At 66.1% G+C, this 115,343-nt stretch carries 96 protein-coding genes, 1 tRNA gene and 3 pseudogenes; 62 read left to right on the forward strand and 38 right to left on the reverse strand.

Translation table 11 applies throughout. The features are described 5' to 3' along the window. From LY40_RS17865 to LY40_RS17885, 5 genes are all read left to right on the forward strand, one after another. Nucleotides 1-493 (forward strand): methionine adenosyltransferase domain-containing protein (locus LY40_RS17865; RefSeq protein ID WP_258937498.1); only part of this gene is annotated, 493 nt, incomplete at its 5' end. 110 nt (nt 494-603) lie between these two features. Beyond that, nucleotides 604-1,581 (forward strand): carbohydrate kinase family protein, encoded by a 978-nt coding sequence (locus LY40_RS17870; protein WP_183784096.1) that lies wholly within the window; start codon nt 604-606, stop codon nt 1,579-1,581. A 2-nt stretch (nt 1,582-1,583) separates the two neighbouring features. Next, nucleotides 1,584-5,141, forward strand: a complete 3,558-nt coding sequence (metH, locus tag LY40_RS17875; RefSeq protein WP_258937836.1) for a methionine synthase — start codon at nt 1,584-1,586, stop codon at nt 5,139-5,141. 249 nt (nt 5,142-5,390) lie between these two features. Then, nucleotides 5,391-6,851, forward strand: a complete 1,461-nt coding sequence (gene ahcY, locus LY40_RS17880) for an adenosylhomocysteinase (protein ID WP_183784098.1) — start codon at nt 5,391-5,393, stop codon at nt 6,849-6,851. 148 nt (nt 6,852-6,999) lie between these two features. After that, nucleotides 7,000-7,884: a mycobacterial-type methylenetetrahydrofolate reductase gene (locus LY40_RS17885; protein ID WP_183784100.1), complete on the forward strand. Its 885-nt coding sequence runs from the start codon at nt 7,000-7,002 to the stop codon at nt 7,882-7,884. 187 nt (nt 7,885-8,071) lie between these two features. On the opposite strand, the gene LY40_RS17890 is transcribed toward LY40_RS17885, so the two are convergent. After that, the gene (locus LY40_RS17890) at nt 8,072-8,596 is read right to left on the reverse strand and encodes a hypothetical protein (protein WP_183784102.1); all 525 of its coding nucleotides are present in this window, start codon (nt 8,594-8,596) and stop codon (nt 8,072-8,074) included. Nucleotides 8,597-8,937: 341 nt separating this feature from the next. Between LY40_RS17890 and LY40_RS17895 the strand changes: the two genes are divergently transcribed. Both LY40_RS17895 and LY40_RS17900 read left to right on the forward strand, forming a co-directional pair. Beyond that, the gene (locus LY40_RS17895; protein WP_258937499.1) at nt 8,938-10,143 is read left to right on the forward strand and encodes a hypothetical protein; all 1,206 of its coding nucleotides are present in this window, start codon (nt 8,938-8,940) and stop codon (nt 10,141-10,143) included. Between the two features lie 175 nt (nt 10,144-10,318). Next, nucleotides 10,319-10,711: an SCO5389 family protein gene (locus LY40_RS17900; RefSeq protein WP_183784106.1), complete on the forward strand. Its 393-nt coding sequence runs from the start codon at nt 10,319-10,321 to the stop codon at nt 10,709-10,711. Between the two features lie 6 nt (nt 10,712-10,717). Here the strand turns inward: LY40_RS17900 and LY40_RS17905 are convergent, their stop codons facing one another. After that, complete coding sequence (locus LY40_RS17905) at nt 10,718-11,746, reverse strand: LLM class flavin-dependent oxidoreductase (protein WP_183784108.1); 1,029 nt, start codon at nt 11,744-11,746, stop codon at nt 10,718-10,720. A gap of 127 nt (nt 11,747-11,873) precedes the next feature. On the opposite strand from LY40_RS17905, the gene LY40_RS17910 reads away from it, so the two are divergent. Beyond that, the gene (locus LY40_RS17910; RefSeq protein ID WP_183784110.1) at nt 11,874-13,154 is read left to right on the forward strand and encodes a cytochrome P450; all 1,281 of its coding nucleotides are present in this window, start codon (nt 11,874-11,876) and stop codon (nt 13,152-13,154) included. Between the two features lie 168 nt (nt 13,155-13,322). Here LY40_RS17910 and LY40_RS17915 read toward each other — a convergent pair whose 3' ends face one another. The 3 genes from LY40_RS17915 to LY40_RS17925 form a co-directional block, all read right to left on the reverse strand. After that, the gene (locus LY40_RS17915; protein ID WP_183784112.1) at nt 13,323-13,646 is read right to left on the reverse strand and encodes a MoaD/ThiS family protein; all 324 of its coding nucleotides are present in this window, start codon (nt 13,644-13,646) and stop codon (nt 13,323-13,325) included. Then, nucleotides 13,643-14,758, reverse strand: coding sequence for a WD40/YVTN/BNR-like repeat-containing protein (locus LY40_RS17920; RefSeq protein ID WP_183784114.1), 1,116 nt, complete (start codon nt 14,756-14,758; stop codon nt 13,643-13,645). Before LY40_RS17920 ends, LY40_RS17915 begins: the two co-directional genes overlap by 4 nt. Nucleotides 14,759-14,931: 173 nt before the next feature. Further along, on the reverse strand, nt 14,932-15,252 hold the full coding sequence (locus tag LY40_RS17925; protein WP_258937500.1) for an Rdx family protein: 321 nt from the start codon (nt 15,250-15,252) through the stop codon (nt 14,932-14,934). Between the two features lie 73 nt (nt 15,253-15,325). Between LY40_RS17925 and LY40_RS17930 the strand changes: the two genes are divergently transcribed. The 3 genes from LY40_RS17930 (at nt 15,326) to LY40_RS17940 (ending at nt 17,831) form a co-directional block, all read left to right on the forward strand. Continuing rightward, nucleotides 15,326-15,399, forward strand: a tRNA-Ile gene (locus LY40_RS17930). A gap of 83 nt (nt 15,400-15,482) precedes the next feature. Beyond that, a complete protein-coding gene (locus LY40_RS17935; protein WP_258937501.1) occupies nt 15,483-16,772 on the forward strand; it encodes a tyrosine-type recombinase/integrase in 1,290 nt (429 codons plus the stop codon). A 753-nt stretch (nt 16,773-17,525) separates the two neighbouring features. Next, a complete protein-coding gene (locus LY40_RS17940) occupies nt 17,526-17,831 on the forward strand; it encodes a hypothetical protein (protein ID WP_258937502.1) in 306 nt (101 codons plus the stop codon). An 84-nt stretch (nt 17,832-17,915) separates the two neighbouring features. Here the strand turns inward: LY40_RS17940 and LY40_RS17945 are convergent, their stop codons facing one another. The 5 genes from LY40_RS17945 to LY40_RS17965 all read right to left on the reverse strand — a co-directional run bounded on the left by LY40_RS17945 (nt 17,916) and on the right by LY40_RS17965 (nt 22,660). Further along, a complete protein-coding gene (locus LY40_RS17945) occupies nt 17,916-19,112 on the reverse strand; it encodes an MFS transporter (protein WP_258937503.1) in 1,197 nt (398 codons plus the stop codon). Beyond that, nucleotides 19,105-20,007 carry a dihydrodipicolinate synthase family protein gene (locus LY40_RS17950; RefSeq protein WP_258937504.1) on the reverse strand — a complete coding sequence of 301 codons (903 nt, stop codon included), beginning with the start codon at nt 20,005-20,007 and terminating at the stop codon, nt 19,105-19,107. Before LY40_RS17950 ends, LY40_RS17945 begins: the two co-directional genes overlap by 8 nt. A 52-nt stretch (nt 20,008-20,059) precedes the next feature. Then, nucleotides 20,060-21,235, reverse strand: coding sequence for a trans-sulfuration enzyme family protein (locus LY40_RS17955; RefSeq protein WP_258937505.1), 1,176 nt, complete (start codon nt 21,233-21,235; stop codon nt 20,060-20,062). Nucleotides 21,236-21,342: 107 nt separating this feature from the next. Then, a complete protein-coding gene (locus LY40_RS17960) occupies nt 21,343-22,062 on the reverse strand; it encodes a B3/B4 domain-containing protein (protein WP_258937506.1) in 720 nt (239 codons plus the stop codon). Continuing rightward, complete coding sequence (locus tag LY40_RS17965) at nt 22,055-22,660, reverse strand: helix-turn-helix domain-containing protein (protein WP_258937507.1); 606 nt, start codon at nt 22,658-22,660, stop codon at nt 22,055-22,057. The genes LY40_RS17960 and LY40_RS17965 overlap by 8 nt, the downstream gene beginning before the upstream one ends. Nucleotides 22,661-23,134: 474 nt before the next feature. Here LY40_RS17965 and LY40_RS17970 point away from each other — a divergent pair, with 474 nt between their 5' ends. Continuing rightward, nucleotides 23,135-24,325 carry a competence protein CoiA gene (locus LY40_RS17970; RefSeq protein WP_258937508.1) on the forward strand — a complete coding sequence of 397 codons (1,191 nt, stop codon included), beginning with the start codon at nt 23,135-23,137 and terminating at the stop codon, nt 24,323-24,325. A 40-nt stretch (nt 24,326-24,365) separates the two neighbouring features. Here the strand turns inward: LY40_RS17970 and LY40_RS17975 are convergent, their stop codons facing one another. Further along, entirely contained in the window at nt 24,366-25,496 is a 1,131-nt protein-coding gene (locus tag LY40_RS17975; protein ID WP_258937509.1) for a hypothetical protein, read from the reverse strand. 345 nt (nt 25,497-25,841) lie between these two features. Between LY40_RS17975 and LY40_RS17980 the strand changes: the two genes are divergently transcribed. From LY40_RS17980 to LY40_RS26555, 3 genes are all read left to right on the forward strand, one after another. Then, the gene (locus LY40_RS17980; RefSeq protein WP_258937510.1) at nt 25,842-26,261 is read left to right on the forward strand and encodes a hypothetical protein; all 420 of its coding nucleotides are present in this window, start codon (nt 25,842-25,844) and stop codon (nt 26,259-26,261) included. 72 nt (nt 26,262-26,333) lie between these two features. Further along, entirely contained in the window at nt 26,334-26,816 is a 483-nt protein-coding gene (locus tag LY40_RS17985; RefSeq protein WP_258937511.1) for a hypothetical protein, read from the forward strand. A 312-nt stretch (nt 26,817-27,128) separates the two neighbouring features. Beyond that, nucleotides 27,129-27,611, forward strand: coding sequence for a tyrosine-type recombinase/integrase (locus LY40_RS26555; protein ID WP_372497757.1), 483 nt, complete (start codon nt 27,129-27,131; stop codon nt 27,609-27,611). Here LY40_RS26555 and LY40_RS17990 read toward each other — a convergent pair. Next, nucleotides 27,500-28,654 carry a hypothetical protein gene (locus LY40_RS17990; protein WP_258937512.1) on the reverse strand — a complete coding sequence of 385 codons (1,155 nt, stop codon included), beginning with the start codon at nt 28,652-28,654 and terminating at the stop codon, nt 27,500-27,502. The two genes, LY40_RS26555 and LY40_RS17990, sit on opposite strands and share 112 nt — an antisense overlap. A gap of 285 nt (nt 28,655-28,939) precedes the next feature. Between LY40_RS17990 and LY40_RS17995 the strand changes: the two genes are divergently transcribed. Continuing rightward, nucleotides 28,940-29,488: an NUDIX hydrolase gene (locus LY40_RS17995; protein ID WP_258937513.1), complete on the forward strand. Its 549-nt coding sequence runs from the start codon at nt 28,940-28,942 to the stop codon at nt 29,486-29,488. On the opposite strand, the gene LY40_RS18000 is transcribed toward LY40_RS17995, so the two are convergent. Continuing rightward, a complete protein-coding gene (locus LY40_RS18000) occupies nt 29,474-30,613 on the reverse strand; it encodes an NsdA family TPR-like regulatory protein (RefSeq protein ID WP_258937514.1) in 1,140 nt (379 codons plus the stop codon). The two genes, LY40_RS17995 and LY40_RS18000, sit on opposite strands and share 15 nt — an antisense overlap. Nucleotides 30,614-30,760: 147 nt before the next feature. After that, on the reverse strand, nt 30,761-31,147 hold the full coding sequence (locus LY40_RS18005; RefSeq protein WP_183658578.1) for an XRE family transcriptional regulator: 387 nt from the start codon (nt 31,145-31,147) through the stop codon (nt 30,761-30,763). A 146-nt stretch (nt 31,148-31,293) separates the two neighbouring features. Here LY40_RS18005 and LY40_RS18010 point away from each other — a divergent pair, with 146 nt between their 5' ends. The 5 genes from LY40_RS18010 to LY40_RS18030 are packed head-to-tail and all read left to right on the forward strand — an operon-like array spanning nt 31,294 to nt 35,165. Further along, a complete protein-coding gene (locus tag LY40_RS18010) occupies nt 31,294-31,575 on the forward strand; it encodes a helix-turn-helix domain-containing protein (protein ID WP_258937515.1) in 282 nt (93 codons plus the stop codon). Continuing rightward, the gene (locus LY40_RS18015) at nt 31,572-31,922 is read left to right on the forward strand and encodes a WhiB family transcriptional regulator (protein ID WP_183658583.1); all 351 of its coding nucleotides are present in this window, start codon (nt 31,572-31,574) and stop codon (nt 31,920-31,922) included. Before LY40_RS18010 ends, LY40_RS18015 begins: the two co-directional genes overlap by 4 nt. Next, nucleotides 31,919-32,248 (forward strand): hypothetical protein, encoded by a 330-nt coding sequence (locus LY40_RS18020; protein WP_258937516.1) that lies wholly within the window; start codon nt 31,919-31,921, stop codon nt 32,246-32,248. The genes LY40_RS18015 and LY40_RS18020 overlap by 4 nt, the downstream gene beginning before the upstream one ends. Beyond that, nucleotides 32,245-33,036: a hypothetical protein gene (locus LY40_RS18025; RefSeq protein ID WP_258937517.1), complete on the forward strand. Its 792-nt coding sequence runs from the start codon at nt 32,245-32,247 to the stop codon at nt 33,034-33,036. Before LY40_RS18020 ends, LY40_RS18025 begins: the two co-directional genes overlap by 4 nt. Further along, the gene (locus tag LY40_RS18030; RefSeq protein WP_258937518.1) at nt 33,033-35,165 is read left to right on the forward strand and encodes an FtsK/SpoIIIE domain-containing protein; all 2,133 of its coding nucleotides are present in this window, start codon (nt 33,033-33,035) and stop codon (nt 35,163-35,165) included. Before LY40_RS18025 ends, LY40_RS18030 begins: the two co-directional genes overlap by 4 nt. 267 nt (nt 35,166-35,432) lie before the next feature. Here the strand turns inward: LY40_RS18030 and LY40_RS18035 are convergent, their stop codons facing one another. After that, nucleotides 35,433-35,663, reverse strand: coding sequence for a hypothetical protein (locus LY40_RS18035; RefSeq protein ID WP_258937519.1), 231 nt, complete (start codon nt 35,661-35,663; stop codon nt 35,433-35,435). Nucleotides 35,664-36,132: 469 nt separating this feature from the next. Between LY40_RS18035 and LY40_RS18040 the strand changes: the two genes are divergently transcribed. From LY40_RS18040 to LY40_RS18065, 6 genes are all read left to right on the forward strand, one after another. Then, on the forward strand, nt 36,133-37,248 hold the full coding sequence (locus LY40_RS18040) for an NsdA family TPR-like regulatory protein (protein WP_258937520.1): 1,116 nt from the start codon (nt 36,133-36,135) through the stop codon (nt 37,246-37,248). A 534-nt stretch (nt 37,249-37,782) separates the two neighbouring features. Then, nucleotides 37,783-38,427: an IclR family transcriptional regulator gene (locus LY40_RS18045; RefSeq protein ID WP_258937521.1), complete on the forward strand. Its 645-nt coding sequence runs from the start codon at nt 37,783-37,785 to the stop codon at nt 38,425-38,427. Nucleotides 38,428-38,524: 97 nt separating this feature from the next. Then, nucleotides 38,525-39,736, forward strand: a complete 1,212-nt coding sequence (locus LY40_RS18050) for a CaiB/BaiF CoA transferase family protein (RefSeq protein ID WP_258937522.1) — start codon at nt 38,525-38,527, stop codon at nt 39,734-39,736. Nucleotides 39,737-39,739: 3 nt separating this feature from the next. Beyond that, nucleotides 39,740-40,606 carry a hydroxymethylglutaryl-CoA lyase gene (locus LY40_RS18055; protein WP_258937523.1) on the forward strand — a complete coding sequence of 289 codons (867 nt, stop codon included), beginning with the start codon at nt 39,740-39,742 and terminating at the stop codon, nt 40,604-40,606. Between the two features lie 64 nt (nt 40,607-40,670). Next, on the forward strand, nt 40,671-42,032 hold the full coding sequence (locus LY40_RS18060; RefSeq protein ID WP_258937524.1) for a 2-hydroxycarboxylate transporter family protein: 1,362 nt from the start codon (nt 40,671-40,673) through the stop codon (nt 42,030-42,032). A gap of 29 nt (nt 42,033-42,061) precedes the next feature. Next, complete coding sequence (locus LY40_RS18065) at nt 42,062-42,577, forward strand: gamma carbonic anhydrase family protein (protein ID WP_258937525.1); 516 nt, start codon at nt 42,062-42,064, stop codon at nt 42,575-42,577. Nucleotides 42,578-42,579: 2 nt separating this feature from the next. Here the strand turns inward: LY40_RS18065 and LY40_RS18070 are convergent. Continuing rightward, nucleotides 42,580-42,922, reverse strand: a pseudogene (locus LY40_RS18070) (transposase); the annotation flags it as partial. Between LY40_RS18070 and LY40_RS18075 the strand changes: the two are divergent. Continuing rightward, nucleotides 42,915-43,212 (forward strand): annotated as a pseudogene (locus LY40_RS18075) (transposase); the annotation flags it as partial. The pseudogenes LY40_RS18070 and LY40_RS18075 sit on opposite strands and share 8 nt — an antisense overlap. Nucleotides 43,213-43,292: 80 nt before the next feature. Here LY40_RS18075 and LY40_RS18080 read toward each other — a convergent pair. Next, nucleotides 43,293-43,967, reverse strand: a complete 675-nt coding sequence (locus tag LY40_RS18080) for a GntR family transcriptional regulator (RefSeq protein WP_258937837.1) — start codon at nt 43,965-43,967, stop codon at nt 43,293-43,295. Between the two features lie 162 nt (nt 43,968-44,129). Between LY40_RS18080 and leuC the strand changes: the two genes are divergently transcribed. The 5 genes from leuC (at nt 44,130) to LY40_RS18105 (ending at nt 51,864) form a co-directional block, all read left to right on the forward strand. Further along, on the forward strand, nt 44,130-45,533 hold the full coding sequence (gene leuC / locus LY40_RS18085) for a 3-isopropylmalate dehydratase large subunit (protein WP_258937526.1): 1,404 nt from the start codon (nt 44,130-44,132) through the stop codon (nt 45,531-45,533). A gap of 3 nt (nt 45,534-45,536) precedes the next feature. After that, entirely contained in the window at nt 45,537-46,145 is a 609-nt protein-coding gene (gene leuD / locus LY40_RS18090) for a 3-isopropylmalate dehydratase small subunit (RefSeq protein WP_258937527.1), read from the forward strand. Between the two features lie 80 nt (nt 46,146-46,225). Continuing rightward, complete coding sequence (locus LY40_RS18095; RefSeq protein ID WP_258937528.1) at nt 46,226-46,921, forward strand: RraA family protein; 696 nt, start codon at nt 46,226-46,228, stop codon at nt 46,919-46,921. 13 nt (nt 46,922-46,934) lie between these two features. Continuing rightward, nucleotides 46,935-50,420: an indolepyruvate ferredoxin oxidoreductase family protein gene (locus LY40_RS18100; RefSeq protein ID WP_258937529.1), complete on the forward strand. Its 3,486-nt coding sequence runs from the start codon at nt 46,935-46,937 to the stop codon at nt 50,418-50,420. Between the two features lie 40 nt (nt 50,421-50,460). Continuing rightward, complete coding sequence (locus tag LY40_RS18105; protein ID WP_258937530.1) at nt 50,461-51,864, forward strand: 2-hydroxycarboxylate transporter family protein; 1,404 nt, start codon at nt 50,461-50,463, stop codon at nt 51,862-51,864. Nucleotides 51,865-52,382: 518 nt separating this feature from the next. Here the strand turns inward: LY40_RS18105 and LY40_RS26560 are convergent. Then, on the reverse strand, nt 52,383-53,153 hold the full coding sequence (locus tag LY40_RS26560) for a GntR family transcriptional regulator (RefSeq protein WP_372497758.1): 771 nt from the start codon (nt 53,151-53,153) through the stop codon (nt 52,383-52,385). A 277-nt stretch (nt 53,154-53,430) separates the two neighbouring features. On the opposite strand from LY40_RS26560, the gene LY40_RS18110 reads away from it, so the two are divergent. From LY40_RS18110 to LY40_RS18150, 9 genes are all read left to right on the forward strand, one after another. After that, complete coding sequence (locus LY40_RS18110) at nt 53,431-54,420, forward strand: AraC family transcriptional regulator (protein WP_258937531.1); 990 nt, start codon at nt 53,431-53,433, stop codon at nt 54,418-54,420. 191 nt (nt 54,421-54,611) lie between these two features. Beyond that, nucleotides 54,612-55,427: an IclR family transcriptional regulator gene (locus tag LY40_RS18115; RefSeq protein WP_307876959.1), complete on the forward strand. Its 816-nt coding sequence runs from the start codon at nt 54,612-54,614 to the stop codon at nt 55,425-55,427. A 116-nt stretch (nt 55,428-55,543) separates the two neighbouring features. Then, nucleotides 55,544-56,347, forward strand: a complete 804-nt coding sequence (locus LY40_RS18120; RefSeq protein WP_258937533.1) for a 2-keto-4-pentenoate hydratase — start codon at nt 55,544-55,546, stop codon at nt 56,345-56,347. Continuing rightward, nucleotides 56,344-57,138 (forward strand): 2-keto-4-pentenoate hydratase, encoded by a 795-nt coding sequence (locus LY40_RS18125; protein ID WP_258937534.1) that lies wholly within the window; start codon nt 56,344-56,346, stop codon nt 57,136-57,138. The genes LY40_RS18120 and LY40_RS18125 overlap by 4 nt, the downstream gene beginning before the upstream one ends. A gap of 17 nt (nt 57,139-57,155) precedes the next feature. Then, a complete protein-coding gene (locus tag LY40_RS18130) occupies nt 57,156-57,347 on the forward strand; it encodes a tautomerase family protein (protein WP_258937838.1) in 192 nt (63 codons plus the stop codon). 88 nt (nt 57,348-57,435) lie between these two features. Next, nucleotides 57,436-58,791, forward strand: coding sequence for an acyl-CoA dehydrogenase family protein (locus LY40_RS18135; protein WP_258937535.1), 1,356 nt, complete (start codon nt 57,436-57,438; stop codon nt 58,789-58,791). A gap of 180 nt (nt 58,792-58,971) precedes the next feature. After that, complete coding sequence (locus tag LY40_RS26410; protein WP_258937536.1) at nt 58,972-60,255, forward strand: cytochrome P450; 1,284 nt, start codon at nt 58,972-58,974, stop codon at nt 60,253-60,255. A gap of 110 nt (nt 60,256-60,365) precedes the next feature. Continuing rightward, on the forward strand, nt 60,366-60,560 hold the full coding sequence (locus tag LY40_RS18145) for a ferredoxin (protein WP_258937537.1): 195 nt from the start codon (nt 60,366-60,368) through the stop codon (nt 60,558-60,560). Between the two features lie 6 nt (nt 60,561-60,566). Then, nucleotides 60,567-61,739, forward strand: coding sequence for an NAD(P)/FAD-dependent oxidoreductase (locus LY40_RS18150; RefSeq protein WP_258937538.1), 1,173 nt, complete (start codon nt 60,567-60,569; stop codon nt 61,737-61,739). A gap of 1,089 nt (nt 61,740-62,828) precedes the next feature. Here the strand turns inward: LY40_RS18150 and LY40_RS18155 are convergent. Genes LY40_RS18155 through LY40_RS18165 form a run of 3 tightly spaced genes read right to left on the reverse strand, consistent with a single transcriptional unit; the run spans nt 62,829 to nt 66,237 of the window. Beyond that, a complete protein-coding gene (locus tag LY40_RS18155) occupies nt 62,829-64,301 on the reverse strand; it encodes an aldehyde dehydrogenase (protein ID WP_258937539.1) in 1,473 nt (490 codons plus the stop codon). Beyond that, nucleotides 64,301-65,359, reverse strand: coding sequence for a 4-hydroxy-2-oxovalerate aldolase (dmpG, locus tag LY40_RS18160; RefSeq protein ID WP_258937540.1), 1,059 nt, complete (start codon nt 65,357-65,359; stop codon nt 64,301-64,303). The genes LY40_RS18155 and dmpG overlap by 1 nt, the downstream gene beginning before the upstream one ends. After that, the gene (locus LY40_RS18165) at nt 65,356-66,237 is read right to left on the reverse strand and encodes an acetaldehyde dehydrogenase (acetylating) (RefSeq protein WP_258937541.1); all 882 of its coding nucleotides are present in this window, start codon (nt 66,235-66,237) and stop codon (nt 65,356-65,358) included. The genes dmpG and LY40_RS18165 overlap by 4 nt, the downstream gene beginning before the upstream one ends. A gap of 368 nt (nt 66,238-66,605) precedes the next feature. On the opposite strand from LY40_RS18165, the gene LY40_RS18170 reads away from it, so the two are divergent. Further along, the gene (locus tag LY40_RS18170) at nt 66,606-67,676 is read left to right on the forward strand and encodes a VOC family protein (protein WP_258937542.1); all 1,071 of its coding nucleotides are present in this window, start codon (nt 66,606-66,608) and stop codon (nt 67,674-67,676) included. Between the two features lie 188 nt (nt 67,677-67,864). Here LY40_RS18170 and LY40_RS18175 read toward each other — a convergent pair whose 3' ends face one another. Then, a complete protein-coding gene (locus tag LY40_RS18175) occupies nt 67,865-69,433 on the reverse strand; it encodes a PucR family transcriptional regulator (protein ID WP_258937543.1) in 1,569 nt (522 codons plus the stop codon). Between the two features lie 96 nt (nt 69,434-69,529). Here LY40_RS18175 and LY40_RS18180 point away from each other — a divergent pair, with 96 nt between their 5' ends. Continuing rightward, nucleotides 69,530-71,575, forward strand: coding sequence for a hydantoinase/oxoprolinase family protein (locus LY40_RS18180; RefSeq protein WP_258937544.1), 2,046 nt, complete (start codon nt 69,530-69,532; stop codon nt 71,573-71,575). Continuing rightward, nucleotides 71,572-73,557, forward strand: a complete 1,986-nt coding sequence (locus LY40_RS18185) for a hydantoinase B/oxoprolinase family protein (protein ID WP_258937545.1) — start codon at nt 71,572-71,574, stop codon at nt 73,555-73,557. The genes LY40_RS18180 and LY40_RS18185 overlap by 4 nt, the downstream gene beginning before the upstream one ends. A gap of 236 nt (nt 73,558-73,793) precedes the next feature. Here LY40_RS18185 and LY40_RS18190 read toward each other — a convergent pair whose 3' ends face one another. The 11 genes from LY40_RS18190 to LY40_RS18240 all read right to left on the reverse strand — a co-directional run bounded on the left by LY40_RS18190 (nt 73,794) and on the right by LY40_RS18240 (nt 85,961). Next, a complete protein-coding gene (locus LY40_RS18190) occupies nt 73,794-74,414 on the reverse strand; it encodes a TetR/AcrR family transcriptional regulator (RefSeq protein WP_258937546.1) in 621 nt (206 codons plus the stop codon). A 121-nt stretch (nt 74,415-74,535) separates the two neighbouring features. Then, nucleotides 74,536-75,681: a YkvI family membrane protein gene (locus LY40_RS18195; RefSeq protein ID WP_258937547.1), complete on the reverse strand. Its 1,146-nt coding sequence runs from the start codon at nt 75,679-75,681 to the stop codon at nt 74,536-74,538. A 137-nt stretch (nt 75,682-75,818) separates the two neighbouring features. Beyond that, nucleotides 75,819-77,552 carry a crotonase/enoyl-CoA hydratase family protein gene (locus LY40_RS26190; protein ID WP_372497759.1) on the reverse strand — a complete coding sequence of 578 codons (1,734 nt, stop codon included), beginning with the start codon at nt 77,550-77,552 and terminating at the stop codon, nt 75,819-75,821. After that, nucleotides 77,549-78,967 carry an acetyl-CoA carboxylase biotin carboxylase subunit gene (locus LY40_RS18205; RefSeq protein WP_258937548.1) on the reverse strand — a complete coding sequence of 473 codons (1,419 nt, stop codon included), beginning with the start codon at nt 78,965-78,967 and terminating at the stop codon, nt 77,549-77,551. Before LY40_RS18205 ends, LY40_RS26190 begins: the two co-directional genes overlap by 4 nt. Before the next feature lie 56 nt (nt 78,968-79,023). Beyond that, nucleotides 79,024-79,341, reverse strand: coding sequence for a biotin/lipoyl-binding carrier protein (locus tag LY40_RS18210; RefSeq protein ID WP_258937549.1), 318 nt, complete (start codon nt 79,339-79,341; stop codon nt 79,024-79,026). Then, entirely contained in the window at nt 79,274-80,860 is a 1,587-nt protein-coding gene (locus tag LY40_RS18215; RefSeq protein WP_258937550.1) for an acyl-CoA carboxylase subunit beta, read from the reverse strand. Before LY40_RS18215 ends, LY40_RS18210 begins: the two co-directional genes overlap by 68 nt. A gap of 35 nt (nt 80,861-80,895) precedes the next feature. Continuing rightward, complete coding sequence (locus LY40_RS18220) at nt 80,896-82,698, reverse strand: AMP-binding protein (RefSeq protein WP_258937551.1); 1,803 nt, start codon at nt 82,696-82,698, stop codon at nt 80,896-80,898. After that, a complete protein-coding gene (locus LY40_RS18225) occupies nt 82,695-83,534 on the reverse strand; it encodes an SDR family oxidoreductase (RefSeq protein ID WP_258937552.1) in 840 nt (279 codons plus the stop codon). Before LY40_RS18225 ends, LY40_RS18220 begins: the two co-directional genes overlap by 4 nt. Nucleotides 83,535-83,636: 102 nt before the next feature. Then, a complete protein-coding gene (locus LY40_RS18230) occupies nt 83,637-84,104 on the reverse strand; it encodes a MaoC family dehydratase (protein WP_258937553.1) in 468 nt (155 codons plus the stop codon). Further along, nucleotides 84,101-85,372, reverse strand: a complete 1,272-nt coding sequence (locus LY40_RS18235; RefSeq protein ID WP_258937554.1) for an acetyl-CoA C-acetyltransferase — start codon at nt 85,370-85,372, stop codon at nt 84,101-84,103. Before LY40_RS18235 ends, LY40_RS18230 begins: the two co-directional genes overlap by 4 nt. Before the next feature lie 67 nt (nt 85,373-85,439). Then, nucleotides 85,440-85,961 carry an acyl-CoA thioesterase gene (locus LY40_RS18240; RefSeq protein WP_258937555.1) on the reverse strand — a complete coding sequence of 174 codons (522 nt, stop codon included), beginning with the start codon at nt 85,959-85,961 and terminating at the stop codon, nt 85,440-85,442. Between the two features lie 261 nt (nt 85,962-86,222). Between LY40_RS18240 and LY40_RS18245 the strand changes: the two genes are divergently transcribed. The 5 genes from LY40_RS18245 to LY40_RS18265 all read left to right on the forward strand — a co-directional run bounded on the left by LY40_RS18245 (nt 86,223) and on the right by LY40_RS18265 (nt 93,081). Continuing rightward, nucleotides 86,223-87,602 (forward strand): PucR family transcriptional regulator, encoded by a 1,380-nt coding sequence (locus LY40_RS18245; protein WP_258937556.1) that lies wholly within the window; start codon nt 86,223-86,225, stop codon nt 87,600-87,602. 121 nt (nt 87,603-87,723) lie between these two features. Then, a complete protein-coding gene (gene gabT / locus LY40_RS18250; protein WP_258937557.1) occupies nt 87,724-89,058 on the forward strand; it encodes a 4-aminobutyrate--2-oxoglutarate transaminase in 1,335 nt (444 codons plus the stop codon). Continuing rightward, nucleotides 89,055-90,563, forward strand: a complete 1,509-nt coding sequence (locus LY40_RS18255; protein WP_258937558.1) for an aldehyde dehydrogenase family protein — start codon at nt 89,055-89,057, stop codon at nt 90,561-90,563. The genes gabT and LY40_RS18255 overlap by 4 nt, the downstream gene beginning before the upstream one ends. Then, nucleotides 90,560-91,684 carry a CaiB/BaiF CoA transferase family protein gene (locus LY40_RS18260; RefSeq protein WP_258937559.1) on the forward strand — a complete coding sequence of 375 codons (1,125 nt, stop codon included), beginning with the start codon at nt 90,560-90,562 and terminating at the stop codon, nt 91,682-91,684. Before LY40_RS18255 ends, LY40_RS18260 begins: the two co-directional genes overlap by 4 nt. A 272-nt stretch (nt 91,685-91,956) precedes the next feature. Further along, nucleotides 91,957-93,081: an acyl-CoA dehydrogenase family protein gene (locus tag LY40_RS18265; RefSeq protein WP_258937840.1), complete on the forward strand. Its 1,125-nt coding sequence runs from the start codon at nt 91,957-91,959 to the stop codon at nt 93,079-93,081. Nucleotides 93,082-93,577: 496 nt separating this feature from the next. Here LY40_RS18265 and LY40_RS18270 read toward each other — a convergent pair whose 3' ends face one another. Continuing rightward, a complete protein-coding gene (locus LY40_RS18270) occupies nt 93,578-94,714 on the reverse strand; it encodes a helix-turn-helix domain-containing protein (RefSeq protein WP_258937560.1) in 1,137 nt (378 codons plus the stop codon). A 218-nt stretch (nt 94,715-94,932) separates the two neighbouring features. On the opposite strand from LY40_RS18270, the gene LY40_RS18275 reads away from it, so the two are divergent. Genes LY40_RS18275 through LY40_RS18300 form a run of 6 tightly spaced genes read left to right on the forward strand, consistent with a single transcriptional unit; the run spans nt 94,933 to nt 103,543 of the window. Continuing rightward, the gene (locus LY40_RS18275; RefSeq protein WP_258937561.1) at nt 94,933-96,855 is read left to right on the forward strand and encodes a hydantoinase/oxoprolinase family protein; all 1,923 of its coding nucleotides are present in this window, start codon (nt 94,933-94,935) and stop codon (nt 96,853-96,855) included. Beyond that, nucleotides 96,852-97,184, forward strand: coding sequence for an acetone carboxylase subunit gamma (locus LY40_RS18280; protein ID WP_258937562.1), 333 nt, complete (start codon nt 96,852-96,854; stop codon nt 97,182-97,184). The genes LY40_RS18275 and LY40_RS18280 overlap by 4 nt, the downstream gene beginning before the upstream one ends. Continuing rightward, nucleotides 97,184-99,328 carry a hydantoinase/oxoprolinase family protein gene (locus LY40_RS18285; RefSeq protein ID WP_258937563.1) on the forward strand — a complete coding sequence of 715 codons (2,145 nt, stop codon included), beginning with the start codon at nt 97,184-97,186 and terminating at the stop codon, nt 99,326-99,328. The genes LY40_RS18280 and LY40_RS18285 overlap by 1 nt, the downstream gene beginning before the upstream one ends. Then, nucleotides 99,325-101,430, forward strand: coding sequence for a hydantoinase B/oxoprolinase family protein (locus LY40_RS18290; protein ID WP_258937564.1), 2,106 nt, complete (start codon nt 99,325-99,327; stop codon nt 101,428-101,430). Before LY40_RS18285 ends, LY40_RS18290 begins: the two co-directional genes overlap by 4 nt. Further along, nucleotides 101,430-102,191 (forward strand): hypothetical protein, encoded by a 762-nt coding sequence (locus LY40_RS18295; protein WP_258937565.1) that lies wholly within the window; start codon nt 101,430-101,432, stop codon nt 102,189-102,191. The genes LY40_RS18290 and LY40_RS18295 overlap by 1 nt, the downstream gene beginning before the upstream one ends. Beyond that, complete coding sequence (locus tag LY40_RS18300; RefSeq protein ID WP_258937566.1) at nt 102,188-103,543, forward strand: phenylacetate--CoA ligase family protein; 1,356 nt, start codon at nt 102,188-102,190, stop codon at nt 103,541-103,543. Before LY40_RS18295 ends, LY40_RS18300 begins: the two co-directional genes overlap by 4 nt. Nucleotides 103,544-103,877: 334 nt before the next feature. On the opposite strand, the gene LY40_RS18305 is transcribed toward LY40_RS18300, so the two are convergent. The 3 genes and pseudogenes from LY40_RS18305 to LY40_RS18315 form a co-directional block, all read right to left on the reverse strand. Further along, on the reverse strand, nt 103,878-104,591 hold the full coding sequence (locus tag LY40_RS18305) for an IS110 family transposase (protein WP_258937567.1): 714 nt from the start codon (nt 104,589-104,591) through the stop codon (nt 103,878-103,880). 196 nt (nt 104,592-104,787) lie between these two features. After that, nucleotides 104,788-105,921, reverse strand: a pseudogene (locus LY40_RS18310) (IS3 family transposase). Between the two features lie 941 nt (nt 105,922-106,862). After that, nucleotides 106,863-107,738, reverse strand: coding sequence for an amidohydrolase family protein (locus LY40_RS18315; RefSeq protein WP_258937841.1), 876 nt, complete (start codon nt 107,736-107,738; stop codon nt 106,863-106,865). A gap of 236 nt (nt 107,739-107,974) precedes the next feature. Between LY40_RS18315 and LY40_RS18320 the strand changes: the two genes are divergently transcribed. Then, nucleotides 107,975-109,555, forward strand: coding sequence for a sensor histidine kinase (locus tag LY40_RS18320; RefSeq protein ID WP_258937568.1), 1,581 nt, complete (start codon nt 107,975-107,977; stop codon nt 109,553-109,555). Next, nucleotides 109,552-110,253, forward strand: coding sequence for a response regulator (locus tag LY40_RS18325; RefSeq protein ID WP_258937569.1), 702 nt, complete (start codon nt 109,552-109,554; stop codon nt 110,251-110,253). Before LY40_RS18320 ends, LY40_RS18325 begins: the two co-directional genes overlap by 4 nt. A gap of 748 nt (nt 110,254-111,001) precedes the next feature. Here the strand turns inward: LY40_RS18325 and ligM are convergent. After that, nucleotides 111,002-112,402, reverse strand: coding sequence for a vanillate/3-O-methylgallate O-demethylase (gene ligM / locus LY40_RS18335; RefSeq protein ID WP_307876995.1), 1,401 nt, complete (start codon nt 112,400-112,402; stop codon nt 111,002-111,004). A gap of 304 nt (nt 112,403-112,706) precedes the next feature. Here ligM and LY40_RS18340 point away from each other — a divergent pair, with 304 nt between their 5' ends. Genes LY40_RS18340 through LY40_RS26200 form a run of 4 tightly spaced genes read left to right on the forward strand, consistent with a single transcriptional unit; the run spans nt 112,707 to nt 114,630 of the window. Further along, nucleotides 112,707-113,066, forward strand: coding sequence for a protocatechuate 3,4-dioxygenase (locus LY40_RS18340; protein ID WP_258937571.1), 360 nt, complete (start codon nt 112,707-112,709; stop codon nt 113,064-113,066). Beyond that, complete coding sequence (locus tag LY40_RS18345; RefSeq protein WP_258937572.1) at nt 113,059-113,916, forward strand: class III extradiol dioxygenase subunit beta; 858 nt, start codon at nt 113,059-113,061, stop codon at nt 113,914-113,916. Before LY40_RS18340 ends, LY40_RS18345 begins: the two co-directional genes overlap by 8 nt. A gap of 11 nt (nt 113,917-113,927) precedes the next feature. Beyond that, nucleotides 113,928-114,305: a dihydropteroate synthase gene (locus tag LY40_RS26195; RefSeq protein ID WP_307876996.1), complete on the forward strand. Its 378-nt coding sequence runs from the start codon at nt 113,928-113,930 to the stop codon at nt 114,303-114,305. A gap of 1 nt (nt 114,306) precedes the next feature. Then, nucleotides 114,307-114,630 carry a dihydropteroate synthase gene (locus LY40_RS26200; RefSeq protein ID WP_307876964.1) on the forward strand — a complete coding sequence of 108 codons (324 nt, stop codon included), beginning with the start codon at nt 114,307-114,309 and terminating at the stop codon, nt 114,628-114,630. Nucleotides 114,631-115,343: the final 713 nt, after the last annotated feature.

Consider the following 115,343-nt stretch of genomic DNA (forward strand, 5'->3'; position numbering starts at 1 on the left):
TATTCTGATCAATCCGACGGGCCGGTTCGTGGTTGGTGGTCCGATGGGTGATGCGGGTCTGACGGGTCGGAAGATCATTGTTGACACCTATGGCGGGATGGCCCGTCATGGTGGTGGCGCGTTCTCGGGTAAGGACCCGTCGAAGGTGGACCGGTCGGCGGCGTATGCGACGCGGTGGGTGGCCAAGAACGTGGTGGCTGCTGGTTTGGCGGATCGGGCTGAGGTGCAGGTCGCGTATGCGATCGGTAAGGCGGCTCCGGTGGGGCTGTTCGTGGAGACGTTCGGTACGGAGAAGGTGGCGCCGGAGAAGATCCAGGCGGCGATCAACGAGGTGTTCGACCTGCGTCCGGCGGCGATCATCCGTGATCTGGATCTGCTGCGGCCGATCTACGCGCAGACGGCGGCCTATGGTCACTTCGGCCGTCCGGATGCGAACCTGCCGTGGGAGAACACCAACCGCGCGGCGGCGTTGAAGGACGCAGCCAAGGCCTGACGGTGAATCCGGCGCCGGAGGAGGCCGGTAGCAGCCAGTAGCCTCCTCCGGCGCCGTTTCCACGCGCGTCACACAAGCTTTCATACACCCAAAAGGGAGTGGACCCCGTTATGCGCATCGCCGTCATCGGCTCGATCGCAACCGACCATCTGATGTCGTTCTCCGGCAAGATCAAGGACCAGCTGGTCGCCGACTCGCTCGAGAACGTCTCGCTTTCGTTCCTGGTCGAACACCTCGACGTCCGTCGTGGCGGAGTCGCCGGGAACATCTCGCTCGGACTGGGCCGCCTGGGCCTGAACCCGGTCCTGGTCGGGGCCGTCGGGCAGGACTTCGGCGAGTACCGGTCCTTCCTGGAGAAGCAGGGCGTCGACACCAAGTCCGTCCACGTCTCCGAGACCCAGCACACCTCGCGGTTCCTGTGCACCACCGACGAGGAAGAGAACCAGATCGCCTCGTTCTACGCAGGCGCGATGAGCGAGATGCGGGACGTCGACCTGACGTCGGTCACCGATCGCGTCGGCGAGCTGGACATGGCCCTCATCGGCGCCAACGACCCCGAGGCGATGCTGCGTCACACCGAGCAGTGCCGCCAGCAGGGCATCCCGTTCGCCGCCGACATCTCGCAGCAGCTGGCCATCATGTCGGGCGACGACGTGCGCAAACTCGTCGACGGTGCGACCTACCTGTTCACCAACGAGTACGAGGCCACGCTGCTGCTGAAGAACACGGGCTGGAGCGAGGCCGAGGTGCTCGACCGCGTCGGCAGCTGGGTCACCACGCTCGGCGGTGACGGCGTGCGCATCTCGGGTAAGAGCCACGAGACGATCGAGATCCCGTCCGTCCCCGACGTCAAGGTCGCCGAGCCGACGGGCGTCGGCGACGCGTTCCGCGCCGGCTTCCTGTGGGCCCTGAGCGTCAACATGACAATGGAGCGCGCTGCCCAGGTGGGCTGCGTGTTCGCGAGCATCGTGCTCGAGGCCGTGGGCCCGCAGGAGTACACGCTGGACCGGTCCGAGTTCTCGAACCGTGTCGCCAAGGCCTATGGCAACGACGCCGCCGCCGAGATTGAATCCAAGCTGCGAGTGTGACGATGGGTAGCGCTTTTCTGTCGGCTCTTGAGAAGCGCGTGCTGGTCGCCGACGGTGGTATGGGTACTGCACTGCAGGCCTATGACCTCACGCTCGACGACTTCAACCACCTCGAGGGCTGCAACGAGATCCTGAACGAAACACGTCCGGATGTCGTCAGCGCGATCTACCGTGGCTACCTGGAAGCCGGTTCGGACGCGATCGAAACGAACACGTTCGGTACCAACCTCGCAAACCTGGGCGAGTACGACATCGTCGACCGGATCCGCGACCTCGCGGAGAAGGGTGCCCGGCTCGCCCGGGAGGCAGCCGACGAGTACTCGACCCCGGACAAGCCGCGCTTCGTGCTCGGCTCGATGGGGCCCGGCACGAAGCTGCCGACGCTGGGCCACGCGCCGTACGCCGACCTGCGGGACGCGTATGTCGACAACGTCCTCGGCCTGCTGGACGGCGGCATCGACGTGGTGCTCGTCGAGACGTCGCAGGACCTGCTGCAGACGAAGGCTGCCATCGTCGCCGCCAAGCGGGCGATGAAGCAGGCGGGGCGGCAGGTGCCGATCATCGCCCAGGTCACCGTCGAGACGACCGGCACGATGCTGGTCGGCTCGGAGATCGGCGCGGCGCTGACGGCGCTCGAGCCGCTGGGCATCGACATGATCGGCATGAACTGCGCGACCGGTCCTGCGGAGATGGGCGAGCACCTCCGGGTGCTGGCCGAGCACTCGACGGTGCCGATCTCGGTGATGCCGAACGCCGGCCTGCCCGAGTTGGGCCCGAACGGTGCGGTGTACCCGCTGCAGCCTGCCGAACTGGCCGAGTCGCTGGCCGACTTCGCCGGGCGCTACGGCGCTCGGCTGGTCGGCGGCTGCTGCGGCACCACCACCGAACACGTCGCGGCGATCGCCGAGGCCGTGAAGGACCTGGAGCCGGTGCAGCGCACGCCCGAGGTCGTCCCGTCGATCTCCTCGGTGTACCAGGCGGTGCCGTTCCAGCAGGACGCCTCGATCCTCAACGTCGGTGAGCGCACCAACGCCAACGGGTCGAAGGCGTTCCGCGAGGCCATGCTCGAGCAGCGCTACGAGGACTGCGTCGAGATCGCCAAGGCGCAGACCCGCGAGGGCGCGCACGTGCTGGACCTGTGTGTCGACTACGTCGGCCGCGACGGGACCGTGGACATGGGCGAGCTCGCCTCGCGCCTGGCCACGGCCTCCACGCTGCCGATCATGGTCGACTCGACGGAACCGGACGTCATCGAGGTGGCACTGAACCACCTCGGTGGCCGGTGCCTGATCAACTCGGTGAACTACGAGGACGGCACCGAGCCGGGCGGCCGTTACGACCGCATGCTGACGATGGCACGCGAGCACGGTGCGACCGTCGTCGTGACCTGTATCGACGAGGACGGCCAGGCGCGGACGGCCGACTGGAAGGTGCGGGTCGCCGAGCGGGCCATCGCGGACCTGACCGGGAACTGGGGCTTCGACGAGTCGGCGATCATCATCGACGCCCTGGTGTTCCCGATCACCACCGGTCAGGAGGAGGTCCGCAAGGACGGCATCGAGACGATCAACGCGATCAAGCGGCTCAAGGAGAAGCACCCGCGCGTGCAGACCACGCTGGGTCTGTCGAACGTCTCGTTCGGCCTCAATCCGGCGGCGCGGCAGGTGCTGAACTCGGTGTTCCTCAACGAGTGCCGTGAGGCCGGGCTCGACTCGGCGATCGTGAACTCGTCGAAGATCCTGCCGATGAACAAGATCGACGAACAGGCGCGCAGCGTCGCGCTGGACCTCGTCTACGACCGGCGCGACGGCGAGTACGACCCGCTGCAGAAGCTCATGGAGCTGTTCGAGGGCCAGACGGCCAAGTCGGGCAGTGCCTCGCGGGCCGAGGAGCTGGCCAAGCTGCCGCTGTTCGAGCGGCTCGAGAAGCGCATCGTCGACGGCGAGCGCACCGGTCTCGAGGACGACCTCGAAGCGGCACGCCTGGAGAAGGAACCGCTCGAGATCATCAACCAGAACCTGCTCGCGGGCATGAAGGTCGTCGGCGACCTGTTCGGTTCCGGCCAGATGCAGCTGCCGTTCGTGCTGCAGTCCGCGGAGGTCATGAAGGCCGCCGTGGCGCACCTCGAGCAGTACATGGAGAAGGACGACTCGGGCGGCAAGGGCAAGCTGTTGCTGGCCACGGTCAAGGGCGACGTCCACGACATCGGCAAGAACCTGGTCGACATCATCGTCTCCAACAACGGCTACGACGTGGTCAACATCGGCATCAAGCAGCCGGTGAACGCCATCCTCGACGCCGCGGAGGAGCACGAGGTCGACGTCGTCGGGATGTCGGGTCTGCTGGTCAAGTCGACGGTCATCATGAAGGAGAACCTTCAGGAGATGAACGACCGCGGTATCGCCGAGAAGTACCCGGTTATGCTCGGTGGTGCGGCGCTGACCAGGACCTTCGTCGAGAACGATCTGGACGAGATGTTCGCAGGCGACGTCCGCTACGCCAAGGACGCCTTCGAGGGCCTGCACCTGATGGACCGGCTGATGGCCATCAAGCGCGGTGAGACGCCCGAGGAGGACGCGGCCGAGCAGGCGAAGAAGGCCGAGCGCAAGGAGCGTCGCGAACGCTCGCTGCGGATCGCCGAGAAACGCAAGGCCGAGCAGCGCGGTGACGGTCCCGAACCGTCGCACGACGACACGACGCGCTCCGACGTCGCCGACGACGTGGCCGTGCCGACCCCGCCGTTCTGGGGCTCGAAGATCGTCCGCGGGTTGCCCGTGAACGACTACCTGCAGCTGCTCGACGAACGTGCGACGTTCTTCGGCCAGTGGGGTCTGCGGGGTGCAAAGAAGGGCGAGGGCCCCTCGTACGAGGAGCTCGTCGAGACCGAGGGCCGGCCGCGGCTGCGCGCCTGGATCGACGACCTCGCGACCAAGGGCATCCTGCAGCACGCGGCGTTGGTCTACGGCTACTTCCCGTGCTACTCCGAGGGCAACTCCCTGGTTGTGCTCGACAAGGACGAGCCGGACGCGCCGGAGCGGGCCCGGTTCACGTTCCCGCGCCAGCTGCGGGACCGCAGGCTGTGCCTGGCCGACTTCTACCGCACCAAGGAGCAGGCCGAGGCCACCGGACAGGTCGACGTGTTGCCGCTTCAGCTGGTCACGATGGGCCAGCCGATCGCGGACTTCGCGAACGAGCTGTTCGGGAAGAACTCCTACCGTGACTACCTCGAGGTCCACGGCCTCGGCGTGCAGCTCACGGAGGCCATGGCCGAGTACTGGCACCGCCGGATCCGGCAGGAGCTGAAGTTCGCTTCCGGAGCGGCGATGTCGGACGAGGACCCTGCCGACGTCCAGGAGTTCTTCAAGCTCGGCTACCGCGGTGCGCGGTTCTCACTCGGGTACGGCGCGTGCCCGAACCTCGAGGACCGGTCACAGATCGTGGACCTGTTGGAGGCGGAGCGGATCGGCGTCGAGTTGTCGGAGGAGTACCAGTTGCACCCTGAGCAGTCGACCGACGCCATCGTCGCTCACCACCCGGAGGCGAAGTACTTCAACACCTGAACAGGTGTGACGGTGCTTCGACATGTTTGACCGCGCAACAATGAGCCTGGGAAACTCGATACGAGTGGGCCGAGAGGCGCTGCAGCGGAGGATTCTCCGCCACGCTCGGCCACTTTCCCTGGCAACGAAAGGGCGCCTCTGTCACAGGAGGCCCATCGCAATTGCCGGAATCCCAGCTCACGAGCGCGTCGTCGGCGCGCGTCGTCGTGTAGGTGCCGGTAGGCGAGGGTCAGGATCAGAAAGGAAGTCATGAGTAACAAGTTGCAGCAGGTGAACGGTCTCGAGTTCGCCGTAGCCGACCTGAAGTTGGCGGAGGCCGGCCGGCACCAGATCCGGCTCGCCGAGCACGAGATGCCGGGTCTGATGGCGACGCGCCGCGAGTTCGCCGCGTCGAAGCCGCTGAAGGGCGCGCGTATCGCGGGCTCGCTGCACATGACCGTGCAGACGGCTGTGCTGATCGAAACCCTGGTGGAACTCGGTGCCGAGGTGCGCTGGGTGTCCTGCAACATCTTCTCGACGCAGGACGAGGCCGCCGCGGCGGTCGTCGTGGGGCCGAACGGCACGCCGGAGAAGCCGCAGGGCGTGTCCGTCTTCGCGTGGAAGGGCGAGACGCTCGAGGACTACTGGTGGTGCACCGACCAGCTCTGGGACTTCGGTGACGGCAAGGTCGCCAACATGATCCTGGACGACGGCGGCGACGCCACGATGCTCGTGCAGAAGGGTGTCGAGTTCGAGGCCGCCGGCGTCGTGCCGCAGCCGACCGACGAGGACCCGGCCGAGTTCAAGGTCGTCCTCGAGACGCTGCGCAAGTCGCTCGCCAGCGACAAGGGCCGCTTCACCAAGCTGGCCAAGGAGATCAAGGGCGTCACCGAGGAGACGACGACCGGTGTTCACAAGCTCTACGAGCTCGTGAAGACGGGCGACCTGCTCTTCCCGGCGATCAACGTCAACGACTCGGTCACCAAGTCGAAGTTCGACAACAAGTACGGCTGCCGCCACTCGCTGCCGGACGGCATCATGCGTGCCACCGACGTGCTCATCGGCGGCAAGGTCGCCGTGGTCTGCGGCTACGGTGACGTCGGCAAGGGCTCGGCCGAGTCGCTGCGCGGCCAGGGCGCCCGGGTCATCATCACCGAGATCGACCCGATCTGTGCGCTGCAGGCCGCGATGGACGGCTACCAGGTCACGACGCTGGACGAGGTCGTCGAGACGGCCGACATCTTCATCACCACGACCGGCAACTTCGACATCATCACGTCGGAGCACATGGCGAAGATGAAGCACCAGGCCATCGTCGGCAACATCGGTCACTTCGACAACGAGATCGACATGGCCGGCCTCGAGGCCACCCCGGGCATCAAGAAGGTCGAGATCAAGCCGCAGGTGCACGAGTTCACCTTCGCCGACGGCCACTCGATCATCGTGCTGTCCGAGGGTCGCCTGCTGAACCTGGGCAACGCGACGGGCCACCCGAGCTTCGTGATGTCCAACAGCTTCACCAACCAGACGCTGGCGCAGATCGAGCTGTGGACGAAGCCGGGCGAGTACGGCAAGGACGTCTACCTGCTGCCGAAGCACCTGGACGAGAAGGTGGCGCGACTGCACCTCGACGCGCTGGGCGTGAAGCTGACCAAGATGACCAAGGAGCAGGCCGAGTACATCGGCGTTGACGTCGAGGGTCCGTACAAGCCGGAGCACTACCGGTACTGATCACTTCGCGGTGAGGTCGTGTCCGGCGGCCCCGTCATCCGGGGCCGCCGGTGCGTACCGCGCGGGTCCGCCCGATGCGCATCGGGCGGACCCGCAGCCCGAAGCAGTCACCGTTCGTGTACCGGAGGACCCGAGAAGGCGGTTCGACATGAAAACCATTGCCCTTGAGCTGGTCCCGCCCGAGCTGGACGGCGGCTCGCAGGCCGCTGTCGAGGAAGGTCAGAAGGTCGCGCGCGTCGCCAAGGAAACCGGCCTGGACGGCGCCATCAAGCACCTGATGATCCCGGGCATGATCGAGGAGGAGTCCGACCGTCCCGTGGAGCTGAAGCCACGGATGGACGTGCTGGACTTCTGGAACTCGGTCAGTGGCGAGCTGGACGACGTGCGGGGTCTGTGCACCCAGGTCACGGCGTTCCACGACAAGCCCCAGCTCACCGAGCGGCTGCACTCCCTGCGTGACGCGGGGATGGACGGCATCGTGTTCGTGGGCGTGCCGCGCACCATGGCCGACGGCGAGGGTTCCGGCATGGCGCCGACCGACGCGCTGGCCGAGTTCACCGACGTCGTGCCCAACCGCGGTGCGATCCTGATCCCGACGCGGGAAGGGGAGCAGGGCCGGTTCGGCTTCAAGTGCGACCGCGGCGCCACCTACGGGATGACGCAGCTGTTGTACTCCGACGCCATCGTCGGCTTCCTGCGCGACTTCGCGAAGCAGTCCGACCACCGTCCGGACATCCTGCTGTCGTTCGGTTTCGTGCCCAAGATCGAGACCAAGATCGGCCTGATCGACTGGCTGATCCAGGACCCGGGCAACGAGGTCGTCAAGAAGGAGCAGGAGTACGTCGCGCGGCTCGCGGAGATGCCGTTCGAGCAGAAGAAGCGCGAGCTCGTGGACCTGTACAAGCGCGTCATCGACGGCGTGGGCGACCTCGGTTTCGAGCTCAGCGTCCACCTGGAGGTGCCGCTCGGCGTGTCCAAGCCGGCGTTCGAGGTGTTCGCCGAGATGCTTGACTACTACTCGCCGCTGCGCTGATCACTGTTCGCCGCTGGGTTGCGGCGCGCCGTGAGACGGCGGCGTCGACGAGCGCCGGCCCGTTCACGGCAGTTACCGGTCCCCGAAGATCCCGGGGACTCGCCTGCGGAGACATCCGCCTGCGAGTCCTCGGGATTTTTGCTGTTCCGCTCCGCCGCGGTCGTCGGTTACCCGCCTCGGCGTTAGCTCAACCGTCGGTGTCGGCAGCCGCTGCCCGGTGAAGGCGATGCCTGCCTGCGGACTGTCGTCGCTGGGTCTGCGCGGGCGTGCCGAGACGGTGCGAGTGCGGACGGTGCCGCGGGGTGTCCGCGGTCCGCTGCTGCGGGAGCGTCGTGGTGTCGGCTGGGACCGCCGAGAGGCGGGCCATGAGCACCCGGATGCCGTTGTCGAAGGCATAGAGCATGGCCTGCGGATGGTCGTCGTGCGGGCGGTCGTGGTGCGACAGCGGCTGGGCGAGGCCCGTTCCGCTGATCGTCCAGTTCTCGTCGCCCTCGACCGGTCCGGTGAATTCGACGGTGACGGGTTTGCTGACGGCCGAGCGGGGCAAGGACGGATCGGTGCCGGTCGGTACGAGCAGATCGCCGCCGGGACAGGCGTACGCCGCGAGGGGGACGGGGTCACCGCCGTCGACGGAGACCGTGGCGGTAACGCGGCGGGCCCGATCGCCGATCAAAGCTACACAGTCGTGGTGGGTCAGTCCGGTCTGCTCCATGCTCGCTCCCTTCCGTGCCTCTGAGTGCGCCCCGTGCGCGCTCGGAGGCGAGTTCGTCGCCGTCGGCATCGCCTCCGGCGCCGGTGCGGTCGTCATCGCTTTCGGATGTCGTGGCACCGCAAGGTTTTCGGCGGTGGGCGGGCGGAGAGTTCGGGTAGTGTCGATGGGGGTCGTGATCGCCGGTTCGTGTGAGCCGGCGATCAGCCGTGGACGGTCACTTTTCCCTTGGCACGCCGGACGAACCGATCCGTCCACACGGTGCCTCCCCGTGGGTGAGGAACCGTGTGGCACGTGGTGGATTCGGCTCCGGCGAACGTCGTCGGCGCGCAGTGGAGGTTGGCATGGGTGTTTCGCAGAACCGGTTCCGGATGACGTTCGCGGGCTACGACCGCGAGGCGGTCGATCGTCACCTGACCGCATTCGAGGAGCAAAACCGCGCCATGGCAACGGATCGGGCGTTCCAGCAGCGGCGCGCCGAGGCGCTGGCCGCGGAGCTGGCCGAGCTGCGGGAAGCGCACACCGCGCTGCGCCACAAGTTCGACCGGGTGTGCCGCAGCCCGATCGAGAACGACGGCCTGTCGGAGCGGATGCTGCGGATGGTGGAACTGGCGCACGTCGAAGCCGCCGAGATTGTGCAGGACGCACGCAGTCGGGCCGAACGCACGCGCACGGCTGCGGACGAGGAAGCACGCCGACTCCGTCGGCGGTACGAGCGCGCGCTCGCCGAACTGGACGATCGCCGCACGCAGTTGGAGGCGGAGTTCGCCGAGCGGACCCGACGCATCGAGGCTGAGGCCGAGGAGCGGGAGCTCGCGGCCGAGGAACGGCGACGCAGGCTCGGCGAGGAATCCGCCCGTCGGCGACAGCGGGCGGAGCAGGAGGTCGGCAAGGCACTCGCGGCGCGGCGGGCCGAATCGGAACGTCAGGTGCGGCGCCGTGAGGAGGAGGCCGCCGACCGTGCGGTCACGACCCTGGCGCAGGCGCGTGAGCACGCCGCCGAGGTGGTGGCTCGGGCGAACGCGCGTGTCGCCGAACTGGAGGGCACGGCGCACACGCTCACCGCACGGCTGCGGGAGACCCGGGCGATCCTGAGTGCGGTCGGTGAGCTCATCGACCCGGCCGAGGCGGAACCGGCACCCACAGCGGAATCAGGGACCGTGGCGGAGCCGGGGACCGTGGCGGAGCCGGGGGTCGTGCAGGAGTCGGAGCCTGTGGCCGGGGACCCCGGTTCGGTGGCGAAGGCGGTGCCTGCGCCGCGTGACGGCGGCGACGCCGGGCCGGCAGTCGGGCCCTCGATCGGCGAGGTCTCGAGTCTCGGGGCCGCGAGCACGGGGGCCACAGTCAGCGCAGGTGCCACAGGGAGCGCGGGTGCCACGGCCGGCGCGGGTGCCACGGCCGGCGCGGGTGCCAGGGCCGGCGCGGGTGCTGCGGCCGGCACGGGGGCTGCGGTGAGCCCCGGACGCTCGGAGTCGCCCGCCGAGGAAGGGTCGGAGACGCCGCCCGCCCGGGATGCGGCCGACGTGACCGAGACCGCCGGGGCGCGGTAGCTGCGCGTGGCGGCCCAGGCGCCCGGCCGTGTGGTGGCGATCGTCCGTCCCGGTGGCGCCGAGACCGTTCTATTGCACATGAACATCGGTTTCAGTAGCACTGGACGGGGTCGTCGTCGCCGGATGGCGGCGGCGGGTCCGAATCCCGAGTGCAAGGAAGGCTGGAGGCCGATCCATGTCGCTGAATGTGCCCACCGAGCTGCTGGACCGTGCGGAGAGTGGCGGCGTCGACGACGCCGAGTTCGTCGCGTGTGTGCGCGAGTCGCTGCCGTACGCGTGGGAGATCATCACCGGTGTCGTCGCCGACCTGGAGACCGAGGGTGGGCAGTTTGCGGATCACGCGACGCCGCCACCGAGTGAGGCCGAGCGCGGGCAGCTGCTGCGGGCGCTCGCGTCGGACTCGATCCGCGGTGGGTTGGAGCGGCACTTCGGCGTGAAGCTGGCGTTCCAGAACTGTCACCGCGTGGCGGCGTTCCGTCCGGGCGCCATCGACGGTGCCGAGTACCGCGAGTTCGTGTCGGCCCGTGGTCAGTTGTTGAATCAGAGTCCGGAGCTGCGCGACTGCTGACGTCGTTCACAACGGATCAGGGCGGCGGCTCCCGCGGAGCACGGGCAGCACCTCGGCGCCGAGGCGTTCGATGGTGGCCAGCGTGCGTGCGCGGGAGCCGCCGCCTTCGACCAGCATGAGAACCCGGTCGACGCCGGTTGCCGCGATCCCGGTGCGGAGGCGGTCGATGCAGTAGGCGGGATCGCCGACCGGATGTAGGTCGGCGAGCAGTTCGGCGTAGGCCACGGGGTCGCGTGGCTGACGTGGCCGGTCGTCGACCGGAATGTAGCCCGCGAGGCCTGGCGTGAGCCAGCGGGGCAGTGAGTGGCGGAGTTCGTCGACCGCCGAGGTGCGGTCGGCTGCGACGTGGGCGACGACGGTGGAGGTGTGCCGGGCCTGTGGGGTGCCTCCTGCCTGGCCGGCCGCCCGATCGTAGGCGGCGACGGTGCGAGCCTTCTCGTCGTCGCCGGCATGCATGCCGAGCAGGATCGGCAGGCCACGTGCCGCGGCGAGTGCTGCGGTCTCCTCGGAGGTGCAGGCGACCGTGACCGGCGGGTGCGGCCGGGTCAGGACGGGCGGAGTGAGTGGCACCTCGCGGAAGCGCAGGCTCGGCCCGTCACCGCGGACGCTGTCGCCGGTGAGGCTTGCGAGCAGCAGGTCGAGGCGTTCGGCGAAGTCGTGTTCATAGGCTTCGACGCCGGTGCCGAAGACTTCCAGGTCTACCCATGGGCCGCCACGGCCGACGCCGAGTGCGAAGCGGCCGCCGGAGAGTCGGTCGAGCATGCGGGTCTGTTCGGCCAGGGCGACGGGGTGAGTGGTGGACAGCACGCTCACGGCGGTGCCGACGGTGATGCTGCTGGTCGCTCCGAGGGCGTGGCCTGCGAACGTGATGGCGGACGGGCAGGTGCCGTAGGACATGAAATGGTGTTCGGCGATCCACGCCTCGTCGAAGCCCGCGTGTTCGGCGCAGCGGACGGCGTCGGCGGCGGTTTGCAGTGCCGCGCCGGGGTCGTCGTCCCCGAACACGGCGCCGAGGAGAAATATCCCGAATTCCACGGGGTGTAACCCTACGTGAGTTGCATCGTCCGATGTGGACCGGCGGGTGGCGCGTGCGCAGGTCGGTGGGCGTGTACGGGACCTACCGGCGGGTCACTGAGGCGGGTGAGTTGGTACCGTCGCGTACGTGGGGAAACTTCGATCGCGTATCACCTCGTGGGCCACGCGACTGTACCTGGCCCGAGCGCAGCGCAAGGGCGGCCTCGACCTGCAGAAGGTGTTGCCTGAAGCGGCCCTGATGCCGTTGCGGCGGAACGGTCTCGATCCGGTGGGGGAGCTCGCCGAGGCGCGGGCGACGGAGCCGGTGCGGAAACTGCCGGTGCCGTTCGGCTTGAACGTATGGCTGGTCAGCGGGTACGACGAAGCGAAGGCCGTATTGGGCAACGGCAAGGCGTTCAGTAACGATTTCGGCACTCTGATGGCCGAGATCGGCATGGATCCGGATGACAATCCGGGGGGTCTGGGGTTCGTCGATCCGCCGGTGCACACCCGCCTGCGCAAGCTGTTGACGCCGGAGTTCACGATGCGCCGGTTGTCGCGGCTGCAGCCGGGCATCGAGCGGATCGTCGGCGATCGGCTCGATGCCATGGAAAAGAAGGCGGCGGCGGGCGAGCCGGTGGATCTGGTCGAGGAGTTCGCGCTGCCGATCCCGTCTTTGGTGATCTGCGAGCTGCTCGGGGTGCCGTACGAGGACCGGGACGAGTTCCAGCACTTGGCGGTGGCGCGGTTCGACCTGTTCGCGGGTGCCGGTGCCGCGGTGGGGGCGATCTCGGAGTCGCTGGAGTATCTGCTGAAGGTCGTGCGCAAGGAGCGTGAGGACCCGGGTGACGGGCTCATCGGCATGATCATCCGCGAGCACGGCGACGACATCGATGATCGGGAGCTCGCCGGGTTGGCCGACGGCGTGTTGACGGGCGGGTTCGAGACGACCGCCAGCATGTTGTCGTTGGGTGCGCTCGTGATGCTGCGCGATCCGGAGACGTTCCGCCGGGTGCGTGAGGACGACGAGGCGGTGCGCCTCTTCGTGGAGGAGGCGTTGCGGTACCTGTCGGTGGTGCAGGTGGCATTCCCGCGGTTCGCGCGCGAAGACATCGAGGTCGGTGGGGTGACGATCGGCAAGGGCGACATGGTGGCCGTGTCGTTGTCGGGTGCCGACCGGGACGATGTGCTGGGTGCCGACCTGGAGACGTTCGATGCCGAGCGGTCGCCGACGCAGCATGTGGCGTTCGGCTACGGCGCGCACCGGTGCGTGGGCGCAGAGCTGGCGCGGTTGGAGTTGCGCGCGGCGTATTCGGCGTTGGTGCGCCGGTTCCCGAACATGACGCTGGCGGCGGACCCCGCCGATTTGGAGTTCCGGCAGACGTCGATCGTGTACGGCGTAGAGAAGCTGCCGGTGCACGTCGACTGACGGGCCGGTCGGCCGGTGGCCTGCGTTGGGTGCGGTTCGGCGAGCCTGGCCGGTCGACTGGCCAGGCCGGCCTGTTCGGTGAGACCGGCGACCCGTTCCGGCGGGGTGGCTCGGTGGGCCGCCCCGCCGGCCATGTCGGCTATGGCGTGTCGGCGAGCTGCTGCCGGGTCAGCCGCCTGCCATCGCGCCGATGATCAACAGTGGTTCGGTGCCGCGGACGACCGGGTCGGGTAGTGGGGCGTCGTGTGGTTCGTGGGACAGGTCTTCTTCGCAGGCGAAGAACCGGACGAAGGCCCGGCGCCGCTGTGTGTCGTGGTGCCGGATCGTGCCTTTGAGTACCGGGTAGTGGGTTTCGAGGACGTCGAGCACGGCGCCGAGTGTCACGGTGCCCGGCACGTCGAGCGTCAGTTCGCCGTCGTCGATGTGGGCGAGTTTGCGCAGGTGTGTGGGCAGGTGCACGCGGATCGCGGTGCTGGTGGCGGAGTCGCTCATGGCAGTGTCTGCACTTCCACGGACAGGACTGACGGCAGGTCGCGCACGATGGGCGCCCAGGTGTCGCCGGCGTCGGGGGAGGCGTACACCTGGCCGCCGGTGGTGCCGAAGTAGATGCCGCAGTCGTCGAGGCGGTCGACGGCCATGGCGTCACGTAGGACGTTGACGTAGCAGTGCTGCTGGGGGAGACCGTCGGTGAGCGGTTCCCAGTCGCCGCCGCCGGTGCGGCTGCGGTACACGCGCAGTTTGCCGTCGACGGGGAAGTGCTGTTCGTCGCTGGTGATGGGCACGACGTAGACGGTGTCGGGGTCGTGGGCGTGGACGTCGATGGGGAAGCCGAAGTCGGTGGGCAGGCCGTCGCCGATGTCGTACCAGCTGGCGCCGTCGTCGTCGCTGCGCATGACGTCCCAGTGCTTCTGCATGTAGAGAGTGTCGGGCCGCCCGTGGTGGCGGGCGAGGTTGTGGACGCAGTGGCCGACCTCCGCCTCGGGTTGCGGGATCTGACCGGACTGCAGCCCGCGGTTCGCGGGTTGCCAGGTCTTGCCGCCGTCGGTGGTGCGGAACACGCCGGCGGCCGAGATCGCGACGTGGAGACGGTCGGCGTCGCGCGGGTCCTGGATGATCGTGTGGAGGCACATGCCGCCTGCGCCGGGTTGCCAGTCGGGGCCGGATTCGTGGCAGCGCAGGCCGCGCAGTTCGTGCCAGGTCTGCCCGCCGTCGACCGAACGGAAGAGAGCCGCGTCCTCGACGCCGGCGTACACGGTGTCCGGATCGGACAGTGACGGTTCGAGGTGCCAGGCGCGCGTGAACTCCCAGGGGCGTTGCGAGCCGTCGTACCACTGGTGGGTGCCGACGTCGCCGTCGTAGGTGAACTCGTTGCCCACCGGCGTCCATGTCGAGCCGCCGTCGTCACTGCGTTGGATCTGCTGGCCGAACCAGCCGAGCGAGGCCGACGCGTAGATGCGGTCGGTGTTCTGCGGCGAGCCTGCCAGGTGGTACATCTCCCAGCCCGCGAAGTGCGGGCCTTCGACGTGCCAGTCACGGCGCGTGCCGTCGGCGGTGAGGATGAAGGCGCCCTTACGGGTGCCTACGAGTACGCGTACGCCGGCCATGTTGAGTCCCCTTCTCAAGTCGTGGTGTGGGAACTGTAACCGGCGTCACTTGTCAAAAACAAGCGTGCATCTGTGAAGCAAGATCATCGTCCGATGTCGGACGAGTGTCGTCGTGGACGAGCACGGTGTGAGTTAGCCCGGTGTGAACTGGTCCGGTGTCGGACGCGCAGCTGTCAGTTCCCTCGCCGGCCGTCACCTGCGGAGCGGTCGGAATGCCCCAGGTCGCGGGTGGGGTCGACGATGTCGCGGACCATACGCTTGAGGACCGACAATTCCGGGAAACCGCCGTCGACCCGGCGGGACCACAGCGTCCGGCCGTCCAGGCGGACGTCGAACACGCCTCCGGTTCCCGGAACGAGCGCGACCTCGGCAAGCGATGTTCCGAAGGTGGCCAGGAGTTCTTGGGCGGTCCATCCGGCGCGCATCACCCAGCGGCACCGGGTGCAGTATTCGATCTCGAGGCGCGGCGAACGCGCGTTGGCGGAGTTGGTCACGCAGATCAGTATCTCCGCTGCATCGCGGTCGGAACGGGTGGATATAGTGCAGCCTGCGCCGGTATCGGCGCAGGGGCCGGTAGCTCAGTTGGTTAGAGCAGAGGACTCATAATCCTTTGGCCGTCGGTTCAAGTCCGACCCGGCCCACCCTTCTGACCTGCATGTTCAATCGTTCGCCCATCCGGGTTTCGACCCTTGGGTGCGGGTTTGGGTGCGAGTAGTCTCCGGGCATGGCTCGCACCCGTTCCGGAGGTCGCCAGCGCGGTCGCATTGAGCAGCGCGGCGACAGTCTTCGCGTTGTCGTGTTCGCCGGGACCGATCCGGTGACGGGTCGTCGGACGTATCTGCGCGAGAAGATCAACGGCACGGACGATGCGGCGTGGCGGAAGGCCGAGAACATGCTGACGCAGTTGCGGGCCAAGGTGCTCAAGCAGCGATCGACGGCGTCGACGGTGACGTTCGGCTATGCGGTGGATGAGTGGCTGCGTACCGCCGACATCGAACAGAGCACCCGGGACAGCTATGTCGGATACATCGACCGCGTGATCAAGCCCGTGCTCGGCGACATCGCGGTGAGCAAGCTTGGTGCGCGCCAGCTGGAGAATCTCTACGCCGATCTGCGCCGCTGCCGGATGCGCTGCGATGGGAAGCCGTTCGTCGAGAAGCACAAGGCGAAGGACGAGCACGACTGTGCAGTGGCGGAGTGCGTCGTGCACCGGTGCAAGCCGATGGCGGCCTCGACCGTGCGGCAGATCCACTCGATCGTCAGCAGTGCGCTGAATGCGGCGGTGCGGTGGGAGTGGATCGAGAGCAATCCGGCCAAGAATGCCCAGCGGCCGAAACTGCGCCCGCCGGATCCCCAGCCTCCGACGCCGGCTGACGCGGCTCGATTGGTGGAGGCCGCGTTCGAGCTGGGCGATGATTGGGGGACGCTCGTGTGGCTGGTGATGACCACGGGCATGCGTCGGGCGGAGGTTGCCGGGTTGCGCTGGTCGCGAGTCGACCTGGATGCCGAGATCATCGAGATCCGGCACACCTATGTGCAGAGCAAGGGCCGGGGGCTGGAGAAGGACACGAAGACGCACCAGATGCGCCGCGTCGCTCTCGACTCCGAGACGGTCACGCTGTTGCGCGCGCACAAGGAGAACTGCCGCGCGGAGCTCGCCGAGCTTGGTGTGGAACTCGATGAGGACATGTTCGTGTTCATGGGGGCGCGTAGTGCCGATGCGACCACGCCGTATCCACCGGATGCGATCTCCCGTCGGTACAAGCGCATGGCGGCACGCCTGAAGCCGCCGGTCAATACCCACATCCACGCGCTGCGGCACTTCTCCGCGACCGAACTGTTGTCGGCGGGCGTCGATCTCCGCACGGTCGCCGGCCGCCTGGGTCACGGCGGGGGAGGAGCGACCACGCTCCGGGTTTACGCGGCGTGGGTGGCGGCGAGTGACCGGAAAGCAGCCGAGATCCTGGGTTCTCGACTGCCGAAACGGCCGCCGAAGGGCAGTGCCGAGGAGTGACCGGATCCGTCGGCGGCCGTGGAGTGTATTCCTACCCCGAAGGTGAGGTCGCGCTTGAGTCAGGTGGGGAAGGATTCAGCGGAAGTGCGGACTCTGGCCGCACGCCGCCGGCTGCCGACCGGGCTCTCGGCGTCATGGCGCCGCGACGGCGCCGCGGTCGGGTGCGGCGGGCGTGCTGGGGACTGCTCGTGGTGGGTGGCGCCTTCGCCGAGCGTGGCGACGACGGTCACCGGAGATTGCTGACCCGGTTCGCCACCTGGCACGTCTCACGTCGCCTACGTGAGAACCAGCCGGTGACCTCCTACCGGAAGAACAACGCGCGCACCATGTTGCGCGACGCCGAGCGGTTCCTGGCCTACCTCGCCGACCGAGGCCGCCGGATCGACGAGTGCACCCAAAACGACCTCGACACATGGACCGCCAGCGCAGAGAACCGACAGGTCGACAGCCTGCGCCCCTTCTTGAAAATGGTGCCGACGGCAACGCGAGCTTCCACCCCTGCAGCTGCCGCGATCAGTACCGACTCGAGCCGCGCCGCTGGGACAGCACGAGCGCGTCGCGTACGTCCGTCGCATCTTCACCGACGACACCATTCCGGTCGCAGATCAGGTACTCGCACTGCTGATCCTGCTCTATGCCCAGCCGCTCATTCGCATTGCCGGACTCACCATCGACGACGTGATCCGGGACGAAAACCAGGTACTCCGGCGCCGGGGAGGCCCGCCGACGCCAGTGCCTGAACCGTTCGCTGGGATGCTGACCAACTACCTCGACAACCGGCTGAATCTCAACAGCGCCGCGAACGCACGCAACCGCAGTCTGTTCCCCGGACGCCGTGCAGGACAGCACCTGACCACCACCTCGCTCCGGCTCCGGCTTCGTAACCTCGGACTGTCCAATCTCGACGGACGCGCTGCTGCGATCCGGCATCTTCTGCAGCAAGCTCCGGCACCCGTCGTCGCTGACATGCTCGGCTACAGCACGACCACCGCCACTCGGATTGCGTTCGAAACAGGCACCACCTGGCAGCGCTACGCGGCCGACAAGAACGGTCGCTGAGGTGGTCGTCCTTACTCGTCACCCAGCGGATGTTGTCTATGCGAAGGTCGGCTTGGGACCACGTCGACCCCGGCGCCAGGTGAGTCAGGTTCGACCTTTGCTCCGCTGAATCAGACAGACCGTCGCAGCGGCAGCCGAGAGGGCCGCGACGATCGCGACCGGCAGCCAGGAGGCTCCGCTGATGAGCGTCCCGGCGACGGCGGTGCCGGCCGAGCCGGCGGCGATCTTCAGCGCGCCGACCCAGATAAAGACCTGTCCTCGCGTCTCGAGCGGGGCGTACTCGCTGCGGGCGGCGAGTGTCGCAGCGAAGAACAGGGAGTTCGCGATCCCGGCCGCGCCGAACGCAAGGAGGGCCGTGGTGAAGTTCGGCGTCGCGATCACGAGCAGCAGTGCTGCAGCGACGACGGCTGCGAGGACACTGGTGAGCTTGTCGGAATCCCCGCGCAGCGGCCATGCCATGAGGACTGCCGATCCCGTCAGGCTCCCGACTCCGTAGCCGGCGACGAGCGTTCCGGCCAAGGCTGCATCGCCCAAGGACGGGGCCACTGCCACGGCGTAGATGGGCAACACCGCGACGGAGAAGGCGACGATGACGGTCAGGCCCAGGGTGCGCCGAAGCGGACCGAAACGCCAGATGCTGCCCAGCGTGTGGGCCGGGGACGGGACCGTGCCGGGGTCGTGGAGTGGTGACTGCCGCGGGAGGGCGAGGACGGCCCCGGCCCCGGCGATCGCTGCCGTCGCGAGGGCCAGGGTCGCGACGAGTGGGCTGGAGGTTGCAGCGATCCAGGCGACCGCAGCCGGCCCCAGGGTCCCGCTGATGCCGTAGCTTGCGACGTCCCAGCTCTGCGCGCGCCGTTGGCTCTTTTGGGAGCGTCCGACGATGGATGGCAGGCGGCTGCTGACTCCGCCGGTGAGCATCGGGCCGAACATGCCGGAGAGGATCAGCAGCAGCGCGGGGACCACGGCCCAGGTGACCGGCAGCATGAGGCCGGCGACGCCGAGGAACGTCCCGTGGATGAGAGCGGAGGCGGCGATGATCTTCCGTCCGTCGCGGGCGGTGTCGAGGCGACGAGCGATGAACGGGCCGAGGAGGTGTGGGGCGGTGATTGACGCTCCGAGCAGGCCAGAGGCCCAGTCGGGCTGGCCGGAAGCGTGGGCGAGCAGGACGATCGCAACGACCGCGCCGCCGTCGGCGGAGCGCACGAGGGTCGCCGCGACGACGTACCGTGCCAGGCGGCCGGAAGCTCCGGAGGCTGCCGCCCCGGACTCGTGCTCATCCAAGGCCGAGCAGATTGACCACGGCAGCGACCTGTTCGCGCTGCTGGTGGGAGAGTCCCTGGATGGGCAGGGGGAGGCTCGGTCGTCTTGCCAGACCGAGCTGCTCGGCGATCGCTGCGACGACGCGCAGACTGCCGCCGAACTGCGCGAACAGATCCCACAGTGGCGCGAGTCGCTGGGACTCCGCGACGGCGTCGGCCGCCCGGCCCGCTTGTGCGGCGCGGGTGATCGCCATCGCCGGTGCTGGCAGAGTCCCTCCGATGACCGAGTACCAGGCCTCGCAGCCAGCGTTGAGCCCGGTCGCGGCGGAGGCGTCGCCGGAGACGCCGATGGTGACGTGCTCCGGGATGACGGCTCGGATTGCCGCGACGTGCTGCCGAGCGGCCTCGGGATCATTGGGGACGCCGGGGATCTTGATTGAGGCGATGCCGGGAAGCTCAGCGATGCGGCCGTAGAGCTCGTTGCTGAACTCGAAGTGCGTGGTGCCAGGATTGTCGTAGACGATGACCGGCAGGTCGGTCGCGGCGGTGACGGCGCGGAAGAGTTCGAAGACGTCGTCGTGGGTCAGGGGCTGGTAGGTCATCGGGGCCAGTAGCAGCCCGGCAGCGCCTGCCGCCTGGGCGGCCTCGGCGTTGGTGAGGACATGTGATGTGCGCAGTGCACCCACTCCGACGTGCACCGGGGTGTCGTCGGCGTGCTCGACCGCGAGTCGGGCGACGCGAGCGCGCTCCTTGGTCGTGAGATAGGCGTACGAGCCGGTCGAGCCGAGTGCGGTGATCGAGTCCACTCCGGTAGCAGCCAGGCGCTCGATGAGGCGGGCGAAGGCGCGGGCGTCGACCGTGTCGTCGTGTAGCGGGGTCAGGGGGAAGGCGGAGAGTCCGGTGAAGATGCTGGTCATGGATGCTCCTTCGTGCGGACGGCCGACGGTTACTTGATACCGCGTGGTCCGGTCATGTGCGGGGGCCGTAAACGGTGGTGAGGGCGGCGTCGAGGTCGGCGATGAGGTCCTTGGCGGATTCCAGGCCGACGGCGAGACGGATCAGTCCATGGTCGCCGAACGGCTCTCGGAAGCCGGCGGCGCGCTCTGGGGGGTAATGCTCGTATGCGATGAGGGTCTCGTCGTGGCCGAGTGAGACCGCCGAGGTGATCAAGCGCAGGTCGTCGATGAACTGGACCCTGTCCTGGTGGCTTCCGGCGATGGCGAAGGACACGATTCCGCCGTAGCCGCCGGTCAGCTGCACCGATGCCGACGCATGATGGGGATCGCCTGCGAGCCCCGGGTAGGCGACGAGATCGATGCGGGGGTCGGAGGCGAGGAACTCAGCGATGGCCTGCGCGTTCTCGCAGTGTCGCTGCAGGCGCAGAGGCAGCGTCAGTGATCCCCGCATGATCAGCCAGGCGTTGAACGGCGCGATCGCCCCGCCGACGTGGTGGAGTGCGCCGAATTTGATCTGGTCGACGAGATCACGGTCGCCGATGGCCACTCCGCCCATCGCGTCACCGTGTCCGTTGATGTATTTGGTGAGCGAGTGCATGACCAGGTCGGCCCCGTGATCGAGGGGGCGCATCAGCGGAGGCGGGGTGAAGGTCGAGTCCACGGTGAGCAGAGCTCCGGCGCCGTGCGCGATTCGGGCCAGGGCTGCGACGTCGGCGACCTTGGGATCAGGGTTACAGATGACCTCGGTGTGGATCAGTTTCGTGCTCGGCCGGATCACTGCTCGGACGGCGTCGAGGTCGGTGATGTCGACGAGGTCGACCTGGACGCCCATCTTCTTCGGCAACAGGGAGGTGAGCAGGTCAAAGGTTCCCATGTAGACGATGTCGGAGACGATGACGTGGTCTCCGGGGGCCAGGATTGTGAAGAACGCGCCGTGCAGCGCTGCCATCCCCGTCGTGAACACTGCGGCGGCCTCGCCGCGCTCGGCATGAGCGAGCTTGTCCTGCAGACCGAGCTGATTCACCCCCGACTCCCGGGTGTAGACCAGAAGATCGGGATCGTCCTCGGCCAGAGCAGTCGGATCCGCGGGAAGGCGATAGGAGTTCGCCATCGCGATCGGGGTGCGAATCGCGCCGGTCGTCTCATCGGGCCGGTTGCCGCCGTGGACGGCCCATGTGTCCCCAGTCAACGTCGCATGGTCATGTCTGTCAGGGCGAGGGACGTCCACAAAAGACTCTTCGGTACTCATGAAAGGTGTGTTCCCGGCGTTCGTTCGGACGTTGTCATGTCGGCTGCTCATGGAGCTTGGATCAGTCGTCGCGAATCGCGCACGTCGGGGCCGAGCTGAGTGAGGGCCTCGACCAGACTGTTCCCGGCCGCGGCCAACTCTTCGGTCGTAGCCGGGGCGAGGGCGTCGAGGATGAAAAACGCCGTCCGGGTGCCGTCGGTGAGTCCGGTGCGTCGGCCCTGACGCCAGTTCCAGCGTCGGCAGGTCACCCCGGCGTCGTCGCACCATACGACTTCGCCCGTGTCCGGATACTCGCGCACCATTTCTCCGTTCGCAGTCGTGTCGAAAGGTTCGTCGCCGTTGGCTCGGATCAGCCGGGCTGGCCCTTCGTACTCGTGGAAGTCCTCGCCGCCGAGTGGGATCTGGTGCAAGACGGAGATCGCGTTGTAGATGTCGGTGAGCGCGTTGATCCGTGGCAGGCCCTTCTCCGCACGCCGAGTGAGGGCCTCGAGGCTGTTGCGGGTGCGCTGCGGCTTCGCGCCGAACGCCCGGTACGCCTCCCGCCACGCGGCAATGTGGTCCAGCTCGTCCACCGGCGAGGCAGCGAGTAGCGCTCGCGCATGCGCCTCGGCCCGGTCGATCAGCTCGTCGACCGCCGAGGAGGACACTCGAGGATTGATCCCGCTCACCAGGACGAGAAGCGCGCGGTAGTCCGGGCGCAGCTCGAGCACGGCAGGGTCGACCTCGCACTCGGCGAGGAACGCGTCGAGTGCTTGGGTCTCAGTCATCGGTGGTCTCCGTTAGGTGGGCGTGTCCCACACCGGGCTCGTGGACGCAGAGCGTGAACCGGGCCGGGTCGTCGTTCGGGTTGGAATAGGAGTGCTCGGCATCGCCGTGAAACACCAGCGCGTCACCATCCGCGAGCACATGAGACCGCCCGTGGACCTCGACCGTGAGCGTGCCTTCCAAGACCTGGAGGAGCTCGCGGGTGCCGGCGGCATGGGCCTCGCTCTCATGGCGGTCACCGGGCGCGAGCGTCCAGTTCCACAGCTCGATAACCTCCGGCGGCTCCGTACTGGACACGAGCACGCCGCGCCCACCCTGCTCGCCGGTCCACAGCGCTGCACCCTGACCGGCGCGAGTCACCTTCGCTGCCTTCGGTGCCGGAGGCTCGACGAGGGCGGGCAGCGCCACCCCGAGAGCGTCGGAGAGCCGCAGCAGCGTGCCCACGCTCGGGTTAACAGCCCCCTGCTCGACACTGACGACCATGCGCCGGCTCACCCCCGCACTCTGGGCGAGCTGGTCAAGCGTCCAGCCGTGGGCAGCGCGTTCCTGCTTCAGTCTCGTGCCGATGGCGCGTGCCAGGCTCTCTGCTTTCACGTCCATAAGTGCATCATAGTGCACAACGAGGGCATCATCTGTGCCAGTCGGCGATGCTCACGTATCTACGTGGCGGAATCGTCCAGCTCGTTCGGGCCGGGTCGCCACCCGCACGCGGTGCCCGCTCAACCTGCGTGCCTCTCCGAGCTCCCTTTCGCTGGAACCTGGCTCTCAACGCCCGAATCGCACGCGCGAATACCCCGCACGACCAGCAAACCCGCTGATATCGCAACTGATGCGAACTCGCGCTGCTTGTTGTGAGCGGCGGTAATGATGCTCGGCCAGGCGGGTGAGACTGCGACTGGGCGGGCCGGTCTTGTCGGTCGTGGGTGCCACCATGCGACTGGACCACCGAGCGTGGATGTGGGGCCGCGGGGGAGCGATGGCATGCCGTTGACGACATACCTGACTGATCGGGATCTCGTACTCGATGCCACTCGAGACGAGAGCGACGTGGGCGGAGGCATGTCCTGGCAACAGGTGCGTGACGACGACACCTTGCCGATGAAATGCCGCGAGTGCGGTCGCGACATGCACCCTCGCGGCGGTGCGAACCGGGGCAAACGGCCCCACTTCGCGCATAACAAGGACTCGAGTCGGCCCACGTGCCCGGCCGAGAGCGAAACGCGCGAGCATCGGGAGCTGAAACGACGCTGCGCCGAGTGGGCTCGACGACCGGGGTGGCACGCCGCCCTGGAAGTCACCAGCCCCACCAAGGACTGGCGTGCCGACGTTCTGGCCACCGATCCGCAATCGCAGCGTCGTGTCGCGTTCGAGATCCAGCTCAGCCCCCAGACCGAGGAGGGTGCCCGACACCGCAGCAGGCGCTACCGGGAGGCGGGGATCGAGTGCGTGTGGATCGTCAAAGGACATCAACGCCCGTGGTTCCGAACCCATGGCGCGCTCGTTGTCACCGGGCCCACAGCCTCGGCGGGCTCGCAGGAGCGTGACTGGACGGTGGTCGACGGGTGCCAGCGCTACATCGGGACCGAGGAGGGCGGAATCTGGTGCCCGGTTACGTCCGTGCCGTTGTCTCAGGTGGTGTACTCCATCGCGCGCGGGCAGGTAGTGCCCTCCCGCAGAGACCCGTATCTCGACAGCGGCGAGTGGTGGTGGATCCGAGCCGATCGCCGGCAGCACTGGACAGATCCCGTCGCACAACCAAGCAAACCCCCACGCCGCCAGCCGAAGCGGAAGCCGACCTCGCGAGACACCCGGCCACGCACCCAGACCGCCCGCTCAACTGGAGCACTCCACGCTCGTTCCTCGTCCCCGCGGACGCCCGCCACGCCGTCACCGACTACCGCCGCGTCGGTCAAGACGGATCCGCCACCGGCGCCGTCACCACCCGAGCCGCCGACGACCCCCACCCCGGAGCCTCCGGCCGTAGAACACACGAAACCGCAGGCCAACCCACACAAGCGTGTGCCCACCCCGCCCCGCGATCTGACACTTCGTGAAAGCCTCGCCGACGCGCTGGGCGGTCCCTGGCCAGCCCGCCGGTACGGCAGCGCCGCTATCTGTGCCCTCTTCCTCGGCCTGATCGCCGCCGCAGTCAGCGCTGGTGTCACCAACGCCGCCCTGACCGAGTTTGCCCTCTGGGTGGCCGGCACCTGGGGTGCCGTGATCCTGCTGGGCGTTCTGATCTCGGGTGTACGTCGGTATCGCTAGCGTCGATGTTCAGGAAGGGCGCTCACCGCTGACCTGCGGGTTACCCCTCCGGCAGGACAAAGTCCGGCGATGACGCCACTCGGGTGGCTCTCAAGACCTGGGCGAGCGTCGAGAGCGCTTCGAAGACGCCGAGGGTTTCGCTGAGGAACTCCAGGTAAGTCATCCCTGTGGGGTCTTCATCGCTGACAACCCGGCCCGTCTGAAGATCGTGGTGCGCCGTGGCGTGCCCGATCGTGTTGCGTCGACGGTTGTCGAGCAGAACCGCGAACGACTCCCAGCCGGGCACCTGCTCCACGTAAGCGATCTTGTACGCGCTGGGCAGCTTGTCGAATTTCTCGAGGCTCTTGGGGCGCTTTTTCACGGGCACGCTCTCGGGGTGGACGTCCCCGAAGTCATCGGGACCGCCACGCTTCACAGTGTTCTGAGCTGCCACCAACGGCCACAGGCACTTGCAAGCGAGCTCGAATCCTTGCTGGTAAAGGTCCCTCACCGTCGAGAACTCGTCCCGGAACAGCACCAGCTCCTCGAAGGCCCTCTTCTCTTTTGCACCGATGAACCGGCCGAGCAGACCCATCTCCCACGACTCGTGCCGCTCTACAAAGCGGTTGAGCTCGGTGAACAGATCTCGTTCCAGCACGGCAGACGTCTCCCCCTTACGTCGGAAGGCCCTGAGGTGGTCCGCGTGCCGGTCCATCGCTGCGGTGTGCTTCCGCGCGAAGCGGTCGAGCACTTTCGCGTTGGAGTTGCCCGTGTTTCCCGTGATCATCGTCGTGGCCATCGCCAGCGCCTGGTACGCGACGCTGGTCCGTTCGTGGCTCGTGTGCGGCTCCCACTCAAGCCCGAGCTGCTTCTGCGCGATGCGAGTGAACATCTCGGCATTGCCCTGGAGGTAGTACTGAAACAGCATCCGGATCCGGGGCCACAGGTCCCGGCAGGCGTCGAGAGCCTGGTGGCGCTCCGACCTGAACTCGCGAAAGACGTCGTCGCCGAGGATCTGCAGGAGTGTGAACGTGGGGAATGCCCCGGTGGGATCGAACGAGTCCGCCCCGTAGAACGACGGCACGAACGGATTGACGGTTATGACCGGCACGTCGTCCGGTTCGGGCTCGTGGCTGTTCAGTACCTCGCAGTCGATATCGAGTCGGTGGGTCGAGAGCTCGGTGCCTGACATCGAGCCTTGAATCGGCAGGTGGCACAGGGGGGCACGGTAGGTAGAAGCGAGTCCCGCCGGTCGGCTCCACCCCGAGCCGAGCGACAAACATCTCCTCACAACCGGGACATCTGAGGTGATATCGGGAGATCATGGATCCAGATTATCGACGGTCCGTGTGCCTACCACTCGAAGCCGCCGACTATCCAATGAAGCTGCGGGCCCGAGGCGTCGAGACACACTTGATCTGTCGGCACGGGTAATCCAGTGGTCATCGCAGGGCGTCCTGACACGGGTCGGCGGCCGGGTGATAATCCGCTGTATCACCCGGCGACCCTGTCGGGGCTCGCCGCTACGGTTCCGCCCATGACCGAGCCTGACGAACGCCCCGAACCGGACCCGCTGGCGCCGTACCCCACCCTCGCTGAGCGGGACGCCGGCACACCACCCGAACCCGAGCTCTACGAAGGCGTCCCACCCCACATGCAGAAGCACCTCTCCGACTGGGTTGGGCGATTCCTACAGGATATCGAGGGGCTGGCCGAGAGGGTCACTGCACGAATGAGGATGCACTGGACGGCGAGAGTCACGCCGCTTTCTGGCGGTGCCCGTTTGCTGACCAGTCGAGAAGCGATCATGCGCGTTGTCAACGGTCGTACCGACGGCATCGACTCGCACCGTCCGCTCGAGCCGCTGACTGCCGTCGATGCGGCGATCAAGTTGCATCCCTACTGGGATACGGACGACGAGTACGACCTGGTCGAGTGGGAGGGCGAGCTCGAGTAGTTACAGAATCTCCTCCAGGACTGCGGTTCGGCTTGGTATCTCGATGGTGAGCTACGGGGGCTGTATCGGCGGGTGGATCCCACGGTCACCGAGGCCTGGCGTCGTACACGCGAGTTGGCCGAGAAGGCGGGGCGGGTCAAAGCGTCGGAGAACTTGGCAGAGGCGTGGCGCGAGCTCTACGGCCAGCATCCGGACCCGAGCGCCAGCTACTCGGCGGCGGTGAAAGCGGTCGAGAACGCCGCGCTCGACGTGGTGTTCCCGAACCGCCAGCCAGGCCAGTTGAAGACCATCCACGCGGCGAGCCGGGAACTGCGCAAGCATCCGGGTCGCTGGCGGTTTGTCCTGCGGGAAGCCGAGACGGTGCCGGTGGGGCAGGGGTCGACCGAGGTCGTGACCACGATGCTGGACCGGTTTCTGCGCGGCGAGACCGATCGGCACGCGGACGACGAGAACCGGGCGAGCGAGCCAGCCGAGGCAGCCGCGGCGCTGCACCTGGCGGTTGTGTTGGTGCAGTGGTTCGTCACCGGTGCCGTTCAACCGAAGGACTCGGCGTGAGCGCCGAGTTGATCCGTCCTGAGGCGTCGTCGCGAGGGCGAGCACTGACCTCGGCACGGTCTCGGTGGCCGGCGAGTTGGTCGAACGGGCCCATGCCGAGCGCGCCGAGCTGGCCGGGTTGCCGCAGCGGGAACAGGTGCTGCTGGCGGCGTGGCTGGCCTCGTTGCGGTCGCGGCGTATGCGCCGGGCCTACAGCGGGGACCTGCTGTCCTGGCTGGCGTGGCTGGGCGAGCGCGAGGTGGACGTGCTCTCGGCGGGGCGTGTGCACGTGGACTTGTGTGTGCGAACAGGAAGTCACGGGCGGCGTCGACGATGTGCCGGCGACTGTCGGCGCTGTCGTCGTTCTACCGGTACGCGGCCGCGGCCGGCCTTGAGGGATGGCGCCGGTTGTCCGGGCCGCTCGTGGCCACTGCCAGCGGCGACCGGCTGCGGCAGAACCACCTGTGGGAACTGGTGCGCCGGCTGGCCCGCACCGCTGGGATCGACGTGTGGGACCAGCTCTCGGCCCACAGCCTGCGCCACACCGCCATCACCCTGGCCCTGGATGGCGCGGCGAACATCCGGGACGTGCAGGACTGGGCCGGCCACCGACCACGCCCGCGGCAGCCTCGACCGCAGCCCGGTCCACACCCTGGCCAGCTACCTCGGCTGACTGTTGACCTCCAAGCCGATCTGGGAAGCCATCACGACCCGGGTTCGGACGGGGAGGCTGCGTTCCGTGCAGTGATGCGGTCGGTGAGTTCGATTGTGGCGAGGTACCACCAGAACAACCAGTCGAGGAAGGCCTCGTCATAGCTACTTTGCTGGTTGGCATTCTGGTGGCGCAGGTTGAAGTTGTTGGCGATCTGGAACAAGGCCTGCTCGTCCTTGGCGATCAACTGCTGCTTGATAAACTGCCGGCGTTCTTCCAGGATCTGGCAGAGAACCACCACGGCCGAGCGTTTCGTGTGTCTGTCGGCGTCGCGGGCACGGAAGGTCGAGATGGCGTGGCGAAGCTGGTCACCTACTTCGCTCTCACTGGAGCTCATGGCCTGGAGGAGTTCACTACGCTCGTCGCCGGGTGCGGTGACCATGCGGCCGATGTCGTCTCCATCTTCTGCGAGGCGTAGACCGATGTCGCTACGGTCCAGTAGCTGATTCACGCGCCAGCGGTAGACGGCGCGACCGGACTCGATGGAGAAGTGGCTGTGGTGCCACCCGCAGCCGGCGTAGTTGTGGAGATGACGTCTACTGGGGCGGGCGACCAAGTCGTGCAACACCTCGACGACGTCGCAGAACAAGTCGAGGTCGGTCGCCAGGTTCTCAGATTGTAGCGGCCACACTCCGGGGGCACCGATCTCATGCTCGATGACCGCAGACGGGTCGGTTGTGGCGGGAGCGTCGACGCAGTCTTTTTCGAAGCTCTTCTCGAAGTAACCACGGTCGTCGAGCTCCTGAATCAGCGCAACGAACTGTCGGATCGTTGCGGATTGGCGTGCCAACCGTGCCGGTGTGCCATGTTGTCGTTGTGACCAGTAGGCCCTGCGATGTTGAGGACCTTCGTGGAGATGCTCCGCGTTCTGCAGGAGGTCGCGAAGGAACCGGTGCTTGTTGTTGAGCTTGTTGCTGTCTCTGTACGAGGGCGACCATGTATCGGCGGTGGGCTCGTCGGCGAGATCGCGGAACTCGCTACGGGGGCCGCTGCTCGCGTCACCAACGAAGGCGTCTTCCAGTAGTAGCTCGCAGCGGTCGTCCCAGTCGTGTAGCTGTCGCCTGTTGAGCAGGCTGGATGCTTCCTGCACGAACAGCCATCGTGGCCAGCGCAGCTGATAGTCGGTATCGGTGAAATGGGAACGCACAGCAGCATCATCTCTCGGTTCGCTGCGACGATGGCGGCGAGGTTGGCGGCGGTGTGGCCGGCCACATGCGCCGTGCACGTCCGCGCACCCGCGCCTGCAGCCTCGCCCTTTGGCGACGTCCTGATGTTCGGTCTGGATCCGGTAGGCGCCAGCGTGGTGTGCGGCGTGACGTACCGCGGCGAGCACGGCGAAGCGGACGACAGCATGCTCATGCTCGAGTCCTTCCTGAGACCACGGTCGTCGGCTACCACCGCGACCGTCGCCCCGGACCCGTAGCCTGTGGTCGTGGCTGAGGAACGTGGCGCATGGCAGACCTTCGGTGAGCGGCTGGTCTACGACAACCGGTGGGTGCGACTGGGCTTGACCGACGTGCAGGCTCCGAACGGGGAGCGCTGGGAGTATCACGTCGTCCACCTGGCGCGGATCGCGATCGCGCTCGTGATCAACGACCGCGACGAGGCGCTGATGCTCTGGCGGTATCGGTTCGCGACCCGGCAATGGGGGTACGAGCTGCTCGGCGGGCTCGTCGACGACGGCGAGGACTCAGCTGGGACCGCGGCTCGGGAGGCCGCGGAGGAGAGCGGCTGGAAGCCGACCGGCGAGGGCGAACACCTCGTGAGCTTCGAACCGCTGCCCGGCCAGGTCACCGCTCCGGTCGACGTCCATGTCTGGCACGGGGCCGAGCACATCGGCGACCCGACGGACACCGAGGAGGTCGGCACCGTCGAGTGGGTGCCGCTGTCGCGCGTCAACGAGCTCGCGCGGCGGCAGGAGCTGCTGGGATCCGGCACGTTGGTGGCGCTGCTGTACTACCTGAACTCACGACGCGCGTGACCGGCTCGTCGGCAGGACCAGGCCGCTGAGCCTGCGCAGGTGGCGATCCGAGCGGATCTGCTTGCCGAGGGTGCGCGCCTGCCTGGCATAGGTTTGGGCCTCGTCACGGTTGCCTGCCGCAGCGTGCGCGTAGGCGAGGTCGACCATCATGCCCACGCGGGCACGCACGAACGCCTTGGGCAGGCGCGGCAGGGCGGCGGCGAGCTGGTCCACCGCTCCGAGGTCGCCCACCTTGGCGAGCGCGTTCCCGCGCCAACGATCGAGGTGCGAGTCACCGAGGAACAGGAACGGCAGCGCCGGGTCCTGCGGGTCGTTGGGCAACAGGCGGGTCGCATCGTCGAAGGCCGTCAGTGCCGCGTCCGACTGGCCGAACGCGGCGAATCCCTCGCCCGCTGCCGCCGACAGCCATGCCTGCAACAACGGTGATACGTGATCGGCGCCGAGTGCTCGGGCATGTTCCAACTGCTCGACCGCGTGGCGGGTCTCGTCGATGTCGATGAGGACGAACGCTTGCTCGGCAAACGCATGCGCGAGCATGGCGGTCGAGCCTGCCTCGCGTGCGGCATCCTTCGCACGTTCGTAGTGGTCCCATGCCTGGCTCACGGCGTTGCGGTCGAGCGAGACCCAGCCGGCCAACGTCGATGCCTCGGTGAGGACGCCCGCGAGCGCCTTACGTTGGCCACGGGCGGTGCTGTGCCGGAGCAGTCCAGTTATCTGGTCGATGAGGTGCTGCAACTGCTCCAGCAGGAGGACACCGCCGAATTGCCTGTCGGCACGGCGTGCGTTGTCGACCTGCTGACGGAAGGCCTCGACCGCGCCCTCGTCGACGGTGCGCGCCAGCGCGAGTCGAGAACGTAGCTCGCCGACTTCGTTGTCATCCTCGTCGTCCGGGAAGCCGAGATCGCTGTTCCTGCGGCCGTAGATCTCGCGGAACAGACGCCGGTACGGCTCACTGACCGTGGCGTGACCGTTCTCCCACAGGGACAGCCGCGTCTTGAGGCTGCTTGCTTCCATGATGGGAATGCCGCGCTTGTCGGCGCAACGGATCAACAGGTCGATGACCTCGGCTGCTTTCAGTCCGAGTTCGGCCTTCCGAACCCGCTGCAATTTCGTCGCATAACTCATCGCCGATAACCCCTCTGACCAGGGAATTTATCGCGGGTTAATGGCTCGGAAGTTAACCAGCGCCACCTGCGCAGAGGGCTTTTCCTGGCGTTTTCTTGGGTCATGAACAACGCAGACCTCAACCGGCGCAGGGCAGCCATCGCGGACCTACCGGGGACGTCGACTCGGCGGCGGGACGTCGCGGGTACCGGCCTTGGTGAGTTCGTCCAGGCGCGCGGTGATCTCGTCGAGCCGGCCCTCGATCGCACCCAGGCGGGACAGGATCTTGTCGGTGGCGTCATCACCGGTTTCGCCCGGTGCCAACGGTTTTCGGCCGGCGAGGACGGCCGCGAGATGACCGGGGTGCCACTCCAGCGCCAGCGACAGTGCCTCCAGGGTGCGGGCGCTACGGCGGCGTTCGACGGTGCGGTGCTGGATCTCCCGCACGATCGCCTGAGACACGTGGGAGCGATCGGCGAGATCGCGTTGGCGCAACCCGAGCTCGTTCATGCGCTCGTTGATCGCCCGCGCGACAGCCGTCCAGTCCTCGGTCACCAATTCCTCCGTGGTCCGCCTCGGCGCCGAGATTAGCGCTTCATTGCGGTTTCGTGCCCCTGGCTCGCGCGAACTGGCCCATTCTGTCGTCATTTAAGCTGAAATCAGCTCAAATTCACGCTGAAATCCTTCTAAGGAATTCGTTCATGGATACCCCCATGCCGAATGCCGGTGCGCCGGTGTTCTACACAGTCCGAGAGGCGGCGCTGATCGTGCGCGTCGACCCGTCCACCCTCTACCGGGCCATCCGCGAGGACGCCTTCCCCGCGGTCCGTGTCCGCTACCGCTACGTCATCCCGGCGGCGGCGCTCGAACAGCTCGTCACCGCCGCCGCTGAGTCCGGGCAGTGCGTCGATCCGGCGCGCATGATCGCCGAACGTCGGACCGCTCGGGAGATCGCCCGCCTCAACGGGGGTGACGCCCGATGAACCAGGACGACTACGACAAGCTGGCCGCGGACCTCGACTACCTGGCCGACGTACCTGACGAGGTCCTCCGCAGCATCGTCAGGTGGGACGGCCTGTGCTTCTGGGCCTTCGACCGTGAGCTCCTTCCGGATCTCACCGGTGCGGCCGACCCCGACCGGGCGCTCGCCTCGTGGGCGTGCGCGGGGTGCCCCGTCATTCAGGAATGCCTCGAACTCGAGCTGCGCGAGGCCGGTGAGGACACGCTCGGGATCTGGGGCGCCCTCTCCGATACCGATCGCCGTCGTGTGCACCGCGTCTGGAAGTGGCGGCACGTCAACCGGGGCGTCTGGGGAGGTGACGACGAATGACGATCGACCTCACTCCCGAGCAGGTTCTCGCAGGTGCGGGTGTACTGCTGGCACTGGCGCTCGTGTGGCGGGCCGGTAGGGCCCGCGCGCGGAAGGCGGCCGAGAAGGCACGTGCGGGAGCCCGGGTGGTGTCGCTGGTCGGACGTGTCGGCCTCATGGCGGCCGCGTTCGTCGGCGTGCAGTGGCTCGTCATCACCAACCCCGGCAACACGACGCTGCTGATCGTGGTGCTCGCGCTGCCGGACCTGCTGGCGGCATACGTGCTCACCCGCACGCTGACGGTCACGTCGCTGGACACGACCACCAGGCGGAGTGATCGGCGATGAGTGGGGACGGATCGAACCGGGTGGCCGCCGACGGGCGGCCACCCGGCCCTGCCCGGAAGGCCGACGTGCTCGTCCGTGACGCGGCGGACGCTGCCGAGCTGCGTGCCCACCAGACCGATCCGGATGTCGTCGCACTCCGGGTCGAGCGGGTGCGTACGCAGGTGGATCGGTTGTGCTGGGCCGGTATCGTGCTGGGGCTGGCGTTCACGATGACGAATGTCCAGTCGTTCGCAGCCGGCGACGCACCCGCGTGGTCGCTGCCGTGGCTTGCGGCGTGGTTGCTCGATCCGACGGTGTCCCTCGTGCTCCTCGCGATCCTGCGCGCCGAACAGGTGACCGCTCGATACCAGATCGCCACCGGGCCGTGGGTGCGCCGGGCGAAGTGGTTCACGCTGTCGGCAACCTATGTCATGAACACCTGGGAGGCGTACGCGAACGGTTCTCCGGCGGGCATCGTCCTGCACTCGGTGCCGCCGCTGCTGGTGTTCGTGGCCGCCGAAGCCGTAACAGACCTGCGCGACAAGCTGACCGACGCCGTGAACGCGGCGGTATGCGAGGCCAGACGGGAAGGCGATCGGCCCCCGCGTCCTGTCGCCACGGAGGCCCGCAAACCGGCGCGTCGCAAGCTGTTCAACGACTACCTCGACGAGGCACGGCAGGCATGGACGCCGGAGGTCGTCATCACTCCGGCGTGGATCCGTGAGGCGACCGGATGTTCGCGCGGATTGTCGTCGCGTCTCGCCGAAGCCCTCGCCGCGGAGATCGTGTCGGGAGGTGACCGGCCATGAACGACGACGCGGATTCCGTGAACGTCGGCTCAGAGGTGGCACCGGACCGTTCACGGGATGTCGACAGAGCGATCCTCGACGGCGAACTCGTGGAGGATCAGCCTTTCCCGTCCGTCCGGCTGCCGTGGTGGTTGCGGTTGAAGCGGTGGTGGCAGGCATCCCCGCGGGTACCGGTGAGCCTGAAGACGCGCGAGCAGGCGAAACAGCTCGTGAAGGACTGGATCACCGTGGTGCTGCGCTCGCCGTGGCGGCTGCTGCGGGCGGTGGGCCGCGGTGTGGTGACCGGCTTTCGCCTGTGGCGGAGGTGGGTCACCGTGCGGGACTACCGCGAGGCGGCCGAGGAATCCCGGAAGCTCGCCGACAAGTTCACGGAGATCCGTGAACTGACGTTGTTCCGGTGGAAGGTGACCGGTGCGGTATCCGTTGCGGCGGGTGTCCTCATCGCCGTGGCCGCATACGTGTGGGGTGAGGTTCCACTGTGGACCATCGGCGGTGTCGCATGTGTGGCATTGGCGGTACTCGGCCGACGTAAGGACGGCCAGCCGGGACGTAAACCGTCGTTGTCCGGTTCGCGTGCGCTGACGTGGACGATGGATCCGCAGATCCTCGTCGACGCGTTCCGCGATGCCAAGCTGCTCGGCAAGGACGAGTCCCTACGTCTGGTGCAGCGGGCCTCTCGGGTGGGCGATGGCTGGTCTGTGACGGTCGACCTGCCGGCCACCCGCAAGGCGGCGGACGTGGTGAAGCACCGGGAGGCGTTGGCCTCGGCGCTGGCAGTGGACGAGATCCAGCTGATGGTTGAACGCGTGCGCGGCAACGGTGGACACGCTGGTCGGGTGGCGATGTGGGTCGCCGATGAGGACCCGTATGCCAAGCCGCCGTTGCGCACGCCGCTGGTGAACCTGCAGCACTGGGATGCCTGGAAGCCGGTGCCGTTCGGGCGGGATGCACGGGATCGCAAGATCGACCTGCCGCTGGTGTGGACGTCGTTGCTGGTCGGTGCCATCCCGAGGCAGGGAAAGACGTTCGCCACGCGGTTGGCAGCGGCCGGGCTGATCCTCGACCCGCACACGCGGCTGTACGTGGCGGATTTCAAGGCCGGCAAGGACTGGATGGCGGCTGAACAGGTGGCTCACCGCTTCCTGTCCGGCGACGATGCCGAGCACATCGTAGCGCTGAAGGACTGGCTGGTGGAGCTGGTGGCCGAGGTGCAGGACCGGTATCGGCGGATGCGTGACCTCGACGACGAGGTCTGTCCGGAGTCGAAGGTGACACCGGCGATGTCGCGGGACACGGCGTTGAACATGCCGATCACGGCGCTCTTCATCGACGAGGTGCAGGTGCCGCTCGAGGACCGGACACCCATCGAGGTGCAGGGCAAGAACGTGCCGGCAGGGGAGTACATCGGCGAGCTGCTGACTTGGTTGGCGAAGAAGGCTCCGGCCGCGGGCATCGTTCTGGTTCTCGCCACACAGCGGCCGGATTCGAAGACGATCCCGTCGGGACTGCGGGCCGTGCTCGGGTCACGCTTCGCGTTGCGTGTCATGGATTGGAGGGACAGCAACATCGTGCTGGGCGAGCAGATGAACACGCGCGGCCACGACAGCAGCCGGCTGCTTCCCTCGCACAAGGGCGTGGGCATCCTGCGTCCCGACGGCGAGACCGAGGCGGGGGCGGACGTGCTCGCGATGACGGTGCGGACGTACTACATGCCGGGGGAAGACTGGCAGGAGATCTGCCGTCGCGGGCGTACGCTGCGGCAGGCTGCGGGGACGCTGACGGGACATGCGACAGGGGAGGGCACGGCGGTCCGGGTGGACCCTGCGGCCGAGGCGAAGGCCATCGGTTCCGGGGCCAGGGTTGCGGCGGAGCTGCCGGAGCCGCTCTCGGAGGTGTTGGAGTACGTCGACGAGCACGCAGGGGAGCGGGAGTTCATCCCCACGGCGGAGCTCGTGGACGCACTCGACGTCGACCCGAACGCCTTCGGCCGGCAGATGACGGAGTTGGGCTGCTCGTCGGAGCGACGACGAGTCCCGGCGGAGGACGGCGAGGTGCGGCAGGTTCGTGGATACGTGGTCGCCGATTTGAGGCGAGTGGCAGAGCTGCAGCGTGACGGCGGTGATCTGTGATGCCGTCACAGGCGTCCTGGGCGTCACGGCTCGTGTAACGCCCAGGACGTGCATTCTACCTGCGGAAACAGCGTCGGTGACGGCTGTGACGCCACCATCCGGAGGCGTCACGACCGCGCCTGCGAGGTCCTGGAGTCGGGTTCTCAAGAGGCGATGGCTGATCGCCGTCACACCGTGGCCAGGGGTTGTTCATCAGGATGCCGAGGAGTCGGGTGACCTCGTCGAGCTGTCGTTCGATGGCGGCCAGGCGGCGCGTGACCTCGTCGTTCAAGTCTGCTGCACCTCGAGCTGTGGGCGCGGAACGGACCGGAGACACGGTTCGCAGGGCATGCCGCGCGGCCCTTCGAGTAGTTCGAGCTGCTCGCGGTTGAACGACACCCCACACAGGGCAACGAGTCGCGTGGGAATGCCGGTCTGCGCCGGAAACACGTGACACATCCGCCGCGTCTCGCCGACGACACCCGGCAACGGGCGTCCGAGGTAGTACGCGCTATTCATGACGTGCACCCCGCTCGTCGCGACCTGCGCATGAGACGGCTGATCATCAACCGTCGCCGTCGGCCGCGTCGCGGCTCGGGTCGAACGGGAGTCGCATGGGCGGTCCAGAGCTGTTCGCAGGCCGGGCACCGGGGCGCGGGTGGTAGGAGCATCGACCCCGGGTGCACCGCTCGTCCGCACAGCGCGTCGTAGACACCGGTCCGCTGTCGGACTCCGTCGGCGAACGCCTCGTCGGTGACCGCGTGCTGCTGCCGGTCGATCTCGCACCGGTGCCAGACGACGTACAGCCGGGACCGGTCCTGTGTGGCTGATTCTTTCAAGCCGCTCACCTTCATGGCTGGGAGCAACGGGATGTGTAAGACTGAAATCAGCCTGATGTCAGCTCGACCGACATTGCTACGACAGGAACCCGACACGAGGCCGACATATGGAGACCAGTAGCTCCGGCGAAGCACGGAAGCCGAGGACCGTGCTCGAACAGCAGATCCGTGACGTGCGGAAGATGACGTTGCAGGAGTTCGCCGACTATGCGGACGGCTTCGCGCGGCAGCATGACGAGCCGGGCACGCTGAGTCTCCGTCATCTGGAGCGCCTGGTGTCGGGCCGCGGCCCGGGTGGACAGCCGCTGGGCAAGGTGCGTCCGGCGACGCGCCGGCTGCTGGAACGCATCTTCGAGCTGCCGATCGCGGAGCTTCTCAGCCCTCCGGGTATTGATCGCCAGGAAGTTGCGTCGGCGGACGAACTCCGGGACCGCCTGGGCAGTGCTGCACGTGTGGACGACGAGGTGGTTGGTCTGTTGCACGAGCAACTGTGGACGATTCGGCGCCTCGATCGCCAGCTCGGTGTGGTCGTGGCGCACCAGGAGACTGTGGTGAAGGCAGAGCAGGTCGCGAGCCTGCTACGGCACAGCCTGATGCCGAGCCGTCGAGAGGCGTTGGCGAAGCTGCTGTCGGAGGTATGCACGCTTGCGGGCTGGCAGTCCTTGGACGCCGGCCGGGTGTCGGAGGCGTGGCACTACTACGACCAGGCGATCAGCGCCGCCCGTGAATCAGGCGACCCGGGATACGAGGCACATGCCAGGGCTGAGCAGGCGACGGTACTGGTGGATGTTGGCCGTACGCGGGATGCTGTGGAGCTCCTTGGCGACCTGCGGACTCACGCGTTGCCGGCGAGCTTGCGTGCGTGGCTGGCAGCGACACGAGGAGAAGTTCTCGCGGCAGCGCAGGAGGGGACTGAGTGTCGCCGCACATTCGACGAGGCCGAGGCCGCGTTGCGTGCGTTCGAGGTGAACGAGGGTCCGTATGTGGCACTCGACGAGGTCCACTTGGCCCGCTGGCGCGGCCATGCCATGGCGCGCCTCGGCGACTCCGATGCCAGCGACGTCCTCGTTTCGGCGTTAGGACGTTTGGACCCGAGCTTTATACGTGCCGAGACATCCTTGCGTGTAGACCTTGCGCTCGCACTTCTTCGGCAGAAAGAGACGCGCAACGCGGCGGAGCATGCGCGCCGAGCTCGGGTACTGGCGAGGGAGATCGGTTCCATCCGCCAGCAAAGGCGGCTGGCTACTCGTACGCCGCCCGTCTGAGCATGATCGCCAGAAGCGCGAAGGTTGGCGTTCAGAGGCGCCTACCTGTCGTCTGCTCGTCCTGGGGGTCGCAACTGCGACCTAGCGATTAAAAGGCTGACGCATTGAGTCTTCGGGCGTTCTGAACAGCGATTTCAGTGCCGCTGCTGTCGCGCCACAGCTCGCCGGAGCCGCGGTTGTCACCCGTTCGCACCACGACTCGCACCACGCTGGTATCGCCACTTGATAGGTCCAGGGGTGTGTTCTCGGGTCTCGGATTAGCGCATCGGTTCGACGGCGGCAGCTGCTGCGTCTCGCCATATCGAACAGGACGAGCTCTGTACTACGAAGCTGGCGCTTAGCGGCTTCGATGCTCACCTCCGAGCACATCAGCGTCGACGGTGGATGCATGTCCGGTTGCCGGGGGCGCCGGCGCGCGGTGCTCAGCGCTCCTGATCGAGGAACGGGGCGACCGCGGATCGCACCACCCGCCGATCCGCGGCTGGCCAGTGTGGCAGTGCGCAGCCCGCGCTCACGGACGGATACCGTGGTGCCGTGGCGGAACCAACCGGAGTGGGCGTTCTCGATCGCGTGGTCGCGATTCTCGACACCGTCGAGACGGGGCCGGTCAGTGCGAGCGACCTGGCGCGTGCACTCGGGCTGTCGGTGCCGACCGCGCACCGCATCGTCACGGCCATGGTCAAGCACGGGCTGCTGCAGCGTGATGCGGACGGGCGCCACCACATCGGCCCCCGGTTCGCCTCCTCGGCCCTGACCACCACGGCCATGCCGCTGCTGGAAGAGATCCGGGACCGCACTGGTGAGACGGCCCAGCTGTGGGTGCGACGCGGCGACGACCGGCTGTGTACGGCGAGCGCCGATTCCCGCGAGGAGCTCCGTGCAACCGTCCCGGTCGGGACGCTGCTGCCGATCAGCGCCGCCGGGTCCGCGGCGCGCGTGCTGACGGCGGATCCCCCGGATCCCGATCACCCAGGGCGGCGCTGGTTCGAGAGCGTCTCCGAACGCACTCCCGGGCTGTGCTCGGTGAGCGTCGGCGTGCGCTATCGCGGGGGCATTATCGCCGCAGTGTGCCTGTCGGCACCGGTCTTCCGCGTCGGGGAGGACGGTCCAGGCGCCGAGTACGGCTCGCTCGTCGAAACCGCCGCCGACCAGTTCGAAGCGGCGTTGCGTTACCGCTGACCGCGGTCCACCCCTTGTCCTCCAGGGCGCTCCGGCTTATCGTGTTTATTGTTAATTGAGATTATTTCTCATTATTCGATAAACGAGGAGCTGCACTGTGACGGACGCTCCATTGACCGGGATCCGGGTCCTCGAGCTGGGCAACTTCATCGCCGCCCCGTTCGCCACCCGTCTCTTCGCCGACTTCGGCGCCGAAGTGATCAAGATCGAGCGGCCTGGCACCGGCGACGAGCTGCGAGGATGGCGACGCGCCCGTGGTGACACGTCGATGATGTTCCACACCATCGCGCGCAACAAGAAGTCCGCCACCGTCGATCTGCGCAGCGACGAGGGCCGCGAGCTCGTCCTCGACCTGGTTCGTCACTGCGACGTTGTCGTCGAGAACTTCCGCCCCGGAACCCTCGAACGCTGGGGAATCGGACCCGAGGAACTCACCAAGGTCAACCCGGCCGTGGTTCTCGTGCGCATATCCGGCTACGGGCAGACCGGGCCGTACCGCGACCGCGCGGGATTTGGCGGAGTCGCCGAGGCGTTCGGCGGCCTACGGCACGTCACCGGGCATCCCGACCGGCCACCGGTCCGCCCGGCCGCACCCATCGCGGACAGCGCCGCCGGTCTCTACGGAGCCGTCGGGGCGCTGATGCTCCTGCTGGCCCGGGCCCGCGGGCGGCCACACGAGGGGCCTCAGGTCGTCGATGTCGCGCTCTACGAATCGGTGTTCATGATGATGGAGTCGCTGATCCCCGACCTCGACGCCTACGGCACAGTGCGCGAGCGCACCGCGGGCAACCTCCCCGGCGTCGTCCCCAGCGGCGTCTACCCGTGCGCCGACGACGGATCGGTGATGATCGCCGGCAACTCCCACGGAGCCTTCACCCGGCTGATGAGCGCCATCGGCCGCGAGGACCTCGCCGGCGACCCCGGCCTCGCCGACGGCGACTCCCGCTACGCCAGGGAGACCGAACTCGACGGCGCCATCACCGCGTGGACCTCACGCCACACCGCAACGGAGGCCGTGCGCATCCTCGGTGAGGCCGGGGTGCCGTGCGGGCCCGTCCACGACGCCCGGGCCATCGCCGCCGACGAGCAGTACCGCGCTCGCGACATGCTCCGGCCGATCAAGGTCTCCATCGAGGGCGAGGCCGAGGAGATCCGCTTCCCCGGTGTCGTACCCCGCATCCCCGGAGCACCCGGTGATGTCCGGTCCGCAGGGCCCGCGATCGGCGAGCACACCGACCAGGTGCTCGGCGAGCTGCTCGGCCTTTCTGCCACACAACTCGCCGAGTACCACGCCAGGAAGGTGGTGTGAGAAGTGAACAATCCGAACGTCGTCCTCACCGACGTCGTCCTGCGCGACGGGTTGCAGGACGAGCCCGTGGTCGTACCCGTCGCCGACCGCGCGGCCATCGCCGAAGCCCTCGTCGCCGCGGGCCTGCGCAACCTCGAAGCCGCCTCGTTCGTCAACCCCGACCGTGTCCCGCAGATGGCCGGTGCCGAGGATCTCCTCTCCCGGTTGCCCGATCGCGACACGGTCCGGTACAGCGTGCTGGCCCTCAACGCCCGTGGTGTCGCGCGGGCGGCGGCGGCAGGCGCCGACGAGATCACCGTCGTCGCCTCGGCCAGCCCCGGACACAGCCGTGCGAACGCGGGCCGCGACGTCGACGCGGCACTCGACGATCTCGCCGCGACGATCGCCGCCAACCCGCACGCACGCTTCACCGCGGGTATCTCGACCGCGTTCGTCTGTCCCTTCGACGGTGACGTTCCACCGTCGACACTGGTCGCCGTCGCCGAGCGCTTCGCGCGCATGGGCATCCGCCGGATCGGCCTCGCCGACACGCTCGGCACCGCCGAGCCTGACCAGGTCCTGCGCTCGCTGGCTGCCGTCCGTGAGGCGCTGCCCGATGTCGATCTCGGCCTGCATCTGCACAACGCCCGGGGTCAGGCGTTGTCCACCGTGGACGCGGCGGTGTCGGCCGGGATCGCCCGGTTCGACAGCGCCACCGGCGGATACGGTGGCTGTCCCTTCGCCCCTGGCGCGCACGGCAACATCGCCACCGAAGAACTCGTGGCCCATCTGCACGCTCGCGGGATCCCCACCGGGATCGACGAGCATGCCCTGGCCGAGGCCGCCACCCTGATCAAGGACACGCTGGCGCGCGCCACCGTGCTGACCTGACCGGCCAGCTCGCCGTACCGCTCCCCCGGCGTACAGCCGGTCCAACCATGCTCAAGGACGCGCTATGGTTACCCAGAATTCCCGTTCCACCCACGCCAGTCCCGCAACCGAGCCGGACACATCCACCGACAAGCCCGACAAACCCGATCATTCGACGATCGCAGGCCTGCCGGTCGCCGTCTTCGCCGCCGGGTTCGTGCTCGTCGTCGTCGCCGCACTCACCGACACACTGCCACCCCCGATGGTCACCGGCTTCGCGGTGGCGATGACGTTGGGCGGGCTGTTGATGTGGCTCGGCAACCTTGTTCCGGTGCTCCGCGACTTCGGCCTGTCGGTCATGTTGTGCATTCTCGTGCCCGCCGCGCTCGCCCACGGGGGCCTCGTGCCGACATCCGTCGTCGACACGATCGCGACGTTCACCGGCGATTTCGGCTTCATCGACTTCTTCGTGATCGCCATCGTCGCAGGCAGCATCCTCGGCATGCCGCGCAAGCTCCTGCTCCAGGCCGGTCCGCGCCTGGTGGTGCCGCTGCTGGGCTGCATCACGCTGACGTTGTTCATCGTCGGCGGCCTCGGTGCCATCACCGGGTTCGGCTTCCGGGAAGGGTTGTTCTACGTCGCTGCACCCACGATGGCGGGCGGGCTCGGCATCGGTGCCGTCCCCATGTCCGACCTGTACGCGGGCGAGTTCGGTGGCGACCCGTCCGGCTACATGGGGATGCTGATGTCGGCGGTCGTGCTCGCCAACACCGTCTGCATCCTCATCGCCGGCATCTTTAACGGCGTCGGCAAGCGCAAGCGGCTCTTCGTCGGGTTCAACGGTAACGGGCAACTGCTGCGGGTGCGCGGCAATGCCTCCGAGCTCGCGCTGCCGAAGTCGCCCGCCCGCGCCGATTTCACCGCCATCGGGCAGGGCGTTCTCATCGCCTGCCTGCTGCTCGTCGCCGGCGTGCTGCTGAACGGGCTCGTTCCCGATGTGGACGAACTCGCCTGGTCGATCCTGCTGGCCGCAGTGGTGAAGATCTTCGGGTTGCTGCCGAAACGGATCGAGGATGCCGCGGCGTCCTGGAACGGGCTCGCGACGTCGATCTGGCTGCCCATGCTTCTCGTGTGCGTGAGCCTGAGCTACATCAGCATCGACGACGTCCTCGCCGCGTTGGCCGACCCGCTGTTCCTGGCGCTGACGGTCGGGTCGGTGGTCTGCTCGGCACTGCTCGCGGGTCTGCTCGGCTGGCTTGCGAAGCTCAACTTCGTCGAAGCCTCCATCACCCCGGGACTGGCCATGGCCGACAGTGGAGGAAGCGGTGACGTGGCGATGCTCAGCGCCGCCGAGCGGATTCACCTCATGCCGTTTGCGCAGTTCGCCACCCGCATCGGCGGAATGGTGACCCTGCTGCTCGTCACGCTCCTCGTGCCCGTGTTCTGACCGGTCACGAACCAGAAAGGAAACCCGATATGGAGATCAATGGCACCCGGCCCACCATCGATCCCTCGGCGTGGGTGGCACCGGACGCTGTGGTCGTCGGTGCGGTCACGATGCGTGCCGAGAGCAGTGCCTGGTACACCGCCGTGCTCCGTGCCGATTTCGACGCGATCGCTGTCGGCGAGGGCAGTAACGTCCAGGACGGCACCATCGTCCATGCCGACCCCGGTTACCCGGTCACGATCGGGAACGGGGTCAGCGTGGGCCACCGCGCCGTGCTGCACGGCTGCACCGTCGAGGACGACTGCCTGATCGGCATGGGTGCCGTGGTCCTCAACGGCGCGGTCATCGGTCGCGGCTCCCTCATTGCGGCCGGTGCCGTCGTCCCTCACGGCACGGAGATCCCGTCCCGCTCGCTCGTCGCGGGGGTTCCCGCTAAGGTCCGGCGGGAACTCACCGACGACGAACGCGCGGCCAACCTGCGCAACGCGTCGGACTACCGGGCACTGCAGCAGCAACACGCACAAGCCTGCACCTCCGCCGGCTGAACGAGGTGGTGCTCGATCTCCCGCACCGTCATTCCGCCTGCGTAGAGGTTGATGATCATGTCATCAAGCCCGTCCAACCGGCGTTGACCTTTCCGGATAAGACGCGGGGTAATGGTCCCGGCCCGGTCTCCGGGCACGTCGACGGTGAACGAGCCGACCTCCGACTCGATCGTCTTCGATGTTGTGCCATTGCGAGAGTTCGGGCGCTTCACCGCGGCCGGCTCGCCCTTCTCGTGACCCAGATGGCCGGTCAGCTCGGTCCCGAGACCACGCTCCAGCGTGGTCTCGGGACCGAGCCGGCAACAGCCCACCAGAGCCGGTGATCGCGACGTCGCCGGAGCTCATCAGCCTGGCCGATGGTTACCGCGTATCGACCGAATCGTGGGCCGACGTGCTGCGGGACTGCAAACGCTGCGGCATTCGCGCCCTTGTGCTCGCCGTCGGGGATGGCGGCCTCGGGTTCTGGGGCGCGCTGCGGGAGGTTTCCCGAGACCCGCGAGCAAGGCTGCTAGTTCCACAAGATCGCCAACGTGCTGGCCGCGCTGCCGAAGTCCGCCCACCCGGCGGCGAAGAAGGTGCTGGCCGAGATCTGGAACGCCGAGGACAAACGCCACGCCCGCGATGCCGTGAAGGCTTCGACGTCGCCAGACCTGGAACAGCGTCCTCCTGATGCGGGTACCGCCGCGCAACGCGATGGCACTCGGGTACCGCCGGTTCAGAAGTCGGCCAGCCCTTCGAGTTTTTGGCGCAACGATTCCTGGGAGTGGCGCTCCATGACGGCGTGCGCTTGGGCGATGTCCTGACGCCGCATTGCGTTCACGAGCTCACGGTGGTCGGTGAATTCCGCCTGCTCGTGCAGTCGACTGTCCAGTTTGGGCGCCAGGTAGTACATCCGCCGCGCCTCGTCAATGAGACCCGTGAGTATCCGGGAAGCTCGTTGATTGGCGGCGAGTTCTGCAATGCCGAGGTGGAAAGCCGCGGCAGCTTCCATTGCGGTCTCGTGGTCGGTGGCTCGCTCCTGGGCGTCTACGAAACTCTCCAGATGGTCGAGCCCTTCCGGGCTCGCCCGTTTCGCAGCCTCCACTACCAAGTAGGGCTCGATGAGTTGACGCAGTGCGAAGATCTCCCGGACGTCGTCGAAGCGCAGAGGCTGAACCATGTAGCCCTTGCGGGGCAGGACTAGCACCCAGCCCTCGTGCACCAGGTGGCGTAACGCCTCGCGTACGGGGGTCTTGGAGACGCCGTACTCCGTGGCCAGTTCGTGTTCGAGTAGTGGGCTTTCGGGGCGACGGCGCACCGTCAGAATCTCGCGCTTGATGGCCTCGTAGACGCGTTCGGTCATCGATTGGCGTGCGCGACCGGCATGCGACGGGAGGCTGGGGTCCGTCATGGCCACGTGCCTGCCTTTCGTTCGCGGTCAGGTCAAAAACAGGGTACCGCTCCCTTGACATGTGATGCGGATCGGTCCATATGATGAGGACATCATCGGAATACTGGTGATATATCTCGGCGTGATGGTGCTCCGAGGAACCTCGTCGACAAGGAAGCCGACATGGCGAAGACCGCGGCCGACAAGATCTGGGACGCGCACGTCGTCAGGACTGACGACGCCGGCCGAGACCTGCTTTACATCGACATGCATTTGCTTCACGAGGCGAACACTCCGGTCGCGTTTGACAGTCTTCGGGCCAAGCAGCGCGCCGTGCGTCGTCCCGAGCTCACGTTGGGCACGGAGGATCACGTCACCCCGACCATCGACACCGGGTCGGATCTGCGGGGCACTGTGGCCGAGAACTTCGTCAACAGTATGCGTCGCAACTGCGACGAGTTCGGCATCGAGCTGTTCGAGTTGGGCCACGAGTCCAGAGGAATTGTGCACGTCATCGGCCCCGAGATGGGGCTTTCTCAGCCGGGTACGACGATCGTGTGCTGCGACTCCCACACGACGACCCACGGTGCGATGGGGGCGCTCGCGTTCGGTATCGGTACCAGCCAGGTCGAGCACGTATTGGCGACCCAGACGCTGCCGATGACCCGGATGAAGAACATGCGAATCACGATCGAGGGTGTGCTCCCCGCCGACGTCTCGGCGAAGGACGTTGCCCTGGCGGTGATCGCGAAGATCGGCACCGCGGGGGGACAGGGACATGTGATCGAGTACCAAGGGTCGACAGTCCGTGCCATGTCGATGGAAGCGCGGATGACGCTGTGCAACATGAGTATCGAAGCGGGGGCCCGTGCCGGTCTCGTCGCGCCGGACGAGGTCACGTTCGCCTATCTCGCCGGACGGGAGTACGTCCCAGCAGGCGAGGCTTTCGAGGCCGAACGGGAGTACTGGGAGCAGTTCGTCTCGGACGAGGACGTGGTCTTCGACCGCGAGGTCTACCTCGACGCAAAAGAGGTGAGCCCACGGGTCAGCTGGGGAACCAACCCCGGACAGACCGTCACCCTGGGAGATACCGTCCCGGCTCCGGATTCCTTTCAGGACCCGGTAGAGCGATCGGCGGCCGAGCGGGCGCTGACCTACATGGATCTCAAGCCGGGAACGCCGATGCGGTCGATTCCGATCGATGCGGTGTTCATCGGGTCCTGCACCAATGGGCGGATCGAGGACCTCCGACAGGTCGCGGAAATTTGGCGGGGCCGTCAGGTGGCACCCACTCTCAGGGTTCATCTGTCGCCGGGCTCAGAGGCGGTACGTCGTCAGGCGGTCGCGGAGGGCCTCGCGGAGATCTTTTCCGCAGCCGGGGTCCCGTTGCGTAGCTCGGGGTGCTCGATGTGTGTGGCGATCAACGGTGAGGTGCTCGCTCCGGGGGTGCGCACAGCCTCGACCAACAATCGCAACTTCGAGGGTCGGCAGGGCCCGGGAGTGCGTACCCATGTCGTCTCACCGGCAGTCGCGGCCGCCACCGCAGTTGCGGGGCACCTCGCCGCTCCGAGCGATCTCCAAGGATGAAGATTGACACCTCTGATAACACACACAGGTATCGCCGTCCCGCTCCGACGGGATAATGTGGACACCGATCAGCTTTATCCTGCACAGCGTATCCTTAACGCTCCGCAGAGTCGGATGGGGCATCAGGATGCGTTGATGGCCGACTGGCGTGAGGATCCGGAGTTCGTGCTCAATCTTCCGATTTACAAGGGCGCCTCGGTGCTCGTCGCCGGCAGGGACTTCGGCACAGGGTCATCTCGCGAGTGGGCGGTATGGGCACTCGTCAACTACGGCTTCCGGGTCGTGCTGGCGCCCCGTTTCGGGGACATCTTCCGCGGCAACGCGGCCGAGAACGGCCTTGTCGCCGGTGAGATGGCGGAAGTCGAGGTCGAAGAACTGTGGGACAGTCTGGAGCATGATCCCGGGAAGCGACTCGAGATCGATGTGGAGCGTCTTCAAGTTCGGTGCGGCGAGTCCAGTTACAACTTTGCGTACCCCGAACACTTCCGCCAGCGAGTGATGCGCGGGTTGGACGAAATCGACCTCACCCTCGAGTACGCGGCCGAGATTGCCGCGTTCGAGACACGCCGTCGAGCCACGAAGCCGCGTGAAACCAGCGGGGGTGACAGTTGATCACCACACCGTCCGAATCGGATCGTATCCAGCGTAGGCTCTTCGGTCAGGTCGAGACTGAACGGATACGAACCACAGAGGTGCCGCGGCACGATCCGTCCATACTGGAGACGTGGGCCGATCTGCCGGGCCTGACGGCGCTCGTGGCCGATGCTCTGGACGAACTCGGCGCCGGCGCCGTGCTCGGTACCAGAGCTGTCGCTCCGCTGGCACCCAACATGCGGGTGTGCGGACCGGCCGTCACGCTGCGCTATGTCGGGGTGCAGGGCGAGCCCGGTATCCACCGGGCCGCGGGCGCGAGCGTCCTCGCTGGAGATCGAGACTTGTACGCTGTCGCGAGCCCCGGTGACGTCGCCGTGGTGGACTGCGGGGGAGTGACCTCCGCCGTCATGGGTGGCCTGTCCGCTCAATGGGCGTTGACCGCGGGAGTTGCCGGCTGTGTGGTGGACGGCGCGGTCAGGGATGCCACCGCGATCGTCGACTCCGGACTGCCCGTCTGGAGCCGGCACCGAACCCCGCTGGCAGCGCGTCACCGCGTGGAGGCGATCGCGCTCAACGACGTCGTCAACATCGGTGGGCGACCGGTCAGGCCGGGTGATCACATCGTGGGCGACCTCGATGGGATCTGCATCATCCCCCACCAGCTCGTGCCGACCGTGGCCGAGCGGTGTCTGACGGCGCACGACCGCGAGGAACGCCTCATGGCGACCATCGCCGACGCGACCGACCTCGACGAGCTCGTGCGGGCCACGCGCTCGACTCGAGTTGCGGACTGATCCGGGAGGACTCATGAGCTTCTCGCTCGACGATCGATACACGCTCCGAGAGGGCACGGCCTATCTCACCGGAATCCAAGCGCTGGTCCGGCTCGTGCGTGACAACGCGCTGGCCGACCGGCGGCGCGGAATGCGGACCGGCTCGCTTGTGTCCGGCTACGAGGGATCTCCGCTGGCAGGGTATGACATGGAGCTGTCCCGGAGAGCCGATCTTTTCGCCGATCTCGATCACGTCCATCTCCCTGGCGTGAACGAGGAGTTGGCGGCCACCTCTGTGATGGGCTCGCAGCTGGCGGACCAGGCCGGCGATCTGCAGGTGGACGGCGTGACCGGGTACTGGTACGGCAAGACACCCGGCCTCGACCGGGCCTCCGACGCGTTGCGCCATGCGAACCTCATCGGCACCCATCCCCGGGGCGGTGCCGTGGCGCTGGTCGGTGACGATCCGGCCGGCAAGTCCTCGTCGTTGCCGGGCAGTTCCGAACTCGCGCTGGCCGACCTGCAGATGCCGACTCTCTATCCGGCCGACGCAGAGGACGTGCTCGGCCTGGGCAGACACGCCGTCGAAATGTCGCGCCACACCGGACTGTGGTCGGCGATGAAGATCACCACCGCAGTGGCTGACGGCGCGTGCACAGCCAGTCTGCCGGGGGAAGGCACATCGACGAGACCCACCGTGCTGTCGGCCGGTGACCGACACCGGCCCGACGCGATGCTAGGCGGCTCCAACCTGGTCACCCTCGAGCGGAGTCAAGTCTCGCAACGACTGCCGCGGGCGCTCGAGTACGCCTCGGCCCATAACCTCAACCGGATGCTGGCACACACCTCCGATGACCGCGTCGGTCTGGTCTGCGCCGGCAAGACCTACCTGGACGTTCGCGACGCTCTGGATCGCCTCGGGCTCAGTCAGGAAGAGTTGGAAAAGCGAGGCATCCGGCTGCTGCACCTCGCCATGATCTGGCCGTTGGACCACGCCGAGATCCGGGAGTTCGCGCGGGGACTCCAGGAGATCGTCGTGGTCGAAGAGAAGCGACCCTTCCTGGAGGACGCCATTCGCAACGTGCTCTACGGCGTCCCGGATGCTCCGCGGGTGCTCGGCAAGGTTGACGATCGCGGCCGCGAGTTGGTGAGCCCGGTGGGCGAGCTGGATGCCGATCAGGTCGCGACGGCACTCGCACGCCGGCTCGGGGACGTTCACGGCATCGAGTCCGCGTTGGAGTGGAGAGAGAAACGACCGCGGACCCGTACCGCCTTGCCGTTGCTCGCCCGCACGCCGTACTTCTGCTCAGGGTGCCCGCACAACAGCTCCACCAAGGTCCCCGAGGACACGATCGTCGGCGGCGGCATCGGGTGCCATGCCATGGTGCTGTTCACCGACGACAAGCAAACGGGACAAGTTCTCGGGCTGACCCAGATGGGCGGTGAGGGGAGCCAATGGCTGGGGATCGCTCCGTTCGTCGCCCACAACCACTTCGTCCAAAACATCGGCGACGGGACATTCACCCACTCCGGCAGCCTCGCCCTGCGCGCGGCGGTCGCTTCGGGCGCCAACATCACGTACAAGCTTTTGTACAACGCGACGGTTGCGATGACCGGTGGTCAAGATCCGGTCGGTGAACTGTCGTTGTCGCGCTTGACGCGGCTTTTGCTGGCCGAGGGAGTGAGCAAGGTCGTCGTGACCTCCGAGGATCCGCGACGTGCTCGGCGACAAGGTTTGCCGTCGGCCGTGGAAGTCCGTGATCGCGACGACGTAGTCCACATCCAGCAGGAGCTGTCGGCGGTGCCTGGTGTGACCGTGCTCATCCACGATCAAGAGTGCGCGGCGGAGACGCGGCGTAAGCGCAAGCGCGGTCTCGCCGAGACGCCACGGACGCGAGTCATGATCAACGAACGGATCTGTGAGGGCTGTGGCGACTGCGGTGAGAAGTCGAACTGCATGTCGGTACGCCCAGTGGAGACCGAATTTGGCCGCAAGACGCGTATCCATCAATCGTCGTGCAACCTCGACTATTCGTGCATGAAGGGAGACTGCCCCTCCTTCGTGACCATCACCGTGGGCAAGGAGAAGCCGAAGCGGACCCGGGCGGCCGACATTACCGCGGAGATCCTGACCGAGCCCGAAGAACCGGCACAGGTCGACACCACCGACTACAACCTGCGGATCACCGGAATCGGTGGGACCGGAGTGGTAACCATCGCGCAGATCATCGCCACAGCGGCCGTGATCGATGGACGGGACGTCCGCTGCCTGGACCAAACCGGGCTGGCGCAGAAGGGCGGCGCCGTCGTATCCGACATCCGCATCACCCACCGCGAGGTCGCCTCGAAGATCCCGGAGTCGGAATGCGATCTCTATCTGGTCTGCGACAGTCTGGTCGGCACCGACCCCACGAATCTTAAAGGCGCCGACCCCGGGCGTACCACCGTGGTGGCTTCAACCGCGGAAGTGCCCACCGGACAGATGGTGGTCGACACCGGGATCCGTTTCCCGAGCGCCGGTCTGGTTAGCGACTCCTTGGAGTCGGTCGCACGACGGAAACTGGAGGTGGATGCCGCGAAACTCGCCGAGTCGCTGTTCGGCCACGAGCAGTACGCCAATATGTTGCTCGTCGGCGTCGCGTGGCAACTCGGCCGACTCCCCGTCAGCGCGAAGGCGATGGAACACGCCATCTCACTCAACGGTGCGGCGGCCGAGACCAATATCCAGGCGTTCCGGCGGGGGCGCCAGTTGGTCTGCGATCCCGCGTCGGTCGAGAGTTCGATACGGCCACAGCGTGTGTCGCAGCCCCTTGAACTCCCGGACGTGAGCGACGTCGTCGCACTGGCCGGAGCAGCTCCCGGGACGGAACTGGCTCGGCTGCTCAATGTACGGGTGCCTGACCTCGCCGACTACGCAGATACTGGTTACGCCCGCGTCTACGCGAACTTCGTCGCGCGGGTCCGAGAGCGCGAAAATGCCGCCGTCCCGGGATCGACTGCGGTTGCCGAGGCCGTGGCACGGAATCTCTACAAACTGATGGCCTACAAGGACGAATACGAGATCGCCCGCCTCGTCCTCCGATCCCACCTCGACGAGACGGTAGCCCAGGAGTTCGGCGCGGATGCCCGCTATCAGGTGCAGCTGCATCCGCCGATGCTGCGCGCGATGGGCATGAGCAGGAAGATCGGCTTCGGTGCCAGGTCGCGATCGATCTTCACGCTGTTGCGGAATGCGCGTCGCCTGCGCGGCACGGGGTTCGACATCTTCGGACGGCATCCGGTGCGACGTATGGAGCGTGAGCTCATCACCGAGTACCGCGCGGCGATCGACGACGCCCTTCAGTACCTGACCCCGGACAGCCTGACCACGGTCGTCGAACTGGCCGAGCTTCCCGATCAAATCCGTGGTTATGAGCAGATAAAGATCGACAACGTCGCCGCCTACCGCAGCGCGCTCGCACAGGCTCAGGCCGACCTCGAGAGTATCTCTAAGCCCAGCTCTGCCTCCAACGCTCGTTGATCCAGGCGGCAGGGAACCCTTCGTCCCTACGGAGACCATCATGTCCAGAAAACAGACTGGTCGCGGCGACGAGCTATCGGACACGCCCGGCCGCAACGGCGGTCACGGGGACGCGGAGTCTTCGCTCGAGCCGACGGAGCCGAAGCACGGCATGACGATCGCGGGCCTTCCCGTCGTGCATTTCGCAATGGCCTTGAGCGTCGTCCTGCTTGCGGCCATCACCGACACCCTTCCCAACACCCTGGTAAGCGGTTTCGCCGCGTCCATGGTCGTGTCTGGATTGTTGATGTGGCTGGGGCAGCGTGTTCCTGTCTTGCGGGACTTCGGTCTGCCGATCATCCTGTGTCTGTTCGTACCGGCGACCTTGGTCTATTTCGATGTCATGCCCGCCAGCGTCACGGCGCTGTTCGACTCCTTCGTCGAGGAGCAGGGCGCGATGGACTTCATCCTCGTCGCGATCATCGTGGGCGCGATCTTGGGTATGCCTCGGCGTCTGATCCTGAAGGCCGGCATTCGCTTCGTGGTTCCGGTCATCGGCACTATCGCCGGTGTGTTCACCGTGATCGGCATGGTCGGCGCTGTGATTGGCTACGGGTTCGGCAAAGCGGTGCTTCTTGTCGCGGCTCCCGTGATGGCCGGCGGGCTCCCGATCGGGGCTATCCCGATGAGCGAAATGTATGCCGACAGCACGGGCGGCGATGCGGACGCGTTCTTCCCGGGGCTGGTATCGGCACTGTTGGTCGCCAACGTCGTGTGCATCATCGCCGCTTCCGTGCTGAACGGCCTGGGCAAAGGCAGGCGTCGCACCTTTGTCGGGTTCAGCGGGAATGGCAAACTGCTTCGCGTCACGGGGACGCGCGAGGATCTCGAGCAACCGGACGTGGCTACCAGTGCGAAGTTTCCCGCTTTGTGCCAGGGCTTACTGCTTTCCGGAGTCGTGTTCGTGGTGGCGACCATGCTCTCTTCCATGGTCCCGGCCGTTCACACCTATGCCTGGATGGTCTTCGTGGCCGTGGCAATCAAGCTTCTCGGACTGCTCCCTGCCAACCTGGAACAGGCCAGTACCCAATGGGGTGACTGGGTGTGCGGAGGTCTCATTCCTGCCTTCCTGGTGGCCATGTCCGTAAGCAAGATCGACATCGCGCAGGTCATCGATTCTTTCGACGATCCTCGATTCATCGCGCTCATCCTGGCGTCTGTGCTGGTTTCCGGGCTGGTCGCCGGGGCGTTGGGGTGGCTGCTGAAACTCTACTTCGTCGAATCGGCTATCGTGCCGGGGCTCGTGATGGCGGACACCGGCGGATCCGGCGACGTGGCCGTACTTTCAGCCGGAGAACGGATGAATCTGCTTCCCTTTGCGACGATCGCTACCAGGTTCGGCGGAGCACTCACGCTCGTGCTCACCTCGTCGTTGGTGCCAGTACTCGGCGGAGCCCTGGCGTAACGAGTCATGTCTTCGGTCCTAGCTTGAGTTCTAACCTGTTCGGCGTGGTCGGGGTGATCTCGACTTGGCTTTGGGGTGTCGTTGAGGTTGTGACGCGCACGTCATGACGGGTGGCTGGCCCATCATTGCGACGGTCGGTTGGCCGTGCCGTCCCGGTCCGGGCCGTGTTGATTTCGGTGCGCTGCGGGACAGGCGGCCTTTGCGCGGAGGTGCCGAAACTCCGTGACGAACCCGAGCAGGGGCGAGGCGATCTGGTTGCGCAGGTTTCCAGGGGCGCCGTAGATCGGCGGCCAGTCGGTGGGCGAGGCGGAGTTGGGTGTAGGCGGCCAGGATCAGCCAACCCCACCGGTCGGCCTGTTCGGGTGTGCGTAGCTTCGGGCAGGTCCACCCGAAGTAAGAACTGACGTGTAGCGGAGGCTAGCTCTAACCCAACTTCGGGGAGTGCCAAAAGCGCCATGTACTTATGCGAAGTAACGGACGCAACACCGGAACCCCACGCGGTCTCGCCAGCTGACGCGTCAGCGACCCGTTGAAACACGCCTCGACCGGCGACGACGTGTCGGTGTCCTACACAGCTGCGAAAGTGAATAACGGCTCGTCGTTGCCTGGTAGGCGAACTTGGAGTTCGTACTCGGCGAGGTCGGTGTGTCGGTCAAGACGGCGCGCCGCGTTACGGAGAAGACGATGTAGTTGGCCTGGATCGTCGGTGTCTGCCTCTGCCATGAACGACCGGACTTTGCCTGCCGAGATGGATCAGCCGCAGCGCGAACAGCGGTTCCCAGGCCATGCGCGTTCCTCCGAGTCGGGGGCCTCGTCGACAGGCTGAGACTTCTGCGGAGAGAGGAGGACCGCGCGGCGCCCGCGGCTGGCTTCGACGAGGTGCCACTGTCGCAGGATCGGTTCGCCGTACCTGCGGAAACGTGGTGCTCACGTTGGATCTGCTTCTGTGTGGGGGCGGGATCACCCGGCCGGAGGCGACCGTCGAGGACCGAGCGCCGGATCTTGGCCGCGATCTGCTCGTAAGGTGCTTCGGGGTAGTCCTTGGCCCGCTCGACTCGATCGAGTGAAGGCATGGACGGGCATGCGGGTGGCGAGCGAGGTCGCCGCGCGTTGGTCGGATTCGGAGACCCACGCAGAGTAGACGCGCGTCGAGGGCGAGCTGGGACGCCATGCGGTCGGCGATGGAAACCCACGATGCGGTTCGACCACGCGTCCTTGACCCGCGTACAGGTAGACCGTGCCATCGCCTGCGTGGTGCTCACGGGGATACGGCTTGGGCACAGCAACATCCTTCCCTGCCTGCCCACCAGCAAGCGATCTCAAATGTCACACATCCCTTCATCAGCCCCCGGCCTCGTACGCCGCGACGGACAGGCCGAGGGCCTCACGCGGGTTCGTGCTGGCTGAACGGGCCGGGGGGCTTACCGATCGAAGGGGTCGCTGAATTGATGTGGCCTGCGAGAACGGACACATATGTCAGCGTTGACATGCGGGTGGTGACGGGGGTCACGGTGGGCTCGTATTGTTGATAACCTGAGTCATTCCGCCCGTTAGCGGAGGTTGTCGATGGAGCAGTCGAGGCTGGAGCCGGTCGCGGTCAGGTGCACCGCGACCGACGACGCCCAGCGTCTTGGCGCGTCCGTTTACTTCCCTCACCGCCTGGAGGTGCTGGGAGATTCGCGGCCGTTCGACATGCGGTTGAAGGCCGTGTCGTACGGGCCGGTGACTGTGGGCATGCTCAGCTACAGCGATCCCGTTCACATCGAGACCGACGACATGGAGACCGCGTACGAGGTCAACATACCGTTGGCGGGCTCGGTGGAGTGCTGGTCAGGTTCCGACCAGGTCGTGGCGTCGCCACAGCGGGCGGTGCTGTTCCGCCCGTACGGCGTGACATCGATGCGGGGGTTCGGGCAGGAGAAACCCCTGCTCGGTGTGAAAGTGGATCGCTCGGCGCTCGAGGCGCAGTTGAGTGACCTCGTCGGGTCGAAGGTGAGTGGCCCGATCAGTTTGTCCTCGGCGCTGGACCTCACGGCGGGGCGCGGTCGCGAGTGGTGGGCGGTTGCACGGTCGGTGACGGACCTGTTCTCCGCCGTCGACGACGGCGCTGCGCTACTCAACAACGCCCTGGTCATGCGGCCGCTGATGCAGAGCCTGCTCACCGGTCTCCTGTTCGCCGCCGAGCATCCCCACCTCGCGCACGTCCTCGAGCCACCGTCGGCAGCGGTGCCCGCCGTGGTTCGGTGCGCCCAGGATTTCATCGAGGACCACGCTGACGAGGCTCTGACCGTGTCCGACATCGCCTCGCAGGTGGGGATGAGCATCCGGGGATTGCAGGTCAGCTTCCAACGGCACCTGCAGACGACACCGATGGAGTACCTGCGCGATGTCCGACTGCGGCACGCGCACGCTGAACTGATCACCGCCGATCCGGACCGCACGACCATCGCCGAGATCGCGTACCGCTGGGGCTTCGGGCACCTCGGGCGGTTCGCCGCGCATCATCGCGCCACCTACGGAACCACTCCATCCGAGGCACTCGGCTCAGCCCTCTGACCTGCGGCATCGCGGCCATGCGCTTCCTGGATAGCAGCCGTGCGTTTCCCGGCTCGGTCGCAACGTGACCTGCGACATACGTTCGGTGTTGCGCCGACGGCAGCACGACTGGTTCAGCCGCTCAGTCGAACTGGACCCACCGTCTTCGCATGTGACAACAACGTCGTTGGATCCCAGGAAAGGACAGCCGGATGTTGCAGACTGTCCAGAAGATCGGCCCGGTGCTCGATCTGTTCACCATTGATCGTCCCGAGTGGGGCGTCTCCGAGGTCGCCGAACGGATCGGTGTTCCCCGTTCCAGCGCGCACGCGCTGCTGTCCAGCTTGGTCGAGACGGGCTTGCTCCAGTGCCGCACGCGCGGTCGCTACCGGATCGGCTGGCGGATCGTGGAGCTGGGCGAGACGTTGCGCGGAACCGTCGATGTGCGATCCGTTGCCGCACCCGTGCTGCAGGAGCTGGCCGACCGCTTCGGCGAGACCAGCCACCTTGCCGTCATGGAGCGGTACAAAGTGCTCTACGTCGACAAGATCGTCGGCAACCACGTGATCAATGTGACCGGCGCGCGCATCGGGGCCGCGCTCGACGCGCACTGCAGTGCGGTGGGCAAGGTTCTGCTCGCGCACCGCGATCCGGAGGAGATCCGTCGCTTCGTCATGGACAAGCCGCTTCGCAGGCTCACGCCGTCGACGATCACGAACCCGAGGGCTCTCGAGCAGGAGTTGGAGACGGTACGCCGATCAGGTTGTGCGTTCGACCTGGGTGAGGCGGTGCAGGAGGTGCACTGCGTGGCAGCGCCGGTTCGCGATGACTTGGGCGCCGTGGTGGCAGCGATCAGCATGACCGTGCCGGCGAGCCGCTTCACTCCGGCGCGCAACGAGATCAAGCGCGCCGTGATGGCGGCCGCTTCCGATGCCTCCAAGCGCATGACGGAGGACTTCGGACCGGCGCCGGCCCTCGCAGCCGTCCGCGACAACCCCACCGCGCTGCCCATCGCCGCCGGAATGTGAGACGAGGAAGCCACCTGGGGCCGGCGGCTCGTCGATCGAGAACCGGATCCACCCCGTCCCATCGGGGAACCGGCGCTACCGCAAATGAACCACGCAGAAACGCGAGGACCGACTACATGGATGCCGACGAGGTCACGAAGACGGCGGACAGGCTGCTCGCCGCTTACGCGAGCGGATCACCCACTCATCCGGTGATCGCCGATCACCCCGCTGCCGATCTGGACGACGCCTATGCCATCCAGCAGGCGCAGGTTGAGGAATGGACCCGGCGTGGCGATGTGATCGGCGGCCACAAGGTGGGGCTGGCTTCGCGCGCCATCCAGCGCCAGATGAACGTTGACCAGCCGGACTTCGGGCACCTGACGAGGTCGATGTTCAAGTTCGAGCACGAGCCGATCCCGGCGAGCACCTACCTGCAACCCCGCATCGAACCCGAGACGGCCTTCGTGCTCGGGAAGACGTTGCAGGGCCCTGGTGTGACGATCGCCGATGCCGTTCGGGCCGTAGAGTTCGTCCTGCCGGCGCTGGAGATCGTGGACTCCAGGATCAGCGACTGGAACATCTCGATCGTGGACACGGTAGCGGACAACGCCTCGTCCGGGGGCGTCATCCTGGGCAGCCGTCCCGTGGCACTGGCCGATGTGGATCTTCGCCTGGTCGGGTGCACGCTGCACCGCAACGGCGAGCTGGTCGAGACCGGTGCCGGGGGAGCGGTTCTCGGATCTCCGCTGAACTCGCTGGTTTGGCTGGCGAACACGGTCGGGCCGCACGGCGTGGCGTTGGAACCCGGCCACGTCATCTTGCCCGGTTCGATGACCAAGGCGACTCCGATGGAACCCGGCGACACGGTGGTCAGCACGACCGCCGGGCTGGGCACCGTCACCGCAGTCCTGGGTGCGAAGGAGGAGCAGGCCGTATGAGCACAACCGAGCGGGAATGGTCCGTGGCACGCGGGGCCAGGGCCCTCCTCGATGCCGAGAGCAGCGCGACTGCGCGCGGTTCGATCGAGGCCGAGTGGGACGGGCTGGATCTGGGCACCGCTTACGCGATCCAGGACGAGGTTTTGCAGCGTCGCGTGCAGCGCGGGGAGGTTCTGACCGGTGTCAAACTCGGGCTGACCTCTCGTGCGAAGCAGCGGCAGATGGGCGTCGATGCGCCCTCGGTGGCGTGGCTGACCGACGCGATGGTCCTGCCCGCCGGAGATCCGGTTCCGCGGTCTCGGCTGATCCATCCACGGGCCGAGCCCGAGATCGCGTTCGTCATGCGAGACCGGCTTGCCGGACCGGGTGTCACCGCGACGTCGGCGATGGCGGCGGTCGATCGTGTGCACGCTGGTGTCGAGATCATCGACAGCCGTTACTCGGGTTTCAAGTTCACGCTTGCCGATGCGGTTGCCGACAACAACTCATCGGGTGTCTACGTCACCGGTTCGGTCGGTCTGCGACCCGAGGACCTGGATCTGGCGTTGGAGGCTTGCCTGCTGGAGGTCGACGGTCAGGTGGTGAGCAGTGCGACGGGGGCTGCGGTGCAGGGGCACCCAGCGGAGGCGTTGGCGTTCGCTGCCAACACCCTCGCCGAGCGGGATGCGGCCATCGAGGCCGGTTGGATCGTGCTGACCGGTGGTATGACCGACGCGGTGCCGGTGGCGCCGGGCGCACGGGTAGCGGCGCACTTCACCCACCTCGGATCGATTTCGCTTTCAGGAGGCTGACCTTGCCGTTCATCGACGTGACCATTGGAGAAGGACGGTCGCCGGAACAACTCCGCGACCTCATCCACGAGCTCACACACGCGACGCATCGCGCCATCGGAGCGCCGGTCGAGTCCATCCGGGTCGTACTTCGCGAGTGCCCGCCGACCCATTGGGCGGCCGGTGACGTGACCATCGCCGAACGACGCGCTACCCAAGCCGGCAACTGATCACGACCACGAGAACCCGGTCCGTGTTCCACAACCGTGGACACGAGCCGGGTTCTCGCGCGTTCGCGTCCGGACTCCTGACCACGGCTTGAGGTTACGGTTCTCAGACGCCTTGCTAGACGGGTCGGAGCTGTTCCCAGCGCTCCGGCTCCTCGACGGCACTGTGCGACAGGAGAATCAAGTGACTGCGGTTGACGAGAACGCGACGACGGCTGAGGAGGGTCTGGCCGGACCCCCGCGCACGGCGGACAGGCTCTACCACGACCTGACGACTCCGGAGGAGATCCGCTCGGTGCGGATGCGGGTGCGGACGATGGCCAGTGGCGTGGTCGCGCCGGTGGCAGCACGCATCGCCAACGGCGATGAGCGCACTGACGGCTTTCCGCGTGACGTCTTCGACGCACTGGCCGAGGAGGGGTTGTTCAAGATCCCGTTCAGCACCGATGTCGGTGGCGACGGGCTCGAACAGCCCGCGACCGCGACGGCAGTGGCCGTCGAAGAGCTCGCCTACTACTCCAACAGCGTTGCGGCGATCTTCGACGTGCACTGCATCCTGGCCGGCAACGCGCTCAACCAGGGCAGCGCCGACCAACGTGACCGCTGGCTTCGGCCGATCGTCGGGGGTGAGATCGTAGGAGCCTTCGCTACTAGCGAACCGGCGGCGTCGAGCGACCTCTCGCCGGAGGCAGTGCAGACCACCGCGGTGCGAGACGGGGACGGTTGGCTCCTCAACGGACGGAAGCGGTGGATCACCAACTCGGTCGTCGCTGGCATGATCGTCGTGCTCGCGCGCACCGGCGACAGGTTGACGACGTTCATTGTCCCGGTCGGGACGCCTGGCGTCACGATCACCACGCCGGACCGCAAACTCGGCAACCGGGGGCAGATCACCGCGGACGTCGTTCTCGACGACGTCCGCCTCGGTCCTGAGGCAGTCCTCGGCGAGGAGGGCGGTGGGCTGAAGATCGCGCTCCAAACGCTCACCTACGGCCGCATCGGCATCGCCGCTGCCGGAGTGGGCATGGCCCAAGCCGCCTTCGACCACATGGCCCACCAGCTGCGTACCAGAGAGGCCTTCGGCGGCCCGCTGGCAGCCAATCAGCACTGGCAGTTCCTCATGGCCGACCGGGCGACTGAACTCGAGGCGGCCAGGGACCTCTACCTCAAGGCAGCTCGGCGGCTAGACTCCGGAATCCCTTTCCCCGAGCCAGAGGCAGCGATGGCGAAGCTCTTCGGGACACGCCTGTCTGGCGATATCGCCCGAGACGCTGTGCAGGCGTTCGGCGGATTCGGCTTTACCTATCAGCGCGGCGCGGACGACGCACCAGGACCAGTGGAAGCGATCTACCGCGACGCGAAGATCGGCGAGATCTATGAGGGTGCCAACGAAATCCAGAAGTGGGTCATCGCCCGGCAGATCTTCGGACGCGACGTGACCGGCTGACCGGGTGTGTATACGGCTTGCCCGCCCTCAACGGGCAGGGAAGCCGTATACGCGGGGCTGAGTGCAACCGACAATCCAATATGGCTGAAACGTCGTTGTGACGCCCGTCGCTCCGGCCGAACCTGTTCGGGACACCTTCGGGAGACGTTCCCGTTCCGACAACTAGGAGGGCTGGTATCCGTGAGCACTGTCGACAAGTGCCCGATCGGTGAGATCGGGGAGAATTTCGACCCCCTCAACCCGCACACCGCACTCGAGTACTACACGCGAGCGCGCGCTGAGCAGCCGGTCTTCTACAACCCCAGACTCAACGTCTGGGTCGTCACCAAGTACGACGACATCAATGAGATTGAACGACTCGTCGGAACGCAGAAGTACACCGCCAAGGGCGCGCTCAACCTGGTCAAGCCACCGTGCCCCGAAGCACTCGACGTCGTCATGAATGCCGGGATCAAGGTCGACAACACCATCGTTGACGAGGACCCGCCCGAGCACACGGTGAAGCGCAAGGTTCTGCGCGAGTACCTGGGCGAAGACGTCGTCAACCGGTTCGAGCCGCAGATCCGCGATCTGGTGAACCGCAAGCTCGACGGACTGGTCAAGCGCGGGGATTGCGACCTGGTTGGTGACTACGTCTTCGAGGTCCCTGCCTGGGTCATCTTCCAGCTTATGGCCGTCCCTTCGGAGGACATGGAACGTATCCGCGAATACGCGAAGGGAAACGGAAAATTCGGGTTCGGCATCCCGACCGACGAGGAGCAGGTCGAGGACGCCAAGGGAATCGCCCAGTACTGGGAGTACGCCAAGGCGCACGTCGACAAGCTGGTGGACAACCCCGGCGACGACATCATGAGCCACTACATCCGGCGCCTCAAGGAGGAAGACGCCTCCCTGTTCGACATCCAGGACGCCTACACGGTCATGCTTCAGCTGCTGTTCGCCGGGCACGAGACCACGACGAACACCTCGGGCAACGCGTTCCGGCACCTGCTGGAGAACCGCGACCAGTGGGAGATGCTCTGCGAGGACCCGTCGCGGATCCCGCACGCGATCGACGAGGTCCTCCGGTACGCCACTCCCGTGCCGCACTGGCGGCGGACCACGACCGAGGACGTGGTGATCCAGGGCGTGAAGATCCCGGCCGGAGAAACCGTGATGATCGCGTTGCACTCGGCCAACCACGACGAGGACGTTTTCGACGACCCGAGCAAGCTCGACATCTCCCGCAAGAACGCCCGGCACCACCTTGCGTTCGGTAAGGGCCGTCACCGCTGCATCGGAGAAGCTCTCGCCCGGCTCGAATTGAAGGTCATCCTCGAGGAACTGGTGCGCCGCCTGCCGCACGTCCAGCTCGTCGAGGGGCAGCCCTGGATCTACGGCGAGAACATCTCCCACCGCGGTGTTGAGCACTGCCTGGTCACCTGGGACCCGTCGCAGAACCCGATCCCTGCCGACCGGCCCTGATCGGGCACAACCGCCGCGGCCGGGAACCGCGCGATTCCGGTTCCGGGCCGCGGTTGTCACCCCGCGCGGCGCGCGGGAATCGCACCCACTCATCACGAAGGACCAGAACCATGAAGATGATCGTCGACTACGAACTGTGCGAAGGCCACGGCGAGTGCGTCGTCGCCGCGCCCGAGATCTTCGAGATGGACGACGCCGGGGAAAAGGTCGTCCTCCTCCAGGAGAACCCCGACGAGAGTCTGCGGGAGCAGGCCGTCGAGGCCGTCAAGATCTGCCCGATCGCCGCACTGCAGCTGGAGGGATGACCCGTCATGCGTCGCATCGTGGTTGTCGGAGCCGGCCTCGCCGGGCTGCGAGCCGGTCAGGAACTGCGGGAGAACGGTTTTGACGGCGAGCTGTCCATCGTCGGTGATGAGACACATCTGCCGTACAACCGTCCTCCACTGTCGAAACAGGTCCTCGCCGGTGAGATGGAACCCGCTGACTGCGCGTTCCCCCTCGGCGACCTCGACGCGACGTGGGTTCTGGGACGTCCGGCCGCCGGGCTCGACACCGGTGGCCGGACCGTCCAGCTCGCCGACGGCGGCGAGCTCGCCTATGACGGCCTGGTGATCGCCACCGGGCGCCGAGCACGCGAGTGGCCCGAGCCGCTACCGCAGGCGGGATTCCACGTGCTGCGCGGACTCGACGACGCGGTCGCACTCCGCAAGGCCGCGGAGGAGAACCCTCGCGTCGTGATCATCGGCGCCGGTTTCATCGGCTGCGAGGTGGCCGCGACCTTGCGGAAGCGGGGACTGGAACAGGTCGCCCTCGTCGACGTCGCGCCGCATCCGATGCCCGCGCTCGGACCGGACTTCGGCAAGCGGGCCGCCCAGCTGCACACCGAGCACGGTGTCCAGCTGCACCTGAACACCAAGGTGGACCGCTTCGAGGGAACTGAGCGCGTCGAAGCCGTGCACCTGACCGACGGCACCCGTCTCAACACTGATCTCGTGCTGATCGCCCTCGGATCCACGCCGAACACCGAGTGGCTGACCGGATCGGGTCTTGCGCTCGAGGACGGAAACGTGCTCTGCGACGAGCGGTGCTTCGCCGTCGGGCACACCGACATCGTTGCGGCCGGCGACGTGGCCACGTGGCCACATCCACGCGTGGACGCGGCGATCCGGGTCGAGCACTGGACCAACGCCTGCGACATGGCCCGGCGCGCTGCGCGTAACCTCCTCGACCCCGCGGCGGCGGAGGACTACGCGCCGGTGCCGACCTTCTGGTCCGACCAGTACGACGCCAAGATCAAGGCCGTTGGGCTGTGGGCCCGCGCGCAGCAGGTCGCCGTCGTCGACGAGGATCCCGAGGCCGGTCAGCTGGTCTTCGAGGGGCACAACGGCGACGACCTGGTCGGTGCCTTGATGGTCAACAAGAACAAGGCGTTCATCGACTACCGTCGCAAGCTCGACTCCCGCTACACGGTGCCCAAGGCCTGATCTCCGGCCCCCGATGAGTCGCATGACGGACGGGAGAAGAAGCGGTGCGCAGCCGGACTCCAGGTATGAGCGGATCGTCGTGGTCGGAGCGAGCCGTGCCGGTGCTGAGGCCGTTGGGCAGCTGCGAGCGCAGGGCTTCGCCGGCGAAGTGACCGTCGTCGACGCCGCCCGCCTGGACCCGACGCCCGCCGGTGCGAACGAGTTGTCGGGTGTCAGGCGGTTCGGCGTGACCGCGGTCGGTCTGGACACCGGGAAGCGCGGGGTACGCCTCGCCACGAGTGAGAAGCTCGCCTGCGACGGCCTGATCGTCGCCACCGGGTGCCGCATGCCGACTCCTTGCCTGAGGTTGGTTCCGCTGGGGCGCGCGGTCGGCGCAGGGTTGCCTCCCACGCGCAGGCGAGCCGGACGCCGGTCTCCGGGTCGCTGGCCGTGCTAGACCTCGCTGTGGCTGGAGCCGTGCCGAACCACGATTCGACGCACGGCACCGGCGGGACGAGCCAGCACACCGGTCGGGAGATGGTCGCGCGGGAAGCGCGAGAGCAACTCGCCGCTGCACGCGCCGTGGTGATCTTGGGTGCCGCTCCATCGGTGGAGTGGCTCAGCGGGGCGGGCGATCGTGCGCTCTGCCGGCGTTCTCTGCGAGTCGAGTTGGCGGTCGTGGGCGCGGACGGCGTTGTCGCGGTCGGCTCAGCAGACTGCTGGCAGCCGCGGCTGAGGAGCTAGGGAACGCTCGTCCAGCACGGGGCACCGGATCCGCGGCTGGTCGTCACCGCTGGTGGCAACCTCCTGGCGGGTTCGGCGAACCAGAACCACACCCGTGCCAGCCCGCGCTCACCGGGTCCGACGACTACGGTCGCCATTTCCAGTGCGGCAGTATCACCGGGAGGGCGGAGCATCCGCACCGGCGTTGAGGGAGCGTCCAATGCACCATCACGTCCGGGATCAGACCATCGAGGTGCGAGTTGTTCACAGCGGGCGAGCCGACCAGCATCGCGGGCAACCTGACATGAGGCTCGTGGGGTGGCGCGCCATCCAGGCAACGAGTGAGGTCCCGGTTCCACGGAACCGGGACCTCACTCGTTGTGGAGTTCAGCTGTGCATGCGCATGGTGACCGCACGCGGATTGGTGAAGAACTCGCGGGAGTACTGGCCGCCCTCACGTCCGACGCCGCTGGCACCCTCGCCGCCGAAAGGCAGTCGCAGGTCCCGCTCGAAGAAGCAGTTGAGCCACACCATGCCGGCCTTCCACTGGGCCGCGAGCCGGTGGGCGCGGTCGAGGTTCTGCGTGCACAGGATTCCCGCCAGGCCGTAGGGACTGTCGTTGGCGATGGCCAGCGCTTCCTCCTCCGTGTCGAAGGGGATCACCGTTTCCACCGGCCCGAAGATCTCCTCTCGCGCCGTCCGGGTTTCGTTGGTGAGGCCCGTGATTACGGTCGGGGAGTAGTAGAACCCATTGGCGAGGGCATCATCGGTGAGCCGCGCACCCCCAGTGATGATCTTGCCGCCTTCGGTCTGCGCCAGCTCGACGTAGCCGTGGACCTTGTCCAGGTGCGGCCCCTCGATGAGCGGGCCGAGGTTGGTGTCCGGCTCCTTCGGGTCGCCCACCTTGAGCGCCTGTGCCTTCTCGGTGAACCGCGCGAGGAAGTCGTCGAGGATGCCTCGCTGGACGAGCAGCCGCGATCCGGCGAGGCACACCTGACCGCTGCCGGCGAAGACCCCCTTGATCGCGACATCGGTGGCGACCTCGATGTCGGCGTCGTCGAAGACGACGTTGGCCGACTTCCCGCCCAGTTCAGCTGACACGGGCGTGAGGTTCGCAGCGGCCGCCGCAAGGATCTTGCGGCCTGTCGTCGTCGAGCCGGTGAAGGTGATCCGGTCGACCCGCGGATCCGCGGTGAGGGGACCGGCCACCTCGTCGCCACCGTAGCCCTGGACGACGTTGAGCACGCCTTCCGGAAGACCGGCCTCGAGCGCGAGCTCGGCGAAGCGGGCCGCCGACAGCGGCGTCTGCGGCGCCGGTTTGAGCACGACGGTGTTGCCGAAGGCCAGTGCAGGCGCGAACTTCCACGACGCCAGCATCAGCGGCGCATTCCACGGGCTGATCGCCGAGACGACGCCGGCGGGTGGCGTCAGCACGTACGACAGCAGGGACCCGTCGGGGTAGGCCTCGTTGGGTGCCATGGCCGCGTAATCGGCGAAGAACCGCAGGTTGTGCGCCACCCGGGGTGTCTCCGCGTGCAGCATGTGGTTGAGGACCTTGCCGCCGTCCCAAGTCTCCAGGAGCGCGAGTTCGGCCCGATGGGAGTCGACAGCGTCGGCGACGTCGTGCAGGGTCCGGGCCCGTTCCTTGGGCGTCATCCTCGGCCACGGCCCCTCGTCGAACGCCCGGCGAGCGGCGGTGACCGCCCGGATGCCGTCCTCGGCCGTGCCCCGGGCGACAGTTCCCAGCAGCGTCTGGTCGTGCGGGTCGCGGGTTTCGAAGGTGTTCCCGTCGGAAGCGTCCACCCACTCGCCACCGATCAGGTGCCGGACGGACCTCGTCCCATCTGGTGCAGTCTTCATCAGGTACTCACCGCCCCGGACAAGCGTGCGTGCTCACCGCGACCGGCCAGCTCCGCAGCCACATCGATGATCATGTCTTCCTGGCCGCCGATCACACCTCGACGCCCGAGCTCCATGAGGATGTCGCGCTCCTTGACCCCGTACTTGTTGGCTGCGCGCTTGGTCGGGTGGAAGAAGGTCGAGTAGACACCGGCGTATCCGAGGATCAGTGCTGTCTCGTCGACGATCTGCGGTTCCTTCATCAGCGGAGCGACCACGTGCTCCGCGGTGTCGATCAAGGGGAAGAGGTCTACCCCGGTGTCGTAGCCGGCGCGCTCGAAGGCCGCGGCCAGCACTTCGGTCTGGGCGTTGCCCGCGCTCGCACCGAGGCCGCGCAGCGAGCCGTCGATGTGCGTGGCGCCTTCGTCCGCGGCGGTCAGGGCGTTGGCAATGCCCACACCGAGGTTGTTGTGCGCGTGGAATCCGAGCTCGGCGCTGACCGCCTCGCGCAGCGCGGCCACCCGAGCCCCGGCCCCGTCGGGCACCATCGCCCCGGCGGAATCCACCACGTAGATGACCTGGGCGCCGTAGGAGTCGAGTTTGGCGGCCTGCTCGGCCAGTGCCTGCGGCTCGAGCTTGTGGCTCATCATCAGGAAGCTCATCACGCGCATGCCCTGCTCACGAGCCCAGACGATGGGCTGCTCGGCGCAGTCGGCCTCGGTGCAGTGCACCGCCACGCGAACGGTCCTGGCGCCCGCGTCGATGGCCCCCTGCAACTCCGCCAGAGTCGCGATGCCGGGTACGTAGAGCACGGCGATGTCGGCCTGCGAAGTGGCCTCGACCGCGGCGCGGACGTACTCGGGGTCTGTGGCGGCGGCGAAGCCGTACTGGATGGACGAGGCACCGAGTCCGATGCCGTGCGCGACTTCGATCGTGGATATGCCCGCCTTGTCCAGTCCTTTCGAGACCTCGGCGACCTGCTGCGGGGTGAACATGTGCGACACGCTGCTCATGCCATCGCGCAGACTGGTGTCGACGAGGGTGACTTTGGGACGGGCGTTCGGCTTGCGGATGCTCATGCGGCGGCTCCGTTCTTGAGGCTCGTGCTCGCGACCGCCTCGGCCACCTGCATGGCGGCAGCGGTGATGATGTCGAGATTTCCCGCGTAGGCGGGCAGAAAATCACCCGCGCCCTCGACCTCGAGCATGACCGTGGCCTGGTCGCCGTCGACCTCGACGAAGCGCAGCCGGTAACCCGGCACGTACTTCTGGACCTCGGCGACCATGTCCCGAACCGCCTGCTCGATGCGGGAGGGATCGGGGTTGCGGACCTTGGCGTAGACCGTGTCGCGCATGATCATCGGTGGTTCGGCAGGATTGATCACCGAGATCGCCTTGGCTTGGTCGGCACCGGCGACAGCCGAGAGCGCGTTTCCGGTTTTCTCGCTGAACTCGCTCAGGTTCTGCCGGGTTCCCGGCCCTGCGCTGGCGCTGGCGATCGCGGCGACGATCTCGCCGTAGGAGGCGTCCGCGACGTGGTTGATCGCCCAGAGGATCGGGATGGTCGCCTGGCCGGCGCAGCTGACCATGTTCATGTTCGGCGCGTCGATGTGCTCGTCGAGGTTCACTGCGGGGACCACGTGAGGCCCGACCGACGCCGGGGTGAGGTCGATGGCTCGGATTCCGGCCTCGGCGTAGCGGGGAGCGGCGGCTGCGTGCACCTTCGCCGAGGTTGCCTCGAGAACGATGTGTGGCAGTTCCGGCCGGGCGAGCAGCCAATCCACGCCTTCGGCCGACGCCTCCAGACCCATCTCCGCTGCCCGCTTGAGGCCCTCGCTGTCGGGGTCGATGCCGATCATGTAGCGGGGCTCGACGAGCTTTGATCGTTTGAGCTTGTAGAGCAGGTCGGTTCCGATGTTGCCGGACCCGACGATCGCTGCCTGCACTCGCGCAGTCATCGTCACCACTTCCTGTTCCGGACCGCGACTTGGTCCCTTGCCTCGGAAAGTAGGCGCATTGCGGGCTGTGCAGGGGTGGGCTCCGGCAATGCGGAACCAGCTGAACGCGCCCGGCGAGGTCGGTTCCGATATCGGCGACGAGTCGTTCGCCAGGCATGGTTGCGGGCTTGGCTGACCTGCGCGACTCGTGTTCGGTTTCGGACGCGCTGTTCCTGACTGTCGAAAGCGCGATGGTCGGTCGGTGCCGCTGTCCGGGGTGGCCGGACGGTCGTAGCGGACCGCGCAGGCCTGTGCCAGCTTGTGGCGCATCGATCGAACGCGCTTCCGCGGTGGTGTCCGTGCCCGCGCAACGTTCTGAGGAGAGAACGATGAGTGAAACCATGCCTCGCTTCGAGGTGGCGCATCTCGCGCGAACCGAGCTTTTCACGCCGGACCCCGACGGCACGCTGTGGTTCTTCACCAAGCTGCTGGGGATGTACGAGACCAAGCGCGACGGCCAGTCGGTGTACCTGCGGGCCTACGAGGACCCGTACCAGTGGAGCATCAAGATCACCGAGGCGCGCAGTGCGGGGCTCGGGCACGCAGCGCTTCGCACGAGTTCGCCTGAGGCTCTGGAGCGCCGAGCGAAGGCGCTGAAGGACACCAACGTCGAGCTCTCCTGGTCCGAGGACGAGTTCGGCTACGGCAAGACCCTGCACTTCCAGTCGCCCGACGGACACAACTTGTCCCTGCTGTGGGAGGCGGAGAAGTACCAGGCGCCGCCGGAACTGCAGAGCAAGATCCTCAGCAGGCCCTCCAAGAAGCCGCTGCAGGGCTTGCCGGTCAAGCGCATCGACCACATCAACCTGATGGCCAGCGACGTCACGTCGGTCAAGGACTCCTTCGAGCGGCACCTCGGGTTCCGCACGACCGAGCGCGTCGTCGATGGAGAGGTCGAGATCGGTGCGTGGATGAGCTCGAACATCCTCGGCCACGAAGTCGCGTGCATGCGCGACATCCTCGGCGAGCGAGGACGCCTGCACCACGTGGCGATGTACTACGGCATTCCGCAGCACAACATCGATGCCGCGGAGATGTTCCGCGAGTACGACATCCAGATCGAGACCGGCCCAGACAAGCACGGCATTACCCAGGGCTCGTTCCTCTACGTCTTCGAACCGGGCGGCAACCGCATCGAGCTGTTCGGCGACACGGGCGTGCTCTCCCTCGAGCCCGATTGGGAAACCAGGACCTGGCAGATGTCCGACATCGACACCGGGTTGGCCATCGGCGGAGCGAAGCTGCCGTTCGAGACCTACTTCACCTACGGCACCCCGAGCAAGCTCACGCTGGCCGACCACGTCGCGCAGTTCGCGGGAGGTCCACCTACCGCCGACGCCGGCTCGGCGGAAAACCCCGAGGGTGCTGACCGGAATGCAACGAGCATGGTTGCCGGCTGAACGCTTTCATGAGAACCGGGTGTGGGCGCGCTTGCCCTGGCCGCGCCCACACCTCCGTGGTGTTGCTTGTCTTGATGCCGCAGAGGGTTCGCGGGGTTGTCGCGTTGGGCAAGGGCGAGCCCGTGTCGTTGGAAGCGATCGTGGTGCCGGGTCCGGGGTCGGGTGAGGCTGTGGTGCGGGTTGGTCTGCTACTTGCGTAGCAGCCGGATGGTCAACGACAGTTCGGCAAGGTCAGTCAGGGAACGGAGGTCGTAGCCGATCGCGGTGCCGGCGCGCTTGAGGCGGTAGCGCACGGAGTTCGGGTGCAGGGCGAGTTTGCGCGCGGTCCGTTGCATGTCGCAGTCGCAGTTGAAGTACGCGTTGATCGCTTCCATGAGCGCCTCGTTCTCGGCGATCGGGGCGAGTATTCGGCGTGCCTTCTCACGCACCGACGCCGCATCCTGGCCTGCGACCAGCCAGTCGACGAGGCCGATCTGCTCGAACCGGAGTACGGGCCGCCCACCGCGAAGGGCTGAGGCGAGGGCCAGCTCGGCCTCCCGTAGCCGGCCGGGGCCGACGGTGAGGTCGGTGAACGGCTCGCTCATCCCACAGTGCACGGTGTCCGGCAGCGCGTCGAGCCACTGATGCAGCGCGGCCTCGTCCGCCTCGACCAGCCCCACGATCTGCGAGGCGTGGCCCCCGAGCAGCAACCGCACATCGGTATCGAGCGCCGCCCGCTCCATCGGTGCCGCTTGTTCGAGGCGTTCCACATCGCTGAGCCGCTCGTCGTCCGAGTGGTCCCAGCTCGTGTCCGTCAGTGCCAGCAGACGCATCTCGCCGCCCCGTGGAAACCTGTGCATTTCCAAGCGATCCCAGATGTACTGGGTATCGGACGGTTTGCCGGCCACCACCAGGCGGATCAACTCTGCTCGACGCAAGCGACTTTCCACGGCGACCGATTCGCGGGACCGCACGATCATCGCGATCAGTCGCCGTGCCGCCTCCAACGCAGGTTCGGCCAGATCTTCGGATACTGAGCGTCGGCGCGACGCCACGGCCAGCCAGTGCAGCACGGTGTCGGTGCGGATCGGATCGGCGACGACGTGCCATCGGCCGATCGTGAATCGTCTGCGTTGGGTGGGATTCCCGGCGATCTCCGCGCGGATGATCTGAGTCGGGCCCACCCCGGAGGATGCCACGACGGTGCCGGACTGGTCGTAGAGAACCACGGTGCCGCGGAGCAGCTCGGCCAGTCGGTGGACCAGAGCAGCCGGAGCGTCTTGCTCGGCAAGCGATTCGAGCAGGTAGTCCTGAATGCTGATCGTGCGGCGGAGCAGGTAGACGTCCTTCGTGAGGGTCGCCCGGTTCACCACGTCGATGATTTCCAGGAACGGAGTCTGCAGCGGCACGGACAGCACCGGGAAGTCGCAGCGGTGCGCCTCGTCGAGGAGCGCGGTCGGGACCGTGTCCATGGACAACCCGATTCCGAACCCCAACGCCGCCATGCCGCTCGAGTGCAGTTCTCTGACCAGGTCGCGTTGCTGGTCGGCAGTGCTGACCGGGCCGCCGAACCGGGCTCCGGTGGTGAGCATCAGCCATCCCGGCTTCATCCAGCGGGACGGGTTTTCGATCTCGATCGGGTGCGCGCCGTAGATCGGGGTGTCGGGGTCACCGTCGGTAACCAGCTTGAGGCCGAGCTGCTGTTCGGCCAGGAGATCCACCAGGCGGAAATGGCCGTCCGGCGCCGGCGCATCGTCGCGTCGTTTGTGTGCGTCCACAGTCTCCAACCTCGTTGTTCTCACCTCACACAATTGTGCCAGTGTGACGTGGACCTCATCGTGTGTCGGTGAAGCAACCAACGAAGAGGTACTGACGTGCGAAAACACCGAGTGGCAGTGGACGTCGGCGGGACGTTCACCGATGTGTGCGTGTTCGACACCGACACTGCGTCAACGACGGTCGCCAAGGTGTCGTCGACGCCGGACAACCCGATGCGTGCGGTACTGGAAGGCATTCGCGCCGCGAACGTGGACCTCAGCCAGGTGGCACTGTTCTCACATGGCACCACGGTCGCCACCAACGCGTTGATCACCAGGCGGTTCCCGAAGGCAGCCATGGTGACCACTCGTGGCTTCCGGGACGTGCTGGAGATCCGCAACGGCACGAAGTCCGACCTATGGGATGCGTACAAGGATGTCGGTCCGCCCTACATCCGGCGTCGCGACCGATACGAGGTCACGGAGCGGGTGAACTACGTCGGTGACGTGGTGACGCCGCTGGACGAGAACGAAGCCCGGCAGGTCGCACGCGTGTTGCGGCGCAAGGGTGTCGAGACGGTTGCGATCGGGTTCATCAATTCCTACGCCAATGCGGGCCACGAGCAGCGGATGAAGGAGATCCTCGCTGAGGAACTGCCGGGTGTTTCGGTGTCCACCTCCAGCGAGATCCTGCCGGAGATCTTCGAGTACGACAGGTTCTCGACAACGGTCGCCAACACCGTCCTGGGCCCCCTGGTGAGCGGCTACGTCAACGAGCTCGAGGGCGAGCTCTCCGGCGGCGGTTACGACGGAGATCTGTTGTTGCTGCACTCCGGCGGCGGTTCGATGACACCGACGATGGCGCAGCGTTACCCGGTGCGCTTGGCCGCGTCAGGCATCGCCGCGGGTGCGATCGCGGTGCGCGATCTGGCCGAGCGGTGCGGCTACGGCAACGCGATCGGCCTGGACATGGGCGGCACGAGCACCGACATCTCGCTCGTGCACAACAATGAGATCCGGCGGACCAAGGAATGGCACGTCGAGTACGGTTTCCCGATCTGCTTCCCGAGCATCGAGGTGCTCACCATCGGCGCGGGCGGTGGCTCACTCGCCTGGCTTGACGAGGCGGGTTCGTTGCGCAATGGGCCGGCCTCGGCGGGCGCCGACCCCGGCCCGGCCTGTTACCAGCTGGGCGGCAAGGAACCGACGAACACCGACGCCAGCCTCGTGCTCGACCGCCTCGGCACCGAGTTGGTGGGCGGTGCCATGAGCCTGGACCGTACGGCTGCCGAGAACGCCATCGCCGGTCAGATCGCCGAGCCGCTCGGCCTCGAGCTGGACGAGGCAGCCAGCGACGTGCTCCAGGTCGCGAACGCGAACATGGCCGACGCCGTGCGCCTAATCTCCATCCGGCGCGGCTACGACCCGCGAGATTTCGCGCTCGTGGTCTTCGGCGGGGCTGGTGGCCTGCATGGGGCGGCGCTGGCCAAAGAGCTGTCCATCCCGGTGGTCGTGGTCCCGCGTCACCCGGGCATCACCTCCGCGCAGGGCTGCTTGCTGGTCGACATTCGCCACGACCTGACCACCATGTTCCAGGCCGAGTCGTCCACCGCAGAGGTGGACGAGTTGGAGTCGGAGTTCGGCAAACTCGAATCCGACGCCACGGAGCGACTGCGGCGTGAGGGAGCGTCCGAATCCGACATGCTGCTGGAGCGGTCCATCAGCATGCGGTACTCGGGGCAGTGGCGCTCGCTGACCGTGCCGATCTCGTCCGGACCGGAGGCACTGGCCGAGGCGGTCGAGCAATTCCACGAGCAGCACGAGCGAGAGTACTCGTTCCGTAGGGACGATACGCCGGTCGAGCTGTATCAGCTGTTGCTCCGCGCGACCGGAACGACTCCGAAACCCTCGTTCCCACGTCGTGACAAGGTCGAACAGGACCCACCGGAGCCGATCGCACACCGACGCACGTACTTCGAGGAGTGCGAGGGCAGGGTCGACACCCCGGTATACGACCGTGAGCAGCTGGTGGCCGGAACCCGCATCCCCGGTCCCGCGGTGGTCGAGCAGCTCGACTCCACGACGGTCATCCCACCGGGAACTCCCGCGGTGATCGACGAGTGGCTGAACATCCGCATCCACGTCTCGGAGGCCTCCCGATGAGCGACACAACCACGGCCCGCGCGGCGGCGCAGGGGCGAGAGCTGGACCCTGTCACCTTCGAAGTGCTCAAGAACGCCTTCGCCACCTCGGTGGACCTGATGTCCGAGCAGATCCTGCGCACCTGCTATTCGTTCGTCATCTACGCACGGGACTTCTCATCCGCGTTGTGCGACGCGCAGGGCAACACGGTGATGCAGGGAAGCCAGGACCTCGCCGCGCACGTCGGCACGCTGCACTTCCAGTGCAAGGCGGTGCTGGAGGAATTCGGCTCGGACATCAATCCGGGAGACGTGTTCGCGGTGAACTGCCCGTACATGGGCGGGACTCACCTCAACGATGTCAGCTTCATCCGGCCGATCTTCGCCGACGGTGAGCTGATCGCGTTCGCGCAGAACAAGGGACACTGGGCCGACATCGGCGGCAATGTGCCCGGGTCGTTCGACGTCAACGCTACGACGCACTTCAGTGAGGGGCTGCGGATCACACCGCTGCGGGTGTGGCGCGGCGGTGAACTGATCGCGGACGTCGCCAAGCTGCTCGTGTCGAACACGAGATCGCCGGATATCAGCCTCGGCGACCTGCATGCTCAGGCAGAGGCGACCGGCGTGTGTGAACGGGAGATGCACCGGCTGGTCGGAAAGTACGGCAAGCACGACGTGGTCGAGGCATTGCAAGAGGTGCAGGACTACGTGGAACGAATCGTGCGCACCAGGGTCGCCGAGCTGCCGGACGGCACCTGGACCACCCGGGACTACATCGACTTCGATCCTGCGCACGGTGAAGGGCTCGTGCCCGTGCAGGTCCGGCTGACGATCGCGGGCGATCAGGTCAGCTACGACCTCAGCGGCAGTGCCGCGGCGGTGGCCAGTTTCCTTAACGCCGGATACGGGACCGCGTTCTCCGGCATCATCGCCGGTACCAAGACCTTCTTCCCGGATGTTCCGCTCAACTCCGGCTTTTACAACGCCATCGACGTCGATATCGGCCCGGAAGGGACGGTGGTCAACGCCGGCTGGCCGCACGCTGTCACCGGATTCTGTTCAGGGCCCTACGAGAAGATCATGAACGCCGGCTTCGAGCTGTGGTCGCGGATCGTTCCGGAGCGGGCGATGGCGTGCTCGTACAACCTGGAGTATCTCCTCATCGGCGGGCACGACGCGCGGACCGCCGAGCGTGACTACTTCATGTGGTACGACTGGATGGCAGGCGGCTGGGGTGGCCGAAGCGACCGGGACGGATCCGGTGCCACATCGCCGATCTTCGGGGTCGGTCTCGCGGTACAGCCGCTCGAGGGTCAGGAACGGCTGAACCCGGTGCTGACCACGGCGCACGAGCTCATCACCGACTCGGCTGGTCCTGGCAGGAACAGGGGCGGATCCGGGGTTCGCAAAGGCGGAACGCTGACCGACTGCCACAAGACGGTGATGTCCTACTGTTGCGACCGTGCGCGATCGGTTACGTGGGGAATCGAGGGCGGACTCCCGTCGATCCCGCACGGTGTGTGGATGAACGAGAACACCCCGGAAGAACGGTTTCTCGGTTCGGTTTTCGCCGGTGTGTCCGTGGAATCCGGGGACACTTTCGGTCGCCCGTCGGCCGGCGGTGGTGGCTATGGAGATCCGCTGGAGCGGGACCCCTCGCAAGTGTTGGAGGACGTGGTCGACGGCTACGTGTCGGTGGAGCGGGCGCAGCGGGACTACGGCGTCGTGGTACACGCGGTGGACCCCGAGATTGACCACTACGAGCTCGATCAAGCGGCAACCGAACTCGCCAGAGACGAGATTCGCAGGAACCGGAAGGCGTGGCTGCAGGCCGACCCCGAGGACGTCGCCGCGAGGTACCGCTCCGGTGAGCTGTCCATGCTGGACCTTGTTCGGCAATACGGGGTGGTCGTCGATTGGGGGACCGGTGAGCTCTTCCCCACTACCACCCGGCAGTTCCGCAAGATGCTGGCACATCGTACGGCGCAACACTGGATCTAAGCGGCTAGGGGCGGGGCCCGCACCCTTAGGTGCGCGCCCCGCCCCTAGCCGACGGCGTGCCACGCCGGCCCTCCCGGTTTCCCTTCGGTGGTCGTCATGGGGCGGCGAGCGCACGCTGAGGCGCACGGTCGGCCATCGACCGCCTGAAGCTTTCGTCAGAACCGGTCGCCACGACCTCGTGGCATGTGGAGAGAGAGGTGGCGCGGATCTGTAGCGAAGAGATAGGGCCATGCTAATCAGAACTCAGTCAGCTGGATGGGCCCCCACGTGTCGTCGATAAAACTGATTGTGAGGGTCTTTCCGTCTACGAGTGGTGACAGAACATCTGGATCGAGCAACGCATGCATGGCCAGTCCGTCGGTTAGTGCCACGAGCTCGATCGCCAAGCTTTTCGAGTCTCGCGTGGACACGATCGATCCGTCATCCTTGCATTCGTCGATGATGCGAGTGACGAAGCTCCGCCAATTTCGCAGGTAGCTCACGACTTCGTCGTGTGTTTCTTCGGCGGAGTGCGTCTCCGCGTAGTACTCGAGGAAGATCCTCGTCAGCGCCACCCGTCGCTCGTCGAGAGGCAACGTAGCCTCGATAGTAGCGTGGAGTCGCTCGAGTGGGGACAGGCCTGAATCGTGCAGTATCCGCGTCAGTTCCTTTCCTTGCAAGTGCGCCGCTCGTCGAAAGGCGCCAAGCATCAGGGTATCCCGATTCTGGAAATAGTGGTTAACGGCGCCAGTTGACCACTGAGCACGTTCTGCAGCGGCCCGCTTGGTTACCGAACGGGTTCCGCCCTCGGCTACGAGTGTCAACACCGCGTCGCAAATCTCGTTCCGACGCTGTTCGTGGTCGACGATCTTCGGCATAGTTCCGGCACCCTCTTCGACGGTCGTTAGGCGCAGCACCTTAATGCCAGGATAGCCGAGCTGTGTCGAGGGTCGAATTCGGCCCGTCAAGAGTGGGCAATACGCTATCCGGCGCGCCTTGTCAGGTCTGTTTCGTTGTACCGCCCGCTTCCGCTCCCGTCGCGTCGGGCGTTTGAGACTCCTCAGCATTCGATCTCGTGGCAGTGCCGCTGTGCGGCGTGCCCTTGATGATCAGCCAAACGCCACGGGTCATGAGTGGCAGTCCGAAAACGATCAGCATTCCCCATGCGCCGGCGGTGTAGCCCTGTGCCACGAGGTCGATGACGCCGATTTGGCTGATGATGATCGCAACGATCAGCGTGACGGCCGCGGCGATACTGTTCGTCCGACGCGTCATCGGGTTGCGGCCGATATCCTCGAGGTTGGCATTGATCCGGTTGAGTGCGCCTTGAACGAGTCCCACGGCCGTCGCGAGCAGCGTCCAACCGACCAGGATGCCGAATACAACGACTACCCAGGTTCCGTAATTGGATAGCATCGTGAGCCACGGGATATCTGACTCGAGTACGGCAGTGGAAGGATAGAACGCCATGACGGCCAAGTAGGTGAGGAAAAGCGGAATAGCGATGAGCCAGCCGAGGTTGAATGCCGACCAGAAGGAATCCTTGTGTGATTTCGCATAGCGCATCACAGGCATGGCCGCAGGGAAGATGCACAGGTATAAGGCACCATAGATGAGGCCTGACGATATCGAGGTCCACGATGTTGCAGCGGGGTCGATCGGTGGGGCGTTGTTGCTGAAGGTGGCGACCAGGTCGTCGCCTTTGAGTGATAGAACGAGGGCAGAGAAAATGAGGTACCCGAGTGTCAGCAGGATTGTTCCGGTCGAGTTGAATCGCTCCATCAACGATTGTCCGAAGAACAGCACCACTGCGACGGTGGTGACAAGTGCGGCGGAGGTCAGCCATGGGGGAACCCCGAGCGTGTCCGCCATGATGCTTCCTGCGGCGCTGATCAGCACACCGATGATCGTCACGCTCAGCATGAGATGCAAGAGGTCGTAAAGCCAGTAGAACGGGCCGATGAGTAGTTTTACCAGGCTGCGATAGTCGAACGTGCGATACCTTCGGGAAAGTTCGAAAACAAGGTATGCGAAGGTTGCCAGGATTATGAAGGTTGCGGCTACCGACATCCAGCCCATGGTTCCGAACTGTGCTGCGTACTCCACCGTCTCGCGGCCGGTGGCGTATGCGCCGCCGATGGCCACTGACTGGAATACGAGGCCTGCGAGGAAAACTCGTTTGAACAGGCCTGCCTTTCGCGTTGTTCCGGATTCTGTCGACGGCATCGTTGCCTCTCGGGTGGGGTGGGATGAGAAATCAGCTAGATTGGATTCGTGGCCGGTTACTTGCCGAGAAACTTGGGGTCTCGTTTCTCGGCAAAGGCCGTGGCGCCTTCGTGGGCGTCCGCGGAGCGCCATACAGGCGTAGCGATTCTTTGTTGCTCCGCCCATGCTTCGTCGCACGTCGCGGCGGAGTGTCGCGACAATATGCGTTTTGTCGCCGTCAGGGCAAGTGGTGCGTTTCGAGCAATCGAGGCGGCGAGCTCGTGGGCCACCTGGACTGCTTCACCGGACGGAACGACGCGGTTGACAATTCCGAGCCGCTCCAATGTCACCGCGGGAATGTCCTCCCCCGACAGTGCGAGCTCCATGGCAAGTGCGGCCGGGATACGTTCGGGTAGCCGGAGAAGCGAGCCACCGTCCGCGACGAGGCCGCGGGACACCTCGGGTAGGCCGAAGCGAGCGTCCTCGGCGGCGACGACCATGTCGCAGGCGAGAGCGATCTCGAATCCACCGGCGACAGCGAAACCTTCCACGGCGGCGATGATCGGAGTGGTGGGAGGATGTCGTGCCAGACCGGCGAACCCTCGGTCCGGGGTCTCGCCGACATCACCGGTCGCGGCGAAGGCCTTGAGATCGAGACCTGCGCTGAATGCGCCGCGCCCGTCCGGGAGCGGCGAACCGGAGAGGACTATGACACGCACGTTCGGATCTTCGTCGCAACGGCGGAACTCGTCGGCGAGTTGCCGAGCCACAGCGCTGTTGATCGCGTTGCGAACGTCGGGCCGGTTGATGACCACGTGTGCGACATGGGGGTGATCATCCAGCCGTTGGACCAGTTTAGAGTCCGGTGGGCAGTTCTGAGGCGCTACCTCGTTTGGCATGCTCATCAGGTCCTCCACATGAGTGGTCAACCGTACGTTTCCGACTTGCTGGCGTGTCGGCTCCGATCGCGATTCCGGCTGTGTGATCAGGGCACCGTGGACACCGGGCGCGCCTTCGACGACGATGATCGCTCCGGTCCGCCAGGTGTACTTCCGCGCCCAGCCATGTGACGGCAGAAGGCGCGCAACCTCGGAACAGGCCTCCGGGATGCCATGCAGAATCTGCCGGAAGAGAAGGTCCGAGGATGCCGGGTCCCGGGTTCCGATCACGACAGGTCCGAGAGCTGCGTTGTGACGGTCAGCTGGGTCGGCGCATGCTGGGGCGGTTTCCCACAGCGATTCCCACCATCCGGGGTCTCTGGCACCGCGGTTGTTGGGCAAAGCGGACCAGTTCCGATCGCGGGTGCCGACGAGTGCTTCCGTACGGATCGGGTTGGGCGTCGAGGCGATCTGAATGAGCAGCCCATGGACATGGTCCGGAGGGAGGAACAGTTCCTGCCAATCCGGAAAGTCGAGATCTTCGCGGACAGTCCGGAAACCGGCCTCCCGCAGTCGCGAGCGCACCCTTGCCAGGTTCGGGACGTTAAAGGTGATGTGGTGTGCCGCCTCGCCGTGGTGGTCGAGGAAACGTTCCATGAACCCGGATCCTGTGCTCGCGGAGGTCCCAGGGCAGGCAGCAGCCGCCCGGCGGAGGTCCTCCGCTGGGTCGGTCGGGGTCGAAATGAGTTCCAGCCGGCCTCCGCGGACATGGCCATCCGACACGTCGCCGAGATGCATGAGTACGTAGCGGAACTGCGGTAACACGCCTCCGACGAGAGGCTCGGCTCCGAGGTCGCGCCTGAGCATGCGGGCCGCGGCCAGTGGCCAGCGGACCCCGATACTGAGGTGATCGAACTCGAACCCTCCAGTCATGCCGACGCACTCCCCGTTGGCGATGGCGTCTCCGATTGCGTGGTGCCGGCCTGCGCCATGAAGGTTCGTGGATCCGCCGTGATCTCGCGGGCTGTACCCGCGTTCGCCCACTCGTCCGTAGCCAGTAAAGCTCGGTGGAACGGCAACAGCGTCGCCTTGGGACCTTCGAGCACGAACTCGTCGAGGGCCCTGCGCATCCGCGCCGTGGCGTCCTCGCGGGTTGCGCCATGGACGAGGACCTTGGCCAGAAGCGAGTCGTAGTGAGGCAGGATCGCCGTACCCTCGCGGACCCCGGAGTCGACACGGACACCGGCGCCTGTGGGCTCCTTGTAGCGTGTGATCGTGCCTGCCGAGGGGAGGAAACCTTTCGCAGCGTTCTCGGCATTGATCCGGACCTCGATTGCGTGTCCGTCGATCCGTACCTCGTCCTGCTCCACCGAGAGCGGTTGACCCGCCGCAGCGCGGAGTTGCTGTTCGACGATGTCGACACCGGTGATCATCTCCGTGATCCCGTGCTCGACCTGGATGCGCGTGTTCATCTCGAGGAAGAAGAACTCCGGTTCGCCGCTCCGGGAGCCGGTCACGAGGCCTTCGACCGTTCCCGCGCCGACGTAGCCGATCGCCCGCGCTGCATCCATGGCTTGCGCGCAGATCCGTCGCCTGAAGTCCTCGTCGATCGTGGGCGTCGGCGCCTCCTCGACGAGCTTCTGGTGCCGACGTTGGATCGTGCAATCGCGGTCATAGAGATGTACGACGTTGCCGAGCGTGTCGCCGAGAACCTGCACTTCGACGTGTCGCGGATCGGCGAGGTAGCGCTCCAAGTACACGGTGCTGTCGTTGAAGAACCGCTCGCCCTCGCTTTGCGCTCCGTGGAACGCTGCAGGAAGTTCATCGGGGTTGTGGGCTATCCGGAACCCCTTGCCCCCACCGGCGCCCGAAGCCTTGACGGCGACCGGATAGCCGATTCCGTCCGCTGAAGCCAGGGCCGCGTCCGCTGAGTCGACCGGTTCCAGTAGTCCGGGTACCGTCGGTACTCCTGCGTCGGCCATGATTCGCCGTGCATTGATCTTCGAACCCATCTCGGAGATCACCTGGGGACTGGGCCCGACGAAAGCGAGGCCCCTGTCAGCGACGGCCTGAGCGAACTTGGCATTCTCCGCCAGGAACCCGTAACCGGGGTGGATCGCGTCTGCACCGGCACGATCGGCGGCATCCAGGATGGCGTCGATATTGAGATATGATCCAGCTGCCGGGGGTTGACCGACACATACCGCCGTGTCGGCAAGCTTCACATGCATGGCATCCTGATCGGCTTCCGAGTAGACGGCAATGCTGCGGATACCGAGTCTCTTGAGGGTCGCGATCACGCGGACCGCGATCTCCCCACGGTTGGCTACGAGAACTGCGTCGAACATGGTTCGTGCTCCTGGTGGAAGTGGGTAGACCAATGGTGCGGCTGCCCTACGGACCGTCACTCAATCTCGGCGATGGGGTCGTCCTCGTCGACGGCCTGCCCTTCTTCCACGAAGATCTTCGTAATGATCCCGTCGGCCTCGGCCGTCACGGGGATCTCCATCTTCATGGATTCGAGGATGACGATCTCGTCGCCGGCACTCACTGAGGCTCCGGCGCTCTTGACGATCTTCCAAACCGAACTTGCGGTAGGGGAGAGAGGTTGGTGAGACAAGAAATCCTCCTTCTTTTCGGAGAAATGGCAAATATCAGGGGCGCATCGTCCACCGGCGCTTCGAAGGACCCAGGTCGGTCTCGACGCGATGTAAAGATGCATTCAGGAAGTCGGCGACCATGACACGGGTTTCGCGAGGGTCGATCATCGCCTCGACACCGAATGCTTCGACAGTTCGCCAAGGATCTGCGATGTTCTTGAAGTTCTCGTTGATGGCGGCACGGTATGCCTCCGGGTCCGGGGAATCCTCGATCTCTCGGGCGAATCCGGCTTCCACGCCGCCTTCCACGGGCAGGTCGCCCCACTCCGCGGTGGGCCAGGCTATCCGCAGTGATAGGCCGTCAGGGTCGGACGTGGCCGACACGGCCATTCCGTAGGCCTTGCGGACCTGGATAGTGACTACCGGCACGTCGGCCTCGATCAGGCTCTGAATCGCACGCATCCCCCAGCGAACCACGTTGGCGCGTTCGGCATCGGGGCCAACCATGAATCCGGGGACGTCGGCGAAATAGACAATGGGCAGGTGGAAGGTCGAGCACATGTCGACGAACCTGATCTGCTTTTCGGCGGCATGTGCGTCCATGGCGCCGCCCAGGTGCATGGGGTTGGATGCCACGATGCCGACGGGGATGCCGTCGATTCGCGCCAGTCCGGTCGTAACGGCTTTACCCCAGTGTTTGCCGATTTCAAAGAAGGAGTCGATGTCGACAATGAAGGATGTTATGTCGGTGGCCTTGTAGGGGCGACGATTGTTGGTCGGAATCTTCTCCAGAATCCTGTCGATAGGCCGATCGACAGGATCGTCTGTGGGTGTGCGCGGAGGCATTTGCCAGACGTTCTGGGGTAGGTAGGAAAGGAAGCGCTCCATTTGCGCGATCGCGTCATCCTCGTCGTCTGCGAGGTTGTCGATCGCACCGGACCGTGTCGCCACCTTCGCGCCGCCGAGCTCGTACTTGTCCGGGAGTTTGCCCAAGGCGCGTTCGACGAGCGGCGGACCGCCGGAGAAGAACACCGAGTCCTTGGTCATGACGGAGAAGTGGGACAGGACGGTACGTCCGGCCGTGCCGCCGGCGGAGGCACCACTGACCATGGCCAGCACCGGAACTTCACCGAGGAGCTCGTAGGACCGTCCCCAGCTCAATGACGAAACCAGATACGAATGGCCTTTTTCGCCTGAGGCCGCGATGTCACCGCCGATTCCCTCCATGAACATAACGAGCGGAATTCGGTACTCGTGGGCGAGATCCTCGACGAACCCGCCCAGCCCGCCCTTCATTCGGTCCAGGTAGGTCTGCGGTGCACCAGCACGTACCGTGAAGTCCTCGCCGCCGATGGCAACATGTCGTCCGCCGAACTCTCCCAAACCCATGACGTAGCTGGCCGGCATCTGGCTGCGGAGCGTCCCGAGTGCGTCGACGTCGTCATAGGTGGCGAACTCACCGATCTCGTGGAAGGACGTCGTCGCTTTGGCGAGGCGTTCGCGAATGGTCAGCTGACCACGTTCGTGTGCACGCTGGACGCGGCGGGCGCCGCCGAGTTCCCGGGCCCGCTCCCGCCGCCACTCGAACTGGGCGAGTTTCTCCTGCCATTCGGGTGGGATCGCTGGCTGGTCGTTCGTCATAGATGTTCTCTCTCCCGTGTTCGGGCGCAGGGTGGTTAGACGTCGATCGTGTAGACCGTGGCAGGTACCCCGGTGGCCTCTTCCTCTTCAGCGACCGCACGCAGTAGCCGGTGCTTCTGCACCACCTGCGTTCCCGGGGAGCGGACGATGTTCTTCGAGTCGGTGATCTGGAGGAACTTCGGACGTGCGTATGGTGCCACGTGATCGCGGCAGTAATTCTGAAAAGCTGCGACGGTGAACTCGTGCGAGTGTTCGTCGTCGGCGCCGGACGGCACGACGAACACCTTGATCTCCTGTTCGCCGGAGAAATCGTCGTCCACGCCGACAGCGGCACACTCCTCGACTCCCGGCGCCTTACGAAGTGTGGATTCCAACTCGTAAACGCTGACGTTCTCGCCTCTGCGTCGAATCGAGTCCGACATGCGACCGTGGAAGAATACGAATCCCTCTTGATCCATGCTGGCGCGATCGCCCGAGCGCACCCAGAGGTCCCGCCATGCCGAAGCGGTCGCCTCGGGCCGGTTCCAGTAGCCGAGCATCATCATGTGGGGAAACTTGGGTCGATAGACCAGTTCCCCGGGTGTGTCGGGCGGCAGCTCGTGTCCGTGTTCGTCGTGGATCTGGACCTCGAAGCCGACGCTGGGCCATCCGATCCCGCCGCGGCGTTTGCGGCCTGGGGTGTCGTAGAGGGGCCCGTCGGCCTCGGTCTGGCCGTACAGGGTGAGGATGTCGATTCCGAGCTGATCCTCGAAGTACTCGTATGTCCCGTCGGGAATCGGCGCCCCGATGATGCGGCGTAACGGCGTGTCTGTGGCGGCATCAGCGCCCTGCGATCGGATGGCGGAGAACAGGAAGCCAACGGTCCACGTCCAGGTTACGCCGAACCGAGTGACCTCCGACCAGAAGCGGTTGGCACTGAACTTCGGTCGGATGGCCACGGAGCCACCGGAAAGGATTACCGCGGAGAAGACGACGTGGAAGTCGGCATGGAAGAAGGGCAGTACGAAGTAGCCGGTGTCCTCGGAGGTGAGTCCCGCGACGTGGGCAATTGTGTGCCCGTTGGCGGTAGGGTAGCCGGCAGGCAGCATGACGCCCTTGGACGGGCCGGTGGTTCCTGACGTGTAGATGAGTGAGCAGAGTGCATCGGCCTCGACGGCATGTGCGATTTCGTCGAGCCGGGTGGCAGCGGGCGACTCCGGAAGGCGCGGACAGTGCGCGTCCTCGGGTGGAAAGTCGGCCAAGGTTTCCAGATGTCTGGCGGTGTCGATGCGTCGGTAGCAGCCAGCCACTGCTGCTTTGAACTCGGCGTCGAGGACGATCAATGACGGCTCGGAATCGTTGAGCACGGCCGCCAAGAGATCGCCGGCGAGGTCGTAGTTCACCGACACTTCCACGGCGCCGAGCCACCATATGCCATATTGCCAGGCTTGTCGTTGTGCCGAGTTACGGCACACAAGAGCAACTCGCTCGCCTGCCGCTACGCCTTTTGCCTGCAACAATGCGGCACAGGCACGCGCCCGGCGCGCAAACCCCCGGTAGCTCCAGGTGGCAATGGTGCCGTCCGGCTCCTCCCAGGTCAGCAGCGGGGCTTCAGGGCGGGCCGCAACCTGGTTGAGAAGATCGACGACGGGCGTGGATACATGGTGGCACGTGAGCGGGAACTCGGTACCCGGAGACTCCGTCTCTCGGTGCGGGCACGCAAACACCGTTGAGTGCGTCCGACTGGGCAGCGCGGGGTGTCCGGGGGCGCCGGTGGAGAAGTCCGGCGAGGAGCCCCGGGCTGCGGAAGACGGCGCCGGCGAGGTTCCTTGTGCCGGTGTGGGAGGAGATTCCGTCATGGGTGCAGTTCACCTCCGTTGACGTCGAGCACCTGTGCAGTGATGTACGACGCGGCTGGTGAGAGGAGGAAAGCCGTGGCCTCCCCGATCTCGTGGGGCGTTCCCATGCGTCCCAGCATCATGTCGTCGAGCCACTTGGTTTTGACCTCGTCCGGCACGTTTGCGGTCATGTCGGTGTCGATGGGACCTGGCGAAACACAGTTCGCGCGGATGTCGAAACGGGCGAACTCGATCGCGATGGTTTTGGTGAGACCGACGATGCCTGCCTTGGCTGCGGAGTAGTTCGTCTGACCGTACGAGCCGTGGCGACCCGACGAACTCGTGTTCACGATCGCGCCGGACGCGCCGCGGCCCGTCGTCGGCCGCGACTTCGGCTCACCGGGTTCGTCGTTCGTCGTGGATGCCGCGATGAGCGGCTGCAACGTCTGGCAGCCGAGCCACGTCCCCCGCAAGTGGGTATCCAGTACGACATCCCACATGTCGTCGTCCATTTTGGAAAGCGATTTGTCACGTGTGACCCCTGCGTTGTTCACGAGTCCGCTCAAACGGCCACCGAACTCACGGTCCAGAAGGTCTCGTGCGTCGTTCCAGCTTTCTCGTGAAGCAGTATCGAGTACCACCGGAAGGGCGCCGAGTTCGCGCGCCGTCGTTGTGATCGCGTCCCTGTCGATGTCGGCGACGGCTACAGTGCCGCCGTGCGCGAGAAGCACTTCGGCGGTGGCACGTCCGATACCCCGCGCGGCACCGGTGATCAAGTAGGTTCGCCCGCTGTGCTGTCGACGGGCGACCGGGCTTCCGGTATGCGCGGAGGAGGTGGCGGGTTCGCCGTGGGTCATGGTTGGCAAACTTTCATCTCGTAGGGGAGGCCTGCAGGAAGGCGTGTGAGATTGACGATTGGTGTGGTCGATCCTCGCCGAAGCGTGTGCCGCCGCCGTCGCCTAGCCGGAACGTCCGTGGCCGATCAGTAGAACGTCCGTTCCACTCTGGACCATTTCGCCGCGTTGATTTGTTACGTTGACAGTGAACGTGACGATTCCGTGGCCCGGTTTCGATCTGCTCGGCCTCAACCCGGACACGGTGTTGGTGACTGTGATCGTATCCCCGGGATACGTCGGTGCGGTCATGTCGCGTGACTCGGAGAGGTACGCACGAATGTCAAGATCATCGTAGCCGGGTGTTCGGGCTCCGGAACTGATCGCGAGGACGAGGAGTCCGTGCGCGATGCGCCGCTCGTACGAGGTGTTCGCCCGTACCCATTCCTCATCGGTGTGGAGAGGGTTGAAATCGCCGCTCAGCCCGGCGAAGTTCTGGATGTCGGTTTCGGTGACGGTGCGCCCGGCCGAAACGTACTGCGTTCCCTCGACGAGGTCAGCGAAGGCGAGAACGGATTTCTGCTCGGTGTTCATGCTGTTCGCTCCACGATCATCGCCATTCCTTGGCCGCCTCCGACACACATGGTTATGAGCCCTGTGGTGAGGTCGCGTTCGTTCAATGCGGTCAACATGGTGTTGACGATGCGGGCGCCGGTGGACCCGAAGGGATGGCCGACGGCGATTGCGCCTCCGTTGACGTTGAGCTTGTCCAGGTCGATATCGAGCTCGCGCTGGCAGGCCAAGACTTGTGCGGCGAACGCCTCGTTCAGTTCGACGAGGTCGATGTCGGCAAGGCGCATGCCGGTCTGTTCGAGTACGGCGCGTACGGAGCTCACCGGTCCGAGTCCCATGATTTCAGGGCTGAGGCCCGTCGTGGCCGTGCCGAGGATGCGGGCCTTGGGGGTGACTCCGAGCGCTCGTGCGTCGTCCTCACCGCCGATGACGAGCGCACTGGCCCCGTCGCTGAGCGGGCAGGCGTTGCCTGCGGTCACTGTCCCGTGGTCCCGGAAGACCGGCTTGAGTGCCGATAGCTTGCCGAGTGTGGTGCTCGGGCGGGGGCTGTCATCGGCGTCGACGACGGTGTCATCGGCCCGGACATAGGGTGTGATCTCGTCGGCCCAGAATCCGCGGGCTACCGCGGACGCCGCTCGGCTTTGGGAGAGGTAGGCGTACTCGTCCTGGTCTGTGCGGGAAACACCGCACAGATTCGCGACGTTCTCCGCGGTTTGGCCCATGGACACATACACGTCCGGTAGCCGGCCGTTCTCACGGGGATCGGTCCAGTGAGGGGCTGACCGGGCGGCGAGGTCGGCGGTTCGTGCACGGGCGGTGTCGAACGCGGGGTTCATCGTGTCCGGTACCGCATCGGCGTCGGAGTTCGCGTACGCCGTGCACGACTCCACGCCTGCGGACACGACGAAGCGGGACTCCCCGGCGGCGATCGCGTGTGCCGCCTGCCGAGTTGTCTGGACGGAGGACGCGCAGTACCGGTTCACGGTCGCCGCAGGTACCAGGTCAAGGTCGAGGAGATTGGTTGCGATCTTGGCGATATTGAAGCCTTGGACGCCCGCGGGCGAGCCGCAGCCTACGAGGACGTCGGCGAGGAGCTGTTCGTCGCGGATCGGGGCGACCTGGTCGAGCGCTGCACCGATGATCTGCGCGACCATGTCATCGGCGCGCTCGTCCTTGAGAGACCCTTTGCCGGCGCGCCCGATCGGCGTTCGGGCCGAGGCAACGATGACCGGTGTTTGTCCCGGTCTGGATCCGAGGGTTCGTCGCCTCGGCGTTGAAGGCGTGTTCATGTCCCTACCTGTCATCGGGAGAGGTGGCGCGGGGCGGGGTACCGCTGTTCCCGTGATATCGGGCTGTTCATTGGCCGATGCGATCGAAACCGGACGTATCGATGGACCCTGGGGCTCGCGGTGAGGTCGCTAAAGGGAGTTCCAGGGCGGTGCGTTCGGCATCGGTGAGCGGGCGCGTTTCCCGGGTCTCCGGGGACCAGAGGAGCAGGACGCACGTGATCCGGGCGACGACGATGGTGGAATTCGAACCGGAGCGGATACTCAGCGTCTCCTGCGTGCGCACACTCTTGGTGCCGACGCGCTCGACGATCGCACTGAACTCGACGTGTTCTGCAGCGTGATTCAGCTCCGCCACGTAGTCGATGGACAGGTGGGCGATGACGTAACTCTGCGGGTTGCGCAGTCCCAGTGTTTCGCCCAGCCAGCGGGTCCGGCCCTCGTCGGCCAGTGAAAGGTATTCGGCGTGGTAGACGTGCCCCTGGGAGTCGAGGTCGCGCCAGCGGAGAGGTACGCGGTATGTGGCGGCTTCGGCTGCCGGGGAGCCGGTGGTGTCGCACGTCGGCACGCCTGTGGATGCATCGGATGTCATGCAGTGCAGTCCCCAAGTTCGTGGGTAGTCAACATCGGTGTTGTGGCTTGCTGCAGGTTTTATTCCGATCGGTTGGTTTAGAATACACACGGGCCGTCGTCGTGACTAGCCCTACGTGTCGACACGTTCCCGATCTGGCGGGTAGACAACCTGAGTAAGAAGTCCGGTTCGACAGTATGAAGGCCGCCTGTGTCCGCACCTACCGTTGCGTCGCTCTGCTCGTCGTTGGGTGGCCACCTGACGACTGCCCCGGGGTTCACTGTGACCAGTGCGGTGGTGAGCGCTGTTCACATCAGCGAGTTGCCTGAACCCAATGCCTATCTGGCGGGCGGCGAGCTGTTGCTCACGACCGGTTTGGTTCTGCCCGAGGACGAGGCCGGCTGTCGGCGTTATGTCGCCAGGCTCGTCGAGGCGGAGATCAGTGCGCTCGCATTCGGTCTCGGGCCGGTCCACGAAAGGGTTCCGGCAGCTCTGGTCGCCGCGTGCAAGGAAGCCGGGCTCGTGCTGCTCGTGGTGCCAGCGGCGACCGGGTTCTTGACGATCTCCAGCGCTTACTGGGCGGCCCGTTCGCGTTCGACCGAGCGGCAACTCAACGACGCGGTCGCGGCGCAGCGCGCGTTGGTGGACGCGGCGGCCGCTGTCGATCCGGTCGCCTCGATTCTGCAGCGCCTTGCCAGGACGTTGGACGGCTGGGTGGCCCTGCTGGATGCGGCGGGGGAGATCGACCTGACCTATCCCACGTCGTTCCGCGATGACGCGGCCGACCTTCGGGACGAGGTGGCGCGCCTTGAGGTGGCAGGCGTGCATTCCTCGGCGTCCTTCACTATCGCCGACCATGTTGTCGCGGTGTTCCCGCTTGCGGTGGGGGACCGCATCGTCGGGTATCTCGCGGCGGGGTCACCGCGTCGACTGGAGCCTACGCAGCGACAGGTGATTCTGACGGCGGTAGTGCTGCTGAGTCTGGACGTCCTGCGGATCGGGGGTGGCGGATACACGCGGGAGGCGAATCGGCGTTGTGTGGCCTTGCTTGTCGACTCGGGCATGGTCGACGCGGCGCGTCGGCTGGCCGCCGAGACCGGAAGTCCGGTTCCTGGCCGTGAAATGCGGGTGCTGGCTGCGCGTGGCCGCAGTAGTGACGACCTGGTGGCGACAGTGGAGGCGTGGTGCCCTGCGGCGCTGGCTGTCCGTGTGGACTGCTCGACTGCCTGGTTCGTTCTTCCTGCCGACGGTGAAATCGGTGACCTGGTGAACCGGGTTCGCGCCGCTGATCCGTCCGGTGCCGTAGTCGCCTCCGATTTGGTTGCGTCCGAATCGGCAGGTGCGACGCGAGTTCGTCTTCTCCGTGCCCTTCATGGGCTGGCGGCCGGTGAGGCCGTGTTGCCCCGGACGAACCTGTGTGGTGTCGTTCCTCGTGCCGTGGAACGTTTCGCAGCAGAAGCGAGCGCGGAGTTGCGCGAGGCGCTCGTGGGGTATCTGCGACACCGCGGACAGTGGGAACAGGCTGCTCGGGCTCTGACGTTGCATCGCAACACGCTGCGGTATCGGGTGAGCCGTGCGCTTGAGATACTCGGTCTTGACCTCGACGATCCGGACCTCGCGGCGGAGACCTGGCTGGCTCTTCGGGATCGCGGGCTCGCATGAGGCGGGTCGCCCGCGCGGTTGGTCATTCTGACCAAGACCTCGTTGGATTCGTCGGAATATCCGAAGACCGTATCGTGTGGCGGCCTTACCGTCGGGACATCCAGATCCGACGGAGGAGACCATGCCGCAGCCCGAACAGCGTCGCATCCTCGCGACTGCCATCCCAGGTCCGAAGTCGTTGAAACTGCACGAGCACCGCGGCGGGGAAGTGGCCGGCGGGCTCGGATCGGTTCTGCCGGTGTTCGTGGACAGTGCCGGAGGCGGGGTCCTCGTGGACGTCGATGGCAATCACCTCATCGACCTGGCCTCCGGCATCGCCGTCACCAGTGTCGGCGCGTCGCACCCGCACGTCGTCCAGGAACTCTCGGAACAGGCTCAACGTTTCACCCACAGCTGTTTCCTCGTGACCGAGTACGAGGGGTTCGTCGACGTCGCCGCCGCGTTGAACCGCATCACGCCCGGTGATCACGCCAAGAAGACTGCGTTGTTTAGTACGGGTGCGGAGGCGGTGGAGAACGCCGTCAAGATCGCCCGGACCGCAACGGGGCGATCCGCGGTCGTCACGTTGGGCCACGGGTATCACGGGCGGACGCTGCTCACCATGTCCATGACCGCGAAGAACGCTCCGTACAAGGAAGGTTTCGGACCGTTCGCCCCCGAAGTCTACCGGGTTCCGTCGCCATATCCCTACAGGTGGCCCTCAGGTTCCGAGCGTTCAGGTGAGGAAGCCTTGGCGGCGCTGAGGGAGCTCGTGCTCACGCAGGTCGGTTCCCACAACGTAGCGGCCATCGTCGCAGAGCCCATTCAGGGTGAAGGCGGGTTCGTCGTCCCACCGCCGGGATATCTGAAGGCGGTGCAGGAGTTCGCCCACGAGCACGGCATCGTGTTCGTGGCGGACGAGATCCAGACGGGGCTGGCGCGTACGGGCGACATGTTCGCGTGCGAACACGAGGACGTGGTCCCCGACATGATCACGACGGCCAAGGCGCTCGCGGGGGGAATGCCGTTGGCGGCCGTGACCGGGCGCGCGGAGCTGATGGATTCCGTCCCGGCCGGTGGACTCGGCGGTACCTACGCGGGAAACCCGGTCGCGTGCGCCGCCGCGTTGGCCACATTGGAGATCATCGAACGCGAGCGTCTCGTGGAACGTGCTCGCGAGATCGAGCAGCGCGTGATACCGCGACTCGAGGCCTTGACGGGTCCCGGATCCGTCGTCGGCGAGGTCCGTGGACGCGGGGCCATGCTGGCCGTGGAGTTCGTGAACCCCGGCACGACGGAACCGGCCGACGACATCGCTCGCGCGGTGGCCGCCCACTGCCACCGTCAGGGTGTTCTCGTCCTCGTATGCGGTACCTACGGCAACGTCATCCGGCTACTCCCACCGCTGGTCATCGGCATGGACCTGCTCGATGAAGGGATCGACGTCCTCGAAGAAGCTGTGCGGAGCGTCCGATGACCGTCACGTCGTTCAATCCTCGTTCGGGGAAGGCCGTGACCTCGGTCCAGGAGACCACGGCCGAGCAGTTCTCAGACATTCTCCGCGCGGCGTCGACGGCGGCGCCCGCACTGGCGGCGACTCGCCCTGCCGACCGGCAACGGTGGCTCCACGCGATCGCCGACGCCTTCGAGGCGCGACGCGAGGAACTGGCCGAGTTGGCCGACCGGGAAACAGCCCTGGGCTCCGACCGGCTCACCAACGAGATCGCCCGGACGTCTGGGCAGCTGCGCCTGTACGGTGACGTGGCTGCGGAAGGCTCCTATCTCGGCGTGACGCTCGACGAGCCGACCACAGATGCCTCCGGCCTCGTCCGGGTCAACAGGCCCATCGGCCCGGTGGCGGTGTTCGGGGCCAGCAATTTCCCGTTCGCGTTCAGTGTTCCGGGTAACGACACGGCTGCGGCCATCGCGGCGGGTTGCCCAGTGGTCGTCAAAGCCCATCCGGCTCATGTGGGCCTGAGCATGCGGCAGGCTGAGATCGTGCAGGCCGTTCTTCGCGAGCAGGGCGCTCCCGAGGGGGCGTTCGGCATCGTCAACGGGCACCAGGTCGGCGTCGACCTGGTGCAGGCGTCGGAGATCGCTGCTGTGGCCTTCACCGGTTCGCAGGATGTCGGCATGAGGCTGTGGCGGCTCGCGAACGAACGCGACGTCGTAATTCCGGTATACGCCGAGATGGGCACGGTCAATCCCGTCGTGGTGACTGGCTCCGCAGCGAAGGACATCACTGGCGTTGCAGACGGTTTCGTCGAGTCGTTCACTCTCGGCCACGGCCAGTTCTGCACGAAACCGGGCCTGTTGTTGGCGCCCGCTGGTTCACGTGCCGCCGAGGAGGTTGCGGGCGCGCTCCGCCGAGCTGCTCCGGAGCCGGTCATGCTGACGCGCGCGATCGCCGAGTCCGTCGTGGCCGGTATAGAACGGCTGAAGGACGGTGGAGCCCACGTCGTCGAGAATCTGAGGCCGAAGACCCAGGGTTGGACGGCGCCGGCAGCCGTGCTGCGAGCGGACATCTCGGCACTGAAGCGGGGGAGTCGTCTACTGGAGGAGTGTTTCGGCGCAGTGGTCCTGGTCTGCGAGTACAGGTCGGATGAGGAACTCACTGATGTCCTGGACGAGCTTCAGGGCGCGCTCGCCGCCAGCATCATGACGGGGCCCGAAGACGATGATGCTCATGTCGGCGGTCTGGTGAGCCGGCTCAGCCGGAAGGTCGGACGGGTCGCCTGCAACCAATGGCCGACCGGTGTCGGCTACACCTGGGCGCAGCAACACGGTGGGCCCTGGCCATCAACTTCGGTCCCGTCGGCCACATCGGTGGGCGCCTACGGACTCGACCGGTTCGTGCGCCCGGTCGCGTTCCAATCCGCTCATGACACCTGGTTGCCACCGGAAGCGCGCTCGGATAACCCGTGGCAGTTGCCGCGGCGCATCAACGGGCGGCTCGTGAGCAGTTCTGGAATCGCATCATGACCCGGCCTCTCGACGGCATGATCGTGGCCGACTTCAGCCGTGTGCTGGCAGGCCCCCTCGCCGCGTCGACTCTGGCCGATCTGGGTGCCGACGTGATCAAAGTGGAACGGCCCGGAACCGGAGACGACACCCGGCAGTGGGGACCGCCGTGGACCGAGACCGCCAGCTCGTACTTCGAGTGTGCCAACAGATCGAAGCGATCTGTCGAGCTGGATTTGTCGGACCCCGACGACCTCGTGCGCGCCCGGGAACTCGCGGCGCGCAGTGACGTGCTGATCGAGAACTATCGCGCCGGCGCCCTGGACAAGAAGGGTCTGGGGTACGACGAGGTCGCCGCGCGCAATCCCGGCATCGTCTACGCGTCGATCACCGGTTTCGGTAGCCGTCAGGGCGCCGAGTTGGCCGGATACGACTTTCTGGTCCAGGCTGTCGGCGGCCTGATGAGCATCACCGGGACGGAGCAGGAGCCCACGAAGGTCGGCGTCGCGCTGGTCGACGTGCTCACCGCAAAGGACGCCACGATCGGCATCCTCGGGGCGCTCCAGGCCAGACCGGCTCTCGGCCGCGGACAGCATGTCGAGGTCAACCTGCTGTCGAGCCTGCTCGGCTCGTTGGCGAACCAGGCGAGCTCCTACCTCACGACGGGTCGTGCGCCGGAACGCATGGGCAATCGGCACCCGTCCATCGCTCCTTACGAGACATTGACCGCCAAGGACGGATACGTCGCTGTCTGCTGCGGCAATGACGGACAGTTCCGCAAACTCGCCGAAGCGGTCGGGTGTCGGGAGATGGCCGATGACAGTCGCTTCGCCAGGAACAGCGATCGCGTGGCCAACCGCGAGATCATGGTTCAGCTTCTGGAGGAGGCGCTCGCCGGAGACACGGTCGAAGGCTGGACGCAACGTCTCAACGCTGTCGGGGTGCCCAGCGGGAAGGTCGGGTCGATCCCCGACGGCTTCAGCTTGGCTGACGAGCTCGGGCTCGATCCCACGGTCGACGTCGGCGGAGGGAGGCAGGTGCGCAATCCCATTACCTTCTCGGGAACTCCGATCAGGGATTACACGGCTCCTCCCCGGCTCGGCGAGCACAATGACGACGTACGTCGTTGGCTCGACGAATGATCCCACCACGAGTGGCCATGGAGGATGCGAGCTCCGATTGATCTGCGACCGGATGCGCACTGTCCGATATGGATCTTTCGTGGTTTGTCCCGCTGCGAGGTGGGGACGTGCCGACGGCATCCGGAGGGCCAGAGCCGCCCGGATGATGGAGGTAGGTCTGCAGCTTCCGCAGCTGCCCGCCGGGCATACGAGGCCGGTGTCATTGCTTGTTTTGTGAAGGGAGAGGTGTGTTGTCGTATTCACCGCTTGGCTTGTTCGGTACCGACGGACTCATCGACGATGAGAGTCTTGCGATCCGGGATGTGGTGTGCAGGTTCGTCGGCGACAGGATCAGGCCCGAGGTCGCAAGCTGGTACGAGTCCGGACGCATTCCCGTTCGCGAGTTGGCCAAGGAGCTGGGATCTATCGGTGTGCTCGGGATGCATCTGACCGGGTACGAGTGTGCAGGTATGTCGGCGACGGCGTACGGACTTGCCTGCATGGAACTGGAAGCCGGCGATTCGGGTCTGCGGTCGCTGGTGTCGGTGCAGGGCTCGCTGGCCATGTATGCGATCTGGAAGCACGGTAGCGAGGAACAGAAGCAGGAATGGCTTCCCCGGATGGCGGCTGGTGACGCAATCGGCTGTTTCGGCCTGACCGAGCCGGACTACGGGTCCGATCCGGGCGGCATGCGCACCCGCGCACGTCGTGATGGTGACGATTGGATCCTGACCGGCAACAAGATGTGGATCACCAACGGATCCGTGGCCGACGTGGCGGTGGTCTGGGCGCGTACCGACGACGGGGTTCGGGGGTTCGTCGTGCCGACCGACACGCCGGGCTTCTCGGCACCCGAGATCACGAAGAAGCTGTCGCTGCGTGCCTCGGTGACCAGTGAGCTCGTGCTGGACGAGGTCCGGTTGCCTGCCGGCGCCCTGTTGCCCGGAGCGCAGGGTCTGTCGGGTCCGCTGTCGTGTTTGAACGAGGCGCGGTTCGGTATCGTGTTCGGTGCACTCGGCGCGGCACGCGATTGCCTGGACGCGACGCTGAACTATGCCGGGCAGCGGGAAATCTTCGACAAGCCGTTGTCGGCGTTCCAGCTCACCCAGGCGAAGCTGGCGGATATGACACTCGAACTGGGCAAAGGCATGCTGCTGGCTCTTCACCTCGGGAAACTCAAGGACGACGGTTCCGTGGCTCCCGAGCAGATCAGCCTCGGCAAGCTCAACAACGTGCGGGAAGCGATCGCCATCGCCCGCGAATGCCGCACCGTGCTGGGCGCAGCCGGAATCACCCTCGAGCACCCCGTCATGCGCCACGCCAACAACCTGGAATCCGTCCTGACCTACGAAGGCACCAGTGAGGTGCACCAGCTCACGATCGGACGAGCACTCACCGGCCACGCCGCATTCCGCTGAGGCCGACCCGCCGTACGACCACCCCGATCATGTGGGCTGCGAGTCGAGTCACGGCCGCGGTCGTCCTTGATCGCCCAACACCACAAGGGAAGGCGAACATGTCAAGCACCGACAGAATCCAGCGATGGCGCACGCTGTGCATGGTGCGTATTCGAGGAAAATAGGTAGTCGGGTAGCCGGGACGCATTATCGCGTCCCGCCCCCAAAAAAAGGATTGCGGAGCAGCTTTCACTGCGGGCAGCTCAAGCAGACGCCGCGCGGGGTTTGGCATCCATCTAGGTGCCGGGTTCTGCTTGCGTTGGCGGTCGCCGAGCGATTGCTGCTGATACTCCGGATGACCAGGCGACCGTAACCTTGGCCGTAACGCCCGGTCCGCGACGCCTAGGGTGGCTCGGCCTCGACGCGCCCTCGTAGCCCCGGTCACTTCGTCGCCAAGGACATCGCACGGAGATCAGGTGTGTCTGATGGGTTCTCCCGCTGATAGTAGCTCCGGCTATCACCACCTCGGAGACCGCAGATGAACTCCTCGGTCTGTGCTTCGGACAACATCTTCTGCGGGTGTTACGCAACCTTCGTGGGGTTTGCTGGTCACTGTGGCCGAGTCTGCCCGTTCGGTACGGTGGCTCGAGCCGGCGGCCCGGTACTCGCTCGGGCTCACACCAAAATGATCACGGAACACCCGGCTGAAGTGGGACGCGTGCGGAAGTCCGACGGAGCAGGCGATCTGTTGGATCGTTACGGTGCTCTGTATAGTGTCTGACGTTAGGAGTGTGCTGGCGCGCTCAAGTCGGGCACATCGAAGCCACTCTGCGGGAGTTGTTCCCACGTCCCGGAATATCGAGAACAGATACCGTTCAGAAACCGGGATCGCGGCTGCAATATGAGCAGGTGAGAGTTCCGGTTCCGCTAGGCGATCGAGCATGAATCGTTGCGCCTGTTCGAGGACCGCTGCGCGGGAACCGCGAAGCTCCTGCGCGCTACCCAGCTCTTCGAGCACCGCAGCGATGGCGAGCTCCACCGCGTTCTTCGCCGCCACATGTGCCACGGCATCATCGCGGTCCGCAACGTGCCGACGCAGGGCGAGCAGAGTCGACACAGCCAAGGCCCCCAGTCCGTTTCGGCCCATCAGGGGCGTAGCCGTTCGCGCCACGAGCCCACGAAGGTAAGGACCCGGCCAAGCGCGGGGGATCTGGATCATCGTCACCTCGCTGGAGGTCACGAGTTCGGCGTCGTATGGCTTTGCGGAGTCGACGAGCGCGAAGGTGTACGGCTTTCGCAACGACGCGATCCGCTCGTCCTGCGCCACGAACATCTCCCCGTGCCGGAGCACGAACATTAAGAGCGCTTCGCTGGGTGCCTGACGCGTGAGTCTGCCGGAACGGACTACGCGGTACGGCTGCGCCACGACCCGATCGAGGCGTAGTCCTCCGAAAACGAGGCGGTCCATCCTGCCCAAGAATCCGTGCTTCCTCGGAGCTGGGTTCGTTCCGTCGATGGCGAAGAAATGTTCGCGCACAGCCGATTCCCAGAAATCCTGCTGATCTCCGCGTGGGACACCTCGGGTGGTCAAGGTCAGCACAGCCGCGCTCCTCGCTCCGTTGCGCACGCCATCCGGAATGGTGACGCGGATCACGAACTGTGGGACATCGTAACAAGGCTCGGCACTGATGGTAAGGGACATAGGAACGGTACAAGTTCACGACAAATGACGTAGCCCGTTACCGTAGCTGGCCTTCGGTGGCCGTGCAGGGAGGTGACATCGGGAGTGCGGTGAGGGACAAGACGCTGCATCAGATCGGTTCCTAGGCTCCGTATCCAGTACCTGACCTCCAGGGAGGAGCGACCACACGCATGGGTAGTGACAGTCGCACGAGCACGCGTGAGCGCGATGGTGTCCCGCGCTACACGATTGAGATCGATACTGGCGGCACGTTCACCGACGGCTATGTGGCGGGTGGCGACCAGGTGATCACGGCGAAGGCGGACACCACGCCATACGACCTAGCTACGGGCGTGCTCGCGTGCGTCGATCGTGCCGCTGAACGCCTTGGTATGTCGCGGGCTCAGTTGCTGCGGTTGACGGAAGCGTTCCGCCTGTCCACGACGGTGGGGACGAACACCCTAATCAACCGGTCTGGCCCAGCGGTCGGCCTCCTGCTTGGTGAGGACGTGATGCCAGCTGCCGACCGGCTTAGCTCTGATCTGCCCCTGGACCGCGAGCTGGTCGCGACAGTGCCCGAGGGCGACGCCGATGCCGTGAGTATCCAAACCGCGGTCCGCGGCCTCCTTGAGCGCGGCGCCCGCGTCCTGGTGATCGCGCTGTCCGGCGGACAACACCTCGAGACCCGCGAGAACACGGTCCGGGCGCTCATCGCCGAGCGCTACCCGCGACACTATCTGGGTGCGGTGCCGGTGCTTCCTTCGCACCAGGTCACACCGCTGGACGACGAGCGGCTCCGGGTTCAGACCGCCGTGCTGTCGGCGTACCTGCACCCTGTGATGAGCCAGTTCCTGTACCGCGTGGAGGACGCGCTGCGAGCGGATGGGTACACCCTGCCGCTGTTGGTTGCCAACGCGAGCGGCGGGACCTCGCGGGTGGCGAAGACCGCGGCGCTCCGGACCTGGGGATCGGGCCCCGCCGGTGGTGTCGCGGGGACGGCGGCATTATCCGCGGAGCTGGAAATTCCTGTGGCTGTCGGCTTTGACGTCGGCGGCACCAGCACGGACGTGTGCGTCATCGTCGCTGGTCAGTGGCAGTACGAGGTTCAGCCGAGCATCGAGGAGATAGAGGTCGCTTTGCCTGCGATCTCGCTGGTCTCCGCGCCGGTCGGCGGCGGGACCATCGCGCGGATCGTTGACGGTGAGCTCACGCTGGGTCCCGACAGTGCGGGGGCCCAGCCTGGACCCGCATGCTTTGGTCTCGGTGGGGACCAGGTCACCGTGACCGATGCGGTCTGCCACCTGGGGTTGTTTGACCCCGACAGTTTCCTCGGCGGGCGGAAGCGCTTAGACGCAGCCGCGGCCCGGGTTGCATTGGAGGGACTCGCGGGGCCGGCGGGCTGGACCGTCGAGCACTTGGCGACCCAGATCCTCACGCGGGCGGGGGAAGTGATCGCCGACACGATCACCGCCCAACTCGAAGCTGCGGGCATCACCGAACCGGTTTCGCTATTCGCGACAGGCGGCGCCGGCGGGATGCTTGCTGGGTTCGTCGACGCTGCTGCCCGGCCACGGGAGACATTCGCATTTCCGGTGAGCCCGGTGTTCAGCGCGTTCGGCCTGTCCCGGCTCGACGTGGCACACGCATACGAGGCGTCGAGCAGTTCACCGACGCTCGAAGCGGACCTCGAGGCACTACAGGAGCGGGCGTTCGCGGACATGCGCGCGGAGGGGTTCACGCCCGAGGACGTTCACTTCGCCGAGGAAACTGAGATCGTCGACGCCTCAGGAACTGCCCGGGTGGTCGCCGGGCGGGTCGAGTCCGATCAGAGGGACGGGCGTCCCCGCATGGTGCGACTGACCGCTTATACCCGGGGTCGGCGCGCCCGTTTCCCCCGTGCGGGAACTCGGCAACCGGAGTCGACTAGTTCGCGATTGGTCCAATGGCCCCAAGGGTCGCAGACTACTCCGGTCTTCGAATGGGAGGCGCTAGCGGCGGGCGCCACGATTCACGGGCCCGCGATTCTCGAGACAGACGAGACGACACTGGCGGTGCCGCCCAAGTATTCGGTGCACGTCGGTTCTATGGGGGAAGCGAGGTTGATGGCCCCATGAAAATGCAGATCACGGAAAATCTCGACGTCGATGTCGATGCCCGTGTGTGGTCATGCCACCACTGCGGCGCGGCCCTTGGTGCTGCGGAAGCCAATTACAAGGAGAGCTGTCTCGTCGCGGCGCGTGACCCGGAGGAGATCTGGCAGCCGCACGTTCGCGAGGAGGTCACGTTCAGCTATCACCGCGATTGGTGCCGCATCGTGGAGTTCTACTGTCCGGGCTGCGGCTGGCTGATCGAAGTCGAGGTACTACCGCCCGGCCATCCGATTACCCATGACATCGAGCTCGACCTCGACGGGCTACGAGAGCCGCAGAAAGGGGCGCACTGATGGGCGCGACGATGGACGTCGACATTGGAGGAACATTTACGGACTGCCTCGTGACGCTCGACGACGGCCGGACCGCGGCGATCAAGACGCCGACAACCAAGCACCGCCTGGCCGCAGGATTCATGAAGACAGTCCAGCAGGCCGCGGCCGAGTTCGACCTGACCATGGAGGAGCTGCTGCGGCGGACCGACATCGTCCGGTACTCCACGACTGTGGCGATGAACACGCTCATCCAACGCAACGGTCCCAAACTCGCCCTGATCTCGACTGCCGGACACGAGGACGTGCTGCGCATCGCTCGGGCTGCCTCGTGGACCGATTCCACGCTCTCACAAGAGATCCGCAACGTCGCCCAGATCGACAAGCCTGCCCCGCTCGTAGAGCGTTCGCTAGTCGTCGGCGCCCGGGAGCGCGTCGACTGCTTCGGCCGGGTGGTCCAACCACTCGACGAGGAGCATTTCCTGCAGCAGCTACGCGGGCTCGTTGACCAGGGCGTGCGGGGGTTCGTCGTGTCCCTGCTGTACGGCTATCTCAATCCGGTTCACGAGCAGCGGATCCGTGAGCTGATCGAGACCGAGTACCCGGAGGGCTACCTCGGAGCCATGCCGATCATGCTCGCCAGCGAGGTGCTGCCAAAGCGCTGGGAGTACACGCGGACGAACACCACGCTCCTCAACGCCTACCTACACCAGGCGATGTGGGAGGAGCTCGCGGGGATGAACGACGACCTGCGTGCCCAGGGCTACGAGCGCGGGATCATGATGGTGCACAACACCGGCGGCATGGCCGAGGTGTACCACACCGCAGCGGTCGAGACGTTCAACGGCGGCCCCGTGGCGGGTTTGATCGGCGGAGCCGCGGTTGGGCAAAAGCTCGGACACCCCAACGTCATCGTCGGGGATATGGGCGGAACCAGCTTCGATCTCGGCGTGGTGGTTGGTGGATCCACCCGGACCTATGAGTTCCGGCCGGTTATCGATCAGTTCTGGGTGGACATGACCATCCTGCAGACGCGCTCCATCGGTGCGGGCGGCGGATCGATCGCCTGGGTCAACACCGCTGTCGGAGACCGACTTGAAGTCGGTCCGCGCGGGGCGGGCTCACTCCCGGGGCCCGCCGCGTACGGCCTCGGAGGCAAGGAACCGACGGTGACCGACGCTGACCTGGTGCTAGGACTAATCGATCCCGCCGGGTACTTCGGCGGGAGCCTCCAGCTGCAACCCGCCCTCGCCGAGGAAGCGATCCGGAAGCACGTCGCCGAACCACTGGGCATCAGTGTGGTCGACGCGGCTCGGCGTATCCGCCGGATCGTGGACGCGAACATGGCCGATGTGATCGCCCGGGAGACACTGCTGCGCGGGTACGATCCGAAAGACTTCGTGCTGATGGCCTTCGGCGGGGCAGGGCCGACCCACTGCGCCGGGTTCGGCGGCCACCTGGGGATCTCGCGGATGTACGTGCTCCCGACCTCGCCCGTGTTCTGTGCATGGGGTTCGTCGACGATGCCGGTGGTACACATCTACGAACTCTCCAGGCGGGTGGAGCTTCTCGCGGCTGGAGATGAGTGCCCGCTAAGCGACTACGCTGCGTTCAACGACGCCGTCGAAACCTTGAAAGCCCAGGCTCTCCGCGACCTGCAGGGCGAGGGTTACTCCGCCGACGACGTGTCCTTCTCCTTGGAACTGGACATGAAGTTTGGTGGACAGTTCCATCTGCACAGGGCGTCGTCGCCGGTGCTTCGCCTAGCCGGCGAGGATGACGTGAAGGCTGTGTACGAACGCTTTGCGGAGGAATACGCGGAGGTGTTCAGCCCGTTGAACGTCTTCCCCAGGGGTGGCGTGGAAATACACAACTTCGTACTCCGGTCGCAGACTGCGCCGCCGGAATGGGACTTGCCGGTCCACCCGCTCGAAGGCCGTGACCCTGCAGTGGCGCAGACCGGGTCTCGCCTTGTGCACTGGGAGGGCGGTGACGCCGTCACCCCAGTCTACTCGCAGGCGCTGCTCCGGGCCGGCAATCGCCTCACCGGCCCCGGCATCGTCGAAGCTCCCTACACGACGGTGGTCGTCGATCCGGAGTTCTCTCTGGAGGTCGACGAGCACCTGAACTTTGTTATCACCGCAGACGGCGAGGAGCAGTCATGACCGCGAACCCCCTCGACCTCGAGGAACACCTCCAGGTCACACCGATCACCATCAGTCCGTCGACGATGATCGAGTGGACCAGGCCGGAGCCGCTCTCAGCATTGGCGCGACGGTGCATTGAGTCTTTGCAGCCGGGTGACTACGAGATCTACGACGAGAAACTGCGAAACTTCCTCGAAGAGGCCCGCGAGGTGTTCGTCCGCAGCGGCGTGACCGGGATGCTCCGCGCCGGTGATCTGATCGTGGCCGTCTATACAGCCAACGGCGACCTCGCCAACGCCTCTGCCGGCACCTACTTGCATTGCGTCACGGCAATGCTCCCGGTGAAGTTCGTAATGAGCAAGTACTACGGGAACCCCACGGTCGGCGTACAGGACGGAGACATCTTCTATGCCAACGAGGCCCGGTACGGGGGCATTCATAACCCCGACCAGATGGCCTTCATGCCCGTATTCCACGGCGGCGAGCTGATCGCCTGGGTGGCGGCTCTGACGCACAATCCAGAAACCGGCGCGATCGAGCCTGGCGGGATGCCTGTGACCGCCCGCTCCAGGCACGACGAAGGCATGAAACTTACACCCATCAAGATCGGGGAAAACTTCCGGATCCGGGACGACATGCTCGACATGATGGAGAACTTCACGTCGCGTGCGGCAAGGATGCAAGCGATCGACGTCCGTGCCCGCATCACCGGATGTGACCGCCTCCGGCGCCGGATCAGTGAGCTCGCCGCCGACCGCGGAAACGACTTCGTCCGAGGTCTGCTCGCGAAGCTAATCGTCGAGGCCGAACAGGCGACCCGCCGTCGCATCAGCCGCTGGAAGGACGGCGTGTACCGTTCGACGGCATTCATGGACACGATCGGCCCCACTTCGTGCCTGGTCCGCGGCTCCCTCGCGGCGACTAAGCACGGGTCTGACATCACTTTCGACTTCACGGGGACGTCGCCGGAGAACGATGGCCCGTACAACTGCTTCCCGCACATCACCGCGGCGCACGCGGCGGTGACAATGTATGCGTTTCAGTTCCATGACCTCCCGGTCTCCAATGGTGCGCTAGCACCCTTTACCTGGATCGTGCCGGAAGGGACCGTCTTCAACGCGGATCCAGACGCTGCCATCAGCTCCAGCCCCATGATCAACTCACTCACCGTATCCGTCGTGCAGCAGGTGTTCGCACGAATGATGTTCTCCAGCGAGGACCGTCCCCAGGTGACCGGCAACATCTGCTGTCAGCCGTGTTCGCCGCTTGTGGCTGGCCCGAATCAGCACGGTGTGCCGGTCGCCGAGCTCGATAACGCGCTGCTCAACACAGACGGTCACGGCGCTCGCCAGGATCGCGACGGAGTCGACGCTTATGGCTTCGCCTACGGCCATGCGACCCGTGCCCCGGACACCGAGGACAGCGAGCTCGAGCAGCAGTTTCTCCGGCTTTACTTCCGGCTCCGCGCGGACAGTGGCGGCGTAGGAACGTTTCGTGGGGGAACGGGGACCGAGGCCGCGCTTGTGCTTTGGAACGTACCGTTCGCGGCGTGGGCTGTCTACGCGACGAGCAGTTATGTGCCCATCACACTCGGGGTTTTTGGTGGGTACCCGGCAGCCTCCGCACCGGGGATTAGCGTCCGAAACACCGACCTTTCCCAGAAGTTCCGACGTGGCGATGCGGACATCCCCCGGGATACGATCGAGCTCGCCACCCAGCGGGCGATCCAGGGCGAATACCATTTCGAACACACCAACCGTCCGACGCGCGCTGGAATCGAGGGCGATGTCATTGTCGCGACCACGGGCGGAGGCGGCGGCTACGGCGATCCGCTCGCGCGCGATCCAGAGCTTGTCGTGCAGGATATCCGCGATGAGGCGATCAGCGAGTGGACGGCGCGCACGCTCCATGGGGTCGTGTACGACCCGGCGACGCTTCTTGTTGATCATGACGCGACGAAGGCTGAGCGTGCGAAGGCACGCAAGGAGCGTCTGTCGCGTGGGAAGCCCTGGGCGGAGTTTCAGGCTGAATGGTCGACGCTACGCCCGGCCGAACACGCGCTTACCTACTTCGGATCCTGGCCAGAGGGTGTAGCAAACCATCCGTTGGAGCGGACTTGATGACGACACTGGACGACTTGCTCACACGTGCGGGCGGCGAGCGACGCCTGATCGGGCCGCTCGGGTTCTGGCACGCCGCCGCCCTGGAACAGATCCCTGCTGCGACGATGCTGAAGGATCCGGATGCAGCGGCGCGAGCGTTGAGTGCGGCAGCGAGTCTGTACGGTCTGGATCTCGTTGTCGCGGCCCCAGTGGACGCTGTCGCCTGGGCGGTTCGAGGAACCGCCATGCCCAGTGCGTCTGTCGCCGTTACGGAGGCGGAACACCGCGCCCAGCGCCCGGTCGAGGCCCAACCTGATGTGGACGCAGTGGCAAGCGCCGCCGCGACCAGGTACTTGGAGGCTGTCGTGGCGCGGCTACGTTCCCTCTCTTCTGCCGAAGTTCACACCGTGGTGCCGATCCCAACTGCGGAGTCCCTCGCGGCATCGCTACGACCCGCAGTGACGACGGAATGGGCAGACGAAGCCATCGGAACCGTGCTCCGGACAATCGGGGCTACCGAGCCCGACGTGATCCTCCGTATAGGCGAAGGTCCTCGGGCAGGTCTCGCGATGGGCTTGTGTGAGTTCTTCGATATCGCCCTCGTGGAGGTGTTTTCGGCAGGGTCGCCGCAGGTGAGCGGCCCGACCGGGGAGGAGTTCGTCGGCGGCGTGCCAGCGGCCGGGCGCCTCGTGACCACTAGGACGGAGCTTCCTTCGGACGCGGACCCAAAGCACGTCGCGGAGGCTGTGCGATCACTGAGGACAAAGGTGGAACGATGACCAACTCTGGACGACACTGGTATGCGGAAGAAGCGGACGACTGGGATGCGATTCAGGCTCGCCAGATAGATGCTCTCCCCACGTTGGTCCGGCGTCTTCGCGACCGCTCAGGTCTGTACGCAGAGCGGCTTGCAGACACGGACCCGGATCGTGTCGACACACTCGCATCTCTGCAGGATCTTCCGTTCACAACTAAGGAAGACCTACGCATGGGGCAGTCCACGTCGGTTGGCGGTGAGCGTGCGATCCTGGGGCGCCAGCAGGCCGTCGAGACCGATGAGCTTGAGCAGGTCATCTCCTCATCGGGTACGTCCGGCTCGCCCGTCCATTTCGGCCTGACCAGGAACGACCGGGAGTCCTGGACCGACGCCATCGGGGCCTTCTACGTCACTGCGGGAGTGGGGCCTGGTTCCATCGCTGCCCTATCGACCGGTATGCCCATGGTGGCCGGTGGTATCCCTTACGCCGACGGAATCCGCCGCACCGGTGCCGCACTGGTCTGGTTCGGCGGGCAAACCACTCCGCGGATGGCCAGCACCCTTGAGCGCCTGCAGGTGAACACCCTGATTGCGACTGCTTCGTTCGCAACGATGTTCGCGGACAAGGTGGAGGAAGTCCTCGGCGTGCCCGCTCGTGACCTGGGAGTGCGTACCGTGATATCCGGTGGGGAACCCGGAATGGGCCTCCCGGACGTTCGGGCGGGCGTCATGGAGAAATGGGGGGCGTCTCGAGTCAGCGAAGTGATGGGGCTCGGCGATGTGCTACCCGGCGTCTGGGCCGAATGTGAGGCTGGGGACGGAATGCATTTCACGGCACTCCGCGACGTCTTGGTCGAACTGGTTGATCCTGCCACCGGCGCCCAGGTCCTATGGGAAGAGGGGGCGACCGGCGAGCTTGTTTACACGACTGTACGTCGGGAGGCAACCCCGGTTCTTCGTTTTCGCTCGCGCGATCACATCGTGGTCAAGGGAATGGACTGTATCTGTGGTCGAGGCACCCCGCGGATCCGCTGTGTCGGTCGCACCGACGACATGCTTATCTACAAAGCAATGAACGTCTTTCCCACGGCGATTCGCGAAGTGGCCCTCGCGGCAGCGTCTGGTGAGGTGCACGAGGTGATCCGGCTGCGAAAGGAATCCGCCGCACAGGTTCGCTTCGACGGCCCGATCCCGCTCGAAATGCAAACTCGGCATGCCCCTGACCGGCAGGCACAGGAGGACCTGCGGAGGCGGGTCGAGGGGGCGGTCCGAGAGCAGCTGCGGGTTCGTGTTGCTGTCGAGTTCGTGCCTGACGGTACGTTCGGATTAGTCGGCGACAAAAACTCAATCGTCTATGTTGCGGATCGCGGATAACCGCTTGGGTGTTCAGCTTGGCCAGTCTCACTTGTACCTCAGGTGTCGCGCTTGCGTGCGAGGGGTGGGGGGTGCACAGGGCCGAAAGGTCTGCGTGCCGGTAGATGTCGTGCGGCCCGGTTTGAAAAGGGCGGGTCGTACGTTGTGATCAGTGGTTGCTGTGTCATCAGCTTGGTCGTGGTTGGCGGTTTGTCGCTGCGGCCTTTGGTGAATGATTGGTTGAGCCCTTGATCCCGGTGCTCAAGACTCGGCTCGTGTCGTTCGCCTGCGCTTGAGCGAGGTCGTCAGGGACAGCGAGGTCGCCCGGAACGATGTACCTCACCCCGCCGGTCGTTCAGACGGTGGTATCGGCCTTGGTGCTGTCCTTGTAGCATCTGAGTTTCCACGGTCCACAGTAGACTATTATGCAGGTTTCCTTGCAGGCAAAATTCGGCGAACCGCCCGTCTTCGGTGGCGACCTTCGCCGTCGGTACAGGGAACGCGAGTTCGGGTTTTTGCGATTGCCAGTCCAGGCGGGATGCTCGCCCTTGATCGGGGGTCCGGAATTGTGGGTTGTGGGTGTGAATCCCGGCCGGACCGCGCCAGGGGAGAGGATCCCCAGCACGGCCGCGTGGGCGATGCGCGGTGTGAGGACGCGTGCCAGGGCGGGGTGGATGTCAGTTAGCATGCCGCGGATGCGGTTGCTGAGTCGGTTGGCTTCACTGGCCAGGTCATCGTCGAACCCGACCAGTGCCTCTAGCTCGACGAGGGCGTTGTCGCCGGTGTCGACCCGGCGCAACGTGTGGGGGTTGGCTGCGGGCGGCGCCGGCGATGATGAACGCGTCGCGGGCGTCGGTCTTGGCCGTGCCCGGTAGAGGTCGGCGATGCGGCGCATCGCCAGGCCGGGCAAGTAAGCCACCTCGTGCCCGCATGTCCGCGCCACCACGACCGGTAGGGTACCGATGATCGTGGCCGGCTGATCGACAACCACCAACAGAGGCCCACGCTGGGCAAACTGGTTGAAAGCCTCCCGCGGGCTTGGGCTCGCTGTTGGACAGCGGCCCGTCATTCAGCCGCTGCCCGGTGAGGCCCAGGCCCGCCGCTCGGTGATCGCCCTTGTCGACCTCCAACCCGAGGAACGCGCCATAACTGCTGGTCATGTGCAGTGTCTTTCGTCCGTGACGGGTAGTCGCCCGCCTGGGCATCGACGGCCGGGACCCACGCCTCCGATGAGACTGACTGGGCCCCGTTTGGTGGTCCAGTGGTTATGAGAGTGCGGGTTGGTTGGTGATCCACTGCTCGCGGAAGGTGGCCGGGGGTTGGCCGCCGAGCGAGCCGTGGGGTCTGTAGGTGTTGTACTCGATGCGTCAGTCCTCGGCCAGGACCTGGGCTTCGAGTAGCGTGTTGAACTGCTCGGTGGCCAGGAATTCGTCGCGGAATCGGCCGTTGAACGACTCGTTGTAGCCGTTCTGCCACGGCGCTCCGGGCTCGATGAACTCGGTCGACACGCCGCCGAAGCGGCACCAGTCGGCCAGAGCGGCGGAGGTCAGTTCTGGCCCGTTGTCCATCCGCAGATGCTGCGGCGTGCGCCCGGTCTCGGCGATGACCTTATCGAGCAGGGTTATCGTGTCATGAGCCGTGAACGAGCGGGCGGCCGTGGTGGCGAGGGCTTCGCGGGTGAACTCGTCAACGATGTTGCAGAACCGGATCTGCCGGCCGTCGGCGGTGACGTCGACCTGGTAGTCGATCGCCCACACGTGATCCGGCCGGGCGGTGGCCAGCCGATCGCCAGCACGGGGCCCGACCCGGCGGCGTTTACGCGCCCTGGGTGGTCGTTTCAGGCCTTCGTCGACCCAGTACGCTCGGTATCCGCTTGTGGTTTACCGCAAGGCCCTCGTTGCGCAGCAGCCAGTAGGCTTTGCGCCAGCCCCACCGGGGCTTGGTGGCGGCGATCTGCCGCAGCCGTGCCCGCACTGTCTGCTCGACGCCATCCGGCGGTGTTGCGGGGGTGAGCTGGGTCGAGCGGTGCTGCCCGACCACACGGCACGCCCGCCGCTGGGACACCCCGAAACGCTGCTGCAGCACCCCCACGGCGCGGCGACGACGTTCCGGGCTCACCAGTTTCCCCGGTGCAGATCCTTGAGCATGTCGATGTCCAGGGCCTGGTCGGCGACCATCTTCTTCAGCCGCGCGTTCTCCCGCTCGAGTTCCTTGAGCCGTTTGGCATCATCGGCCTTCAGCCCGCCGTACTGGTTGCGCCACCGGTACCAGGTTGCCTCGGTGATCTCCAGGTGCTTGCATACCGCCGCCAGCTCGGCTCCCGCGCCGAGCTGGCGGTCGCCTTCGCGCAGCTTGCGGATGATCTGCTCCGGCGTGTGCCGCCGGCGTCGCTCACTCATCGTCGTCAAGTCCTCCTGCGCCCACCATCGGGCATCGGACTCTCACAACAACCTGACCACCACCCGGGGATCAGGTCAAGACCTATCGCCAAGGTGGCGGTGTCCCTATTCAGCGCCCGGTGACACCACCTCGGACCATTCCTATGACTGGGTAACCAGCTATGTCGGATCTGGCGACCACAGCTCCCTTGATCAGGAACTACGAAGAAGGTGACGGGGTACCGGAGCTGAGCACGGACTGCGGCGACCACGGGCTGTGAGAGCTGCCCCGGCCTCCTCTGCTGGGGCGAGCTCGTCGACTAGAGGCTGACACGCAGCGCTCCCCCGGCGATGATTGTGTCTGCCCGCCGTGCTGCGACGGTCTTCCACACGCGTTCCGGGCCGAGCCGGCTTGGACGTGCGGTGATCGCCCTGCACGTCGTGTCGCCGGTATACGTGAACAGCCGGCTGGATCCAGGACGAGGGGTGTCGTGGCTCGAACCATGGTGAGTAGCGGTTCGAGGTTCCCAGGCTTCAGCACCGGTGTCATGCGGGGAGTCATCGACCCGGACCAGGAGTTTGCGCTTCCTGACGTCAGTTGCGGCGTGGGTTACGTTGCCAGAACCTCTCCGTTGAACACCACAGCGGTTTCATCGGCGTCGATGTGTTGGAAGGAGAGGGCCTCGTCGGTGCAGCGGTATATGAGTGGACCGTGATCGCGCCGATCTCGAACGCTGCGACAACAGCCTCCAGACAGGGAACTCCGTCGGAGAAGCAGCAGGCGACGGTGTCACGGGGTCGACGCCGGCGGCTTCGGGTGTCGTCGCCGGGCTGGGAGCCGTCGTCGAACTTGGCGTAGGTGTAGTCCCTTGCCGGGCTCGGAGGTCGCAGCGGCGTTTGGAAGACGTGCGGCGGCGCTCCTCCCATACCGGGCCGAACGGGGCGTTCATGATCAAACCCCCTCAGGGCTTCTCGGGGTTGTCCAGTCCGAAAAGCCGTACCGCGTTGTCTTTGAGGACGAGTGGACGGACTTCGTCCTTGATTTCGAGCTTTGCGAAGTCGCTCAACCAGCGATCCGGTGACAACGCGGGGAAGTCGGATCCGAAGAGCATCTTCCTCTTCAGTAGCGAGTTCGTCTGGGCCACGAGCTGGGGCGGGAAGTACTTGGGGGACCAGCCGGACAGGTCGATGTACACCTGCGGCTTGTGGCCTGCTATAGCGAGCGCCTCGTCCTGCCATGGCACCGATGGGTGCGCGATGATGATCGGCATGTCGGGAAAGTCGACAGCGACGTCGTCGAGGTACATGGGATTCGAGTACTTCAACCGGATTCCTCCGCCTCCTCGTTGTCCCGCGCCGACACCGGTCTGACCGCTGTGGAAGAGGGCGGGCAGGCCTGCTTCGCTGATCACCTCGTAGAGCGGGTAGGCCATCGGGTCGTTCGGAAAGAACCCCTGGTCGCTGGGGTGGAACTTGAATCCGCGGACAAGATGTTCGTCGATAAGCCGGCGGGCGGCCCGCACGGCCGCGGCGCCGTGTGCAGGATCGACGCTGGCGAACGGTATGAGCGTATCCGGATACTCCGCAGCCTGTTCGGCGATCTCCTCGTTGGAGACCCTCGGATCGTGGCCTGTCCGGCTGGCCGAGTCGACTGTAAACACGATCGCCGCCATGGAGCGCTCGCGGTAATACTGCGCCAGTTCCGGCACAGTGAACTCACGGATGGTCCCGAACGTGCCTGCCAGGGCATCGGTACCGGAATCCGACCGCTGATGCTCGGTCACAGACGCGAGGACATGGGTGTGCACGTCGATCGCGGTCAGCCGACTGACGTCCATGCGGCTCTCCCTGTTGAGTCGGTTGATGCGCGCCGGGAAATCGGCGCGTTCACTCCAGTGACATACGCTAGGCACAGCAGCTCGCACGTGCCCACCGAGCAATGACCGATCGCAGTCGGCTGTTCAGCCACCTGAAGGTGCGACGGATGACGTAGATCCGTGCTGGCAGGTAGCAATAAGCCGCCCGATGGGCATGCTGGCGGGAGTACCTGACGACGACGTCGGGAGGAGGTCACATGTCCGGTTCCGAGTTACCCTTTGGGTGGGCCGATCTCGCCATTTGCGCTCCGGAGGGGCTCGCGGTTGTTGATCCGGACGGTCTCTTCGTGCAGCTCAATGCGGCTGGGGTGGAGCTGTGCGCCTGTCCTGCTGAGGGCTTGATTGGGACGCGAGCGCCGTTCGAGCTGACTCAGCACCGGTCGGCGGAGCCTCTCAGGCTTCTCGACGACGGAGCCACGGAACAACTCTGCACCTGGGCCCCGACCGCTGGCGTGCGCCGTGAGTTCGCGTACCGGACTCGGCTCCTGTCCGCCGACACGGGACATACGGTCGTCGCGTTTCGAGACGTCGGAAGGGAGCGGCATCGCCAGCGCCGAGTCGCCGCTATCGCCCGCTCGGCCACCAAGCTGGCGTCCGAGGGGTCGATCACAGCGACGCTCGACACGCTGGCCAGGGAGGTGCTCCAGGCTGACGCGCTTGCCGGTGTCCAGATCCTCACTCTGGACGAGTCGAACACCGGACTGCGGATCATGGGATCGGCGGGGTTTCGACGTTGGCCTGACTTCTTCGAGCGGTTGATGCAGTGTCGGGAACGCGGCGCTTCGCTGAAGATGCTCGAGTCGCTCCAGCTTCGTGAACCGATCGTCGTCGCGGACCGGTGGGATGCAATTCAACGGGATCCGTCCTGGGAGCCCCTGCACGAGTATCTCGGTGAACTCGAATGGGACTGGTTCGCCAGCGTCCCGCTGATTACCCGAGGCCGGTCGGCGGGCGTTCTCAACGCTTTCTTCGTTCCAGGGCAGGTCGTGGGCCAACGGACCCTCGAGTTCCTGCTCGCGATGGCCGAGCAAGCTGCGATCGCGGTCGACTACGCGTCGCTCCTGCAGAACGAGCGCGAGCTCGCCCGCAGGGAGGAACGTCAACGGCTGGCCCGTGACCTGCACGACTCCGTCGTTCAGCAGGTCTTCTCGATCGGGATGCAGGCGAAGTCCATGGGGGTGGTCGGCGCGCGGGGCACGGACGTGTCGGCTGAGAGCGTTAGGCGATTTTCCGAGGAGGTCGGCCGGTTGTCGAGGACCGTTCTCGCCGACCTTCGAGCGATGGTGCACGAACTACGGCCGTCTTCGTCAGTCGAACTGGGATTGGGGGAGGCGGTCCGGGCCTTGGTCACGAGCACGATCAACCGAACTCCGCTGGAGGTCAGCCTCAGCGTCGGTCAGGGACTCGATCGGACCTCGCCGGAGATGGCTGAGGATGTTTACCGCATCCTTGCCGAGGCGCTCCACAACGTCGTCAAGCATGCTCAGGCCGAGCACGTGACGATCCGCCTGGGCGTGGATGACGATTCCCTCAGGGCCACGATTTCCGACGACGGCCGTGGAGTGCGCGATGACGGAGATCCCGACAGCGGGTACGGGCTGACGGGCATGCGTGAGCGTGCCGAACGCTGGGGCGGGACGGTTCACATTCGCGCTCGGTCGTCCGGAGGCACATCGGTACGTGTACTGGTGCCGCTGCTGTTGCCGGTGTTGGGAAATGCGGCACAGAACGGGGTCATGTCGGACGAACACACGGATTCGGAGGACTGCACATCATGAACGCTCCCAGTGAGTCGAACGCCGTATCGCGGCCTGATGGCAAGGATCAGGTGCGCGTCTTGATCGTCGATGACCACGCCGTTGTTCGACGTGGTATCCGGGCCTATCTCGAAGTCCTGGACGACTTGGAGGTTGCCGACGAGGCCAGTGACGGGAAGGCGGCCCTCGATCGAATCGAGGCGATGGCGGCGCACGGGGATCTACCGGACGTCGTGCTCCTCGACCTGCTGATGCCGAAGGTGGACGGTACAGCTGCGACCGCACGCATCACACAGCGTTTTCCTGGAGTGCGGGTCGTAGTACTGACGAGCTTCGGCGAAACCGAGCGCGTTCATGCTGCGCTCGCCAACGGCGCCTCCGGCTATCTCCTCAAAGACGCTGAGCCCTCCGAAGTGGTCGCAGCTATCCGCGCGGCCGCGCGAGGAGACGTGTTCCTGGACCCCGCAGTAGCACGCCAACTGACCCAGGAGATCGTCGCTCCGCCGACGGGGATTAGCGCCCTGACCGGTCGGGAGCGAGACGTGCTGATTCTCGTCGCTAACGGCTACTCGAACCGGGAGATCGCCGACGAGCTCGTCATCAGCGAACGGACGGCTCGTACGCACGTAAGCAACGTGCTGCGCAAACTTCAGTTGACTTCGCGTACCCAGGCCGCCCTGGTCGCCGTCTATCAGGGGCTGGTTCCGCCGCAGATCTGACTGCCGTAACTACGACGAATGACGTCGGCGGCGCACGACGGACGTTGCCAGCGGAACCATCGGTCAGATCCTTCGATGTGAGGTCTTTGCCAGCGTCGAGCAAGTATAGCCGGACGTTCAGCGCTGCCGGGCCGCCGACCGTGGTGAAGGACTGTTCGCAACGAGATCGATGTCCTTCTGTGGTCGATCGTGCTCACCGCGTTGTCGCGGGTGGTTGCCACCATTCCCGGCTCGGGTCAGCTCGTCGAAGCGATCGACCGGGACGAGCCGGTCCCGGAAAACGTCCGATCGCCACAGCCTGTACTCGCCCCCTGTGGCGACAGGATCCCACCCCACGGCGGTCGCGGAGCAGCTCCACGCGGAGGCCCGCTCAACGACGAGTTGACTGACTACCTGCCCGCTCCGCTCGACTTCGGAGGAGACTGACATGCCCAGGACCGCGCACCGCGCCAAAGGCGTCCGAGCACTTCCCCTCGGCAAGGAGCTCGGTCAGAGCGGCCTGGAGGATATCACCCGGGAGACCGTCGACAAGTTCGCTGACGCCGCCGGCGACCACCATTGGATCCACGTGGACCCGGGAGCGGGCGAAGGACGGCCCCTTCGGCAACAAGATCCGGCTTCGATTTATAACCGGCCGACGTCAAGGTCTAAGGCCGTACAGCCTTGAAGTCGGGCTCGTAGGAACAGTCTGTCGGTTCGATGTCTCGGAGTCCTCGGTCACACAGGGCACAGATACGCCACTACGCCGTCAGCTCGTCGCGGATGTCCGCCACCCGGGTTGGTAGGATTCCCGTGCCATCGTGGTGTACGGCGCAGGGCTCACCACCGCGCGGACCGCGAGCTGCTCGTGCGGTTGCACGGTGGTCTTTCCTGATCCTCCGTTCGGCTCGCCCCAGACGACCTGTACCTCTGCGCCCAGTGGGACGTCGGGGTTGACTGTGGCAAGAGACAGGGCCTTGCGCTCGTTGGCGCTGTAGCCGGTGAACAGTGACAGGCCGACGGTGTTGCCGTCGGCATCGTTGATGGCGTCGAAGTTCGAGGATCCGTAGTTGGCGTTGGGCAGGTCGAAGAACTGGTATCCGGGCCCGTCCATCACCGGTGATGCCAGCAGCTTGGCAACGTCCTCGGTATTCCACGCAAGCGTCACCTTGCGGCGCTGGGTAGCCGGGTCGATGGCCTCGAGGGCGCTGCGACCGATGAAGTCATGGTCGAATTTCACGAACCCGCCGTAGCCGAGCTCCCACGGATTGAGATAGTAGTCCTCGATCTTGTCCGAGACGAAGCTGCCGGCCAGAGCATTCATCGCCTCGTAGCTGTCGGGGCCCAGCCACTCGCGGTAGGGGCGCAGTTCCTCGCTGGTGTAGATGGCGGGAAGCGGCGACGGAATCCAGCCCGACTCAAGCGTGTTGGACGAGTAGGCACGCGCACCGCAGGGCTCGAGGCCGAACTCCCGTCCGGCCTCGAGGATGGCCTCGCGGACCTTGTCGTAACTCTCGTATGGCCCCCAGATCTCCAGACCCGGCGCCCCCGCCATGCCGTGGCGGAGCGTGCGGACCTGCTCGCCCGCAATGTCCATGTAGCCCATCTTGAAGAAGCGGACCTGCTCGACGGGGCCGCCGTGGACCTTCTCGATTACCTGCCAGGCACGGGGACCCTGTATCTGAAAGCGCCACACGTCACGAGTGACCTGTTTGCCGTAGGGACGCGACGGTGAACGGTCGTCATAGCGGACGTCGATGTTGTAGCCCTGGCTGCCCGTGAACTGGAGCCAATTGGCCACCGGGGCGCGGCCGACGAAGACGAACTCCTCTTTGTCGAGTCGGAAGAGAATGCCGTCGCCGATCACACCCCCTTCGGGGGACGCGGGAACGAACTGCTTGGCCGAGTCGACCGGGAAGTTCGCGGTGGAGTTGATACCGGTGTCGGTGAAAAGTTTGAGGGCGTCCGGCCCTGACACCCACAGGTTGACCATATGGTGTGACTGGTCGAACAGCACCGCGGTGTTCTGCCAGGCCGTCACCTCCCGGCGGAAGTTTGTGAATTCCGCGGGTACTACCGGGTAAATGTACGCACCGAGCCTGGAGTTGCGAAGTAACTCGACGGTGTTCCCGGCTCGGTCCAGAACTTCCTGAAGATTCTTGGCGCTCATCTGCCACCCGCTCTCGGTCTGCGTGTTCTGCGCTGATGCATGGCCGGACGTGAGGTCGACGGCCATGGTTGCCAACGGTAGGTACCCTGCGAGTCCCATCGGCACCGTGAAATGGCGGAAACGGGACGGCGAGAAAGCCAGGTGCGACTACGCCATGTGTCGTACATGATGGTGCCTGCGTCGAATGTCCCGCTCCGCGACGGACACCCCGCACAGTGGCAGACGAGACAGGTGGGCGATGGCCTCGGGCTCCTGCAGGTCCTACCGTCAGCGAGGTAGCCGCAGCTATGGGCAGGGAGCAGACATGACGAGCCAGAGCAGGGTGGAGCTGCCGGGAACCTATGTCTTCGATGGGCCGACCAGTCGTCGGGGTCACAGTATGAACAAACTGTTCATGTCGCTGATCGACGAAGGCCTCCGCACCGAGTTTCTCGCCGACGAGTCGGCGTACTGCGCGCGTTTCGGTCTCTCCGAGGAGCAGACGACCGCCGTGCTGCAGCGCGACTGGCAGGCGATGCTCGATCTGGGTGGCAGCATCTTCTACGTCTACAAGCTCGCCATGCTGGACGGGCTTTCCATGCAATACCTCGGTGGCGTATTCACAGGCATGTCCGAGGACGATTTCAAGGCCGCAATGTTGGCGGGAGGACGCACCGATGTCTGACGTGATTTGGGGGCTGGCAACATCGCACGTCCCGTCGATCGGCGCCGCGATGGACCGCGGGATGACCGATCAGCCCGTGTGGGCCCCGTTGTTCGAGGGCTACCAGCCCGCCCGGGATTGGCTTGCCCAGAACATTCCGGACGTGGCGATCCTCGTCTACAACGATCACGCCAACGGCGTTGATCCGGATATCGTGCCGACGTTCGCGATCGGCGCCGCGGAGCGCTACCGCGTCGCGGATGAGGGGTTTGGCCGCCGTGCCGTGCCAGACGTGGTCGGCGATCCCGACCTGTCCTTCCACTTGCTGCACAATCTTGTCGACGAGGGTTTCGACCTCACCATATTCCAGGAGCTCGACGTCGATCACGGGTTCACCGTGCCGCTGTCGGTGTGGACGCCGGACCCCGGCGATGCCTGGCCGTGCCCGGTCATCCCGATCATGGTCAACGTGATCCGTTACCCGCAGCCCACCGCCGCGCGCTGTTACGAGCTCGGCAAGGCACTGGGGCGCGCGATCGCGAGCTACCAGGGTGCGCGGACGGTCGGAATCCTCGGCACGGGCGGGATGTCTCATCAGCTTGCGGGGTCACGAGCCGGCTTCATCAATGTAGATTTCGACCTCATGTTCCTGGAATCCATCGAGAAAGACCCTGAGAAACTGGCTTCGTTGAGTCGCGAGGAGCTGATTCGCCAAGCTGGTTCCGAGGGAATCGAGCTGATCATGTGGCTGGTGATGCGTGGCGCGCTCAGCGAGCAGGTAGCGAATGTCCACACCGCGTATCACGTGCCCGCTTCGAACACCGCCGCGGGCCTGGCGCTGTTCGACAACCGGGTTGCCCAGACCGACTGACCGGATTCGTCCTGCCGTGGCCGCAGGACTCGTTTTCCGACGGCGGGCTGTACGACCGAACGGCCGCGGCCGTCGCCCACGGCGAACTGATGTGGGATTCGGGCGCCGACTACATCGACGTCGGCGGTGAATCGACTCGGCCGGGCGCCTCCCGCGTGCCGGCCTCTGAGGAGGTGCGGCGGGTCGTTCCCGTCGTCGAACGGATGGTTGCGACCGGGATCGCGGTGAGCATCGACACCACCAGGGCCGTAGTGGCGGAGGCCACTGTGGCCTCCGGAGCTCTGCTGGTCGACGACGTGAGTGCTGGCCTGGCCGATCCGGACTGGCCCACGTCGTGGCCCAGGCCGGGGTTCCATGGGTGCCCACCACTCCTGGGGAACGAGCCGTGACATGTACGCCACAGCCGTGTACCAGGATGTCGTCAGTGAGGTGGCCGAGGAGCTGCGGATTCGGGAGGACGCCGCTGTCGCAGGGGGTTGCTCCGGACCGAATCGTTCTGGAGCCGGACTGGGCTTCGCGGAGAGTCCCGACCATAACTGGACCTTGTTGGCGCACCTCGACGAGTTGCTGAGCCTCGGATTCCCGGTCGTGGTCGGGTCCTCGCACAAGAGTTTCTTGGCCGGTGTGCTCGCGGGCGCCAGGGCCGACGGACCTGCTCGCCTGCGGGTGCTCGCGGCCCAGGCAGGGGCGCGGGTGTCCGCGTCCACGATGTAGCGGCGTCTGCTGACGCGGCGCGTGTTGTCGATCGGATCGACGCTGGGCGGTCCGCCTCGCAGGCAAACGGCTGACCGGCGCTCCCGGTTGTTGTCACGGACTGCATTGGTCTGGCACGCAGAGCGCACAGCGGCGATGCGGTATCGGCCCGCTGACGGCGATCCCTTGGGGTCGGCTCGCCGGGAGCGAACGGCTCAACGCCCGTCCCCACCTTGCGGCGGAAGTGGATGGCCGCGGCCTGCATTCCGGGCACATCCGGTACGAATGCCGAGGCAGCATCCCCGCTGATGCGCCTGCGCGGCTCGCCGGGCTCCGTGTTGGAGTACCCACATCTGATCGGGCCGCTGCCCCATCCCGCGTCACACGGTGCGCCTGCTGCCCCGTCATTCGACGTGTCTTGCCGGAGTTACCCGGTTTCGGTTTCGAAGTGGTCGCCACCGAGCCGGTGGGGGTCAGCCGCGGTCGGCGCACGTTCTCGGCCCCATGCCACGGACGATGTCGTCGGCCGGTCCTCACGGCGAGCACGTCCCCGTGGCCGAGTGGGCCGGCCGCCTCCAAGTGGGTCCATCGATGGGCCAACCGCCGTGTACTTCCAGGTACAGGAGGTCCATCGCTGGGCACGGCTGCCTCCGCGCTCGGCATCGCGGGCCGGATCGTCGAGAAGCTCGTCGCCTGGTCAGCAATGACGGTGACCTCGATGCCGAAGCTGGACA

It is taken from the genome of Prauserella salsuginis (genome assembly GCF_024648885.1).
Lineage (GTDB): Bacteria > Actinomycetota > Actinomycetes > Mycobacteriales > Pseudonocardiaceae > Prauserella > Prauserella salsuginis.

Bases quoted from the DNA above. Each gene is read 5' to 3' on its own strand.
- LY40_RS17870 (WP_183784096.1), top strand. From the start codon at position 604: ATGCGCATCGCCGTCATCGGCTCGATCGCAACCGACCATCTGATGTCG.
- metH (WP_258937836.1), top strand. From the start codon at position 1,584: ATGGGTAGCGCTTTTCTGTCGGCTCTTGAGAAGCGCGTGCTGGTCGCC.
- ahcY (WP_183784098.1), top strand. From the start codon at position 5,391: ATGAGTAACAAGTTGCAGCAGGTGAACGGTCTCGAGTTCGCCGTAGCC.
- LY40_RS17885 (WP_183784100.1), top strand. From the start codon at position 7,000: ATGAAAACCATTGCCCTTGAGCTGGTCCCGCCCGAGCTGGACGGCGGC.
- LY40_RS17890 (WP_183784102.1), bottom strand. From the start codon at position 8,596: ATGGAGCAGACCGGACTGACCCACCACGACTGTGTAGCTTTGATCGGC.
- LY40_RS17895 (WP_258937499.1), top strand. From the start codon at position 8,938: ATGGGTGTTTCGCAGAACCGGTTCCGGATGACGTTCGCGGGCTACGAC.
- LY40_RS17900 (WP_183784106.1), top strand. From the start codon at position 10,319: ATGTCGCTGAATGTGCCCACCGAGCTGCTGGACCGTGCGGAGAGTGGC.
- LY40_RS17915 (WP_183784112.1), bottom strand. From the start codon at position 13,646: ATGAGCGACTCCGCCACCAGCACCGCGATCCGCGTGCACCTGCCCACA.
- LY40_RS17920 (WP_183784114.1), bottom strand. From the start codon at position 14,758: ATGGCCGGCGTACGCGTACTCGTAGGCACCCGTAAGGGCGCCTTCATC.
- LY40_RS17935 (WP_258937501.1), top strand. From the start codon at position 15,483: ATGGCTCGCACCCGTTCCGGAGGTCGCCAGCGCGGTCGCATTGAGCAG.
- LY40_RS17940 (WP_258937502.1), top strand. From the start codon at position 17,526: ATGCTGACCAACTACCTCGACAACCGGCTGAATCTCAACAGCGCCGCG.
- LY40_RS17950 (WP_258937504.1), bottom strand. From the start codon at position 20,007: ATGACCAGCATCTTCACCGGACTCTCCGCCTTCCCCCTGACCCCGCTA.
- LY40_RS17960 (WP_258937506.1), bottom strand. From the start codon at position 22,062: ATGACTGAGACCCAAGCACTCGACGCGTTCCTCGCCGAGTGCGAGGTC.
- LY40_RS17965 (WP_258937507.1), bottom strand. From the start codon at position 22,660: ATGGACGTGAAAGCAGAGAGCCTGGCACGCGCCATCGGCACGAGACTG.
- LY40_RS17975 (WP_258937509.1), bottom strand. From the start codon at position 25,496: ATGTCAGGCACCGAGCTCTCGACCCACCGACTCGATATCGACTGCGAG.
- LY40_RS17980 (WP_258937510.1), top strand. From the start codon at position 25,842: ATGACCGAGCCTGACGAACGCCCCGAACCGGACCCGCTGGCGCCGTAC.
- LY40_RS26555 (WP_372497757.1), top strand. From the start codon at position 27,129: ATGTGCCGGCGACTGTCGGCGCTGTCGTCGTTCTACCGGTACGCGGCC.
- LY40_RS18000 (WP_258937514.1), bottom strand. From the start codon at position 30,613: ATGAGTTATGCGACGAAATTGCAGCGGGTTCGGAAGGCCGAACTCGGA.
- LY40_RS18010 (WP_258937515.1), top strand. From the start codon at position 31,294: ATGGATACCCCCATGCCGAATGCCGGTGCGCCGGTGTTCTACACAGTC.
- LY40_RS18015 (WP_183658583.1), top strand. From the start codon at position 31,572: ATGAACCAGGACGACTACGACAAGCTGGCCGCGGACCTCGACTACCTG.
- LY40_RS18020 (WP_258937516.1), top strand. From the start codon at position 31,919: ATGACGATCGACCTCACTCCCGAGCAGGTTCTCGCAGGTGCGGGTGTA.
- LY40_RS18025 (WP_258937517.1), top strand. From the start codon at position 32,245: ATGAGTGGGGACGGATCGAACCGGGTGGCCGCCGACGGGCGGCCACCC.
- LY40_RS18030 (WP_258937518.1), top strand. From the start codon at position 33,033: ATGAACGACGACGCGGATTCCGTGAACGTCGGCTCAGAGGTGGCACCG.
- LY40_RS18035 (WP_258937519.1), bottom strand. From the start codon at position 35,663: ATGAATAGCGCGTACTACCTCGGACGCCCGTTGCCGGGTGTCGTCGGC.
- LY40_RS18060 (WP_258937524.1), top strand. From the start codon at position 40,671: ATGGTTACCCAGAATTCCCGTTCCACCCACGCCAGTCCCGCAACCGAG.
- LY40_RS18065 (WP_258937525.1), top strand. From the start codon at position 42,062: ATGGAGATCAATGGCACCCGGCCCACCATCGATCCCTCGGCGTGGGTG.
- LY40_RS18080 (WP_258937837.1), bottom strand. From the start codon at position 43,967: ATGACGGACCCCAGCCTCCCGTCGCATGCCGGTCGCGCACGCCAATCG.
- leuC (WP_258937526.1), top strand. From the start codon at position 44,130: ATGGCGAAGACCGCGGCCGACAAGATCTGGGACGCGCACGTCGTCAGG.
- LY40_RS18100 (WP_258937529.1), top strand. From the start codon at position 46,935: ATGAGCTTCTCGCTCGACGATCGATACACGCTCCGAGAGGGCACGGCC.
- LY40_RS18105 (WP_258937530.1), top strand. From the start codon at position 50,461: ATGTCCAGAAAACAGACTGGTCGCGGCGACGAGCTATCGGACACGCCC.
- LY40_RS26560 (WP_372497758.1), bottom strand. From the start codon at position 53,153: ATGTTGCTGTGCCCAAGCCGTATCCCCGTGAGCACCACGCAGGCGATG.
- LY40_RS18110 (WP_258937531.1), top strand. From the start codon at position 53,431: ATGGAGCAGTCGAGGCTGGAGCCGGTCGCGGTCAGGTGCACCGCGACC.
- LY40_RS18115 (WP_307876959.1), top strand. From the start codon at position 54,612: ATGTTGCAGACTGTCCAGAAGATCGGCCCGGTGCTCGATCTGTTCACC.
- LY40_RS18120 (WP_258937533.1), top strand. From the start codon at position 55,544: ATGGATGCCGACGAGGTCACGAAGACGGCGGACAGGCTGCTCGCCGCT.
- LY40_RS18125 (WP_258937534.1), top strand. From the start codon at position 56,344: ATGAGCACAACCGAGCGGGAATGGTCCGTGGCACGCGGGGCCAGGGCC.
- LY40_RS18145 (WP_258937537.1), top strand. From the start codon at position 60,366: ATGAAGATGATCGTCGACTACGAACTGTGCGAAGGCCACGGCGAGTGC.
- LY40_RS18150 (WP_258937538.1), top strand. From the start codon at position 60,567: ATGCGTCGCATCGTGGTTGTCGGAGCCGGCCTCGCCGGGCTGCGAGCC.
- LY40_RS18155 (WP_258937539.1), bottom strand. From the start codon at position 64,301: ATGAAGACTGCACCAGATGGGACGAGGTCCGTCCGGCACCTGATCGGT.
- dmpG (WP_258937540.1), bottom strand. From the start codon at position 65,359: ATGAGCATCCGCAAGCCGAACGCCCGTCCCAAAGTCACCCTCGTCGAC.
- LY40_RS18165 (WP_258937541.1), bottom strand. From the start codon at position 66,237: ATGACTGCGCGAGTGCAGGCAGCGATCGTCGGGTCCGGCAACATCGGA.
- LY40_RS18170 (WP_258937542.1), top strand. From the start codon at position 66,606: ATGAGTGAAACCATGCCTCGCTTCGAGGTGGCGCATCTCGCGCGAACC.
- LY40_RS18185 (WP_258937545.1), top strand. From the start codon at position 71,572: ATGAGCGACACAACCACGGCCCGCGCGGCGGCGCAGGGGCGAGAGCTG.
- LY40_RS18190 (WP_258937546.1), bottom strand. From the start codon at position 74,414: ATGCCGAAGATCGTCGACCACGAACAGCGTCGGAACGAGATTTGCGAC.
- LY40_RS26190 (WP_372497759.1), bottom strand. From the start codon at position 77,552: ATGACTGGAGGGTTCGAGTTCGATCACCTCAGTATCGGGGTCCGCTGG.
- LY40_RS18205 (WP_258937548.1), bottom strand. From the start codon at position 78,967: ATGTTCGACGCAGTTCTCGTAGCCAACCGTGGGGAGATCGCGGTCCGC.
- LY40_RS18210 (WP_258937549.1), bottom strand. From the start codon at position 79,341: ATGCATCTTTACATCGCGTCGAGACCGACCTGGGTCCTTCGAAGCGCC.
- LY40_RS18215 (WP_258937550.1), bottom strand. From the start codon at position 80,860: ATGACGAACGACCAGCCAGCGATCCCACCCGAATGGCAGGAGAAACTC.
- LY40_RS18220 (WP_258937551.1), bottom strand. From the start codon at position 82,698: ATGACGGAATCTCCTCCCACACCGGCACAAGGAACCTCGCCGGCGCCG.
- LY40_RS18225 (WP_258937552.1), bottom strand. From the start codon at position 83,534: ATGACCCACGGCGAACCCGCCACCTCCTCCGCGCATACCGGAAGCCCG.
- LY40_RS18230 (WP_258937553.1), bottom strand. From the start codon at position 84,104: ATGAACACCGAGCAGAAATCCGTTCTCGCCTTCGCTGACCTCGTCGAG.
- LY40_RS18235 (WP_258937554.1), bottom strand. From the start codon at position 85,372: ATGAACACGCCTTCAACGCCGAGGCGACGAACCCTCGGATCCAGACCG.
- LY40_RS18240 (WP_258937555.1), bottom strand. From the start codon at position 85,961: ATGACATCCGATGCATCCACAGGCGTGCCGACGTGCGACACCACCGGC.
- gabT (WP_258937557.1), top strand. From the start codon at position 87,724: ATGCCGCAGCCCGAACAGCGTCGCATCCTCGCGACTGCCATCCCAGGT.
- LY40_RS18255 (WP_258937558.1), top strand. From the start codon at position 89,055: ATGACCGTCACGTCGTTCAATCCTCGTTCGGGGAAGGCCGTGACCTCG.
- LY40_RS18260 (WP_258937559.1), top strand. From the start codon at position 90,560: ATGACCCGGCCTCTCGACGGCATGATCGTGGCCGACTTCAGCCGTGTG.
- LY40_RS18275 (WP_258937561.1), top strand. From the start codon at position 94,933: ATGGGTAGTGACAGTCGCACGAGCACGCGTGAGCGCGATGGTGTCCCG.
- LY40_RS18280 (WP_258937562.1), top strand. From the start codon at position 96,852: ATGAAAATGCAGATCACGGAAAATCTCGACGTCGATGTCGATGCCCGT.
- LY40_RS18285 (WP_258937563.1), top strand. From the start codon at position 97,184: ATGGGCGCGACGATGGACGTCGACATTGGAGGAACATTTACGGACTGC.
- LY40_RS18290 (WP_258937564.1), top strand. From the start codon at position 99,325: ATGACCGCGAACCCCCTCGACCTCGAGGAACACCTCCAGGTCACACCG.
- LY40_RS18295 (WP_258937565.1), top strand. From the start codon at position 101,430: ATGACGACACTGGACGACTTGCTCACACGTGCGGGCGGCGAGCGACGC.
- LY40_RS18300 (WP_258937566.1), top strand. From the start codon at position 102,188: ATGACCAACTCTGGACGACACTGGTATGCGGAAGAAGCGGACGACTGG.
- LY40_RS18305 (WP_258937567.1), bottom strand. From the start codon at position 104,591: ATGACGGGCCGCTGTCCAACAGCGAGCCCAAGCCCGCGGGAGGCTTTC.
- LY40_RS18315 (WP_258937841.1), bottom strand. From the start codon at position 107,738: ATGGACGTCAGTCGGCTGACCGCGATCGACGTGCACACCCATGTCCTC.
- LY40_RS18320 (WP_258937568.1), top strand. From the start codon at position 107,975: ATGTCCGGTTCCGAGTTACCCTTTGGGTGGGCCGATCTCGCCATTTGC.
- LY40_RS18325 (WP_258937569.1), top strand. From the start codon at position 109,552: ATGAACGCTCCCAGTGAGTCGAACGCCGTATCGCGGCCTGATGGCAAG.
- ligM (WP_307876995.1), bottom strand. From the start codon at position 112,402: ATGAGCGCCAAGAATCTTCAGGAAGTTCTGGACCGAGCCGGGAACACC.
- LY40_RS18340 (WP_258937571.1), top strand. From the start codon at position 112,707: ATGACGAGCCAGAGCAGGGTGGAGCTGCCGGGAACCTATGTCTTCGAT.
- LY40_RS18345 (WP_258937572.1), top strand. From the start codon at position 113,059: ATGTCTGACGTGATTTGGGGGCTGGCAACATCGCACGTCCCGTCGATC.
- LY40_RS26200 (WP_307876964.1), top strand. From the start codon at position 114,307: ATGTACGCCACAGCCGTGTACCAGGATGTCGTCAGTGAGGTGGCCGAG.